103 protein-coding genes and 1 pseudogene (1 of these 104 only partly in view) are annotated in these 112122 nt (G+C 60.5%); 61 read left to right on the forward strand and 43 right to left on the reverse strand.

All coding sequences use genetic code 11. The features are described 5' to 3' along the window. Window positions 1-297: 297 nt before the first annotated feature. A complete protein-coding gene (locus RGCCGE502_RS24560; protein ID WP_016556906.1) occupies window positions 298-951 on the reverse strand; it encodes a recombinase family protein in 654 nt (217 codons plus the stop codon). 150 nt (window positions 952-1101) lie between these two features. Here RGCCGE502_RS24560 and RGCCGE502_RS24565 point away from each other — a divergent pair, with 150 nt between their 5' ends. The 3 genes from RGCCGE502_RS24565 (at window position 1102) to RGCCGE502_RS24575 (ending at window position 4125) form a co-directional block, all read left to right on the forward strand. Continuing rightward, the gene (locus RGCCGE502_RS24565) at window positions 1102-1404 is read left to right on the forward strand and encodes a hypothetical protein (protein WP_019280680.1); all 303 of its coding nucleotides are present in this window, start codon (window positions 1102-1104) and stop codon (window positions 1402-1404) included. A gap of 84 nt (window positions 1405-1488) precedes the next feature. Then, a complete protein-coding gene (locus RGCCGE502_RS24570) occupies window positions 1489-3420 on the forward strand; it encodes an adenylate/guanylate cyclase domain-containing protein (protein ID WP_016556908.1) in 1932 nt (643 codons plus the stop codon). Between the two features lie 54 nt (window positions 3421-3474). Next, on the forward strand, window positions 3475-4125 hold the full coding sequence (locus RGCCGE502_RS24575) for an MFS transporter (protein WP_016556909.1): 651 nt from the start codon (window positions 3475-3477) through the stop codon (window positions 4123-4125). Window positions 4126-4503: 378 nt separating this feature from the next. On the opposite strand, the gene RGCCGE502_RS24580 is transcribed toward RGCCGE502_RS24575, so the two are convergent. Both RGCCGE502_RS24580 and RGCCGE502_RS24585 read right to left on the reverse strand, forming a co-directional pair. Then, on the reverse strand, window positions 4504-6447 hold the full coding sequence (locus RGCCGE502_RS24580) for an adenylate/guanylate cyclase domain-containing protein (RefSeq protein ID WP_016556910.1): 1944 nt from the start codon (window positions 6445-6447) through the stop codon (window positions 4504-4506). Window positions 6448-6449: 2 nt separating this feature from the next. Then, entirely contained in the window at window positions 6450-7124 is a 675-nt protein-coding gene (locus tag RGCCGE502_RS24585) for a VIT1/CCC1 transporter family protein (RefSeq protein WP_016556911.1), read from the reverse strand. 100 nt (window positions 7125-7224) lie between these two features. Here RGCCGE502_RS24585 and RGCCGE502_RS24590 point away from each other — a divergent pair, with 100 nt between their 5' ends. Continuing rightward, window positions 7225-7482, forward strand: coding sequence for a hypothetical protein (locus RGCCGE502_RS24590; protein WP_016556912.1), 258 nt, complete (start codon window positions 7225-7227; stop codon window positions 7480-7482). Between the two features lie 141 nt (window positions 7483-7623). On the opposite strand, the gene RGCCGE502_RS24595 is transcribed toward RGCCGE502_RS24590, so the two are convergent. Next, window positions 7624-8088 (reverse strand): hypothetical protein, encoded by a 465-nt coding sequence (locus tag RGCCGE502_RS24595; RefSeq protein ID WP_028758707.1) that lies wholly within the window; start codon window positions 8086-8088, stop codon window positions 7624-7626. Between the two features lie 192 nt (window positions 8089-8280). Here RGCCGE502_RS24595 and RGCCGE502_RS24600 point away from each other — a divergent pair, with 192 nt between their 5' ends. From RGCCGE502_RS24600 to RGCCGE502_RS24650, 11 genes are all read left to right on the forward strand, one after another. Further along, window positions 8281-9291, forward strand: coding sequence for a LacI family DNA-binding transcriptional regulator (locus RGCCGE502_RS24600; RefSeq protein ID WP_016556914.1), 1011 nt, complete (start codon window positions 8281-8283; stop codon window positions 9289-9291). Window positions 9292-9328: 37 nt separating this feature from the next. Beyond that, complete coding sequence (locus RGCCGE502_RS24605) at window positions 9329-10621, forward strand: ABC transporter substrate-binding protein (RefSeq protein ID WP_016556915.1); 1293 nt, start codon at window positions 9329-9331, stop codon at window positions 10619-10621. A gap of 72 nt (window positions 10622-10693) precedes the next feature. Next, window positions 10694-11626 carry a carbohydrate ABC transporter permease gene (locus RGCCGE502_RS24610; protein WP_016556916.1) on the forward strand — a complete coding sequence of 311 codons (933 nt, stop codon included), beginning with the start codon at window positions 10694-10696 and terminating at the stop codon, window positions 11624-11626. Beyond that, on the forward strand, window positions 11619-12512 hold the full coding sequence (locus RGCCGE502_RS24615; RefSeq protein WP_016556917.1) for a carbohydrate ABC transporter permease: 894 nt from the start codon (window positions 11619-11621) through the stop codon (window positions 12510-12512). The genes RGCCGE502_RS24610 and RGCCGE502_RS24615 overlap by 8 nt, the downstream gene beginning before the upstream one ends. A gap of 3 nt (window positions 12513-12515) precedes the next feature. Then, a complete protein-coding gene (locus RGCCGE502_RS24620; protein WP_040675637.1) occupies window positions 12516-14228 on the forward strand; it encodes a GH32 C-terminal domain-containing protein in 1713 nt (570 codons plus the stop codon). A gap of 18 nt (window positions 14229-14246) precedes the next feature. Then, complete coding sequence (locus RGCCGE502_RS24625; protein WP_016556919.1) at window positions 14247-15311, forward strand: ABC transporter ATP-binding protein; 1065 nt, start codon at window positions 14247-14249, stop codon at window positions 15309-15311. A gap of 227 nt (window positions 15312-15538) precedes the next feature. Then, a complete protein-coding gene (locus RGCCGE502_RS24630) occupies window positions 15539-15736 on the forward strand; it encodes a hypothetical protein (RefSeq protein ID WP_016556920.1) in 198 nt (65 codons plus the stop codon). 59 nt (window positions 15737-15795) lie between these two features. After that, window positions 15796-16440: an alpha/beta hydrolase family protein gene (locus RGCCGE502_RS24635; RefSeq protein ID WP_016556921.1), complete on the forward strand. Its 645-nt coding sequence runs from the start codon at window positions 15796-15798 to the stop codon at window positions 16438-16440. A 109-nt stretch (window positions 16441-16549) separates the two neighbouring features. Continuing rightward, complete coding sequence (locus RGCCGE502_RS24640; protein ID WP_019280684.1) at window positions 16550-17512, forward strand: ABC transporter substrate-binding protein; 963 nt, start codon at window positions 16550-16552, stop codon at window positions 17510-17512. Further along, a complete protein-coding gene (locus tag RGCCGE502_RS24645; RefSeq protein WP_016556923.1) occupies window positions 17509-18195 on the forward strand; it encodes a L,D-transpeptidase in 687 nt (228 codons plus the stop codon). The genes RGCCGE502_RS24640 and RGCCGE502_RS24645 overlap by 4 nt, the downstream gene beginning before the upstream one ends. A gap of 53 nt (window positions 18196-18248) precedes the next feature. Next, a complete protein-coding gene (locus RGCCGE502_RS24650) occupies window positions 18249-18581 on the forward strand; it encodes a hypothetical protein (protein ID WP_019280685.1) in 333 nt (110 codons plus the stop codon). 37 nt (window positions 18582-18618) lie between these two features. Here RGCCGE502_RS24650 and RGCCGE502_RS24655 read toward each other — a convergent pair whose 3' ends face one another. From RGCCGE502_RS24655 to RGCCGE502_RS24670, 4 genes are all read right to left on the reverse strand, one after another. Beyond that, window positions 18619-20862 (reverse strand): glycoside hydrolase family 2 protein, encoded by a 2244-nt coding sequence (locus tag RGCCGE502_RS24655; protein WP_016556925.1) that lies wholly within the window; start codon window positions 20860-20862, stop codon window positions 18619-18621. A gap of 148 nt (window positions 20863-21010) precedes the next feature. Beyond that, on the reverse strand, window positions 21011-21922 hold the full coding sequence (locus RGCCGE502_RS24660) for an SMP-30/gluconolactonase/LRE family protein (protein WP_016556926.1): 912 nt from the start codon (window positions 21920-21922) through the stop codon (window positions 21011-21013). A 103-nt stretch (window positions 21923-22025) separates the two neighbouring features. After that, entirely contained in the window at window positions 22026-22847 is an 822-nt protein-coding gene (locus tag RGCCGE502_RS24665) for an SDR family oxidoreductase (RefSeq protein ID WP_016556927.1), read from the reverse strand. 85 nt (window positions 22848-22932) lie between these two features. Next, a complete protein-coding gene (locus RGCCGE502_RS24670) occupies window positions 22933-24120 on the reverse strand; it encodes a phytanoyl-CoA dioxygenase family protein (protein ID WP_016556928.1) in 1188 nt (395 codons plus the stop codon). Window positions 24121-24214: 94 nt separating this feature from the next. Between RGCCGE502_RS24670 and RGCCGE502_RS24675 the strand changes: the two genes are divergently transcribed. The 6 genes from RGCCGE502_RS24675 (at window position 24215) to RGCCGE502_RS24700 (ending at window position 32349) form a co-directional block, all read left to right on the forward strand. After that, a complete protein-coding gene (locus tag RGCCGE502_RS24675) occupies window positions 24215-25237 on the forward strand; it encodes a LacI family DNA-binding transcriptional regulator (RefSeq protein ID WP_016556929.1) in 1023 nt (340 codons plus the stop codon). A 62-nt stretch (window positions 25238-25299) separates the two neighbouring features. Beyond that, on the forward strand, window positions 25300-26517 hold the full coding sequence (locus RGCCGE502_RS24680; RefSeq protein WP_016556930.1) for an adenylate/guanylate cyclase domain-containing protein: 1218 nt from the start codon (window positions 25300-25302) through the stop codon (window positions 26515-26517). Window positions 26518-26668: 151 nt separating this feature from the next. Further along, window positions 26669-27100 carry an OsmC family protein gene (locus RGCCGE502_RS24685; protein ID WP_016556931.1) on the forward strand — a complete coding sequence of 144 codons (432 nt, stop codon included), beginning with the start codon at window positions 26669-26671 and terminating at the stop codon, window positions 27098-27100. Window positions 27101-27369: 269 nt separating this feature from the next. Further along, window positions 27370-27987, forward strand: a complete 618-nt coding sequence (locus tag RGCCGE502_RS24690) for a TetR/AcrR family transcriptional regulator (RefSeq protein ID WP_016556932.1) — start codon at window positions 27370-27372, stop codon at window positions 27985-27987. A gap of 52 nt (window positions 27988-28039) precedes the next feature. Then, complete coding sequence (locus tag RGCCGE502_RS24695; RefSeq protein ID WP_016556933.1) at window positions 28040-29176, forward strand: efflux RND transporter periplasmic adaptor subunit; 1137 nt, start codon at window positions 28040-28042, stop codon at window positions 29174-29176. 26 nt (window positions 29177-29202) lie between these two features. Continuing rightward, entirely contained in the window at window positions 29203-32349 is a 3147-nt protein-coding gene (locus RGCCGE502_RS24700; protein ID WP_016556934.1) for an efflux RND transporter permease subunit, read from the forward strand. Window positions 32350-32392: 43 nt separating this feature from the next. Here the strand turns inward: RGCCGE502_RS24700 and RGCCGE502_RS24705 are convergent, their stop codons facing one another. From RGCCGE502_RS24705 to RGCCGE502_RS24715, 3 genes are all read right to left on the reverse strand, one after another. Continuing rightward, window positions 32393-33313, reverse strand: a complete 921-nt coding sequence (locus tag RGCCGE502_RS24705) for an ROK family protein (protein ID WP_016556935.1) — start codon at window positions 33311-33313, stop codon at window positions 32393-32395. A gap of 72 nt (window positions 33314-33385) precedes the next feature. Continuing rightward, window positions 33386-34720, reverse strand: coding sequence for a sensor histidine kinase (locus RGCCGE502_RS24710; protein WP_040675588.1), 1335 nt, complete (start codon window positions 34718-34720; stop codon window positions 33386-33388). 2 nt (window positions 34721-34722) lie between these two features. Beyond that, window positions 34723-35376 (reverse strand): response regulator, encoded by a 654-nt coding sequence (locus RGCCGE502_RS24715; protein WP_016556937.1) that lies wholly within the window; start codon window positions 35374-35376, stop codon window positions 34723-34725. Between the two features lie 223 nt (window positions 35377-35599). On the opposite strand from RGCCGE502_RS24715, the gene RGCCGE502_RS24720 reads away from it, so the two are divergent. The 8 genes from RGCCGE502_RS24720 (at window position 35600) to RGCCGE502_RS24755 (ending at window position 44812) form a co-directional block, all read left to right on the forward strand. Next, window positions 35600-36553 (forward strand): sugar-binding transcriptional regulator, encoded by a 954-nt coding sequence (locus RGCCGE502_RS24720; protein ID WP_016556938.1) that lies wholly within the window; start codon window positions 35600-35602, stop codon window positions 36551-36553. Between the two features lie 145 nt (window positions 36554-36698). Next, the gene (locus RGCCGE502_RS24725; RefSeq protein WP_016556939.1) at window positions 36699-38009 is read left to right on the forward strand and encodes an ABC transporter substrate-binding protein; all 1311 of its coding nucleotides are present in this window, start codon (window positions 36699-36701) and stop codon (window positions 38007-38009) included. Window positions 38010-38146: 137 nt separating this feature from the next. Continuing rightward, window positions 38147-39019 (forward strand): carbohydrate ABC transporter permease, encoded by an 873-nt coding sequence (locus RGCCGE502_RS24730; protein WP_016556940.1) that lies wholly within the window; start codon window positions 38147-38149, stop codon window positions 39017-39019. 1 nt (window position 39020) lies between these two features. After that, entirely contained in the window at window positions 39021-39851 is an 831-nt protein-coding gene (locus RGCCGE502_RS24735) for a carbohydrate ABC transporter permease (protein WP_016556941.1), read from the forward strand. Window positions 39852-39869: 18 nt separating this feature from the next. Next, window positions 39870-40868, forward strand: a complete 999-nt coding sequence (locus RGCCGE502_RS24740) for an ABC transporter ATP-binding protein (protein ID WP_016556942.1) — start codon at window positions 39870-39872, stop codon at window positions 40866-40868. Between the two features lie 105 nt (window positions 40869-40973). Further along, the gene (locus RGCCGE502_RS24745) at window positions 40974-42455 is read left to right on the forward strand and encodes a mannitol dehydrogenase family protein (protein WP_016556943.1); all 1482 of its coding nucleotides are present in this window, start codon (window positions 40974-40976) and stop codon (window positions 42453-42455) included. 84 nt (window positions 42456-42539) lie between these two features. Next, on the forward strand, window positions 42540-43229 hold the full coding sequence (locus tag RGCCGE502_RS24750; RefSeq protein ID WP_016556944.1) for an HAD family hydrolase: 690 nt from the start codon (window positions 42540-42542) through the stop codon (window positions 43227-43229). Further along, the gene (locus RGCCGE502_RS24755; RefSeq protein ID WP_016556945.1) at window positions 43229-44812 is read left to right on the forward strand and encodes an FGGY-family carbohydrate kinase; all 1584 of its coding nucleotides are present in this window, start codon (window positions 43229-43231) and stop codon (window positions 44810-44812) included. Before RGCCGE502_RS24750 ends, RGCCGE502_RS24755 begins: the two co-directional genes overlap by 1 nt. Window positions 44813-44860: 48 nt before the next feature. Here RGCCGE502_RS24755 and RGCCGE502_RS24760 read toward each other — a convergent pair whose 3' ends face one another. Then, the gene (locus tag RGCCGE502_RS24760) at window positions 44861-45715 is read right to left on the reverse strand and encodes a MurR/RpiR family transcriptional regulator (RefSeq protein WP_016556946.1); all 855 of its coding nucleotides are present in this window, start codon (window positions 45713-45715) and stop codon (window positions 44861-44863) included. A gap of 227 nt (window positions 45716-45942) precedes the next feature. On the opposite strand from RGCCGE502_RS24760, the gene RGCCGE502_RS24765 reads away from it, so the two are divergent. Beyond that, window positions 45943-46656 (forward strand): sulfate transporter family protein, encoded by a 714-nt coding sequence (locus RGCCGE502_RS24765; protein ID WP_016556947.1) that lies wholly within the window; start codon window positions 45943-45945, stop codon window positions 46654-46656. A gap of 1 nt (window position 46657) precedes the next feature. Here RGCCGE502_RS24765 and RGCCGE502_RS24770 read toward each other — a convergent pair whose 3' ends face one another. Further along, complete coding sequence (locus RGCCGE502_RS24770; RefSeq protein WP_016556948.1) at window positions 46658-47083, reverse strand: VOC family protein; 426 nt, start codon at window positions 47081-47083, stop codon at window positions 46658-46660. An 83-nt stretch (window positions 47084-47166) separates the two neighbouring features. On the opposite strand from RGCCGE502_RS24770, the gene RGCCGE502_RS24775 reads away from it, so the two are divergent. Then, the gene (locus RGCCGE502_RS24775; RefSeq protein ID WP_016556949.1) at window positions 47167-47745 is read left to right on the forward strand and encodes a TetR/AcrR family transcriptional regulator; all 579 of its coding nucleotides are present in this window, start codon (window positions 47167-47169) and stop codon (window positions 47743-47745) included. Here the strand turns inward: RGCCGE502_RS24775 and nth are convergent. Continuing rightward, window positions 47710-48492: an endonuclease III gene (gene nth / locus RGCCGE502_RS24780; protein ID WP_019280693.1), complete on the reverse strand. Its 783-nt coding sequence runs from the start codon at window positions 48490-48492 to the stop codon at window positions 47710-47712. The two genes, RGCCGE502_RS24775 and nth, sit on opposite strands and share 36 nt — an antisense overlap. Before the next feature lie 22 nt (window positions 48493-48514). On the opposite strand from nth, the gene RGCCGE502_RS24785 reads away from it, so the two are divergent. From RGCCGE502_RS24785 to RGCCGE502_RS24795, 3 genes and pseudogenes are all read left to right on the forward strand, one after another. Next, window positions 48515-49012: a DUF2244 domain-containing protein gene (locus RGCCGE502_RS24785; RefSeq protein ID WP_016556951.1), complete on the forward strand. Its 498-nt coding sequence runs from the start codon at window positions 48515-48517 to the stop codon at window positions 49010-49012. Window positions 49013-49081: 69 nt separating this feature from the next. Then, window positions 49082-49961: pseudogene (locus RGCCGE502_RS24790) on the forward strand (methylated-DNA--[protein]-cysteine S-methyltransferase). A gap of 114 nt (window positions 49962-50075) precedes the next feature. Further along, complete coding sequence (locus tag RGCCGE502_RS24795; RefSeq protein WP_016556952.1) at window positions 50076-50555, forward strand: hypothetical protein; 480 nt, start codon at window positions 50076-50078, stop codon at window positions 50553-50555. Between the two features lie 17 nt (window positions 50556-50572). On the opposite strand, the gene RGCCGE502_RS24800 is transcribed toward RGCCGE502_RS24795, so the two are convergent. Next, window positions 50573-51556 carry a sugar-binding transcriptional regulator gene (locus RGCCGE502_RS24800; RefSeq protein WP_016556953.1) on the reverse strand — a complete coding sequence of 328 codons (984 nt, stop codon included), beginning with the start codon at window positions 51554-51556 and terminating at the stop codon, window positions 50573-50575. Window positions 51557-51881: 325 nt separating this feature from the next. On the opposite strand from RGCCGE502_RS24800, the gene tal reads away from it, so the two are divergent. Continuing rightward, window positions 51882-52847, forward strand: coding sequence for a transaldolase (tal, locus tag RGCCGE502_RS24805; protein ID WP_016556954.1), 966 nt, complete (start codon window positions 51882-51884; stop codon window positions 52845-52847). Window positions 52848-52903: 56 nt separating this feature from the next. On the opposite strand, the gene RGCCGE502_RS24810 is transcribed toward tal, so the two are convergent. Next, window positions 52904-53740: an amidohydrolase family protein gene (locus tag RGCCGE502_RS24810; protein ID WP_016556955.1), complete on the reverse strand. Its 837-nt coding sequence runs from the start codon at window positions 53738-53740 to the stop codon at window positions 52904-52906. A gap of 209 nt (window positions 53741-53949) precedes the next feature. Here RGCCGE502_RS24810 and RGCCGE502_RS24815 point away from each other — a divergent pair, with 209 nt between their 5' ends. Together RGCCGE502_RS24815 and RGCCGE502_RS24820 are read left to right on the forward strand one after the other, a co-directional pair. Next, complete coding sequence (locus tag RGCCGE502_RS24815; RefSeq protein WP_016556956.1) at window positions 53950-54681, forward strand: SDR family oxidoreductase; 732 nt, start codon at window positions 53950-53952, stop codon at window positions 54679-54681. 65 nt (window positions 54682-54746) lie between these two features. Next, on the forward strand, window positions 54747-55421 hold the full coding sequence (locus RGCCGE502_RS24820; RefSeq protein ID WP_016556957.1) for a DUF1345 domain-containing protein: 675 nt from the start codon (window positions 54747-54749) through the stop codon (window positions 55419-55421). Between the two features lie 163 nt (window positions 55422-55584). Here the strand turns inward: RGCCGE502_RS24820 and RGCCGE502_RS35015 are convergent, their stop codons facing one another. The 8 genes from RGCCGE502_RS35015 to RGCCGE502_RS24860 form a co-directional block, all read right to left on the reverse strand. Then, window positions 55585-55758 carry a DUF1328 domain-containing protein gene (locus tag RGCCGE502_RS35015; RefSeq protein ID WP_016556958.1) on the reverse strand — a complete coding sequence of 58 codons (174 nt, stop codon included), beginning with the start codon at window positions 55756-55758 and terminating at the stop codon, window positions 55585-55587. A 152-nt stretch (window positions 55759-55910) separates the two neighbouring features. Then, window positions 55911-56405, reverse strand: coding sequence for an ester cyclase (locus RGCCGE502_RS24830; RefSeq protein ID WP_016556959.1), 495 nt, complete (start codon window positions 56403-56405; stop codon window positions 55911-55913). Between the two features lie 64 nt (window positions 56406-56469). Further along, window positions 56470-57897: a gamma-aminobutyraldehyde dehydrogenase gene (locus RGCCGE502_RS24835; protein WP_016556960.1), complete on the reverse strand. Its 1428-nt coding sequence runs from the start codon at window positions 57895-57897 to the stop codon at window positions 56470-56472. Window positions 57898-57949: 52 nt separating this feature from the next. Next, the gene (locus RGCCGE502_RS24840) at window positions 57950-58765 is read right to left on the reverse strand and encodes an ABC transporter permease (protein WP_016556961.1); all 816 of its coding nucleotides are present in this window, start codon (window positions 58763-58765) and stop codon (window positions 57950-57952) included. Then, window positions 58755-59729, reverse strand: a complete 975-nt coding sequence (locus tag RGCCGE502_RS24845; protein ID WP_016556962.1) for an ABC transporter permease — start codon at window positions 59727-59729, stop codon at window positions 58755-58757. Before RGCCGE502_RS24845 ends, RGCCGE502_RS24840 begins: the two co-directional genes overlap by 11 nt. After that, the gene (locus RGCCGE502_RS24850) at window positions 59726-60712 is read right to left on the reverse strand and encodes an ABC transporter ATP-binding protein (protein WP_016556963.1); all 987 of its coding nucleotides are present in this window, start codon (window positions 60710-60712) and stop codon (window positions 59726-59728) included. Before RGCCGE502_RS24850 ends, RGCCGE502_RS24845 begins: the two co-directional genes overlap by 4 nt. 200 nt (window positions 60713-60912) lie before the next feature. Then, on the reverse strand, window positions 60913-62073 hold the full coding sequence (locus RGCCGE502_RS24855) for an ABC transporter substrate-binding protein (RefSeq protein ID WP_016556964.1): 1161 nt from the start codon (window positions 62071-62073) through the stop codon (window positions 60913-60915). 131 nt (window positions 62074-62204) lie between these two features. Beyond that, window positions 62205-63113, reverse strand: a complete 909-nt coding sequence (locus RGCCGE502_RS24860) for a LysR family transcriptional regulator (RefSeq protein ID WP_016556965.1) — start codon at window positions 63111-63113, stop codon at window positions 62205-62207. Window positions 63114-63294: 181 nt separating this feature from the next. Here RGCCGE502_RS24860 and RGCCGE502_RS24865 point away from each other — a divergent pair, with 181 nt between their 5' ends. Beyond that, the gene (locus RGCCGE502_RS24865) at window positions 63295-64020 is read left to right on the forward strand and encodes a hypothetical protein (protein WP_016556966.1); all 726 of its coding nucleotides are present in this window, start codon (window positions 63295-63297) and stop codon (window positions 64018-64020) included. A gap of 62 nt (window positions 64021-64082) precedes the next feature. Here the strand turns inward: RGCCGE502_RS24865 and lysS are convergent, their stop codons facing one another. The 4 genes from lysS to RGCCGE502_RS24885 all read right to left on the reverse strand — a co-directional run bounded on the left by lysS (window position 64083) and on the right by RGCCGE502_RS24885 (window position 69705). Further along, window positions 64083-65579, reverse strand: a complete 1497-nt coding sequence (gene lysS, locus RGCCGE502_RS24870) for a lysine--tRNA ligase (RefSeq protein WP_016556967.1) — start codon at window positions 65577-65579, stop codon at window positions 64083-64085. A 16-nt stretch (window positions 65580-65595) separates the two neighbouring features. Further along, entirely contained in the window at window positions 65596-67053 is a 1458-nt protein-coding gene (gene gltX / locus RGCCGE502_RS24875) for a glutamate--tRNA ligase (protein WP_016556968.1), read from the reverse strand. 191 nt (window positions 67054-67244) lie between these two features. Further along, window positions 67245-69014: an SLC13 family permease gene (locus RGCCGE502_RS24880; protein ID WP_016556969.1), complete on the reverse strand. Its 1770-nt coding sequence runs from the start codon at window positions 69012-69014 to the stop codon at window positions 67245-67247. Window positions 69015-69153: 139 nt separating this feature from the next. Next, the gene (locus tag RGCCGE502_RS24885; RefSeq protein ID WP_016556970.1) at window positions 69154-69705 is read right to left on the reverse strand and encodes a TetR/AcrR family transcriptional regulator; all 552 of its coding nucleotides are present in this window, start codon (window positions 69703-69705) and stop codon (window positions 69154-69156) included. A gap of 112 nt (window positions 69706-69817) precedes the next feature. On the opposite strand from RGCCGE502_RS24885, the gene RGCCGE502_RS24890 reads away from it, so the two are divergent. Next, window positions 69818-70852: an aldo/keto reductase gene (locus RGCCGE502_RS24890; protein WP_016556971.1), complete on the forward strand. Its 1035-nt coding sequence runs from the start codon at window positions 69818-69820 to the stop codon at window positions 70850-70852. Window positions 70853-70903: 51 nt separating this feature from the next. Here RGCCGE502_RS24890 and RGCCGE502_RS24895 read toward each other — a convergent pair whose 3' ends face one another. Continuing rightward, window positions 70904-71665 (reverse strand): bestrophin-like domain, encoded by a 762-nt coding sequence (locus RGCCGE502_RS24895; RefSeq protein WP_016556972.1) that lies wholly within the window; start codon window positions 71663-71665, stop codon window positions 70904-70906. A gap of 135 nt (window positions 71666-71800) precedes the next feature. Here RGCCGE502_RS24895 and RGCCGE502_RS24900 point away from each other — a divergent pair, with 135 nt between their 5' ends. Further along, on the forward strand, window positions 71801-72349 hold the full coding sequence (locus RGCCGE502_RS24900; RefSeq protein WP_016556973.1) for a glutathione peroxidase: 549 nt from the start codon (window positions 71801-71803) through the stop codon (window positions 72347-72349). Between the two features lie 23 nt (window positions 72350-72372). On the opposite strand, the gene RGCCGE502_RS24905 is transcribed toward RGCCGE502_RS24900, so the two are convergent. Continuing rightward, window positions 72373-73029 carry a TetR/AcrR family transcriptional regulator gene (locus RGCCGE502_RS24905; RefSeq protein ID WP_016556974.1) on the reverse strand — a complete coding sequence of 219 codons (657 nt, stop codon included), beginning with the start codon at window positions 73027-73029 and terminating at the stop codon, window positions 72373-72375. Window positions 73030-73151: 122 nt separating this feature from the next. On the opposite strand from RGCCGE502_RS24905, the gene RGCCGE502_RS24910 reads away from it, so the two are divergent. Next, the gene (locus RGCCGE502_RS24910; protein WP_016556975.1) at window positions 73152-74351 is read left to right on the forward strand and encodes an HlyD family secretion protein; all 1200 of its coding nucleotides are present in this window, start codon (window positions 73152-73154) and stop codon (window positions 74349-74351) included. 24 nt (window positions 74352-74375) lie between these two features. Beyond that, complete coding sequence (locus tag RGCCGE502_RS24915) at window positions 74376-75944, forward strand: DHA2 family efflux MFS transporter permease subunit (protein ID WP_016556976.1); 1569 nt, start codon at window positions 74376-74378, stop codon at window positions 75942-75944. Between the two features lie 52 nt (window positions 75945-75996). On the opposite strand, the gene RGCCGE502_RS24920 is transcribed toward RGCCGE502_RS24915, so the two are convergent. Beyond that, on the reverse strand, window positions 75997-76821 hold the full coding sequence (locus RGCCGE502_RS24920) for an AraC family transcriptional regulator (RefSeq protein ID WP_016556977.1): 825 nt from the start codon (window positions 76819-76821) through the stop codon (window positions 75997-75999). 93 nt (window positions 76822-76914) lie between these two features. Here RGCCGE502_RS24920 and RGCCGE502_RS24925 point away from each other — a divergent pair, with 93 nt between their 5' ends. After that, on the forward strand, window positions 76915-77844 hold the full coding sequence (locus RGCCGE502_RS24925) for a phytanoyl-CoA dioxygenase family protein (RefSeq protein WP_016556978.1): 930 nt from the start codon (window positions 76915-76917) through the stop codon (window positions 77842-77844). Window positions 77845-77874: 30 nt separating this feature from the next. Here RGCCGE502_RS24925 and RGCCGE502_RS24930 read toward each other — a convergent pair whose 3' ends face one another. The 3 genes from RGCCGE502_RS24930 to RGCCGE502_RS24940 form a co-directional block, all read right to left on the reverse strand. Next, window positions 77875-78624: a TerC family protein gene (locus RGCCGE502_RS24930; RefSeq protein ID WP_016556979.1), complete on the reverse strand. Its 750-nt coding sequence runs from the start codon at window positions 78622-78624 to the stop codon at window positions 77875-77877. Between the two features lie 101 nt (window positions 78625-78725). Next, complete coding sequence (locus RGCCGE502_RS24935) at window positions 78726-79565, reverse strand: AraC family transcriptional regulator (protein ID WP_016556980.1); 840 nt, start codon at window positions 79563-79565, stop codon at window positions 78726-78728. A gap of 101 nt (window positions 79566-79666) precedes the next feature. Continuing rightward, complete coding sequence (locus RGCCGE502_RS24940; protein WP_016556981.1) at window positions 79667-80344, reverse strand: TetR/AcrR family transcriptional regulator; 678 nt, start codon at window positions 80342-80344, stop codon at window positions 79667-79669. Window positions 80345-80499: 155 nt separating this feature from the next. On the opposite strand from RGCCGE502_RS24940, the gene RGCCGE502_RS24945 reads away from it, so the two are divergent. The 7 genes from RGCCGE502_RS24945 to RGCCGE502_RS24975 all read left to right on the forward strand — a co-directional run bounded on the left by RGCCGE502_RS24945 (window position 80500) and on the right by RGCCGE502_RS24975 (window position 88722). After that, entirely contained in the window at window positions 80500-81696 is a 1197-nt protein-coding gene (locus RGCCGE502_RS24945; protein WP_016556982.1) for an HlyD family secretion protein, read from the forward strand. 20 nt (window positions 81697-81716) lie between these two features. Next, window positions 81717-83309: a DHA2 family efflux MFS transporter permease subunit gene (locus tag RGCCGE502_RS24950; RefSeq protein ID WP_016556983.1), complete on the forward strand. Its 1593-nt coding sequence runs from the start codon at window positions 81717-81719 to the stop codon at window positions 83307-83309. Window positions 83310-83456: 147 nt separating this feature from the next. Beyond that, window positions 83457-84482, forward strand: coding sequence for a LacI family DNA-binding transcriptional regulator (locus RGCCGE502_RS24955; protein WP_016556984.1), 1026 nt, complete (start codon window positions 83457-83459; stop codon window positions 84480-84482). An 18-nt stretch (window positions 84483-84500) separates the two neighbouring features. Next, window positions 84501-85955, forward strand: a complete 1455-nt coding sequence (gene xylB / locus RGCCGE502_RS24960; RefSeq protein WP_016556985.1) for a xylulokinase — start codon at window positions 84501-84503, stop codon at window positions 85953-85955. A 37-nt stretch (window positions 85956-85992) separates the two neighbouring features. After that, window positions 85993-87303, forward strand: coding sequence for a xylose isomerase (gene xylA, locus RGCCGE502_RS24965; protein WP_016556986.1), 1311 nt, complete (start codon window positions 85993-85995; stop codon window positions 87301-87303). 147 nt (window positions 87304-87450) lie between these two features. Then, window positions 87451-88224: a phosphodiester glycosidase family protein gene (locus RGCCGE502_RS24970; RefSeq protein ID WP_040675640.1), complete on the forward strand. Its 774-nt coding sequence runs from the start codon at window positions 87451-87453 to the stop codon at window positions 88222-88224. A gap of 108 nt (window positions 88225-88332) precedes the next feature. Continuing rightward, window positions 88333-88722, forward strand: a complete 390-nt coding sequence (locus RGCCGE502_RS24975) for an ester cyclase (RefSeq protein WP_016556988.1) — start codon at window positions 88333-88335, stop codon at window positions 88720-88722. Window positions 88723-88728: 6 nt separating this feature from the next. Here RGCCGE502_RS24975 and RGCCGE502_RS24980 read toward each other — a convergent pair whose 3' ends face one another. Next, on the reverse strand, window positions 88729-89664 hold the full coding sequence (locus RGCCGE502_RS24980; protein WP_016556989.1) for an SDR family NAD(P)-dependent oxidoreductase: 936 nt from the start codon (window positions 89662-89664) through the stop codon (window positions 88729-88731). A gap of 41 nt (window positions 89665-89705) precedes the next feature. Then, on the reverse strand, window positions 89706-90701 hold the full coding sequence (locus RGCCGE502_RS24985) for a nitrilase-related carbon-nitrogen hydrolase (RefSeq protein WP_016556990.1): 996 nt from the start codon (window positions 90699-90701) through the stop codon (window positions 89706-89708). A 1355-nt stretch (window positions 90702-92056) separates the two neighbouring features. Between RGCCGE502_RS24985 and RGCCGE502_RS24995 the strand changes: the two genes are divergently transcribed. Beyond that, on the forward strand, window positions 92057-92275 hold the full coding sequence (locus RGCCGE502_RS24995) for a hypothetical protein (RefSeq protein ID WP_016556992.1): 219 nt from the start codon (window positions 92057-92059) through the stop codon (window positions 92273-92275). Between the two features lie 21 nt (window positions 92276-92296). On the opposite strand, the gene RGCCGE502_RS25000 is transcribed toward RGCCGE502_RS24995, so the two are convergent. Next, complete coding sequence (locus RGCCGE502_RS25000; RefSeq protein WP_016556993.1) at window positions 92297-93328, reverse strand: LacI family DNA-binding transcriptional regulator; 1032 nt, start codon at window positions 93326-93328, stop codon at window positions 92297-92299. A 169-nt stretch (window positions 93329-93497) separates the two neighbouring features. Here RGCCGE502_RS25000 and RGCCGE502_RS25005 point away from each other — a divergent pair, with 169 nt between their 5' ends. From RGCCGE502_RS25005 to RGCCGE502_RS25015, 3 genes are all read left to right on the forward strand, one after another. Next, on the forward strand, window positions 93498-95021 hold the full coding sequence (locus RGCCGE502_RS25005; RefSeq protein WP_016556994.1) for a sugar ABC transporter ATP-binding protein: 1524 nt from the start codon (window positions 93498-93500) through the stop codon (window positions 95019-95021). Between the two features lie 80 nt (window positions 95022-95101). Beyond that, window positions 95102-96106 (forward strand): ABC transporter permease, encoded by a 1005-nt coding sequence (locus tag RGCCGE502_RS25010; protein WP_016556995.1) that lies wholly within the window; start codon window positions 95102-95104, stop codon window positions 96104-96106. A gap of 88 nt (window positions 96107-96194) precedes the next feature. Beyond that, the gene (locus RGCCGE502_RS25015) at window positions 96195-97142 is read left to right on the forward strand and encodes a substrate-binding domain-containing protein (protein WP_016556996.1); all 948 of its coding nucleotides are present in this window, start codon (window positions 96195-96197) and stop codon (window positions 97140-97142) included. Between the two features lie 60 nt (window positions 97143-97202). Here the strand turns inward: RGCCGE502_RS25015 and RGCCGE502_RS25020 are convergent, their stop codons facing one another. Further along, the gene (locus tag RGCCGE502_RS25020; protein WP_016556997.1) at window positions 97203-98978 is read right to left on the reverse strand and encodes an adenylate/guanylate cyclase domain-containing protein; all 1776 of its coding nucleotides are present in this window, start codon (window positions 98976-98978) and stop codon (window positions 97203-97205) included. 280 nt (window positions 98979-99258) lie between these two features. Between RGCCGE502_RS25020 and RGCCGE502_RS25025 the strand changes: the two genes are divergently transcribed. The 3 genes from RGCCGE502_RS25025 (at window position 99259) to RGCCGE502_RS25035 (ending at window position 102134) form a co-directional block, all read left to right on the forward strand. Continuing rightward, a complete protein-coding gene (locus tag RGCCGE502_RS25025) occupies window positions 99259-100311 on the forward strand; it encodes a sugar phosphate isomerase/epimerase family protein (protein ID WP_016556998.1) in 1053 nt (350 codons plus the stop codon). Window positions 100312-100438: 127 nt separating this feature from the next. Next, window positions 100439-101626, forward strand: a complete 1188-nt coding sequence (locus tag RGCCGE502_RS25030) for a Gfo/Idh/MocA family protein (protein WP_016556999.1) — start codon at window positions 100439-100441, stop codon at window positions 101624-101626. A gap of 124 nt (window positions 101627-101750) precedes the next feature. Then, complete coding sequence (locus RGCCGE502_RS25035) at window positions 101751-102134, forward strand: hypothetical protein (RefSeq protein WP_016557000.1); 384 nt, start codon at window positions 101751-101753, stop codon at window positions 102132-102134. Between the two features lie 58 nt (window positions 102135-102192). On the opposite strand, the gene RGCCGE502_RS25040 is transcribed toward RGCCGE502_RS25035, so the two are convergent. After that, window positions 102193-102594 (reverse strand): DoxX family protein, encoded by a 402-nt coding sequence (locus RGCCGE502_RS25040; RefSeq protein ID WP_016557001.1) that lies wholly within the window; start codon window positions 102592-102594, stop codon window positions 102193-102195. Between the two features lie 344 nt (window positions 102595-102938). On the opposite strand from RGCCGE502_RS25040, the gene RGCCGE502_RS25050 reads away from it, so the two are divergent. Further along, complete coding sequence (locus RGCCGE502_RS25050; protein ID WP_016557003.1) at window positions 102939-104540, forward strand: ABC-F family ATP-binding cassette domain-containing protein; 1602 nt, start codon at window positions 102939-102941, stop codon at window positions 104538-104540. 16 nt (window positions 104541-104556) lie between these two features. On the opposite strand, the gene RGCCGE502_RS25055 is transcribed toward RGCCGE502_RS25050, so the two are convergent. Continuing rightward, on the reverse strand, window positions 104557-105285 hold the full coding sequence (locus tag RGCCGE502_RS25055; RefSeq protein WP_016557004.1) for an esterase family protein: 729 nt from the start codon (window positions 105283-105285) through the stop codon (window positions 104557-104559). Next, entirely contained in the window at window positions 105282-106247 is a 966-nt protein-coding gene (locus tag RGCCGE502_RS25060) for an acetylxylan esterase (RefSeq protein ID WP_016557005.1), read from the reverse strand. Before RGCCGE502_RS25060 ends, RGCCGE502_RS25055 begins: the two co-directional genes overlap by 4 nt. Window positions 106248-106416: 169 nt before the next feature. On the opposite strand from RGCCGE502_RS25060, the gene RGCCGE502_RS25065 reads away from it, so the two are divergent. The 3 genes from RGCCGE502_RS25065 (at window position 106417) to RGCCGE502_RS25075 (ending at window position 110740) form a co-directional block, all read left to right on the forward strand. Beyond that, the gene (locus RGCCGE502_RS25065; protein ID WP_016557006.1) at window positions 106417-107790 is read left to right on the forward strand and encodes a GH1 family beta-glucosidase; all 1374 of its coding nucleotides are present in this window, start codon (window positions 106417-106419) and stop codon (window positions 107788-107790) included. 43 nt (window positions 107791-107833) lie between these two features. Further along, window positions 107834-108382 carry an NADPH-dependent FMN reductase gene (locus tag RGCCGE502_RS25070; protein WP_016557007.1) on the forward strand — a complete coding sequence of 183 codons (549 nt, stop codon included), beginning with the start codon at window positions 107834-107836 and terminating at the stop codon, window positions 108380-108382. 147 nt (window positions 108383-108529) lie between these two features. Next, the gene (locus RGCCGE502_RS25075; protein ID WP_040675594.1) at window positions 108530-110740 is read left to right on the forward strand and encodes a bifunctional diguanylate cyclase/phosphodiesterase; all 2211 of its coding nucleotides are present in this window, start codon (window positions 108530-108532) and stop codon (window positions 110738-110740) included. A 9-nt stretch (window positions 110741-110749) separates the two neighbouring features. Here RGCCGE502_RS25075 and trhO read toward each other — a convergent pair whose 3' ends face one another. Together trhO and RGCCGE502_RS25085 are read right to left on the reverse strand one after the other, a co-directional pair. Further along, entirely contained in the window at window positions 110750-111691 is a 942-nt protein-coding gene (gene trhO / locus RGCCGE502_RS25080) for an oxygen-dependent tRNA uridine(34) hydroxylase TrhO (RefSeq protein WP_016557009.1), read from the reverse strand. Window positions 111692-111737: 46 nt separating this feature from the next. Next, window positions 111738-112122: the 3' end of a CHAD domain-containing protein gene (locus RGCCGE502_RS25085; protein WP_016557010.1), read on the reverse strand. The gene runs 524 nt beyond the window's last position; only the last 385 of its 909 coding nucleotides appear in the window; its start codon lies off the right edge, out of view — the gene reads right to left on this strand; it ends in the stop codon at window positions 111738-111740.

Raw genomic sequence — 112122 nt, forward strand, 5'->3', positions numbered from 1 at the left:
GCTTGAGTGCCTCGAACTGCTTCTCCATGATCGTCGCTGCCTCCATCGCCGCAAGTATGGAAGCGATCCGGCCGTGCACTTCGAGTGATGCTGGCTAGTGGGCCTGGGGTCTTGCCGATGACCACCTTCTGGATGAACTGGCGCACGGTGTTGATGAAGGTTGTTTCGTTTCCGTGTCGGCGTGCTCGCGCATGTAATAGAAGGTGGAGTTGATGATCAATTCGACGGCTTCTGGGCTCACCTCCGCCTTCAGCTTCTTGATCTTCTCCCCGAAATCTTCCTCCGTCGGTGCCCGCTTCAGCAGTCCCTCGAGCCCGGCACGGCGTCCCTCAAGCTTGTCGAGCAGATCGTCGAGGGCGGCGAGGCGAGGGCGGCCTTCGGAGGCGCGGTCGCTGATCTGCTGGATGATCTGGCGCTGCTCCTGTTGCGCAGGATGGTCTTCTGGTTGGAACAGCAGGCGCCACCGAGCCCGTCGATTGGCAGCTTTCTCTTGTGGTTCGAGCAGCCGTAGCGTTCCTTGGCCATGATGGCGTAGGAGCCGCCGCACTCGGCGCATTCCAGCATGCCGCTCAGCAGATAGCTTGGCCGGTGTGTCCTGTTCAGCCGGTTGGTCGTTGTCCGGGAAAAGTTCTCGAGTGTTGTCAGTTGTCGTTCCTTCACGCGCGCCCAGAGCTCGTCACTGACGATGCGCATGGACGGAACCTCCGTTACGACCCATTCGCGCTTGTCGTTGAGGTGGGCGGTGCGGCGTTCCGTCTCCGGGTTCTTACGGTAGTTCTGCTTGTTCCAGATCATCCGGCCGACATAGAGCTCGTTGTGGAGGATGCCGGCCTGCCGCTTGCCGTCGCCACGGATCGTGTCGTCGCGCCAGTACTGTTCCTGCGGCGCCGGAACGCGGCGATTAGTGAGGTTCTGAGCGATTGTCGTCCCAGGCGTCGGCAGCGTTTCCACCCGTTTCCGGGCGGCGCCAGCTATGAGTTTCCGCTGCAGATGGTCGTTCCTCTGTCGATGTGACAAATCTCACACATGATGCATCGCTCAAGGCGCATCATCCTCAGATTGCCGTGATTGATAGCATATCCATGGGGGCCGAGAGCAGTGTTGCTCGCTCCAGACGTGTTTCAAGCGAAGGTTCTCTTTGCTCGCCGTATGATGGCCATTCACCCAACCTGTCGGGGCTTGCTCGCCCCCGATGCCAATCCATCGCCAACGCTGGACGAAGACATCAAAATTGAAGAGTTGCTGATTTTCCCGATCCGCCTTCGCGGGTCCGAAGAATGTTCGCCGATGCAAGAGCGGCACAAAGTCGGGCAGAAGTATTCGGTAACAGATTTCCGATTTACCGTAACGTACTTACTCGACGGCCCCGCGACATGGTTAGATGCGCTTATTGTGGCGCGTTAACGGCCAGGCCAAATGCGATGAAAGTGAAGTCGAGCGTGACCCGTCTTTGCCGACCGACCAAAGGTCTGGCGGAAGGGGGCGCAGTTGAGTAATTGGTCCAAGCCGCTGAGAGTGCATCTCAGCGTCGTTATCGTAGGCCTGTTGATCTGTATCTCAACGCCGCTGATGTGGATGGCCTACGAGCAGGGGCGGGCGACAGCGTTGGCAGCAGGCGAAACCCAGATGCGCCAACTGGGGCTTCGCGTTGTGGAAAACTACCAGAACGTCTTTGGTGACGGCTACTCGGCGGCGGCCACGGCATCCGTCTTGCCGCAGATGCTGACGCCACCTTCTCGGGACTTCGACGCCAAGCGTGACTATCTGCTGAAAGTACTTCAGAGTGCTGACTATATCGACGGCATCTATGCGGGCTACCCGGATGGAAGTTTCATCCAGGCTGTAAATGTCGCCGCCAATCTCGCCTGGCGTGAGGTCTTGTCGGCTCCAGAAGAGACGGCCTTCGCAATCCGCGTCATCGATAAGTCACCCGCTGAACAGTCAGCCCGATGGCACTTCCTCGGAGCAAACGGCGTCCAGATCGAACAACGAAACGATCCCGGCGACCCCTACGACCCGAGAACCCGCTCATGGTATCAGACCGCTCGCGATACCCGTCAACAGGTCTCCGTCGGACCCTACGTGACGGCGACGACCAAATCCCTGAGCCTCACACTCGCCGTACCGATGACCAGGGATCACGAGACAGTCGCGGGAGTTGACGTCTTACTTCAGACGATCAGCCGCCTGCTCAACAAGGAGGCCATATCGGAGAACGCGCGCGGCTACGTATTCGACGGTCGCGGGCGACTGATCGTACACTCCGATGCCGCTGTCATGGCAAGGATACTGCAGACGTTGTCTCGAGGCGATTCCGGAGACGCCTCCGTCCCTGACGACGCCGACCCGGCGATCGTCCCGATCCGCGCACTGCTTTCGGCTCACAAGGGGACCGGTGGGGGCATCGTGCCGTTCAATGTGAACGGCATTAGCTACGTGGCACAGATTTCCCCCGTCGAATTCTCAGGTCTTCTAAAGGGAAACGCTGTCGTCATCGCGGCGCCTTTAGCTGACTTGGTAGGCCCAACAGACCGGCTCCTCTTCAAGAATCTAATGATTGCGGCTGCATTCGTGGCGGTGGGCATCGCCGCCGCAATCGTCATGGCGCGACTGATCAGCAAGTCGTTATTCGCCCTGGCGGACGAGGCACGAAGCATCGGAGACCTGAAATTCGAGGGACGCCGGCTTCCACATTCGTGGATTGCCGAAATCAACATTCTTGCGCGTACGCTTGAAGCGGCCCGGAATACCATCGCGACATTCTCCCTGTATGTGCCCCGAGAACTTGTCCGAAGGATCGTGACATCAGGGCAGGCGGCCATCGGGCTGGCCGGACGGCAGGAGATCACAGTCCTCTTCACCGACATTCAGGACTTCACCACGATCTCCGAACAGCATTCGCCGGAAGAGGTCGTTGAGTTGCTCTCGACATACTTTGAACTTCTGAACGAAACCGTCGAACAACACGACGGGACGATCGTCCAGTATCTCGGGGATTCGATCTTTGGGATGTGGAACGCCCCCACGCGTGACGAGCACCACGTAGCAAAGGCCTGTCGCTGCGCGCTGGCGATGAAGCAGGCGATCGACGGAATGAATTCCGCGAACCGCCAGGCTGGCCGTCCGCAACTCGTCACCCGGTTCGGCCTGCACACCGGTCAGGCCGTCGTCGGCAGCGTGGGCGCGAAGGCGCGGCGGCAGTATACGGCCATGGGTGACACCGTAAACGTTGGTTCGCGCCTCGAAGGAATGAACAAGGAGTTCGGCACGTCCGTCCTGGCGAGCGGCGCTGTTCGGGCCGCCGTCTCCGAACTCTTCGAGTTCCGAGCCTTGGGCACAGCTCGAGCTAAGGGCCGGATGGAAGAACTCCTGGTGTACGAGCTGGTCGGCAGTAGTCGGATGCCGTCGTCGCCCTGCTGATGGTGATTCTGACCCTTTTGGGTACGCCACGCGAAAGCATCAACCGCGCGCTTCTTGCCAAGGCCGACTGGGGCGGCATGCTGCTGTTCGGCCCGGGGCCTGGCGCTGATCTATGCCGGCCTCGACCAGGGCAAAAGACTGGACTGGTTCGGTTCCGGTACCGTTACCGCCCTGCTTGCCGGCGGCGCAGCGCTTGTCGTCTGCTTCCTTATCAACGAGGCGGTCGTCGCCGAGCCATGGGCAAGCCCGACCGTGCTGATGTCGCGCAACGTCCTCCTAGGGGTGGCGACGCTCATCACCTACATGATCACCAATCTCTCCAACACCATGCTGGTGCCGACCTTCCTGACCGCTGTCGCCGGGCTTCGGCCCGAACAGATGGGCAGCCTGCTCCTCGTGTATACGGCGTTGCCGATCTGCGTCGTCGTGCTGGTCGCGATCTATCTCCTGCGCCGGATCGACGCCCGGTTTGTCATGATCCTCGGGCTGACGAGCTTTGCTATCGCAGCCTGGATGGGAACCCGCGTCACCGGGGCGTGGTCGCTGGACGACTTCATCCCGATCGCGCTGGCGCAGGCCCTCGGCCAGCGTCTGACCTTCTGGGGCGCTATCGCCGGGCTATTGCTGGTTAGCCTCATGCGTTCTGCACCTCCGGGACCTCTGACACCAAACGGGACGCAAGCTGGGAGCAATGGAGCGCATTGATGTTTTATCATGTTGTCTCGGGCCACGGTTGCGAGACAGCAGTATGCACACGCCGACCATCGGTCATCTCTCGCGTGCAGCGGTCCGGCTGCAGACCTAAGACAACTGGAAAATGTGCCGGATTCGAGCCGCGAACGTCGTCGCTTGTTTATCGCGCGACAGAGGTTCCGTCGATTGGAGCCGCTCTGCCTGCAGGCGGCGCGACAGGATCGCCCGAGTTCGTCGGCAGGTTCCGGGCGGTCATGCATAAGAGCGGCAAGGCGTTCCTGCGTGATTTCATAGGCGACCACGAATGTGAGTGCCTTCACGCTTCCGGGCGGAGCCGCACCTCGCGATCAAGGTGCCCACGGGAAAGACGCAGGCAAAGACCGAGCTGCGTCACCCGCGAAGCTCGTAAAGCTCGGTTTGACCTCTACGGCCCCTGACGCTGACAGCGCCGATAAACGCGAAGCTGAAATTTGTTTCGACCGCGTCGCGGATCGCGCTGCTTACCAGGATCGAGGTTCCGTAGTCCCGGTTCAGGCCCTCCAGGCGCGAGGCGATGTTAACAGTATCGCCGATGGCGGTATATTGCCGGCGGCTTTCGGCTCCGACGCTACCGACGACGGCCGGGCCGGTGTGCAGGCCGAAGCGGGTGATGAGTTCGGGGCGACCGTCGGCGCGATTGGAAGCATTCATCGTGTCGATCGCCGCTTTCATCGCCAGGGCGCAACGGCAGGCGTTTTCGACGTGCCGGCCGTCGCGGATGGGCGCATTCCACATCGCGAAAATGGAGTCGCCGATATATTGCACGATCGTGCCGCCGTGGTGCTCGACGATCACATTGAGTGCTTCGAAATAGGTGGAAAGCAACGCAACGACGTCTTCAGGCGAATGTTGCTCGGAGATCGTCGTGAACTCGCGGATGTCGGTGAAGAGGACGGTGATCTCCTGCCTGGAGGCCGAGCCTACGGCTGATTGGCCGGCAATAACGATCCTGCGAACGAGTTCGCGCGGAACATAGAGCGCAAACGTCCGAATGGCATCACGGGCGGAGCCCAGCGCCGTTGCCAGGGCGTTAACCTCTGAGATCCAGGAGCGTGCGACGCGACTCTTTCTAAATTCCAGATTGCCCAATTGCCTCGCCTCGTCGGCCAATGCATAGAGTGACCGGCTGATCAATCGGGAGATGATGATCGCGGCGATCGCACCAGCCGCCAGGAAGGCCGCCGCGGCAGCAAGGTTTCGTCTCAGCGTACGCTCGACCGGCCCGACGAGATCGTCGAGTGGCGCGGCGATGATGACCGTATAGTCTTTCAGCAAGCTGGCTACTTCGGCATGGAAGCCTTGGGCGAGATATTCACGACCGTTCACTGCAAAGCGCACGACTTCGCCGTCCGCCACACCACCGCCGTGCGCCATGTTCGTGACCGCTGGGATGGCGGAATCCATCGTTGCTACGTCCGCAGCCGTCAGCGTCCGGCCGCGTCGAAGCTGATCGCGCAGCTTTGTCATGACCGCACTGTCGGAATGCACGATCAGACGGCCCGTATCATCGAATACATAGGCATGCGCATGTTCCGAGACCGTGCCGACATCGACGACTTCCCCGAGCGTCACGAGCATCACGTCGGCACCGATGACGATGCGATTCCTGCCCGCCGCAGGTTTGGCCAAGGTTAGGGTCAAATAATTGGTCGCGGCTGAAATGTAGGGACCGACCGAGGTTGTGCGCCCCTCTGAAAGCGGGACGGTGTACCAAGGCCGGAACCGTGGGTCGAAGACATCGTCACGATCGGCGCGCCGCGTGAGAAGGCGGGCGTCTTTGTCGAAGAACGTCCATGTTGTCACCGGGATGCCGAGGACCTTGGTGATGGTGCGAATGGTGAATGCGGCGCCGGCCGGCGCATTCAACGTGTCGCGCCAAGCCGGATTTGCACCAATATCGATTGCCTGTACGTAGGTCCCGTCCGGATATCCGATGTGGACCGCGTCTATCCGGAAGGACGACTTCAGCAGTTGCAGCAGGAGGTTGCGCTTCGCTGGCAGGTCCCGGGGAGGCGGCGTAAGCATTTGCGGGACTGCCGAGGCCGTCTCGATGGCGGCATATCCGCTGCTGAAAACATTGCGATAATCCTCGATGGTACGAAGGCCGAGCTGACGCATTTGCGCTTCACCCGCGGACAGGGCGGTTACCTTACCTTGCGTATAGGCCATCCAAACGAGCGGCAGTGCCGTGCAGGCCAGTAGCCCGACAATAATGACGCTGAGATGCAAGCGCAGGGGAAATGCCCAGCCCAATGGCGTCCTCGTCTCCATCTCGGGCCTGTCGCGGTGTTCCATTCCTAACCCCCAAGAGCGATCGCGATGCCGACCAGCCCGAGGCCGAGGCACGTCATCGTTATGCCTGCGTTGAGCGGTCTCGCGTCCGAAAAATGCGCCCAAGCACAGCCTGTCAGGAAGAGCAGTCCAATCAGCAGGAAATTGCTGGCTCTCAGTGCAAGGTCCGCGTTGCCGATCATGAAAAAAGGAATAACCGCTGGGAGTGAGGTCGCCGATACCAGCAGAAAGACAATGAAGGCGGCGAGAAGGTCGTCCTTGGACAGGCGAAGCTTGGCAGGGCTTCCGCGCCGTGCGAGGTCGAGCATGGCTTTGTAGAGCGCCTCTTCATCCGCAGCCACAGAGACAAGCGGTCCGTCGTCGAGCGGAAATTCCTTCCTGAGCGCGGAGATCGCATCCTGCTCGCTTCTGGCGGACCTGATCTGTCGAAGAACGCGCCCGCGCCGGCTCTTGTAGAACACCGTGCCCAAGACAAACAGCACTGCGTCGATGATGCCCCATGCCACATTGCAGCCGATCGTCCCGACAATCAGTTCCCGAACGTCAAGGCCCTCTTGGGTGAAGATGAGTCGCGAGCCGACCGTGAATGTCAGCGCCATAATCAGTCCGAAGAGGACTTCACCGAGAGCATCGCCCGGGTCAATTACCTCAGTGATGTGGGGTCTGCCGAATGCCACCACTTGCCAGATCCTCCCGGTTGCTGGTTCCAAATGGAACGATCCGACCTTTCAATGATTACGTATGCAGACTCTAGAATGCGATAAGGACCGGAGGCAATCGATGAGCCGTGAGCGCGGGCGCAAGAAACTGATGCTGAGGATCCCCGAGATCCGTCATTTTCTCGCCTCCTCAGCAAGCGAGACACTGAGTGATCTCTTCGAATCGTACGATCTTGCAGCCGATAGCCTCGAACGCTTCCGTACGGCAAGCCCGACGGATGAACGGCGGGTCCTCGAGTATGAGGGACTCTGTCGCGAGATCGAGGCGGAAGTGGTGGTGTACTGCGACGAACGATACGGGAAGCAGATGCGCTTGTGACATGCCGCGATGGCCCTCGTTGCCCGAACGGGGGCTTACAGTACAACATGTCCGACCGAAACGCCCGTCCCGAGGGCCAGGACTTTCGATAGATCTGCCGATGCGCTATCCATCCGGTATCTCAGGACCCCACCCGCCCCGTCACTCGACAGGCGGCTCCCAGGTCAGGAAGAAGCCGACGTCGCCGGGCATGCCTCCCGGGAAATTGATGATCGCAGCTTTCAGGCCGTAACCCTGTGGCTTCGCGACCTGTTCGAACAGATCGTAGAGTTCTTTGGCTTTGCCCTGCAGGGTATTCTGCCAGCCGGGAAGGTTGTTGTTGATGCCGCGACCGCTGTCCGAGCAGAGGCTGGACGGGAAGCTGTAAATCATTGCTTCGTATTTTCCGTCCGCGGCCGCCTTGGTCACCAGGCGCTTGATGATCGCACGCTCATTTTCGCCAACGTGCTTCTGGAAGAAGTCCTCGAGGAACTCTGAGTGTTTCTTCGCTTCGCGCGCCTTGATCTTTTCGTCGCGTTCCATCTCCGCGAGCTGAAGCTCAAGAGCACGCTTGCGCAGATCTTCAGCGCTGGTCATTGGTTGAGGGGTGGTCTCGCTTGCAGTCATCGCCATGTCCTCCAAGTTTTCCAAAGGATAAAATGACTATGGGCGCTTAGGCAGTAAGATACGCGTCGCGTGCGGTAGTATACGGTATATTACGCGGCGGGCCACAGGTTCGCGATCACAGCAATCGATTCCAATGCCATCTTCATGCTTGACAAAGCGGCGTGGTAATTCTATTGGGTAAACGATAACCCAATGGAGGATGGGGTGACGGTATCGCTTTCAGACATAGCGGAACGGGCGGGAGTCTCGATCAAGACTGTCTCCGGCGCCCTGCATGGCGGTTCCGCCCGCATGTCGGAAGAGACGCGCTCGAGGATCAAGCTGATCGCCGACGAACTCGGCTATGTCACCAACCTTGCTGCCAGAGGCATGCGGCAGGGGTGGCTGCCGTTGATCGGCGTCGTTGCCGATGAACTCATTACGTCACCCTTTGCCACCGAGATCATCCGCGGCCTGGATGGTGCTGCCCGGACGGCGGAAATGGCCGTCTTTGCAATGAACCTCAACGGTACCCGCGACGTTGGCTCGGTTCTGGAGGAAGTTCGTCGCTTTCGCCCCCGCGCCATCGCTTATGCGGCGATGTACCACAAGACTGTGGCGCTGCCGGAAGAACTGGTCGGAAATGTCGGCATCATGATCAACTGTAGCGAAGCCAACGGTCGAGTGACCTCGCTGGTGCCTGACGAAGAGGGGGCTGCCGTGGAGATCACGCGTCACCTCGTCGCCGCCGGGCGTCGCCGCATTGCCTTCATCAATCTTCCGGGCCTTCTCGCCGGCGAATTGCGCGAGCGAGGCTTTCGGAAGGCACTCGATGAAGCAGGCCTTGCCCCGATCGGCGTGATGCCGGCTGTTCGTCGCCCTGTTTATAGTGATCGCGCGCCCAGCCTGGTCGCAACACATGTTGCAGCACTCATGAGTGCGGGCACGCGCCCGGACGCCATTATCTGCGGTAACGATCGTGTCGCCATGGAGGTGTATTCCGCGCTGCGGCGCGCGGGTGCGCGCATTCCCGATGATGTCGCCGTGGGGAGTTTCGACAATCAGGTCGAGATCGCCACGCGGCTCGATCCGCCGCTGACGACGATGGCCCTTCCGCATCGCGCTATGGGTCGGCTCGCAGCGGAAATACTGCTCAGTGATGACGCGCCGCCGCCCGAGACGCGACGGCTGCCGTTCCAACTTATCGATCGATCTTCCATTTGAAATCAAGACAGCGTCCCACTCAAGGAGGAGAACTAAAATGGGTAAACGTTTACTTTCAGTGCTTCTGGCATCGGCTTCTCTTGCCGTCACCGCTGGTCTGGCAGAAGCCAAGACCGTCATTCACATGATGCACCAGGGCGATCCGGGCTGGGTGAAAACCTACGGTGATGTTGCGAAGCGGTTCGAGGAAGCCAATCCGGATGTCGACGTCGAGCTCATCTACGCGCCGCACGATGCCTACAATGAGAAGTTCAGCGCGGCTGTGATGGCCAAGCAATTGCCCGACATCATGGAACTCGATGCGCCGTTTCTTGCCAATTATGTTTGGTCGGGATACCTGCAACCGATCAAGCCATTGATAGAGAAAGATATTCTCGACGACATGACGCCGTCGAATGTCGCGCAGGGTACCTATCCGATCGACAAGGACCTCTATGCAGTCGGTCTGACCGACTCCTCGGTGGTGCTCTATGGCAACAAGAAGTACCTCGAGGCGATCGGCGCGCGCATTCCGAAGTCCGTCGATGATGCCTGGACGAAAGAAGAATTCGAAGGCTACCTGGAAAAGCTCTCCAAGCTCGACGGTGTCAAATGGCCGATCGACACGTTTCGTGGCTATGGCATCAAGACAGAGTGGATCACCTATGCCTATGGGCCGCTTCTCGACTCGGCAGGTTGCGACCTGATCGACCGGACATCCTGGAAGGCGACGGGTACGCTCGACAGCGAGGCCTGTGTCAATGCCATGACGATGATGCAGGCATGGGTCAAGAACGGCTGGGTCGTTCCGGGCTCTTCAGGCACAAACCAGTTCTACGCCGATGGCAAGCCGGCGGCATTGGCGCTCGGCGGTCACTGGTTCTACGCAGAGGCGGCCGCAGCGATGAAGGACGATATCGTCGTCATGCCGCTGCCGAAGCTCGGGGACAAAGGGGTCAGCCCGAACGGGACCTGGATCTGGGGTATCACGAAGTCATCAGAGCATCCCGACGTTGCCGGCAAGTTCCTGAGCTTCCTTCTGAAGGACAAAGCCTACCGTGAGTTTGCCAAGGAGAATTCCGGCTTCCCGGGGTTGAAGAGCTTTGCCGCCGACTCGCCGGTCTACGCCCCGGGTGGGCCGATGGCGGTTGCCTTCGAACAGGCGTCGAAGACGGCTGTCGCTCGTCCTCCGCATCCCGCTTATCCGACGATCACATCTGCCTTCATGCAGGCCGTCGACAAGGTCTTCAATGGCGGTGACGCCAAGGAAGCGCTGTCGGAAGCCGCGCAGAAGATCGACGAGGACATCGAAGACAACGCCGGCTACCCGCCCTTCGACGCACAGCAGTAAGCCCCTTGCCGCCGGGTGGTCCCTGTAAGGCAGCCTGGCGGCAATGCCCTTAGTTTTCAGGAGGAGGAGATCATGACTTTGCAACAATCGCCCGTCGCCGGGCGGCTCCGCCCCGGCGGGCGGCGGGATCCGCGCCGGCTGGCACAGGAAGCGCTAATGATTGCACCGGCGGTCCTGCTCCTCGCCTTCTTCTTGATCGCGCCGTTCCTGTTGTCGTTCTGGACGTCCATGACGAACCAGCCCCTGGTGCCGCGGCCGACGCCGGTTCGGTTCGTAGGATTGCTGAACTTCCAGCGTATCTTCAAAGATCCGTTGTTCTGGACCTCGTTGTGGAATGTGTCGCGCTTTACGTTCTGGGTCCTGCCGGTCCAGTGCGGCCTTGCATTCGCAACGGCGCTGCTGCTTCACCAGAAGATACCTGGGCGCAATCTCCTGCGCGGCATGTTCTTCCTGCCAGCGATCACCTCGATGGTCGTCGTCTGCGTGATCTGGGGTACGCTGTTCCAATATCCCAGTGGCCCGTTCAACCAGATCATTGGCTTTCTGTCCGGAGGTCGGATCCAGCCGATCGACTGGCTGGGGGATCCAAACTGGGCGATGTTCTCGATCGTGCTGCTTTCCGCCTGGCAGGCCTATGGCTTCCAAATGATCGTCTATCTTGCCGGACTTCAGGGCATCCCGGACGAACTCTACGATGCAGCCAAGATCGACGGCGCGAACGCGCTGGGACGCTTCTGGCATGTGACGATGCCGGGCCTGCGCCCAACCCATGTCTTCGTGCTCGTCATTACCACCATCCAGGCGTTCAAGCTCTATACCCAGGTCGCCATCCTCACCCAGGGCGGACCAAAGGGGAGCACCGAAACCGTCGTGCACTACATGGTGCGAGCCGGATTCGAGGAGCAGAAGCTCGGCTATGCTTCCGCCGTCTCCGTGATCCTGTTCGTCATCGTACTCGTAATCGCGCTCATCCAGCGCAAACTCTTGAGGCGCTTCGATGTCTGATCTCGTCATGACCCAAGCGACGCCAGTCGTGAAGCCCTGGGCTTCCGGCAAGGCCTCTCTCCACCTCGTCCAGGCCGTGTGCATCTTTATCATTGCGCTGGTGGTGATCTCACCGCTGTTCATGCTGCTGATCGCGAGCCTGAAGGACGACCGCTTCCAGATTCTGGCGGATATGGGTAGCTTCCGTGCCTTCTGGGTGTCCGATCCGACCCTCGCCAATTTCAAGGAAGTCGCGCACTTTTCCGGGGAACTCGCATTCGGCCGCTACCTCTTGAATTCGCTGCTGATCCTTGCGGTCACAGTCGGCGGCGGCCTCGTTGTCAATTCCATGGCCGGCTTCGTGCTGGCCTGGGGCTCGCTGCGCGGCAAAGCCGTGCTGCTCGCGCTGGTCGTCGCGCTCTACGTCATTCCGCAGGAGAGCATCATCATGCCGCTAGTCGTGATGGTTTCGCGGGCCGGGATGACCGACACGTTCGCGGTACAGATTCTTCCCTGGGTGGCGAGTCCTCTTTACATCTTCCTGTTCTACCAGTTCTTCGCGCAGCTCCCCAAGGAGCTCTATGAGGCGGCGGAGATCGATGGCGCTTCGGTTTTCCGTATCTATCGCTCGATCTATATGCCGCTCAGCCTGCCAGCGCTCGCCACCGTCTCGATCCTCATGGGGATCGAGAGCTGGAATCAGTATCTTTGGCCGACTCTTGTGACGCAGACCGACTATGCGCGTCCGATATCGGTGGCCATCGCCACTTTCTTTGGCCAGGACAGCATTTATTGGGACCGTGCCATGGCTGCCTCCGTTCTTATGATGATCCCGATCCTTGCTCTCTACCTCGCTTTCCAGCGCTGGTTCGTGAGTTCGTTCGTCGGCTCTGCCGTGAAAGGTTGATTGATGACAATCCAAACAGGAACTCTCTCGCTGTCTCGGGAGAATGTGAGTGCCTACCTCCACGCAGGGGACGTGATCCATATCTGGCTCAAGGCGCTCATTGCGGAGACTGAGGCTTCTGTCTCAGTCACCGTTGAAGACGTCGAGCTTGCCAGGGTGGCTTCCGCCAGGAGTGAAGAATTCGAGTTCCAGCACATCGTCGTGTCCGACGGCGGGAAGGTTGTCCTCAGCTATGAACCGTCCACCACGGCCGTTTCGGTGATCTACAGCTTCGATCCTGGGCGTGTTCTGGAAGAGGGGATTCGCGTGCTTCACTGCACGGCAGCTAATGCACCGCCTCAACTCCAATCCGGATATCATTTCCGTCCACCCTTCGGCTGGATGAACGACCCCAATGGTTTCGGCCGCTTCGGCGGAAAGGCACACCTTTTCTACCAGCATTACCCGCATCGCTCGCGGTGGAACACCATGCATTGGGGGCATGCCGTCTCGCAGGACTACCTGCACTGGACGCACCTTCCGATCTTCCTGTTTCCCGCGGCCGAACTCTCTATGCGCGATGATGGCCGCGGCGGAGCATTCTCCGGGTCGGCCATCCCGGTCGCAGCAGACGCCGGTGATGAGATCCGCGTCTTTTTCACCGAACAGGTGCGGGATCGGAAGCCAGAGGAGCAGATACAGCTTTCGGCCACCAGCGCGGACCAGATTTCTGCGGGCAATCCCTCGATTGCCCTGCCGGCGCGCCCGGAAGGACTGGGACTGACTTTGGATTTTCGCGATCCCTATGTGTTCAAGGGACCCGACGGCCTTTGGAAGATGTTGCTCGGCAGTCGTGACAGGTCCGGCGGCGTGATCCTCCTCTACGAAACATCTGATCACGATGCCGCCGGCGGATGGACCTTTGTCGGCGTCGTGCATCGTGAGGATCGCTTCGGCATGACGGCTGCAGAATGCCCATGCATACTGCCTCTCGGCGATGTCGCAAGCGATGAGACGCGTTGGGCTCTGATCTTCGGTCTGCTGACCAGCCGCGATCCGGCGACGGGGCGCCGTAACATGTCGTCCGTCACTGTCGGTCGGTTCGATGGTCGCGAATTCCAACCGGATTTTGAGCAGGAACTCGACTTCGGATCGGACGCCTACGCCTTCCAGGCCTTCATCGACCATGATGGACCTGTCGGCCTGGCCTGGCTGGCGAATTGGACGGACGTTTCTAAGAGCGTCGATTTTCCGACCGCCATGACGTTGCCGCGTCGCGTTCTCCTGGATGGAAGCGCGATCCTGACGCCGCCCCTAGAGGCTGTCGATGGCCTGCGCCACAAGCTGCTCGACGACACCAGTTTGCTGGCCGGCGAGGCCGTGGAGCTTGTGGACGGAGCTGCCGAAATTTTGCTCGATCTGACGCAAGCGGGAGCACCTTTCGAGCTCAGTCTCGACCATCCCGAAATTAGCCTCGGCGTGCGATTGGGCGAGGAAGGGTTGGAGATCCTCTTCGACGCCCGAACGGGAAAGCCGTCTCCCCGCTACCTGGCTGCCGGCGCCAAGCCGGCGCAGGTGCGGATCTTCATCGATACCGGCTCAATCGAAGTATTCGCGGATAATGGCCGATGGGTCGGGACGAAGCGTATTCCGAGCTTTGCGGCGGTACGATCGGCAACGATGAAGACCGGGACCGGCGGCGTCGCCGCCGCGCGCGTCTGGCAAATCAAGCTCTGAACGAGGGGAGGAAGAAACATGGCATCCGTCGCAATCCAACAGGTTCGCAAGCAGTATGGCGCCGTCCCCGTGATTCATGGCGTGTCCGTGGATATAGAGGATGGTGAGTTCGTCACGCTGGTCGGACCATCCGGCTGCGGCAAGTCGACCTTGCTGCGTATGCTTGCCGGACTGGAGGACATCAGCGGCGGAGAGATCCGCATCGGTGGGCGCGTCGTCAATGATGTGGCGCCGAAAGAACGCGACATCGCGATGGTTTTCCAGAGCTACGCGCTGTACCCGCACATGACGGTGGCGGAGAACATGGGGTTTGCGCTCAAGCTGCAAGGGCAGGACAAGGCGGCGATAGGTCGGAGAGTGCGGGAGGCTGCCGACATTCTGGCACTTGAGCCGCTGCTCGACCGCCTGCCGAAGCAACTTTCCGGCGGCCAGCGGCAACGCGTAGCGATGGGGCGTGCCATCGTGCGCCACCCGAAGGTCTTCCTGTTCGACGAACCTCTTTCAAACCTCGATGCCAAATTGCGAGTGACGATGCGCGCGGAGATCAAGGAACTGCATCAGCGGCTGAAAACGACAACCGTCTACGTCACCCACGATCAGATCGAGGCAATGACGATGGCTGACAAGATCGTCGTCATGCGCGCCGGGCAGATCGAGCAGGTCGGCAGACCGCTTGAACTCTACGATCGGCCAATCAACACTTTCGTTGCAACGTTCATCGGCTCGCCGGCGATGAACCTGTTTGAAGGCAGAGCCGTGAAACAGGAATTCTGTCTGGACCAGGGTGTTAAGCTTCCTATGCCGCGCTGCGAGATGCCGGCTGACGTTCACACCTACGGCATCCGACCGGAACATCTCACCATTGCCGAGCAGGGCGTCCCGGCGACGGTTGTGGTGGTGGAGCCGACGGGAGCAGAAACCCATGTAATCATTGAGATCGGGACGCAGACGGCAGCGATGGTGCTGCATGACCGGGTCGCGTTGCACCCCGGTGACCGGATACAGGTGGCGCCCAATCTGTCCAAGGCGCATCTCTTTTCGGTCGAAGGGAAAACGGCTCAACTGAGCACGATTTCGACCTAACGCATCGTGCTGCTCCGAGAGGCCGGCACGATCATGCTAGCAACAGCGATCTCATGGGAGGATTGGAGCAAGTGTGGCATAGACATTTGGCGTCCGGTGGAGGATCGGCGATGTATATATCATGTATTGATAATAAGACGAGCAGTCGCACCGCGCGGATTGTTGATACGTGGGGTTGGAACATTTAGCGCTGTCGCAGGTTGCTTCTGGAAATTAGGAGCGAAGCGATGCTGATCCTTGAAGAAATTCTCCTCGTTTCTGCCGATCGGGTGGCCTGCTGCCGTGGTCAACTAGAGTTGGATCTCGACCAGATGATCCTGCAACTCGAGCGGTCGGGATTCTCCCGCAAGGAGATTCTGGTCGCGATGAGCGAAATGATCAGCGAAGAATTTTCGGCACTTCCCGACATGCCGAAATTTCACTGACAGCGTCTGTTTCTTCCACCAAGATGGTGGTGCCTCGCTCATTGCGCTATGACATCGCAATGAGCGAAAACTTCCTGATCACTGGCCCGGACAATCCTGCAGCGACGATCCTGCTTGCACATGGCGCTGGTGCGCCTATGGACTCCAAGTCCATGACCGCCGCCGCCGAAGCTCTCGCCACGGTCGGGTTCCGGATTGCCCGCTTCGAATTCGCCTACATGGCCGCGCGCCGGACGTCCGATGCTCGAAAACCACCGCCGAAAGCGGAAACGTTGATTCCGGAATACAGGGACACGGTAAGGGCGCTTGCGAGCTCCGGACCGCTCATTATTGGCGGCAAGTCCATGGGTGGGCGAGTGGCGAGCATGGTTGCCGACGACCTGTACGCGGAAGGCGCGATCTGTGGATTGTTGTGCCTTGGCTATCCTTTTCATCCGCCCGGCAAGCCGCAGCAACTGCGCACGGCGCACCTCAAAAATCTGCGCACGCCAACGCTCATTTGCCAAGGGACGCGCGACGAATTCGGAACTCGTGAAGAGGTTTCGACCTATCCGCTTTCCCCGGCAATATCAATCCTTTGGCTTGAAGACGGCGATCACGATCTTGCGCCGAGGAAGAAAATTTCGGGCTTCTCTGTCGCCGATCATCTCGCCACCATGGCCGCCCGCACCAGCGCTTGGGCAGACGAAAACTGCCTTCGGTAGGGTCAAACGTGAACGTCAACTCGACTTGACGGATGTAAGCGCTTTATGCATGTTCGCCTGCAAGATGTGACGTGCATTTCTACCTTTCTCGCATGTTTTGGGGGCAGGCATGACGAAGTGCGTAGCATGTTCAGGGCTCTTTTCATCTGTTTTCGCCGCAGCGCTCGCAGTGAGCAGTGCAGCCTTCGGTGCCGATCTGGTGATCGCGATGCCGAACTGGCCCTCGGGGCAGGCGACGGCGAATATCCTCAAGGTCAGTATTGCGAAGGAGTTCGGGCTTAGTGCCGATGTGCAGGAGCTCGGAACGCTGCTTGCCTTCAACGGCATGGAGAAAGGCACCGTCGACATACAGCCGGAGGTCTGGCAGCCCAATCTCGAGAACGTCATCAAGACCTTCGTCACCGAGAAGGGCGCCGTGGTTCTTGCCAAGCATGGCGTGCCGGCATGGCAGGGCATCTGCGCGACGCCCGCCGCCGCCGAAAAGGGCCTGAAGTCGATCACCGACCTCAGCGATCCGGAAAAGACGAAGATTCTCGACACTGATGGTGATGGCAAGGGCGAGATGTGGCTTGGCGCACCGGCATGGGCCTCGACGGGGATCGAGCGCGTCCGAGCGAACACCTACGGCTATGCCAAGGACATGACGTTGGTCGAATCGGAAGAGGAAGTCGCGCTGGCGGGACTGGACATCGCCATCGCCACGAACCAGCCGCTGGTCTTTGCCTGCTACGCACCCCACTTCATCTTTGACCTGCACAAGATCGTGCGCCTGGCGGAGCCGCCGCACGATGCCAGCAAATGGCAGCTGGTTGGCGCCAACGATCCGCTTTGGATTACCAAGTCGACGGCATCGACAGCCTGGGACACCGCCAATTTCCGCATTGGCTACGCGGCCGCTTTCGCAAAGAAACACCCTGACATCGCGTCGTTCCTGGAAAAGGTCGACTTCACGCCAGAAGAGGCGACGGCGATGAGCTACGCACTCGAAGTCGACCGCGTGTCGCCGCACGACTACGCGACAAAGTGGGTTGCAGACAATGCAAAGCGCGTGGATGGGTGGGCAGGCAAATGAGGACGCGCAACGGACTCTCGAAAGCGAAAAAAGCTCGCAAGCTGGCGGTGGCTCTGATTGCAGCGGGCGTGTGCATTGGCCCTCTCGCCGCCTGGGCGCAGACGCAAATCTATGATTCCAAAACACACACCTGGGTGAACTACGACAAGAAGAAAGCACGCCAGTACTACGCCCGCAACAACCAGGCGCCGGAAGCATTCCGGATGCAGACAGTGACTTTCCGAACGGCAGAGCCGCCGGGGACGATCATCATCGATGGCAACCAGCATTTTCTTTACCTTGTCCAGCCGGGCGGGCAGGCAATCCGTTACGGTATCGGCGTCGGGCGCGAAGGTTTCGGGTGGGCGGGGATCGTTCGTGTCGGCCGCACCGCCGAGTGGCCGGTCTGGACACCACCCGCTGAAATGGTGGCGCGCGACCCGAATGCTGCAAAATGGGCGGCCGGCATGCCCGGTGGGCCGGAGAATCCCTTGGGCGCCAGGGCGCTCTATCTCTACGAAGGCGATCAGGACACGATCTATCGCATCCATGGAACCGCTGAGCCCTGGACGATCGGCCTTGATGTGTCTTCCGGCTGCATCCGCATGAACAATAACGACATCGTCGACCTCGCGTCGCGCATCAAGATCGGCGCCAAGGTCATCGTGCTGATGCAGGGGGCCGCGCTCTACAAGGGCGTCTGAGAATGGGGACGGCGCCGCGCCGGAAATAGACAATCTAGTCGGGGGACAGGATTTTGTTGCAGAACACCGCGAGGGGAATTTCGATCGGTCGGCTGATGGCCGCAATGACGAGTGCGGCGCTACTTGGCGCCTGCACACCGACGCCGCCGGCGCCTGAAAGCATGGCACGCACCACGCTGCAGACGGCACCGGCGGATCTGCAGCTGCTCTGCGCCAATTCCGCTGCCGGGGTTGCCGGTCCGAACGCCAAGGTACTGCCCACGGCCTCTCGGCAATTGCCTGACGGGACCTTCGGCGTCGATCTCGATGCCGGCGGCAAGAAGTTCTCGTGTGTCGTTGACAACAATGGCACCGTCCGGTCGGTGCAGCCGGCGCAGTCTGGCTGATGGCACGCCCGCGAGATCGGGCGTGCCGGCAATATCCTCAAACGGCAGTCAGTTCGATCTTGACCGCGGGGAAACGGCTGGAGTTCGCCTGTACGCCGATCGTACCTGTCAATCCGGTTGCCTCCAACCAGAAGCCGGCAGTGCCGCCCTGTAGCGGAATCGATGCCGGTCCGACGATCCTTGCCGGTCCATCGACCTGCACGGTGACATTGTCATTCATGAAGGGCAGGCGCTGTCCCATCTGATCGAGCGTGCGGATGATGACGCGAGTCGCATCGCGTTCGCGGGCCTTCAGCGTCGTGCTGTCGGCGACGACCTGCAGCGTTGTTGGCAGCGGATCGGCCGCGAGGGTCATGCTTGCGACGGGTTCGCCGGCAATGTAGCCGGTGAATTCGCCATCGATCCATTCAAGCCCCCAGGTGCCAAGCTCATCAGCCGTGAAATGACGATGATCGAGGACGATAGGCGGGTGTGGCAGATACGGGTAGTTCTCGCGGTCCGGGCCGATCCTCTTCGTCAGCGAACCGTACCGCAATTCGATCTCGTCGCAGTTGGTCAGAATGATCAACGGCAGAACGCCGCCGATATTGCGCTCACCGCGCGCCCAGAAGGTGACCGGCTTCATGACGACCTCGTCAGATGGATCGCATTGGCTGGCATAGACATAGGCAGCAAACTTCGGTTCGCGGAACATGTCCATGACGCCGTGGTAGCAGATGCGGTCGCCGGAGCCGAAGTCCTTGTGGGTGTTGTAGTCGAACATGCACCAGCCGATCGCACCCGCGATATCAGGATCACCATAGGCCGCGTTCAACACCTCGAGATGCCGGCGTACGTGCTCGGCCTGCCGTGCCTCCTGGTCGTAGATCTTGGTGGGATACATGTGGCCACCGAACTCGGTGATCATGTAAGGCACCTTATACGACAGGCCGGTGGATTCCTGCTGCGGGCGAAGCGCTGTGCGCGGGCGGTTATTGCCGGGCAGCTCCTCGTTGCCGAGGATGAAGTCGTTCATCGTATAGACGTCTTCCAGAAGTTCGCTGTCCGTTATGTAGCGGACGCCGCCGGTCTGTCGCGTATGGTCGAGCTCCCGGGCAAGTCGGTTCGTCTCGACATAGAAGTCGTGACTATCCTGTGACTCGTTGATGCGAACGCCCCAGATGATGATCGAGGGATGGTTCCAGTCGCGTTCGATCATGCGACGGACGTTGCGGATCGATTCCTGCTGCCACTCCTCGTCGCCGATATGCTGCCAGCCCGGAATTTCCTCGAAGACCAGAAGACCGATGCGATCGCACCGATCGAGGAACCACTTCGATTGCGGATAGTGCGAGGTGCGGACGATGTTGCACTTCAGCACCGATTTCATGATGTCCGCGTCGCGCTCCTGGGCGGATCTGCCCGCGGCATAGCCGACATAGGGGAAAGCCTGGTGGCGGTTGAGACCACGCAGCTTCAGCGGACGGCCGTTCAGAAGAAAACCTTCGGTCGTGAACTCGGCGGTGCGGAAGCCGAAGTTCGACGAGACCCGGTCGGACCCATGGCTTGTCTTCAATTCGACGGTGATTTCGTAGAGTGCCGGGTCGTCGATGTCCCAGAGCGATATGCCGGTCAGGCCGTCGAAAACGAGCGTAGGATTTTCGCCGGTCGTTTCTGCGGACACGGTGGCGAGCACGCGCCCATCTCCATCCTTCAGCGATGCCGATACGGAGCCCAGGAAGGTGAGCTGTTGCGGATTGGCAAGATCGATACGCACGCTTGCCGACTTTTCCTCCGCCTGCACGTTGTGGGTTTCGATCTTCAGGTTGGCAACCGAGATAGGGTCCGTGACCTTTAGCCAGACGTCCCGATAGATGCCGGCATAGGTGAGGTAGTCGATACGACCGCCGAAGGGCGGAATCGCGGGGTTTTCGCTCCCGTCGATCTTTACGGTGACCAGATTGTCGCCGATGACCAGCCTGCCGGTGAGGCGGGCCTCGAATGGCGTGTAGCCATCCTTGTGGGCGATGATTTCGTCGCCGTTGAGATAAACGACGGCATCGGCCATGGCGGCGTCGAAGACCAGCGAAACCTCGCGACCCTCGAACTCCGGCATCCAGCGCAGGATCTTTTGATAGGTGAATGCCCGCTGGTAGCTTTTCTCGTCGAAGTAGTTGAAAGGCAGCTCAACGGCCGTATGCGGCAGGCTGACGGTCGCCGCGCCGTCGAAGCCCTCGAGCAGACGCTGGCCGAAGCCCTCATGGAAACTCCAACTCTCGTTGAAAGAAACGACGGAACGCATATCAGGCTCCCATGGAAAAAGCGTTGCGAACGGATTGGCGCCGTTGAAGGGCGCAGGAAAATTCAAGCATCGGTGGGTCTTTCCGCGTGGAGATGCCTAGCTTGCTAGGCACCGCTGACGTCCTGGTTCGATGGCGCGTGGTGCTATCCTATGGATACTGGGCGCCGTTGGTGGTGGTGTAAATCGAATAGAGCGATTGGGTGGCGGTGATGAAGAGGCGGTTCTTTTTCACGCCGCCGAAGGCGATGTTTGAGACCGTCTGCGGCACCTTGATCTTGCCGAGCAGTGTACCGTCGGGCGCGAAGCAGTGAACGCCATCGGCAGCACTGGTCCAGAGGTTGCCGCTGACATCGAAACGGAAACCATCCGGCACGCCGCTGTCGATCGAGCAAAAATACCGGCTGTTCGTGAGCCTTTTGCCATCGACGATGTCGAAAACGCGAATGTGGCGGGGAACCTCGTGGTTACGGGAACCAGAATCGGCAATGTAGAGCTGCTTTTCATCAGGCGAAAAGGCGAGGCCGTTGGGTTGAATGAAATCGGTGGCGACGGCCTCGATCTCCCCCGTCGGAGCGTCGATGCGGTAGACATTGCGGGTCTCCTGTTCGGGCTCGGCCTTGTGACCTTCATAGTCGGACATGATGCCGTAGCTCGGATCGGTGAACCAGATCGAACCGTCCGACTTGACGACGACGTCGTTCGGAGAGTTCAGGCGCTTGCCGCCATAGCTGTCGGCCAGGACAGTGATGCGGCCGTCGAATTCGGTACGGGTGACGCGCCGGCCGCCATGCTCGCAGGAGATCAGCCGGCCCTGGCGGTCGCGGGTGTTGCCGTTGACGTAATTGGACGGTGAGCGGAAAACCGTGACACTGCCATCGGGCACCCAACGCATCATCCGTTCATTGGGGATGTCGCTCCAGATCAGGCAATTCAGGTCCGAGAACCAGACGGGGCCTTCTGCCCAGCGGCAACCGCTATAGAGTTCCTCCAGCCGGGCGCTGCCTGCAATCAAGCCACTGAAGCGATCGTCACGGACGTCATAGAGCGCATCTTCCGACACAGGCCAGCTCCTCCCAAAGCGATGTGATGACGCTCTTCGTAAACGTAAACGGTGATGTGTTCCAGAGCCGGGCGCCGGCAAAGGCGTCCGGCTTCGCATTTTTTCAGAGGGCTGTGTCCGGATGCGGCGAACCGTCATAGGCACCCCAGATCGATTGGTCGAAGCAGATCATCGATCCGGTCATGAGGCCGGATTCCGCCGAGGAAAGATAGGCGCAGGCGCGTGCCACTTCCTCGGGATCGACGAGGCGACCGAACGGCTGGCTGGCCGCCGCTTTTTCGAGCCAGTCCGCCGGTGCTCCGTGGAATTCCCGCTGAATGCGATCCTCACCCTCGGATGCCATCCAGCCGATGTTGAGGCCATTGACGCGGATGCGGTTGCGAAGAAGCGCGTAGGCGGTGTTCTTCGTGAGGGTTTCCAAGGCGCCCTTGGAGGCGCAATAGGCGGCGATGAAGGGCTGCCCTGCCTTGGCCGACATGGAGCCGATATTGACGATGGTGCCCTCGATCTTCTCGCGCCGCATTACCTTCACCGTTTCCTGCATCAGAAAGAACGGCGCGCGGACGTTGATGGCGAACATGGCGTCGAAGAGTTCCGGGCTGGTATCGAGGATGGTGCCGCGGTCGGTGATGGCGGCGGCGTTCACCAGCGCATCGACGCGGCCAAACGTCTGGTCGCAGACATGAACGACGTTTTTCGCATCCTCGACCTTGCCAAGATCGGCCTTCACGTAAACGACCTTGACTCCGGTGGCGGCGGCGATCTCGTCGGCTTTCGCCTTACCCTTCTGCTCGTTGCGCCCGCAAATGACGAGGCCTTTGGCCCCGCGCTCGGCAAAGAGGCGGGCGATTGTCGCGCCAAGCCCTTGCGTACCGCCTGTTACGATCGCGATTTTGCCGTCGAGGCGGCTGTGGTCTGTTGTCATGCACTCCTCCTTTGAATGATGGTCAGTATGCCGAAAGCTCCCGACACCATGGGCGCCGGGAGCTAATTGTGTTGATGTGGATGCGTCAGCTCAGTCGCCGCTCGCTCTGTTGCGCCAGTGCCGATGTGAACCTTGCGTCGTCCCAATTCTCCTGCAGCGCCTCGTGCATCAGCTGCGCTTGCGTCTTTGGCGCAAGACCTCCAAGCGGTGGGTCGCGGTCGAGGTTGGTCGGGAACGAGTAGCCCTCGGCGCAAGCAGCAACCGCGTTGCCGACCTCGGCTCCGGACAGTTTCCCCCTCAGCGACTTCAATGCCGGGAACAGTTTTGCGCTCATGCGCTCGCGGTTCACGGTTTCCATTGCGCGACCGAATGCGGAAGAGACCTGCAGCAGATTGGCGACGCGCTTGATGTCGGTCGAGTGGTTCGTGCCGGCTGCGTGGAAGAGGGCCGGATTGAAGAACACCACGTCTCCCTTTTCAAGCGGCAGCTGGACATGATGCGTCTCGAAGTAGTCTTTGAACTCCTGACGTTTCAGCGCGAGGTAGCCGGGCTCATAGGTCTGGCTGTGCGGCAGGAAGAGGGTAGGGCCGCTTTCGAGTGGCATGTCGCAATGAGCGACCGCGCCCTGCAGCGTCAACACCGGCGAGAGCCTGTGCACGTGCGCAGGGAACTGCTCGATCACCTTGGAGGACTGGAAGCCGAGATGGTAGTCGCGGTGCGCGGATTGTGCCGCGCCACCCGGATTGACCCGGTTGACCTGGGCGGTCATCTGGTAGCTCGGGCCGAGCCAGGCCTCGCTCGCGATCGCGACGATTGGATTTGCATAGTATTCTGCGAAATTCTCGGGATCGGCGAGGCAGTGCTTTTCCAGCGAGTTCCAGATGCGGTCATTGGCGCCTGGCTTGGCAAAGTGATCGCCGCCGCCGGTTGCGGTCCGATGCTGCTCCTCGATGATCTCGTCGAATATTGCGCTGGCACGGTCGATGATACCGGTATCCTTATAAGCGCGCTTGAAAACCACAACACCCGGACCTTCGCCAAAGGCTTCGCAGATCTCGGCGAGAACGGCTCTCCGGTCTTCGGGGCTGGCGATCGCGGTAATGACCTTGGCACTGTCATAGATCAGAATGTTCTTCTCGACGGCGTCAGCTGTCGGATAGTCGGCCAGAACCGTCGTCTTCTCGGCAAGCTTGCGAAAGTCGGCGAGATCGCAGGAATCCTCGGTCAGCCAGACGCGATCGGCGCGCAGTTTCTGTAGGTTGTCGGTTTTCATCAGGTGCTCCTCCCGTTCCGATGAGGGCACTATACGCCGCGGACTGGCGTGTTATAGATCAGGAACCCATCAAAAAACCATCAAGACGGTCTGCGTGGCACATCGGTTTCTCGTCAAGGATATCGCCTTCCAAGCCGGGCTGAGCACCGCGACTGTGGACCGCGTTCTCAACGGCAGGAGCGGCGTCAGGCATCAGACGACGATGCGGGTGCAGGCTGCGATCGCGGAGCTCGAAAAGCAGCAGATCGGTGGAGAGGTGAGCGGAAGGAAGCTCGCCATCGACGTCGTCATGGAAACGCCAGAACGCTTCAGCACGGCCGTTCGCGATGCTTTCGAAGCGGAGGTCGCCACGTTCCTGCCAACGGTTTTTCGGTGCCGCTTCCATTTTGCTGAGGTGATGAAGCAGGCTGAACTGGTGCAACTGCTCGACCGGATCCGGCTGCGCGGCACCAACGGCATCGTCTTGAAGGCCCCGGATGTTCCTGAGGTCGCCGCTGCCGTTTCCAGGGCAACGGATGCTGGAATTCCGGTGGTCACGCTGGTGACGGACCTGCCAAATTCGTCGCGCAGCGCTTACGCCGGGGCCGACAACCGCGCAGCCGGAGAGACGGCCGCTTATCTCATCGGCGAGCATTTTGACAAAGCGCCGGGGCGCGTCCTCGTTACGCTATCCAGCGGGCGGTTTCGCGGCGAGGAAGAGCGGGAGATCGGCTTTCGTCGTGTTCTGCGTGAACGCTATCCGCTCATCTCGGTAACCGAAATCAGCGAAGGGCATGGCACGGACGTGGCGACGGGCACGCTGGCGGCTCGAGCAATCGCGGCAGATCCGGCGATCAACGCTGTCTATTCCATCGGCGGCGGAAACAGGGCGGTGCTTGCGGCCTTCGAGGCGGCGCAACGGCCGGTCAGGATCTTCGTCGCACATGATCTCGACGCCGACAATCGCGCACTGCTCACAGCTCGCAAGATCAGCTTCGTGCTGCACCATGATCTGCGCACGGATGCCCGCTCGGCCTTTCGCGCCGTGATGAGCCGCTCGGCGAGGGGCGGAATTGCGGCTCGCGCATTGTCGTCGGTGGAAATTGTCACACCTTACAACATGCCTGCCATGGGTTGAGGTTTGCCTTTCCCTTGTCGGCGAAATCGCGATACAGCTTTCGCACGAGCGAGGGAAACAGCATGGAATACAGTGATGTAGGGACCGTTGCGGCCTGGTTGACCGAGCAGGGGCTGAAGGGTGCCTCGGAAGCCGAACTGCTGATCGGGTTTTGTGAGGCCTGCCGTGAGCGCGGCCTGCCACTTGATCGCGGCATGGCCCTGATGGACACGCTTCATCCCGTGCACGAAGGCAGGGCGTTTCGCTGGGATAGCCGCGAGGAGATCGAAGCCGAATTCGAGTATGGCCCCTCCAGCGATGGCGCGGCGCTGGAGAGTTGGCAGCGATCCGCCTTCTACTATCTTTGGGCCGGCGAAGAAAACGAGGTCAGACGGCGTATCGGCTTTGGCGATCCGACCGACTTCGTCATGCTCGAATCGATGCTCCAGCAGGGCCACACCGACTTCGTCGCGATGGTCCATCGGTTCGAGAAGGCGGGCACAATTGGCGAGATGGACTGCTTCTTCTCTCACTTCGCAACGCGCAGTCCCGAGGGGTTCTCAGACCACGACCTTATCATCCTGCGGAAGCTGGTGCCGGTCCTGGCGCTTGCGATCAAATGCATCGCGCTGGCGCGGATCGCGCGCACTATCGCCGAGGTATATCTCGGCGACGATGCTGCGCGGCAGGTGCTGGAAGGCAAGATCACGCGTGGTAAGTCGGAACGAATCTCCGCGGCCCTGTGGTTCTCGGATCTTCTGAACTACACCAAGATATCTGACAGCGCACCGCCTGAAGAGATTCTGCCGATGCTGAATGCCTACAGCGATGTGGTCATTTCCGCGATACACGAGGCAGGCGGCGATGTGTTGAAGCTGATCGGCGATGGGGTACTGGCGATCTTTAAGGCCGACCAGCCCGCCGAGGCCTGCGCCGCCTCGCTGCAAGCAGAGCGATTGCTGCGGCAGAAGCTGAAGGCGTTGAACGAGGAGCGGGCGGAGGAAGGGCGCCCGACGACGGAGGTCTATATCGGCCTGCACATCGGCGATGTCTTCTACGGCAACATCGGCAGTCGCGAGCGGCTGGACTTCACCGTCATCGGACCGGCCGTCAACGAGGTCAGCCGGATTGCCTCGATGTGCCGATCGGTCGATCTCAACGTGCTGATGTCGTCGGAGTTTGCGGCGACGATCCCGGAAGGCGATCGCGGGGCCCTGGCCTGCATCGGCCGTTACGCACTTCGTGGCGTCAAGCGCGCGCAGGAGCTCTATACGCTCGACACCGCGCGGATCGAGATCTGACAGCTTCCTGCCTGCTTCTCGCTCGAAGAAATTTCACGGCGTTGTCGCCTTCCGCCGATAGAGGATTATATCGCGTCGAAGAGGCAGGTTGCCTCTCTCGGCTGGCGAAGCGGCGATAGCCCGCTTCCTCTAATCCAAACAGGAGGACGGCATGCAGATCAATCGTACAGGTTCAGCGCAGTGGTCCGGTGGACTGAAGGACGGCAAGGGCCAGATTTCCACGCAGAGCGGCGCGCTAAAGCACTATCCTTATGGGTTCTCGAGTCGATTTGAAGGTATCCCCGGCACCAATCCGGAAGAGCTGATCGGTGCGGCGCATGCCGGGTGCTTCACGATGGCTCTCTCGCTCATCCTCGAGGAAGCCGGTCTCAAGGCGACCGACATGGAGACCACGGCGAAGGTGACGCTCGAAAGCGTCGAAGGCGGCTTCGCCATCACGGCGATCCACCTTACGCTGACGGGAACGGTTCCGAACACCGATGAGAGGACGTTCATCGAACTCGCCAACAAGGCCAAGGCCGGATGCCCCGTATCGAAGGCACTCTCGGCAGTCCCGATCTCGCTTGATGTCAAGCTCGCCTGAGCGATGACCTAAGACCGAGTGCCGGGCGTCAGCGTCGGCACTTTGTCGTCCGCCTGGCTCTTCCAGACCCATACATCTGAAGGCAATTGCGCCGTTGCTTAGCCAGCGGGCGATACCGCTTGCCTACCGCATCCTGCATACATCGCCCACGGGAACGCAGTGACTTCCCTACCTTGGACGTTGTCCCGTTCCCAAGAAAACCTTGACATATTACGACTGTTATTTTACGACTGACGAAATTCAAAAATCGTCAGTCGTAAATGAGGTGCATGAAGTTGGTTGCCGATGCAGCGGAAAACACCATCGAATTGGCTCGCCAGGAGAATGTGACGCGCATTCTTGACGCCGGCGAGCGGCTTTTCCGTCACTATGGGTACTCCAAAACCACCGTTGCCGACATTGCGCGCGATCTCGGCATGTCGCCGGCGAATGTCTACCGTTTCTTTGCCTCGAAGGTGGAAATCCATCAGGCGATCTGCGGCCGCATGCTCGCTGCCAGCTATCAGATGGCCTACGATGCCTGCCATCTGCAGATCAGCGCCTCCGACCGGCTGCGCAGGTTCGTGCAAGGCCAATACCAGATGACGGTCGACACCATGCTCGACCAGGAAAAGGTGCACGAGATGGTCGTCGTTGCCATCGAGCGCGACTGGCACGTCATCGAAAAGCATGTCGACAGTATTCATGAATTGCTCGCTGATGTGATCCGCGAAGGGATCGCTGCCGGCGAATTTGCCGAGCAGGATGCGGATGTCGCCTCACGCTGCTTCGGGGCGGCCACCGTCACCCTCTGTCATCCGCAGATGGTGGCGCAATGTCTCGCCAAGACCAACCGCGCCACTGTCGACGAACTGGTCGAGTTCTCGATTCGGGCGCTGAAAAAATAACGAGCGGTAAAAGCCGCAGATCAACAGATAAACGATTTCAGGAGTGCGAAAGATGATTTCGCTGAAGACAGTGCAGTTGCCGTCGTTTGCCAGTTTCGCGCTCCTCGGCGCCGTTGCGCTTGCCGTATCCGGCTGCAGCGAGGAGAAGAAGGCCGAAACGAAAGAGATCATCCGTCCGGTCAAGGTGGTGGAAATTGCCGAGGCTCGTGATACGCGTGCGCTTGACTATTCCGGCGCTGTGAAGGCCCGCGTCGAGATGAATCTCGGCTTCCGTGTCGCCGGCAAGATCACCGACCGTCGTGTCAACATTGGGGATCGCGTCAAGCCTGGTGATCTGCTCGCCGAAATCGATCCGACCGACTACGAGCTGGCGGTCAGGACCGCCGAAGCAAACCTTGCCGCTGCCGAAAAGGGTGTGGCGACCGCCGACCTTGCCAACAAGCGCGCCCAGCAGCTGTTCGACAAGAGCGTCACGGCGAAATCGCAGATGGAGCAGGCGGCTCTTAGCTACGATCAGGCAGTCTCCACGCGCGATGCCGCTGCTTCGTCGCTCGACCAGGCAAAGAACCAGGTTGTCTATACCGAGCTGAAGGCTGACCGGAATGGTATCGTGACGTCGATCAGCGCCGACACCGGCGCCGTTGTTGCTGCCGGGACGCCTGTCGCCACGGTCGCGCTCGACGGCGAGAAGGAAGTGCAGATCGCCGTTCCCGAAAACGACATCGCGCAGTTCAAGCCAGGCAAGACGGTGAAAGCCACCTTCTGGTCCGACAGCAAGCTGGTGCTCGACGGCAAGGTGCGCGAGGTTTCCGGCAGCGCCGATGCACAGTCGCGCACCTTTTCTGTTCGTGTCAGCCTCCCGACAGATGATCGGGTGCTGCTTGGCATGACGGCAACGATCGAAGCCGCCGTTGGTAACGCAGAGAGCGACGTTGCCATTCCGCTGAGCGCGCTCGCCGAGCGGGAAGGCAAAAAGATCGTCTGGGTCGTTGATCGCAACGCGTCGACGGTTCACGCCCGCGAAATCAAGGTGGCGGACTTCACGGGAGGCGGCGTCCATGTCGCCGACGGCCTGAAAAACGGCGATCTCGTCGTCGCGGCTGGCACGCAGTTCATGGCCGAGAACCTTAAGGTCAAGCTGCCGGAGCAGCAGTCGGCGCAAGCCGAAACCGGCGATGTCATTCGCTGAGACCTGGTCAGGAGAGGATTATGACCATGGACAACTCCAACGCCGAAAAGCGCCCCTTTAACCTGTCGCGCTGGGCAATCGGCCATCCGAGCATCGCACGCTTCCTGTTCGGTCTGATCCTGATCACCGGTGTCCTTGGTCTGATGCGCATGGGCCAGAAGGAAGATCCCGACTTTACGTTCCGCGTTATGGTCGTGCAGGCCATCTGGCCGGGTGCTTCCATCCAGGAAATGGAAGACCAGGTCGTCAACAAGATCGAGCGAAAGCTGCAGGAAACCCCGCATATCGATTGGGTCAAGTCCTATACGCGGGCCGGCAGCGCCATCATCACGTTGCAGGTCAAGGGCGACACCAATGGAGAGCAGGTGGCCGACGCCTTCTACCAGGTGCGCAAGAAGGTCGGCGATATCTCCAATGAGCTGCCGGAAGGGCTGCTCGGACCCTATTTCAACGACGAATTCGGCGATACCTACATCACGCTGCATTCGATCAGTGGCGATGGTTATAGCTATCCCGAACTGAAGAAGTTCGCGATCCAAGCGCGCGACATGCTGCTGACGACAACCGGTGTCGAGAAGGCGGTCATTATCGGCGACCAACCGGAGAAGATCTACGTCGACGTTTCCTCGAAGGCTCTGGCCGAGCGGGGGCTGACCGTGCTCGATCTGCAGAATGCGATCAAGGGGCAGAACAGCGTCGATCCGGCCGGCTCTGTCGATACCGGCACGCGTTCGGTGCGCATTTCCGTCGAAGGTGATGTCACGAAGGCGGCCGACATCCGCGAGCTGCGGCTGAAGGCCGGCAACCAGGTGACGCGCCTCGGCGATATAGCCACCGTCTATTCGGGCCTCGAAGATCCCTATCAGCGCAAGTATCGCTTCAATGGTCACGAGAGCGTCCAGGTCGGCGTCGTCATGGCAAAGGGCTTCAAGGTAACCGACGTCGGCAAAGATGTCGAAGCGACCTATGAACGCTTCGAGGGATCACTGCCGTACGGCGTTGCCGTCGACCAGATCTCCAACCAGCCCGATGTCGTCACCGACGCGATCAGCGAGTTCATGCATGCGCTTGGCGAGGCACTGATCATCGTGCTGATCGTCTCCTTCCTGTCGATTGGCTGGCGCTCGGGTCTCGTCATCGCGATCGCCATCCCGCTGGTGCTGGCTGCGACCTTCGCCATCATGTACGAGCTCGGTATCGATCTGCAGCGCATCTCGCTTGGCGCACTGATCATCGCACTCGGCCTGCTGGTGGACGACGCGATGATCGTCGTCGAGCTGATGGAACGAAAGCTTGAGGAAGGCCTCGTAAAGATCGAAGCGGCCAGCTTCGCCTATTCCTCGACTGCTTTCCCGATGCTGACCGGCACGCTGATTACCACCGCGGGCTTTATCCCCGTCGGCTTTGCGGCGTCGACAGCCGGCGAATATGTACGCACGCTGTTCTACGTCGTCGGCATCGCGCTCGTCGTCTCATGGTTCGTGGCGGTCTATTTCACGCCATGGCTCGGCTACATGATCCTGAAGCAGCGCCATCATGCCGGCGAACATCACGATGCCTTTGATACGCGCTTCTACCACCGGCTGAGAGCGACCGTCGGCTGGGCTGTGCGCCATCGCATCATCGTCATTGCCATGACGTTGGTAACCTTCGCGACCAGTCTCTGGGCGTTTCAGTTCATCCCGCAGAACTTCTTCCCGCAGTCGTCGCGCCCGGAAATCCTTGTCGACCTTTGGCTGCCCGAAGGCACGAGCATCAAGGAAGTCGAGACGCAGGCAAAGGCGCTCGAAGCCAAGATCATGGACGACAAGGACAAGAAGTTCGTTGCCACCTATATCGGTGAGGGAGCCCCGCGCTTCTTCCTGCCGCTCGACCAGCAGCTTCGCAATCCGAACTTCGCGCAGCTTCTCGTCATGGCAAACGATGAGCCGGCACGTGAGCGACTGATCGTCAAGCTGCGGACGATCCTTGCCGAAGACTTCCCCGATATCCGCGGCAAGGTGGATCGCCTGTTCCTTGGTCCGCCAACGGGCTGGCCGGTGCAGATGCGCATCATGGGCCCGGATCGCCAGGAGGTCCGCAAGATCGCCGATGAGGTGAAGGCGAAGTTCCAGGCTAATCCGCAACTCGGTGCGATCCATGACGACTGGTTGGAGCCAGTGCCGGCGATGAAGCTGGTGATCGATCAGGACCGTGCCCGTGCGCTTGGTGTCACCTCACAGCGAGTACGCCAGATGCTGCAGACAGCAGTCTCCGGTGCGCCGCTCGATGACTTCCGCGACGGCGAGGAGACGGTGTCGATCGTTGCCCGCGAACCGGAAGCTAATCGTTCGCTGCTGTCGGCCGTCAATTCGGTCTACGTGCCGACGGATTTCGGCGGCTTCGTCCCCGTCTCCCAGGTTGCCAAGGTGGTGCCTGTTCTGGAGCAGGGGATCGAATGGCGGCGCGACCGTCTGCCGACCATCACCGTCCGGGCGACATTGCCTGACGACGTTCAGTCCAACGATGTCGTCATGAAAATGTATGCCGACATGCAGCCGCTGCGCGACAGCCTGCCGGCCGGTTACAAGATCGAGATCCAGGGTGGCGCGGAAGATTCCGCCGAAAGCCAGGCTTCGATTGCCGCGAAGGCGCCGATCATGCTCGTCGTCATCGTTCTCCTGCTGATGGCGCAGCTGCAGCACTTCGGCAAGGCGATGCTCGTGCTGGCGACCGGCCCGCTCGGGATCATCGGCGCGGCTGCGGCCCTGCTGATATCGGGTGCGCCGTTCGGCTTCGTTGCCATCCTCGGCGTCATCGCACTGCTCGGGATCATCATCCGCAACTCGATCATTCTCGTCGATCAGATCGACCAGGACATCAAGGCGGGAATGCATCGACAGGAAGCGATCGTTGGTGCTGCGGTACGACGTTTCCGCCCGATCATGCTGACGGCGCTGACGGCGGTTCTGGCGCTGATCCCGATCTCGCGTGGCGTTTTCTGGGGGCCGCTGGCATACGCCATGATGGGCGGCATTCTGGTTGCCACGGTATTGACGATCCTAGTGCTGCCTGCGGCCTATGCGCTGTTCTTCGGCAAGGAGCCGAAGACGGCGGCGGCGCAGGGTGCAGCGAACGGCAATGCAGCGGAAGAGGCGGAGGCGATGCGCCCGCCGGCCCTCGCGGCGGAATGACGGGAACGATGGCGCGGTGAGAACCGCGCCATTTTCTTTTGGCTCAAGCTGCGAGGTGGGCTTCCGCCTTCAGGCCGAGCAATGCGGCGCCGATCAGGCCCGGTTCGACGCGGCATTCACTGCGGACCACGAGCGGCCGGTCGAACTTGCGCAGGATGCGCTGCCGAACAGCCTTGTCCAGCTCCGCAAGCAGCTCTTCGACATTGGAAAGCCCCCCGCCGACCGGAACGATGGTCGCGCCGGTGATGTTGATTGTTAGCGCGAGCGGCGATGCGACAAGATCGATGAAGACATCGATCGTGCGCGCCGCTTGGGACTCGCCCTTCAACCAATCATCGATGATCTCCTGACTGGAGAGATCGATGTCGTGGAGCGTCTTATGCAAGCGCTCGAGACCACGAGCGCCGCCGACGGTATCGACGCATCCCTTCTGGCCGCAGCCGCAGGGATAGGCTGGAATGGCGACGGGCGGGTTGCCGGCATGAGACGCCAGGGCCGGACCATGTCCCCATTCACCGGCAAAGCCGCCCGCGGCATTGATCAGTCGTCCATCCGCAACGACACCGCCGCCGACGCCGGTTCCGAGAATGGCGCCCAGAACGATGCGGTGGCCCCGCCCGGCGCCGAGATCGGCCTCGGCCATGGCGAAGCAGTCGGCATCATTCGCAATTACGACCGGCAGGCCGAGTTCAGCTTCAAGGTCGGCGGCGAGATCGCGGCCGTGAATACAGGGAATGTTTGCGCAGGTCAGCCTTTGCGTGTCCGGGTCGACGACGCCTGCGATGGAGAAGGCAAGGCGTGTCGGCTTCTCGCCGGTTTCGGCGATGATGGCACGCAGCGTCTCGACGAAGGCGGCAAAATCGTCCTTGGGGGTCGGGCGCCGGCCAAGTGGCGTGATGTTGGCTTCGGAGTGCGCCACTCCGCCCTTGATGGCGGAGCCGCCGATGTCAAAAGAGATGATCATTTGGGTTCTGCTGTTTGGATGGCCTCTGCGTCTGCTCGCACCCTTCGGCAGGTTTTGCAAGCCGAATCCGGGCTAGGCTGGTAGGGTCATTTTTGCTTCAAAGCCGGCTTTCGCTCCCGTCGCCGGTGACAGCAGTTCCAGTGTCCCGCCCATCTGGGAGACGATACGGTCGGCGATAGCGAGCCCGAGGCCGGAGCCGGATGCAGTCGTCTTGCCGCGGCTGAAGCGCTTTTTCAGTCCAGCCATCTCAGCCTCTCGGATCAATGGCCCGCCGTTCACAACGCGGACGATGCCGCCGCTTTCGAGACTGACGTTGACGGGGAGGTCCGGATCACCGTGGAGCAGGGCATTCTCGATCAGGTTTCGCGTGACAATGCCGAAGGCATCCATGTCGGCAGTGCGGACGAGCTTTGCGTCCGGCGCCGCGGAGTATTGAAGCCTTCCATTCGTGCGGCTGTCGCGCTGGAAATCGGTGACCACCATGTCGAGGACCGGGCGCAGGTCGACTGCACTTGCGCTTCCGCCGATGCCGGCTTCCGCGCGGGAAAGCTGCAGGAGTTTCTCTGCCAGACGGCCGAGATTGACCAGCGAAGCCTCAACCTGCCGGACGCGGTCCTGCGTTGCGCCGGACGGCAGTTCCTCGATAAGCCGCTGCGTCTGTGCAAGCGCTCCGGCGATCGGCGTTCTCAACTCGTGAGCACTGTTGGCGGTGAATTCGCGCTCTGCTTCGAGGGCGGCACGCAGGCGTCCGAGGAGAAGGTTGACCGATCTTGCGATCGGCCTCAGTTCGACCGGCAGACCCCGATCGTCGACCTCAGCCATGTTGCCACTGTCTTTCGTCCCGATATCTCGCCGAAGTTCCTCGATCGGCCGCAGCGCCCGCCCGACGATGAACCAGATCGCAAAGATGCTGGCGGGAATGAGGGCGACCAGTGGTATGAGCAAGGTGACGGAACTTTCGCGAACGGCTTCGCGGCGGTTCTTGAACCGGTCGGCCACTTGCAGAAAAAGGGAGCCGTCAGCCGTCATCTCGGTGTAGATTCGTGCTGTCGTCGTGTCATAGAAGCCCGTGCGAAGCGGTGCAGCGAAAGGCTCTGCCGGAGCATCATTCGAACGCAGTGCTACCTTACCGCTGGCGTCGCGGACCTGATAGGTCAGATATTCTCGACTGGCGGCAGTGTTGAGCATGGCGACGCTGCGCGGATCGACGTCCGCACGCTGGTTCAAATCGTCAAGGATCAAAGCCAGGAGACGCTCGGTGGTCTCCTGCTGCGCGCTATCGAAAATCTCATCAAACTCGTGCTGCATCACGCGGACGCTGAGGCCGATCGCGGCAAGCCAGAAGACGACCATGACAGTCGTCAGAGCGAGAATGAGCGGGCCAGTGATGCTGCGTTCGCGTTTCATCTTCATCCGAGTGTGTAGCCGATGCCGCGGGCAGTGCGGATCCGGTCCTTGCCGATCTTCTTTCGCAGACGGCTCACATAGACCTCGACGGTGTTGCTTTCGATTTCCGAACCGAATGCGTAGAGCGCTTCCTCGATCCGGTCTTTGGGGACGATCGCGCCTGGGCGCGCCGTCAACAGATCGAGTACCGCCCATTCACGGCTCGTCAGGATGATCGTTTCGCCGGCGACCGAGATCTGATGCAGGGGCCGGTTGATTTCAATGTCCGAGATGCGGACGACCGGATGCGGGTTGGCATCATAGCGGCGAGCAACCGCCATGATGCGCGCTTCCAACTCGTCGAGGTTGAACGGCTTCACCAGGTAGTCGTCGGCGCCCGCATTCAGTCCGTCGATGCGGTCCGAGATCTGATCTCGTGCGGTCAGGATGATGACGGGTGTCTTCAGGCCGCGTTCTCGAAGGCCGCGGAGAAACGCGACGCCGCTGCCATCCGGGAGCTGGAGATCGAGAAGTATGAGCCCGTAATCGACAGGTCCCGCTGCTGCGTCGGCGTCGCCCAGATTTTGCACCCAGTCGACGGCATGATTGGCCGCAGCGACGTGATCCCTCACCGCGCCACCAATCATTCTGTCATCTTCAACCAGCAGAATTCGCACAGCTTTTTTCCTCGGTGCCAGTTAGCTTGCAGTTCAACCGTCGGTCAAGCAAGGCTTGATCGACAAAGATGACAAGCCGATGGCATGCTGGCCCTCGCCAGCGATGTCAAAATAGGCTGTGCAATTTCTCAATGCTCTCGACATTTGCCCGAATTCTGGTTTGATCTGCCGCAATAAGCATCCGCGTCGGCCACGGCCGATCTTTTCAGCATGGTAGAGACTGATGGTAAGAAAATCCGAGACTTCGGGGCGGCTAGACGACGCGGCGCGCGCGGGATGGCTCTACTATGTGGCGGGGCGGACGCAGGATGAGATTGCTTCTTCCATGGGGATTTCACGGCAATCGGCACAGCGCCTTGTCTCGCTCGCGGTTGCCGAACGGCTGATAAAAGTGCGGCTCGACCATCCAATCGCTGCCTGTCTCGAACTCGCCAATGCCGTGCGCAAGAAGTTCAACCTGAAGCATGTCGAGGTTGTGCCAAGTGACCCGGGCTCCAGTTCGACGACGGTCGGCATCGCTGAGGCCGCCGCAGCGGAAATCGAGCGCTGGCTCAAGCGCCCTGACCCTATCGTGCTCGCGGTTGGGACAGGACGAACCTTGAAGGCGGCCGTCGACCAACTTCCCGCCATCGAATGTCCCAGTCACCGCATCGTATCGCTGACCGGCAATATTGCGCCCGATGGCTCGGCTGCTTACTACAACGTCATCTTCAGCATGGCTGACGCAGTGAAGGCTCGACACTTTCCGATGCCGCTGCCGGTTCTGGTCACCTCGGCGGATGAGAGGGAAACCCTGCACGGCCAGCAGCTCGTTCGCTCGACGCTGGAGATCAGCGCGCAGGCAGACGTGACGTTTGTCGGCATCGGTGAGCTCGGCATCGACGGACCACTTTGCATCGACGGTTTTCTCGAGAAGGACGAGATGATGGAGCTGATGCGCAACGGTGCCGTTGGCGAGATCTGCGGCTGGGTGTTTGATAGCGAGGGGAAGCTCCTCGACAATCCGATCAACGAGCGGGTGGCCTCCGCGTCGATCCCCTCACGTGAGTCGTCGACCGTTATCGGAATCGCCAAGGGCAAGCGCAAATTCAAGGCGATCAGGGCTGCCGTAACAGGCCATCAGATCAACGCGCTGATCACGGATGAGGACACGGCCGAATATTTGCTCAAGATCTGAGCAAATATTTAATTATTTAAATTCAACAAGATAACATCGTTCTTCGCTCATGCAGCAACGAATGGTGATTGACATTTTCTTCCCTTGAGCGAGTAATTGCCCATGAGCAAAGCGAATGCTCGCACTCATCTTCTGGGAGGAAGATATGACATTGAGAACTCTCCTGCTGGGCGCCTGCTCAGCACTGGCGTTTGCCGGCATGGCTTCGGCCGAGACGCTGACAATCGCGACCGTCAACAACGGCGACATGATCCGGATGCAGAAGCTGACGGACGACTTCAAGAAAAAGAACCCCGATATTGATCTCGAGTGGGTAACCCTCGAAGAGAACGTCCTGCGCCAGAAGGTTACGACCGACATCGCGACCAAGGGCGGTCAGTACGACGTTCTGACGATCGGCACCTACGAAGTTCCGATCTGGGCAAAGCAGGGCTGGCTGCTGCCGCTCGACAATCTCGGCAAGGATTACGATGCCGACGACCTGCTGCCGGCTATCCGCAGTGGTCTGACCGCCGACGGCAAGCTCTATGCCGCACCGTTCTACGGTGAAAGCTCGATGGTCATGTACCGCAAGGACCTGTTCGATGCCGCTGGCCTGAAGATGCCCGACGCGCCGACCTGGGATTTCATCGCGGATGCCGCGAAGAAGATCACCAACAAGGACAAGGAAATCTACGGCATCTGCTTGCGCGGCAAGGCGGGCTGGGGCGAAAACATGGCCTTCCTGACGGCTATGTCGAACTCCTTCGGCGCACGCTGGTTCGATGAGCAGTGGAAGCCGCAGTTCGATCAGGCCGAGTGGAAGGACACGCTGAACTTCTACGTCAACCTGATGAAGGAAGCCGGCCCTCCAGGCGCGTCCTCGAACGGCTTCAACGAGAACCTTGCGCTCTTCCAGACCGGCAAGTGCGGCATGTGGATCGACGCGACCGTTGCCGCCTCCTTCGTCAGCAACCCGAAGGAATCCACCGTCGCCGACAAGGTCGGCTTCGCACTGGCTCCGGACAAGGGCCTCGGCAAGCGCGGCAACTGGCTCTGGGCCTGGAACCTCGCCATCCCGGCAGGCTCGCAGAAGGTCGAAGCAGCTGAAAAGTTCGTCGCCTGGGCAACCAGCAAGGACTACACCAACCTCGTCGCCGAGAAGGAAGGCTGGCTGAATGCACCCCCCGGCACGCGCTCGTCGCTCTACGCGAATGCAGACTATCAGAAGGCAGCACCTTTCGCGAAGATGACGCTCGACAGCATCAATGCAGCTGACCCGACCAAGCCGACCGTCAAGCCGGTGCCGTATGTCGGTGTCCAGTTCGTCGCTATCCCTGAATTCCAGGGGATCGGCACCGCCGTCGGCCAGCAGTTCTCGGCAGCTCTTGCCGGCCAGGTCTCGGTCGATCAGGCACTGCAGAGTGCACAGCAGTTGACGACCCGCGAAATGACCAAGGCTGGTTACATCAAATAACTAACCTCCTGAGAAGGCGGGGAAGTTGACATCCCCGCCCGTCTGGGTCGCCGAATTGCCCAAACTGCGTCGGCGACCCCCTTTTTTCTCAGCTGCCCTGCAGCCGGCTACCCATTTGAACAGGATCGGTCATCGCCATGGCAACGTTACATACCCGCTCCGCAGCGCGAATGATGATCGCACCGTCTGTTGTGCTCCTCTTCCTGTGGATGATCGTCCCCCTTGTGATGACGATCTACTTCTCGACGCTGAACTACAATCTGCTCAGCCCGGGAATGGAAACCTTCGTCGGCTTCCTCAATTACAAATACTTCCTGACTGATCCGGCCTTTTTCTCCGCGCTCATCAATACGCTGCTGCTGGTGCTCGGCGTGCTCCTGATCACCGTCGTGGGCGGCATCGCGTTCGCGCTGCTTCTGAACCAGGATATCTACGGGCAGGGCATCGTTCGCATCCTGGTGATCGCTCCCTTCTTCGTCATGCCGACAGTTGCCGCGCTGGTGTGGAAGAACATGTTCATGAACCCGGTCAACGGGCTCTTCGCGCATCTCGCCAAGGCGCTTGGAATGCAGCCCTATGACTGGCTTGCCAATGCACCACTCTTTTCGATCATCCTGATCGTCGCCTGGCAATGGCTGCCGTTTGCCACGCTCATCATGCTGACCGCCCTGCAATCGCTGGACGAAGAGCAGCAGGAAGCCGCTGAGATGGATGGCGCCGGCGTCGTTTCGAAATTCATCTACATCATCCTGCCGCACATGGCCCGCGCCATCACTGTTGTGATCCTGATCCAGACGATCTTCCTTCTTTCGGTGTTCGCCGAAATCCTGGTCACCACCAACGGCGGTCCCGGCACGCAGAGCACGAACCTCACCTATCTCGTCTATGTGCAGGCGCTCCTGCAGTTCGATATCGGCGGCGCTTCTGCGGGCGGTATCGTGGCGGTCATCCTCGCCAACATTGTTGCGATCTTCCTCGTGCGCCTCGTCGGCAAGAATCTGGAGGCCTGAGATGGCTAGAAAAGTCACAACCCAGCGCAAGGTCGTCATGACCGCCATCGCCTGGACGCTCGGCATCCTGATCTTCTTCCCGATCCTCTGGACGTTTCTCACGAGCTTCAAGACGGAAGCGGACGCCATCGCCTCGCCGCCGCAGTTCCTGTTCTTCCACTGGACGACGGAGAGCTATTCGGAAGTACAGAGCCGCTCCAACTATCTCAGCCACTTCATGAATTCAGTGATCATCTCCTTTGGCTCGACGCTGATCGGCCTGATCATCGCCATTCCGGCTGCCTGGGCGATGGCGTTCTCGCCGACGAAGCGGACCAAGGACGTCCTGATGTGGATGCTGTCGACGAAGATGATGCCGCCGGTCGGCGCCCTCATCCCGATCTATCTGATGTTCCGCAATTCCGGGCTCCTCGACAGCCGCACGGGCCTTGTCATCATCCTGACACTGATCAATCTGCCGATCATCGTCTGGATGCTCTACACCTACTTCAAGGAGATTCCCGGCGAGATCCTCGAAGCTGCCCGCATGGATGGCGCCTCGCTTGCCAAGGAGATCATCTACGTGCTGACGCCGATGGCGGTGCCGGGCATTGCCTCGACGCTGCTCCTCAATATCATCCTGGCCTGGAACGAAGCCTTCTGGACGTTGAACCTCAGTGCCTCGAAAGCGGCGCCGCTGACCGCGTTCATTGCCTCCTATTCCAGCCCCGAAGGCCTGTTCTACGCCAAGCTTTCGGCTGCCTCGACCATGGCGATCGCCCCGATCCTGATCCTCGGCTGGTTCTCGCAGAAACAACTCGTCCGCGGCCTGACCTTCGGCGCGGTGAAATAAGATATCAGGGAGAGAAACATGGGCAGCATTACCCTTCAGAAAGTCTCGAAGGTCTTCGGCGAAGCCAAGGTCATCCCGTCGATCGACCTCGACATCAAGGACGGCGAGTTCGTCGTCTTCGTCGGCCCCTCGGGCTGCGGCAAGTCCACGCTTCTCAGGCTGATTGCCGGCCTCGAGGACGTATCGGCGGGCAAGATCGTCATCGATGGCAAGGACGCGACCGAGAGAGCACCATCGGAACGCGGGCTTGCGATGGTGTTCCAGTCCTACGCGCTCTATCCGCATATGAGCGTGCGCAACAACATCGCTTTTCCCCTGAAGATGGCGAACATGGACAAGGCCGAGATCGACAAGAAAGTCGCAGACGCTGCCCGGGTCCTGAACCTCACCGACTACCTCGAGCGGAAGCCGCGCCAGCTTTCGGGCGGCCAGCGCCAGCGCGTCGCAATCGGCCGAGCCATCGTTCGCCAACCGTCGGCCTTCCTTTTCGACGAGCCGCTGTCCAACCTCGATGCTGCCCTGCGCGTCAACATGCGTCTGGAGATCAGCGAGCTCCACCAGCAGCTGAAGACGACGATGATCTACGTCACCCACGACCAGGTAGAGGCCATGACCATGGCCGACAAGATCGTCGTCTTGAACCGCGGCAATATCGAGCAGGTGGGTTCTCCGCTCGAGCTCTATCACAAGCCACGCAACCTGTTCGTCGCCGGTTTCATCGGTTCGCCGAAGATGAACTTCGTTAGTGGCCAGTATGCGGCGCAATTCGGCGCGCACACGATCGGCGTCAGACCCGAGCATATGCTGCTTTCAACGGAAAGCGGTGATTGGAAGGGCAAGATTACGGTCGCCGAGCATCTCGGCGCCGACACTTTCCTCCATGTCGATGTCGAAGGTATCGGCCATGTCACTGCGCGCGGTGGGGGCGATTTTCCGGCAAAGGCCGGCGACATTGTCTACCTGACGCCCGACAAGACGCGGATCCACAAATTCAATGAGGGTGGCCTCGCCATCTGAGAGCATTCGTGCCGGGTTGGGGACGAGAGCGCGCGCCGGACAAGTGCCCGGCGTGCCGATATCGGGATCATAGCCGATCCCGAAGACCTTCAAGAGGACTGAAAGATGACGTGCAAACTATCCCTGGCAACGCTTTCCGAGGCGGCAAAGACGGCAGCCGTACCGACCTATGAGCGGGCGTCGCTGAAAGCGGGCATCGTGCACTTCGGCGTGGGCAACTTCCACCGAGCCCATCAGGCGATCTATCTCGACGACCTTTTCAATCAGGGCCAGGATCACGATTGGGCGATCATCGGCGCGGGTATTCTTCCTTCCGACGCAGCCATGCGCGAAAAGCTCGCCGCCCAGGATTTCCTGACGACCGTCGTCGAGCAGGACAATAACAAGACGGCCGCGCGCGTTACCGCTCCGATGATCGACATTCTGCCTGTTGGCGATGCCAAGACGATCATCGCTAGGCTCGCCGATCCAACGATTCGTATCGTTTCGATGACGATCACCGAAGGCGGCTATTTCATCGACGCATCCGGCAAGTTCAATCCAGGCCATCCGGCAATCGCTGCGGACGGTCAGAACCCTTCCGAGCCGAAGACCGTCTTCGGTCTTGTTGTCGCCGGCCTCAAGGCGCGCAAGGAAAAGGGCATCGTGCCTTTCACGGTCATGTCCTGCGATAACATTCCGCACAACGGCGTCGTCACGTCGAATGCTGTCGTTGGTACAGCACGCCTGTCCGATCCTGCCTTTGCGGACTGGATCAAGGCCAACGTCGCCTTCCCGAATGCCATGGTGGATCGCATCACTCCGGCGACAGGCCAGCGTGAGATCGACCTTTTGAAGGACGCCTTCGGCATCGAGGACAACTGGCCGGTCTATTGTGAAGAGTTCAAGCAGTGGGTGCTTGAGGACAAGTTCACGGCAGGGCGTCCGGCGCTTGAAAAGGTCGGTGTTACCTTCGTGCCAGACGTGACGCCCTACGAGCACATGAAGATCCGCATCCTCAACGGCGGCCACGCGGCGATCGCCTATCCGGCAGCGCTGATGGACATCCACTTCGTCCACGACTCGATGGAGGATCCGCTGATCCGGGCATTCCTGGCCAAGCTCGAGAAGGACGAGATCATCCCGATCGTTCCGCCGGTCCCGAATACCTCGCTGACCGACTATTTTGCGCTGATCGAGCATCGCCTGCTCAATCCGAAGATCGCCGACACCATCCCGCGCCTGGCGCAGGATGGATCAAACCGGCAGCCAAAGTTCATCCTGCCGTCCACACTCGACAACCTCAACCAGGGCCGGGATGTCGTCGGGCTGGCGCTCGTGTCGGCGCTGTGGTGCCGCTACTTCGCGGGCAAGACCGATAGCGGCAAGGACATCGTCTTCAACGACGCCAGCGCCGATCGCCTGCACGCGGCCGCGCTGAAAGCCAAGGACGATCCAATGGCCTTTCTCGCATTCGACGACATTTTCGGCGAAGTGTCGAAATCCGAACTGTTCCGCAAGCGCTTTGCCCACGCGCTGAAGACGCTGTGGGAAAAAGGCACGCGCGAAACCCTGCAGCTTTATCTCGACAACAAGCTTGCTGTGTAAGGTCTAGTGGCGGCATTCTTGCCGCCGCGTCCGCCAAGTCCGGCGGCTGGAACTTTCCTGCACCAAATTGCGAATGGGTCTGCCATGGCAGAGGCTGAAACACGGCTGGTCATCTTTGATTGCGACGGCGTCCTCGTCGATAGCGAACCGATATCGGTGAGCGTTCTCGTCAAGGCGATGAACGATCTCAATATCCCGATCACCGAGGAAGAGGTCTACGGCCGCTTCCTCGGACGCAGTCTGGCAACGGTGATCGAGACGATGAAGAGCGAATACAACGTCCACCCGGGCCAGGAATTCCTGGAGCAGATCCGCACCGATCTCTACGCCCGTTTTCGCAAGGAGCTGAAGCCGATGGACGGGATCGCCGAAACGATCGACACCCTCGGCATTCCGTGCTGCGTTGCCTCTTCCAGCCAGGTCGAGCGCATCCGACTGTCGTTGACGGTTACCGGTTTGATCGATCGACTGCCCAATATCTTCAGTGCGACGATGGTCAAGCATGGCAAGCCAGCCCCGGACCTGTTCCTGCATGCAGCGCGTGAAATGAACGTCGATCCGACAAGTTGTGTCGTGATTGAAGACAGCCCCGCCGGGATCGAGGCGGCAAAGGCCGCTGGCATGAGGGTGTTCGCCTTCACCGGTGGTTCACACGCCAATTTTTCCGGCTATCGCGCTGAACTGGATCGGCTTTCGCCCGAAGCCGTGTTTGACGCGATGCCGGAATTGATACACCTTGTCCGCAAAGATAAGCAGGACGGGATGCACCTTTAATGCCTCAGCATGTGGTTGCGGTCGATATCGGCACGGGCAGTGCGCGCGCCGGCGTCTTCGACGCTCGCGGCGCGCTGCTGGGCAAGGCCGAACACCCGATCATCATGAACCGACCGCGTGAAAACCACGCCGAGCACGATTCCGAAGACATCTGGTCGGCAGTCTGCATTGCTGTGCGCAAGGCAATGGAGCAATCGGGGGCTGCGCCCGCATCGGTCGGCGCTATTGGCTTCGACGCCACCTGCTCGCTCGTCGTGCGCGATGTCGAGGGCAACCAGATCAGTGTTTCGACTGGCGGCGAACGGCGTTTCGACACCATCGTCTGGCTCGACCACCGGGCGCTGAGGGAGGCCGATTTCTGCACGGCGACGCAGCATCCGGTGCTGGAGCACTCAGGCCATTTCATGTCCCCGGAAATGGAAATGCCGAAGCTGATGTGGCTGAAGAAGAAGCTGCCCGGCACTTGGATGAACACCGGCTATCTCTTCGATCTGGCGGATTTCATGACCTGGAAGGCGACAGGTGCATTGGCCCGCTCGCGTTGCACGTTGACAGCCAAATGGAACTACCTGGCGCATCTCAAAAAAGGTTGGCAGAAGGACTTTCTCGAGCAGATCGGGCTCGACGACCTGCTGGAACGCGGACGGCTGCCGGAGGAAACGGTGGCGGTTGGCAAGAGTGTCGGGACCCTGACGCAGGAGGCCGCCTCGGCGCTGGGATTGACGACGGCGTGCCACGTTTCCTCGGGCATGATCGATGCCTATGCCGGAGCACTCGGCACACTCGGCGGCGAGGCGGGCGATGCCCGCGGGCTCGAGCGCCAGCTGGCCCTGATCGCTGGCACGTCGAGTTGCATCGTCTCGTTCTCGCGCGAGCGCAAGCCGAGCCACGGCATGTGGGGACCCTACTACGAAGCCGTCTTTCCGGAGACCTGGCTGGTAGAAGCAGGGCAATCGGCGACCGGAGCCTTGCTCGACCATATCGTACGGATGCACGCGGCCGGCGGCGAGCCGAGCGCGGCATTGCACCAGAAGATCGTCCTTAGGATCGCGCAGCTCCGCGCCGACGAGGGGGACGAATTCGGTGCGCGGATCTTCGTCCTGCCGGATTTTCACGGCAACCGCTCCCCGCTCGCTGATCCGCATGCCGTCGGCACGGTAAGCGGCCTGACCTTGGACACCTCCTTCGACGGGCTCTGCGCGCTGTATTGGCGTACCGCAGTGGGGATAGCGCTCGGGATACGCCACATCCTGGAGCGGATGAAAGAGTATGGTTATGTACCGGATACCCTGCATGTCGCCGGCGGCCATGTTAAAAACCCGGTGCTGATGGAGCTCTATTCGGATGCCACCGGCTGCAAGGTGGTGGTGCCGAAGATGAATGAGGCCGTACTCCTCGGCACGGCGATGGCGGCTTCCGTGGCATGCGGTCTCTATCCTGATCTCGCACAAGCGGGAGCAGCGATGTATCCCGGAGGCGAAGAGCGGCTGCCGAATGCGACCAAGCAGGCTCTTTACGACCGCGACTATCGCAGGCTGCTTGCCATGTATCGTCACCGCGCCGAACTGGAGGCGATGGAGTAGGCGCCGGTCAATCGCCCTCGCCTGAGGACAAGCTGTCGCGGCCTTGATCTAGCGGTTTGCGCTTTCTCCAAGCATGCTGCCGAACTCGGTCATCCGGCGGGTGCGAGCACTTGCCTCGTCGCCGGCGGCGGCGATGACGGTTTCCGACAAGCAGTCGAGCAAGGCCATCAATGGCGGCAGATTGTCGGTGTCGTCGGAGCGGGCAGGCGGAAGGGTAAGCACCAGATTGGCCTGATCCGGTATCCAATTGGCGCCCTGCGCGGTAATCAGGATGACCTTGTATCCGTAGCGCCGTGCCGTGCGGGCGAGCAGGCGGGCCTTGCCGAAACGGCGGCTATCGATCACCACCAGCAGGGCATCATTGCCATCGAGCCGTGCGAAGAGCTCGGCGAAACGGCTACCCGTACCATCAAGCGCATGCACGCCATCGCGTGCATAGGTCAATCGCTGGGCGAAGTGGGATGCGAAACCGGACAGGCGCGCATGCGAAGCGATAAAGACCTCATGAGCGGCTGAGATCATCGAAACGGCTTCGGTCCACTGCTGCTGGCCGGTCAGGTGGTATATGTGGTGCAATGCCTGGATCTGTTCGGAGACGAGTACGGCGAGCGGCTTGCCGGCGGTAGCATCGGTTTGCAGCTCAGTGAGAGATGCCTGCATCTGCGTCGGCGAGATGGCCGTTGTTTCACGGATGTGGACCTTGACGCTGTCGAGTCCCTGATAGCCGAGTGCGCGTAAAAAGCGGCCCACCGTCATTGGGCTGAGATCCAGGCGATCGGCAACCGAAGCGGCTGTTTCGAACGGCAGATCGTTCAGGTGTTCGGAGAAGTACTTCGCGATTCGTCGCTCGGCCGGGGTGCCGGACTTGGCATATTGGCGGAGCTTTTGAACAAAATCTTCCACGTCAGCCGTCCAGATCTTCCCAAGCAATTCCCGGATAGGCAGGGCAACCAGTGTGGCTTGCAACTATTCCGAAAGCTGCGCCTCAGGATAAAGCAATCTTAGATGATAAATTACTATATATTAACATAGGTTTCCCGACAAGTTTTGGGGCGATCGGCCGGATTTATTTCAGCCTTGCCGTTCAAACTTCAGATTCCTACATGGTTATTGCAACCGGAGACCCCAGGATGATCTTAGAGGCCGCTCGACTATCCCTTGTCAACCTTTTTGCAGCGGAGACACGTTCAGTCTTTTGGAAGGTCCTGGGTTTGACTCTTTTGGTGCTCGTAGGGCTTTGGCTAGCATTGCGAAGTGCTTTTATGTCATTCGTTTTCCCGTGGATTGCGAGCTTCTTTCCGGCCATGCCAGATTGGGCCGGGTGGCTAGGGTTCGTGTTTGCGATCGCGGCCGGGATTGGACTGGCACTCGGGTTAGCCCTGCTGCTGTCCCCGGTAACGGCGCTGATTGCCGGCCTGTTTCTCGATGACGTGGCCCAAGTTGTTGAAAAGCGGGACTATCCTGCGGACCAAGCCGGCACCGCGATGCCGCTCGGTCCAGCGCTCGCAAGCTCCATCAAGTTTCTCGGCGTTATCGTCCTCGGCAATGTCGTCGCGCTTTTTCTGCTCTTCCTTCCCGGCGTCAACCTGATTGCCTTCTTCCTGGTCAATGGTTACCTGCTTGGCCGCGAATTCTTCGAGTTTGCAGCGATGCGGTTCCGCTCGCCGCAGGAGGCGCGGGCATTCCGCGCGAAGCATGCGGCGACGGTCTTTCTCGCAGGACTCGTCATTGCCGCGTTCCTTGCTGTCCCGGTCGTCAACCTGCTGACGCCGTTGTTTGCGGCAGGGCTAATGGTTCATCTGCACAAGCTGATCTCCCGCGAGGACGCGAGCTTTCGCTGCTGAATCAGGTTGGTAGCGCTGAGGCGTCGTACATTGCAGCGTATTCGGCGCTCGGCGGTATCGGCTTGATGATGTCGATCAGAACACCGTTCGGGTCGGCCGTGATGAAGTGTCTCTGTCCGAAATCCTCGTCGCAGATCGGCTTCAGGATCGGCAACTTCGCCTCTCCGCAGGCCGCATAGATAACGTCGACATCGTCTACTTCGAAATTGAGAAGCAGTCCGGAGACCTTGCCGCGTGCGATTTCCGGGATCGTCTCATGGCTGCCGTCGAGGATTGCGAGGGTGACGTGCTCGTCGTCCATCGACTGCAGGTGAATGTACCAATCGCTTTCGAAAAGCGCCTTGAAGCGGAAATGCCCGATGTAGAAGCGTGCTGTCTCGTGGACTCGGTCAGTCATGATTACGGGATAGTAGCTTGTCGATTTCATCTCTTTTCCCTCTGCTCGTTTTTTCATACAATCTGCATGTTTTGTAATTAACATACGTGCAGATTGTATGTAAAGAGAATCCTATGAGCAGAAGCAATCGCGAGCGCACTGAACAGACGAAACAGGCTTTGCTCGATGCCGCGCGCCGTTTGTTCGTGGAGAAAGGTTATGGCGATACGGCAACGCCAGATATCGTCGCCGCCGCGGGGGTGACGCGCGGCGCACTCTATCATCACTTCGAGGACAAGAAGGCGCTGTTTCGCGCGGTGGTCGAAAGGGAAGCCGCAGCGGTTGCTGAGGCGATCGAAGCGCGAACCTCCGGCGATCTGACCCCTCGTCAGGCATTGCTGGAGGGCGGCTCTGCATATTTCGATGCATTGGCGGAAGAGGGGCGAACGAAACTGCTCCTGCTGGAGGCACCCGCCGTCCTTGGCCTTCGCGATGCAGGCGTCATCGACGAGGAGAACGCTGAAGCCACGCTCCGACGGGGCCTCGAAGCACATCTTCCAGGCGGAGGCCCCGTGCTGCAGCCGATCGCGCGGCTTCTTTCGGCCGCCTTCGACCGTGCCGCGATCGCAATCGCAGCCGGTGAGGAACGCAGCGAGTATGAGCAGGCGATTGCCGCCTTAGTCGACGGCCTCTCCGATCACCTGGCGCGGTAACTCGACCAGCGGCGCCGGCACGTCGCAGGTCTTCTCGGGAGACTTGCAGATGTCAGCGATCACGCACCGCTCGCATTCCGGCTTGCGCGCCTTGCAGGTATAACGGCCGTGCAAAATCAGCCAGTGGTGGGCATGATAGAGGTAGTGTTTTGGCACCACCTTGATCAGGCGTTCCTCTACCTCGTCAGGCGTCTTGCCCGGTGCCAGCTTGATGCGGTTGGCGATCCGAAAGATGTGGGTGTCCACCGCCATGGTTGGCTGGCCGAAGGCCATGGAGAGCACGACATTGGCGGTCTTGCGGCCGACGCCAGGTAGCGTCACCAGTTCGTCGCGCGTTTGCGGCACGACGCCGCCGAATTTGTCGACCAGCAGTTGCGACAGAGCAATGACGTTCTTCGCCTTGTTGCGGTAAAGCCCGATCGTCTTGATGTAATCGCGTACTCTTTCCTCCCCGAGCGCCAGCATTTTTTCAGGCGTGTCAGCGATCTGGAAAAGCGCACGCGTCGCCTTGTTGACGCCCGCATCTGTCGCCTGGGCGGAGAGGGCCACGGCAACGACCAGCGTGAAGGGATTGGTGTGCTCCAGTTCGCCCTTCGGCTCCGGCCGCTGGATGGAGAAACGGCGGAAAATCTCCTCGCGTTCAGCCTCGGAATAGGCCGAACGGACGGCGGCCGCCTTCTTGCGGCGAATGATCACTTTTGAGTTCTGCGGCGATGTGGCTGATGATTTGAGTTTCGGAGTTGGCATGTAAAATCTATACTTGCCAGCCATGATGGAAAGCAACGCTGATAGGGCCAACGAACAACCTGTTTTTGCTGCCGAGCTTTTTCCGTACCGGTCGCTCGGTCGCAAAGGCTTTAAGGTGTTGCTGCTTTTGACCGGTGCAGTGTGCTTGATGTACGGCATGTTCTTCGTCGCGACTGGCGCTTGGCCGATAGGCTTCTTTTTCGGGCTGGATTTCCTGCTGCTCTACGGCGCCTTCTGGCTGAACTACCGTGCCGGTCGTGCGCGGGAGGAAGTGACCGTGTCGCGGAGCGATATCTCCGTGCGCAAGTTCGCGCCCTCCGGGCGGATGGTCGAACATCATTTCAATCCCTTCTGGACGCGCTTCTTCGTTCGCCGGCATCAGGAAATCGGCATCCTTTCCATGCATATAACAGGCGAGGGAAAGGGCACGGATATCGGTTCTTTCCTGAACCCTGACGACCGCGAGAGCTTTGCCAAGGCCTTCAAAGGCGCGCTTGCCACCGTCAAGCAACGGATTTGATCGACGCGCAAGAAACGGGTGGCTTGCGGGCGCCCACTTGACTATCTCCTTGGTGTAAGGAGAAAGATCATGAACATGGTAGCCAAGCTGAACACCGACATCACCCCTGACGGTTCCGACTACGAGACGGTACGCCGGGTGATCGAACTCATCACCGAGGACTACCGCGATCAGCCGTCTCTCGAAATGATGGCGGCGCGGCTCAACCAATCGCCGACGCAGCTGCAAAAGACGTTTACCCGCTGGGCCGGTCTGTCTCCAAAGGCTTTCCTGCAGGCAGTCACGCTCGACCATGCGAAGCGGCTGCTCCGCGAGGAAGCAATGCCTCTGTTGGAGACCTCTATCGAAGTCGGACTTTCCGGACCAAGCCGCCTGCATGATCTCTTCGTTACGCATGAGGCGATGTCGCCCGGGGAATGGAAGGCGAAAGGTGGCGGGTTGACGATCCGCTATGGCTTCCATGCTTCGCCGTTCGCCGTTCGGCGTTGCGCTGGTGATGGCAACGGACCGTGGTCTTGCGGGACTTGCCTTCAGTGATCTCGGAGACGAAGCGGCTTGCTTTGATGATATGGCGTGCCGTTGGCCGAATGCGAGTTATGTCGAGGACGCCGAAGCAACGGCGCCTTATGCAGAGCGAATATTCGAGCCGGGCCGCTGGGCCTGCGATCAGCCGTTGCGAGTCGTCCTGATCGGCACCGACTTCCAGGTGCAGGTGTGGGAAAGCTTGCTGAAGATCCCCTTCGGCAGAGCCGTGACCTACAGTGATATCGCCAATGACATCGGCCGGCCGAAGGCGATGCGCGCCGTTGGCGCGGCGGTCGGGGCCAATCCGATTTCTTTCGTGGTTCCCTGCCATCGCGCACTCGGCAAGAGCGGGGCTTTGACGGGGTATCACTGGGGCCTCACGCGCAAGCGGGCGATGCTGGGCTGGGAAGCGGCGCACGCCTGACCGCAGTCGCGCATCCATCCAAGCTGTGGATACGTTACCTCCCCTGAGAGTCCCGCCATCAAAAACTCGGGAATCACCGGCTTGATTCCTTGGCTGGGACTCGAGGAGGCGGAAATGAACTCTGGAGAAAAGCCATGCAAGATCGCGGGCATTGCCGTTGGCCTGCTCACGCTATCGCTCGTTCCAGCCTGGGCGGGCTGTAAATCGGCGACGAGCAGTCCGCTATGGCCGGAGGTCGCGCGAGCGATATCGACCGCGCAGCTATGCGAGCAACTTCCAGTGGGCCCCAATCGAACCAGCAGCTTCAAGGTCGTGTCCGCAGATGTCTGTTCGACGGGGGCCAATCTCGCATCCGTGAAGGCGACGGCGCTTTTGACCTGCGAGACCGACGACAATGCGCTCTTTCAGATGGCACCGGTGGAGGGCAAGGTCGTTGCTACGGTCTCGCTCGATGTGGGAGCGTGCAAAATCACCGACACCCACATAGAAATCGACGGCGAGATCGGAAGCCTCCTGTCGGAATTGCCGGATACCCAGGATTTCGGGCGGAATTGGGCGCAATCGCAATTGTCGCGTCTCTGCCAGTTGCGGTGAAGGCTCCTCCCGCGCCGTTAAGACGCTTCCGCCAAGTCCAGCAGCGCCTTGGCGGCGCTCTCGTCGGTGATTAGGGTGTTGCAGCCGATCCGTTTGATCGTCGCCCGGATAGCCACGGCGCGATGCGCACCGCCCGATGACAGCACGATGTGCTTGGCCTTCTTCAGGGTATCGAGGTCCACCGACATGACGCGGCTGTTGATCGAGTGATCGATCGTGTTGCCGTTCTTGTCGAGGAAATTGAACATCGTGTCGCAGACGCAGCCGGCGTCGATGAGCTGCTGCAGCTCCGCTTTCGAGATCCAGCCTTCCGATAGAGAGGTGGAATGCGGCCCGATATCGCCGCAGCTGACGATCGCGAGATCCAGCGTTTCGGCCAGACGATAGATCGTATCGAGCCCGCATTTCTCGATGAGGTTCCGCTTGGTCTCCGTCGAATCCACCAGCAGCGGGGCGAGGAACATGTAGCACTCCGCCCCGAGCTGGCTCGCCAGCCGCCAGGTGTAGTCGATCGGGTTCGTCTGGTGGACGGCGACGACGCCGCCGAGCAGCGAGACGACCTTGCAATTGTCGCGGCGGGGCGGCCGGAAGCTGGAAAGGGAAGCGGTCATGGTGCGTCCCCAGCCGACGCCGATCGTGTAATTGTCAGGAACGGCTTCGGAGAGGAACTGGCCGAGCGCTAAGCCGACGCTCTTCGCCATTGAATTGGCGTCAGGGCTTGCCGGCGCCGGCACAACAATCGCCTCATCGAGACCATAGGTGCGTTCGAGCTTGACGGACAACTCGACGCAGTCGCCGATCGAGTCGTTGATCCAGATCTGAACTTCGCTGCGCTTCATCGCCTCGTCGAGCAGTCGGATCACCGTGGTGCGGCTGATGCCGAGCTGCTCGGCGACATCCTTCTGGGTCAGGCCCTGGTTGTAATAGAGCCAGGCCGCACGCAGCCTGAGAGAGGAGGCCTCGGAATAGGCCGTGTGCGTGCCGCGTTTGAGCTTGACCACATCTCCTCCGGAGCGAAATGCGCCCTAGATCTACCATTAAGCCAGGACGGGTTCGGTGTTGCGCCTGATAATGACGGGTGTGACACTTATGTCAATTGAAATGCACAAATGTCCTTGACATATCTAGGCGGTAATAGCGATAGTCGCCGCGAAGAAGTCGCCCTTATGCGTCCGAGGAGGTAAGGTGCAACTGTCCCTCACGTTGCAGTTCGTTTGAGCAAGACGAGCGCAGCCCGATGTGCAGCATACTGACCGCTTGTTCGTAGATTATTTTGCCGGTCGAATACGCGCCGGCTCGCAGCTCAAGTCAAAAGGACCAGTAACCATGACATCCAAGCTTGACCAACTCCGCGAAATGACCACCGTCGTTGCCGATTCCGGTGACATCGAAGCTGTTGCCCGTCTGAAGCCGGTTGATTGCACGACGAACCCAAGCATCGTCCTCAAAGCACTGGGCACGCCGATGTTTGCAGACACGGTCAAGGAAGCCGTTGCCTGGGGTAAGAAGCAGGGCGGCAATCCAGAGGCCGTTTCCGCAGCCGTTGCCGATCGCCTCGCGATCTCCGTCGGTGCTGCGCTCGTCAAACTCGTTCCGGGACGCGTGTCGACCGAGGTCGATGCTGACCTTTCCTTCGATACCGAAGCATCGCTTGCCAAGGCACGTTCGATCATCGCTGCCTACAAGGAACGTGGTATCGAGCGTGACCGCATCCTCATCAAGCTGGCTTCGACCTGGGAAGGCATTCGTGCGGCCGAGATCCTGCAGAAGGAAGGCATCGACTGCAACTTGACGCTTCTCTTCTCGAAGGCCCAGGCGATCGCCTGCGCCGACGCCAAGGTGTTCCTGATCTCGCCGTTCGTCGGTCGCATTCTCGACTGGTACAAGAAGTCGACCGGCAAGGAGTTCACGCCCGAGGAAGATCCGGGCGTCATTTCCGTTCGCGACATCTACAACTACTACAAGGCCAACGACATCAAGACGATCGTCATGGGCGCGTCGTTCCGCAGCGCCGGCGAAATCGAAGCCTTGGCCGGTTGCGATCGCTTGACGATTGCGCCGAACCTCCTCGACGAACTCTCCAAGGACCAGGGTAAGCTCGAGCGCAAGCTGTCGCCTGACGTGACGAAGCCTGCTCCCAAGATCACCGTCGACGAAAAGACCTTCCGCTGGATGATGAACGAAGACGCGATGGCGACCGAAAAGCTTGCTGAAGGCATCCGTGCCTTCGCCAAGGACCTCGGCACGCTGCGTGGTAATGTTCAGAAGGAACTGCAGCTCGCAGCCGCTTAAGGTTATCGGGCGAACTAAACTGAAAGGGCGGCGCCGATGGTGCCGCCCTTTTTGTTTCATATCGACCAGATGCGCTTGGCATTGGCTTGATAGAACTTATCGCGCTCCTCCGGGCTGCAGCCTGCAGTCAGAGCATGGGTGGCCGCGACCCAGGGTGTCAGCCCGCCACCCAGCGTGCAGACCGGCCAGTCGCTTCCCCAGACGACACGATCCCAACCAAAGCTCCCGATCGTATGCTCGACATAGGGGCGCAGGCTGTCGACCGACCATTTTTTGAGATCACCATACGCGATGACGCCGGAGATCTTTGCGGTGACGTTCGGGCGCTGGGAAAAATCCGTGACACCCTTGCGCCAGACTTTGCTCATCCCTTCCTTGATCGGCGGATTGGCACAATGATCGAGAATAAAGCGAACGTCCGGGCAACAATCGACAAGTGCGAGGACGGTTTCGAATTGATGCGGGAAGACGCAGAGGTCGAACGTCATCCGGGTGCCAGAGAGACGCCGGACATTCTCGCGAAACAGCGGTCGCATGGCCGTATCGTCGGGTGCCACATGCAGGACGCGGCGGAACCCCTTGACGAAGGGATCAGAGAGCGATTGCTCGAGATATGCCGCGAACCCATCTTCCTCCGGTCGGCAGGCGGCGATGACGCCGCGTACGAGGCTATCCGGGCGACGGCTGACGTCCCTGACGTAGCTCGTCTCATCATCGATGCGCGCGGGTGCGACATCCACTTCCATGTGCAGGACGTTGGAGATTCCGCACCGCATCGCATCGCGTGCATAGTCTTCGTAGAGACTATCTCGATTGAGATCTCCGGCGCTCGAAAGCCAGGGATAGTCAAGCGCCTGCCGATCGACGATGTGCAGGTGTGTGTCGAAAAGCATGCTGTTTCTCCCAGTGCATGGTATTTGCCGTAGACATAAGCATATCGGTCGGACGGCGTTCGCGACCAGATTTGTCATGCCAGGCGACATGAGATTGATTAGGCTTCCTCCGGCGTGCAACTCTGCTCCACTCAGGTTGACGCCAATCTGAATATATTGTTTGCATATGAATGAATGCGTCGCAAGCGCTGGATTCTTTGGGAGGACGTATGAACCACGGTCTGGAAGGCAAGAAGGTCGTCATCACGGCGGCAGGGCAGGGTATTGGTCGAGCGAGCGCAGAGCGTTTCCTGTCGCTCGGCGCGCATGTCTATGCGACTGATATCAACGAGAAGACGCTTTCCACGCTTGAGGGCGCCGAGAAGCACATTCTTAACGTACTCGATGGCGACGCCGTCCGGGCTTTCGCGGCCGAGATCGGCCCTGTTGACGTTCTCTTCAATTGCGCCGGTTTCGTCCATGCCGGCACGATCCTGGAGTGCGAGGAGAAGGACTGGGATTTCTCCTTCAACCTCAATGCCAAGGCGATGTATACGACCTGCCGTACTTTTCTTCCGGGCATGCTGGAGAAAGGCAAAGGGTCGATCGTCAACATGGCTTCAGTCGCTTCCAGCGTGAAGGGTGTTCCCAATCGCTTCGCCTACAGTGCATCGAAGGCGGCCGTCATCGGGCTCACCAAGTCGATCGCTTCGGATTTTGTGGCGAAGGGCATTCGCGCCAACGCCATCTGCCCCGGCACGGTGGATAGCCCATCGCTGCACGATCGCTTGCGTGCCACTGGCGACTACGACAAGGCGCTAAAGGATTTCATCGCTCGCCAGCCGATGGGACGCATTGCGACACCAGAGGAGATCGCTGCCCTTGTGACCTATCTTTCTGGCGACGAGGCAGGCTTTACGACCGGTCAGATCCATGTCGTCGATGGGGGCTGGACTGGCTGAGGCCATATTGCTCGCGCTGCCATCAAGCTGATATCAAAGGCAATCTCGAACCGGCGGAGCAATGCATGGCTGACGAACGACAGGGCCGGACAAGCCGCGCGATGCAGTTGGCGCACAAGCATGTCGTCGTGCTGGTGTCGCTTTGCGCCGGCCTCCTCGTCTTCCTGCTGTTGACGACGCGCGAGGTCAATGCCCGCAATTTGCTCGCAGGCTGGAATGTTTCTGCTGTCGTTTTCATTGCTGCGACATGGTGGCGGATGCTGCGGGCGAGTGTGGAAACGATCCGGAAAAAGTCCGAGGATCTGGATTTTTCCGACTCGCTGCTGCTCTTCCTGTCGATCTCGGCGGCGCTTGCCAGCATTGCCGGCATCGGCCTCGAGCTGCATTCTGTGAAGGACGTAACGCCAAGCGTTGCGCTCACGAGAGCGCTCGTGGCGATCGTCACCATCCTGATTTCCTGGGTGTTCCTGCATACCCTGTTCACGGTTCACTATGCGCACCGTTTCTATGGCGGTTCCGAGAAGGGAGAGGGCCTGAAATTTCCGGAAGGCAGGCGGGAGCCGATCTACTGGGACTTCCTCTACTACTCCTTCACCATCGGCGTCGCCTCGCAGACAGCCGACGTTGCGACAACATCGGTCACGATGCGCAAGCTGACGCTGCTGCATTCCATCCTGTCATTCCTGTTCAACACCACGATCCTGGCGCTCGCGATCAATGTCGGTGCAAGCCTTCTCTAACCCGATTGGTTGCCGGGCCGTCTCAAACTCTTGTCTGCCTGAATACGCGTACTGCCGCCGAAGCGGCAGTACGCGGTCTCGCCTTCCAAGGTCTGGGAGCTGTATCCCTGAAAGGCTTCAAGGACCCTGTGCCTCTGTTTGCTGCCCAACGCAGAACGTCAGGCTAAAGCACAGCATTGCCGGCCATCAGCGCCAAAATCAGGAAGATCAGGAAGATCACCAGCGCGATGCCGAAAAGAACGCGCGCAATTGTCGCCGTCGTGGCCGATACGCCGGAGAAGCCGAAGAAACCGGCAATCAGCGAAATAACGAAGAATATAAGAGCCCATTTAAGCATGGATTTTTTCCTCTTTGTTCATCGCTTAGATGACGCAGTGCGAGGAAATTTGTTCCATACGCTCTTTTCCGCAACCCGCGGGCGCAGGTTGCGGATGCAGCGGAGGGCTCGTGGCGACGCCCTCGAGGCGCGTCGCCATTCCGTATGGGCCGTTACATCAGGCCCAATTGCTTGTAAAAACCAAGGGCATCGTAATAATCTGACTGCTGCTTGATCGCGTTGTTCTCGATGACGAAGACGGAGGCGCCGTCGAAGGAGAAGGACTTGTCGGTTGCCTTGGTCCCATCCGCCCAGGCGCCGCTGTTCTTTCCCGAAAAGGTCCACTCGAAGGAAACCTTGTTTCCGCTGACGATCGGATCGCCGCGCATCACCCATTTCAAGTCTGGTACCGCCGCCATGAAGCTGTCGATCACGGCAGCCTTGGCTTCTGCCTTGCCGACTGTCGGTTTACCGACGGATGCGTCGTAGTAGCTGACCTTCTCATCGAAGTAGGAAGCGGCCTTGGTGGCATCATGCGCGTTCCATGCGGCGAGATACTGTTGGACGACCTCAAGCGGCGTCTGCTCGGCGGCATGGACCGGTGCTCCGACAAACGTCGAGGCGAGGCAGATGCCGCCAAAGGCGGCAAGAAGGGTACGGCGTTTCATGTGGACTCCCCTTTGTATATTGTTGTTTTGAATTGCGGCCGGACTGTCTGCCCAGCCGCGCGGATCAACCGTGGTTGATCATGACGTGGCGGACGGCCGTGTAGTCTTCCAAGGCGTAGACCGACATATCCTTGCCATAGCCGGACTGCTTTAAGCCGCCATGCGGCATCTCGTTGGTGAGCATGAAGTGGGTGTTGATCCAGGTGCAGCCATATTGCAGGCGGGCCGCCATCTTCATGCCGCGGCTGATGTCCTTGGTCCAGACCGACGAAGCGAGGCCGTAGTCGCTGTCGTTAGCCCAGGTGACGGCATCCTCGACATCGGTGAAGCGGGTGACGGAGACGACGGGGCCGAAGACCTCGCGGCGCACAATTTCATCGTCCTGCGTGGCGCCGGCAATAACGGTCGGCGTGTAGAAGAAACCCTTGTCGCCGGAGGTCTTTCCGCCGGTGGTGATTTCCATGTGCTTGTGCTCGGATGCACGGGCAACGAAACTTTCGACGCGGTCACGCTGGCGTTTGGAGATCAGCGGGCCGATCTCGTTTTCAGTGTCATCGGCCTGGTTGAACTTGATCGATGAGACAGCCGAGGAGAGGTCGGCGACGAATTTGTCGTAGACCTTCGCGTCGGCATAGATGCGGCAGGCGGCGGTGCAATCCTGGCCGGCATTGTAGTAGCCGAAGGTGCGGATGCCGGCGACGACAGCATCGATATCGGCATCGTCGAATACGATGACGGGCGCCTTGCCGCCGAGTTCGAGATGTGTGCGCTTGACGGTCTTGGCGGCTGCCTGAAGCACCTTCTTGCCGGTTGCGACGTCGCCCGTGATCGAGACCATCGAGATCTTCGGGTGGTTGATCAGCGCGTTGCCGACGCTTTCGCCGCGGCCGAGGATGACGTTGACGACGCCCTCCGGCAGGATTTCGGAGAGTAGCTTCGCCATCTTCAGCGCCGTCAGCGGCGTCTGTTCGGAGGGCTTGAAGACGACCGTGTTGCCGCCCGCGATCGCTGGGGCAAGCTTCCAGGCCATCATCATCAGCGGGTAGTTCCACGGCGCGATCGAGCCCACGATGCCGACGGCGTCGCGGCGGATCATCGAGGTGTGGCCGGGCAGGTATTCGCCGGCGACCGGGCCGTGCAGGTTGCGCACCGCACCGGCGAAGAAGCGATAACAATCGACGATCGCGGGGATTTCGTCGTTGAGCACGGCATTGATCGGCTTGCCGCAGTTCAAAGCTTCGAGGGCTGCAAAGCCTGCGGCATCCTTCTCGATCGCATCGGCGATCTTCAGGAGGTAGCTGGAGCGTTCGCCCGGCGTCGTCTGCGACCAATGCTTGAACGCGCTTTCTGCTGCGTCAACGGCGGCGTCGATCTGGCCAAGCGAGGCTTCCGGCAGGTCAAGCACTGTTTCACCCGTCTTCGGGTTCAGGATGTGCTCTTCCGTTTCCGTACCCGCTTCGAAGCGGGACCCAATCAGCATCGCGGTGTCCATTCTGTTCTCCCTTGTCTTTGAGGGGCGGGATGGGGGTTATCCCGCTTCCTGTTTATTTGCCGGCTCCGGCGACCTGGTCGCCGTCGCGAGTGAGGTAGTAGGCTGCCAGGATCGGCAGGAAGGTGACGAGCACGACGACCATTGCGACCACGTTGGTAACAGGGCGCTGGCGCGGGCGGATGAGTTCTTCGAGCATCCAGATTGGCAGTGTCGATTGCTGGCCGCCTGTGAAGGTGGTGACGATGACCTCGTCGAAGGACAGCGCGAAGGCGAGCATGCCGCCGGCCAGAAGCGCCGTGCCGATGTTCGGCAGGATCACGTGCCGGAAGGTCTGGAAGCCGTCCGCGCCGAGGTCCATCGATGCCTCGATCAGGGATCCCGAGGTGCGGCGGAAGCGGGCGACGGCGTTGTTGTAGACGACGACGACGCAGAAGGTGGCGTGGCCGAGCACGATCGTCCAGACCGAGAACGGAATGTCGAACAGGCTGAAGGCGGAGCGCAGCGCAATGCCGGTGATGATGCCGGGCAGCGCAATCGGCAGGATGACCAGCAGCGAGATCGCTTCACGGCCGAAGAATTTCGTCTGGCTGACGGCGGCGGCACAAAGCGTGCCGAGCACCAGTGCGATCGATGTGGCGATAACGGCGACCTGCACTGAGAGGCCAAGTGCTGCCCAGACATCCGGCCGGTTCCATGCGATCGGGAACCACTGCAGGGTCAGGCCCGGTGGCGGCCATTGATAACTCTTCTCTTCCGTCGTGAAGGCGTAGACGAAGATCAGAAGGATCGGCAGATGCAGGAAGAGCAGGCCGCCGCCGGCGGCGATCTTCAGGAGCAGCGGCGAACGCTGTGAACGGTCAGAGCGCATCGAAGGCCCCCTGCTTCTTTGCTAGCCAGAGATAGATGGCCATGATGACGATCGGGACGACGGAGAAGGCGGCGGCGAGCGGGACGTTGCCTGCGGTACCCTGTTGCGCATAGACCGCCTGGCCGATGAAGAGGCGCGACGAGCCGATGATCTGCGGAATGATGTAGTCGCCCAATGTCAGCGAGAAGGTGAAGATCGAGCCGGCGACGATGCCGGGCAGCGCCAGCGGGAACAGAACCGTGCGGAAGGTCTGGCTCGGCGTTGCGCCGAGATCGGACGAGGCCTCGATCAGGTTGCCCTGGACACGTTCGAGAGCCGCCTGTGTCGGCAGGATCATGTAGGGCAGCCAGACATAGACGAAGACGAGGAAGGTGCCGAGATAGCTGACCGACAGCGAGTTGCCGCCGATGACGGGCAGGTTGAGGACACCGTCGAGCAGCCAGGACAGGTACAGCTTGTCGAAGATCCAGGTCAGGATGCCTTCCTTCGCAAGGATGAGTTTCCACGCGTAGATCTTCACGAGATAGCTGGACCACAGCGGCAGCATGACGCCGAGATAGAACAGCGCCTTCCATTTGCCCTGCGCATAACGCGCCGCATAGTAGGCGATCGGGAAGGCAACGACGGCTGAGGCCAGCGTCACCAGCGCCGCCATGATGATGGTGCGGATGATGATGTCGAAATTGGTCGGGCTGAGGAGCTGCGCGTAGGTCGCAAACGTGAACTCGTAATTCACCAGGCCCGAGAAATCGTCGATCGAGAAGAAGCTCTGCAGCAGCAGCGCGATCAGCGAGCCGATATAGATGATGCCGAGCCACAGCAGCGGCGGCGTCAGCATCAGGAAGAGCAGCAGCTTCGGGTGCCGCCAGAAGGCATCGGAAAGGCGTCCGAAGAAGCCACCTCGGCCAGGCAGAATCGAGGTTTCACGAAGTTCCACCGGCTTGGTCAAAGCAAGGGCGGTCATGCGGCGTCATCCATGTAATGCACGTCGACTGGCTGCCAGGCGAGCCGGACGCGCGCGCCGACGTCAGGAACGGTGGCGCCGGCCGGTAGCATGACGTGCAGGCGAGCGCCGCGAATATCGACCGAGAGCCGGGTTGCTGCGCCGAGGAAGCTTGCGTGCTCCACGCGCGCCTCGAAGCCTTCGCCAGCAAGATGGATCGCTTCCGGACGCAAGCTCGCCCAGCGCTTCTCGCCGCCGAGTGAGGTCATCAGATCAGGCGCAATAACATTCGAGGAACCGACGAAATCGGCGACGAAGCGGTTTTTCGGACGGCGGTAGATGTCGTGCGGCGTGCCTTCCTGCACGATGCCGCCATTGTTGAAGACGGCGACACGATCGGCCATCGACAGCGCCTCGCCCTGATCGTGGGTGACGAAGATGAAGGTGATACCGAGCGCACGCTGCAGGCTCTTAAGCTCCTCCTGCATCTGCTCGCGCAGCTTCAGATCAAGCGCACCGAGCGGTTCGTCAAGGAGCAGGACCTTTGGCTTGTTGACGAGGGCGCGGGCGAGCGCCACGCGTTGCCGCTGGCCGCCGGACAGTTGACCGGGCTTGCGCGCGCCATAGCCCGGAAGCTTAACCAGCTCAAGCGCCTGCTCGGCGGCTTTGGTGCGTTCAGCCTTACCGACGCCCTTGACCATCAATCCGTAAGCCACGTTGTCGAGGATGTTGAGATGCGGGAACAGCGCGTAGTCCTGGAAGACCGTATTGACGTTGCGGCGATAAGGCGGAATGCCCTCAGCCGTCTCGCCGAAGATTTCGATATGCCCGCCCGTCGGCTGCTCAAAGCCGGCGATTAGCCGCAGGCAGGTGGTCTTGCCCGAGCCGGAAGGGCCAAGCATGGCGAAGAATTCGCCCGGCGCAATTTCGAGATCGACGCCGTCGACGGCGCGGACCTGACCAAAATGGCGCGAGACCTTTTGGAAACGGACGGCGGGGGTCATGATAAGCTCCGGAATATACTGTTGTTTTGACTTCTTCGCAGTGCGAAGAAGGTGGCCCAAAAGGCTCCAACGAGGGGGCAACTCGGCGTTCCGTCATCGCGCCCCCGCGCTGACGTCCGCTCTTTTGCTCGGTTGCCCCCTCGTCTGCCCTCGCAGGGCGTCTCTCCCCGAGTGAGGAGAAGAAGAGGTTGCGGACGAAACTATCGTCCGCCGATCACGCCGATATAGTCAGATACCCAACGGTGATACGGTACGCATTCGTTCTGCGTCGTGCACTTCGCGGTCGGCGTCCTCCAGAACTTGATCTTGTCGAAGTGGTCGTAGCCGTTGGTTGCGCAACCTTCATCAGTCAGCAGTTCGTTGCCCTTGCAGGCGGCGGGAACGGATGGCACGGCGCCGAACCAGGCGGCGGCGTCACCCTGGACCTTGGCCTGCAACGAATGCTCCATCCACATGTAGGCGCAGTTCGGATGCTCGCTGTCGACGTGCAGCATGGTCGTGTCAGCCCAGCCGGTCGCCCCTTCTTCCGGGAAAGTGGAAGCGATCTTCTGCTTGTCGGCCTGCATCAGGTTGACCTGGAACGGCCAGGAACCGGAAGCAACGACGCCTTCGTTCTTGAAGTCGTCGATCTGGATCATTGCATCATGCCAGTAGCGCGAAACGAGCTTGCGCTGGCCGCGCAGCAGGTCGAGGGCGGCCTTGTACTGGTCTTCGTTCAGCTCATAGGGGTCCTTGATGCCGAGTTCCGGCTTGTGCGCCATCAGGTAAAGGGCGGCATCGGCAATATAGATCGGGCCGTCATAGGCCTGGATGCGACCCTTGTTGGATTTGCCATCCGGAAGCGTTTCTTCCTCGAAAACGACCTTCCAGCTGGTCGGCGCCTTCCCCTTGAAGGCGTCGGTGTTATACATCAGGACGTTCGGTCCCCAGAGATAGGGAACGCCGTAGTGGACGTCCTTGACCGTATACCAAGGGCCCTTCTGCAGGCGCGGGTCGACGTTCTTGAAGCTCGGGATCAGATCGGTGTTGATTGGCTGGACGCGTTTGCCGGCGATCAGGCGGAGCGACGCATCGCCGGAGGCGGTGACGAGGTCGAAGCCGCCTTCGTTCATCAGCGAGACCATTTCGTCCGAGGTCGCCGCCGTCTTGACGGAGACCTTGCAGCCGGTTTCCTTTTCGAAGCTGGTGACCCAGTCGTAGCTCTTGTCGCTTTCGCCGCGTTCGATGTAGCCCGCCCAAGCGACGATGCTGACCGCACCTTCACCCTTGCCCAGTGCTTTCAGCGGTTCGGCGGCCGCGACCTGAGTCACGAAGCTCAAACTCGCGACGGCAGCCGTGCACGATTTCAGAAGATATTTCATCTGATGTCTCCCGGTTGTGCCACTTTTCGTGGCGTTATGTTCCCGGTTGAAAAAGTGCGCCGAATTCTTCGGTTTCGCAAATTCATTTATCAGAAAGTCGATATCGGAATTTCCGATATCGCACTGAATCGTCAGCGGGGCCGACCTGATCGCAGCGCTTCGGCTATGCCGACGAAATCGCGCGCCGCTTGCGGCAGGCTCGAGCCCTTGCGCCAGACCATGCCAACCTGAACGACCGGCAGCGAACCGGACACATCGCGGCTCTCGATGCGGTCGCCTTCGAGCGACCACGGGCGGTAGACGAGATCGGGCAACAGCGCCACGCCGGCGCCGGTCGCAACCAGACTGCGCACGGCTTCCACCGAGCGCGTGCGGAACGCGACATGTGGCCGCGCGCCGAGCGCCGACAAGAGCTTGCCGGTGTTTTCCTCGATTTCGTCGACGGTCAGCATGATCAGCGGTTCGCGGGCGATGTCCGCCACGGAAATGATGTCGGCGGAGACGAGCGGATGGCCCATCGGCAGCCACAACCGATAGGGCGACGTTTCCAGGATTTCTGCCTGAAGAGCCATACGGTCTCGCAGGTTGGAGATAACCATGACAGCGACGTCGAGTTCGCCGCCGACCAGCAGGTGTTCGAGATAGCCGCCATTGTCCTCGATGGCGCTGACTTCGACGCCTGGGCAGGCGCGCCGATAGCGGGCCAGAAGGTCGGAGAGCACGTAACCGGCAACCAGCGAGGTGACGCCGATGTTGAGCTTGCCCGACAACTCGTTCTGCTTGCCGGAAAAGCTGGTGCGCGCATCCGAGACACTTGCCAGGATCTTGGTCGCATGGCGCAGGAACTGGTGGCCGTTGTGGGTGATGGTCAGGCCGCGTGGATGGCGCTCGAACAACTCGACGCCAAGGTCGGTTTCCAGTTCCTTCAGGGCCTCGGTAACCGAGGATTGCGAGATCGACAGGTTCTGCGCGGCACGCGTTACGGAGCCTTGTTCGGCGACGGCGACGAAATACTGGATTTGACGAAGCGTGAAGGCCATGCGCCGTTAGAGCATGGCCGCGAGGACGTTGGCAAGCATCGGGAAAGCTTGGACCTTTTTTGGTACTAATCCCGTAATGATGCAAACTTGGAGGCCGCGTTTAAGTATTCGGAAACGTCATTTCTCTAGCGTCGACACCATTCGTATTGCGTTGGAGTTTGTTAATGGCGGAGCAGTTGGCGTGAAGGCCTTACTGCGCATCTTCCGGCCTTCCCGGAAATTGGTGTTTATCATCGCTGGCGTCGCCCTCCTTGGGGGCGTCTCCGGCGGTGCCGCGCTTTATATCGGCAAGGACAAGATCCTCGGTCCCTCTGTCGAAGCGAGCAACGGGCTCGCCTGCACCGACGTCAACCTCGTCACCATCAAGAAACAGAGCCGCGTCTGGATCCGCAAGTACATCAAGACCGAGCCGACCGATGGCAGGACGCGGGTCAAGACAGCTCTTCGCGTGGCGAAGGCGATCTATGACGCGCAAAAGCCCGATCTCGTGCAGGTCGTGGTACTCGACACCAACGGCCCGACGCTTAGGTCCGATATTCGCGGCCGGGCGATCGGCGCCGACGTCGTCTACATTCCGCATCCCGATCCGGTCCTCGAAAGCGCGGAAGCCAAAACCTACACCGCCCGCTACTATGACGGGGAGGCCGCTGCCAACGGACTGTTCTTCGGCGAGCGCGTCGATCTGCCGGAGGACGAAATCACCGCTTTGAACGCGTCCTTCAGAGACTATTCGGACTGTATCGATCCCATCGCCGTTGCCGCCACCAAGGGTGGCGAAGGCGAGGGCAAGAAGGCCGAGAAGAAAGAAGAGGCAAAGGAAGAAAAGCCGGTGGAAGGCGGTGGGCATGATTCAGCACCCGCCACAGAACCGGCTGCGGCGGAAGCCGCACCCGCTGCCGGTCACTGATCTATCCAACAAGAAAGGCGGCTAGCCCGCTGGCTGCCGCCTTTTCATTCCGTTGAGCCGGCTCAGTCAGCCTTGCTGCGTCGAGCCGGGAAGAGGATGACGTCGCGGATCGACGGGGCGTTCGTCAGGAGCATGATCAGGCGGTCGACGCCGATACCGAGGCCACCTGCCGGCGGCATGCCCTGGTCGATTGCATCGAGGAACTCGTCGTCCAGCTGTTTTTCCTTTTCGCCGCGGGCATGTGCCTGCTCCAGCTGCTCGACCATGCGGCGGCGCTGTTCTTCCGGATCATTGAGTTCCGAAAAGGCGTTGCCGAGTTCCCAGGCGTTGCAGTAGGTCTCGAAGCGCTCGACGAGACGCGGCTCGCCCGGCACTTCCTTGGCGAAGGGCGAGATGTCCTTCGGGAAGTGGGTGACGTGGCTCGGCTGGATCAGCGTGCCCTCGACCTTCTCTTCGAAGATGAAGGCAAGGCATTCGCCCCAAGTCCAGTCCTTCTCGACCTCGAAGCCGGCGGCCTTGGCAGCGGTGCGGGCTTCCTCGTCCGTCTTCATGGCGAGGAAGTCGAGGCCGGTCACTTCCTTGACGGCGTCGGGCATCGGAACACGCTTGAACGGACCCTTGAAGGAGATCGTCTTGTCGCCGAAGGGGAAGTCCGTCGTGCCGTGGATCGACAGCGCCAGGCTTTCGAACAGCCGCTCCACGAGGTCCATGATGTCCTCGTAGTCGGCATAGGCCCAGTAGCACTCCATCATCGTGAATTCAGGATTGTGCCGGGTCGAGACGCCTTCGTTGCGGAAGTTGCGGTTGATCTCGAACACCTTGTCGGTAAGGCCGGAAACCAGCGTGCGCTTCAGGAACAGTTCCGGCGCGATGCGCAGGTACATGTCGAGTTTCAGCGTGTTGTGATGCGTCTTGAAGGGTTCGGCGGTTGCGCCGCCATAGACCGAATGCAGCATCGGTGTTTCGACTTCCATGAAGCCGTCGTTTTCCATGAAACGACGGATGCCGGAGACGATCTTCGAACGCTGCTGGAAGCGAAGCTTCGATTCCTCGTTGGTCATGATGTCGAGGTGGCGCTTGCGATAGCGGATCTCGATGTCCGAAATGCCGTGCCACTTCTCCGGCATCGGGAGCAGCGACTTGGTGAGCATGGTGATCTCGCGGGCGTTGATCGACAGCTCGCCGCGCTTCGTGCGGCGCACCGTGCCGGTGACGCCGATGATGTCGCCGATATCGATCATGCCCAGCATGTTGCGGGCCTCTTCCGGCGTCACATCCTTGTGGCTGAAGATCTGGATCTTGCCGCCGGCGTCATGGATATCCATGAACATGCCTGAATTGCGCGAGGAATAGACGCGACCGGCGACGGTCACGACATCCTGCGTCTCGACGTCGGATTCGAGATCCCTGTACTTCTCCGCCAGCTCGGCGTTCGTCATCGTCCGGTGGAAATGCGCCGGATAGACGTCGCCGATCTGTTCGCGCAGCAGCTTCAGCTTCTGGGCGCGAACTTCGGTTGCGTCGGAGGAAAGGGTCGCTGTTTCGGTCTTTTCAGTCATGATGCAAACGTCCGGTTCAGTTCTTCGGGCCGACGAGGGAGGCGACTGCCTGAGAAGCCAGTTTCAGCCGCTGGCGCACCACCGAGCGGCCGAGGATCGCCATCGAGTCGAACAGCGGCAGCGAGCGCGACGAGCCGGAGACGGCGACGAAGAGCGGCGCCACGATGACCTTCAGCTTCTTGCCCATGCGATCGGCAATGGCGCGCAGCTCGGCTTCGATCGTCTCGACGTTCCATTCGAGGATCTTTTCGAGATCCGGCTGAACGGTGTTGAGGATCTCGAGGATCTCTTCCGGCGGCGACTTGATCTTGGCGAAAGCCGAGGGGTCGACACCGAGATCGGATTTCAGCAGGAAACCAGCGAGATCGGGCAGTTCGCCGAGCTTGGAGATGCGCGACTGCGACAGGCGCAGCCCAGCCTTCAGGCGGTCGTTTTCCATCGCCCAATCGAGAACACGGGCCTGGAATTCCTGTTCTGACAGCTTCTCGCGGATCCAACGGCCGTTCAGCCAGTCGAGCTTCTGGATGTCGAAGATCGCGCCGGCCTTGGAAAGGTTCTCAGGATCGAACTTCTCGGAGAGCTCTTCCATCGTCAGCAGCTCTTCACCTTCGGCGATCTGCACGAAGAACAGGCCGAGGAAGTTCATCAGCGCTTCCGGGATGTAGCCGAGAGCGGAGTAATAGGAGATCGACGTCGGGTTCTTGCGCTTCGAGAGCTTCGACTTGTCGGCATTGCGCATCAGGGAAAGATGCATGAACACCGGCTGTTCCCAGCCGAAGTAGCGGTACAGCAGGATGTGCTTCGGCACGGATGCCAGCCACTCTTCGCCACGCGCGACGTGGGTGATCTGCATCAGATGGTCGTCGATAACGTTTGCCATGTGATAGGTCGGCATGCCGTCGCCCTTGATCAGGACCTGCATGTCGACGGAATCCCACGGAATGCTGACATCGCCATAGACGCCGTCGGTGAAGTCGCAGGAGCCCTCGGTCGGGATCTTCATGCGGATCACGGAGCCTTCGCCAGCGGCCATCTTGGAGCTGACTTCTTCGGCCGAATATTTCAGGCAAAGGCCGTCATACTTCGGCGCCTTGCCGGCGGCGCGCTGCTCTTCGCGCATCTTTTCCAGACGCTCGGGCGTGCAGAAACAGCGGAATGCATGCCCCTTGTCGAGCAGTTCCTGGCCGTACGGCGTGTAGATGTCCTTACGGTCGGACTGACGGTAGGGGCCGTAGGGGCCGCCAATATCAGGACCTTCCTTCCATTCAAGGCCGCACCATTTCAGCGCGTCCAATACCTTCTGCTCAAATTCCGGGGTCGAGCGCGTCGCATCGGTGTCTTCGATGCGCAGAATGAACTCGCCGCCGTTCTTCTTGGCGAAAAGGTAGTTGAAGAGAGCGATGTAAGCAGTGCCGACATGCGGCTCGCCGGTCGGCGAGGGAGCAATGCGGACGCGGACGCCGGAAGCTGTCATTTTATGTGCCCGTCAAATGAATGCCGGACGGCTTTTCCTGAGAAAGCGACGTTCGGCCGGAAAGAATGCAGATAACTGGATCAGGAAACCGGCCGGAAAAGGGCACTGCCCCCGTTCATCCGCCGATTGCCCATTTGGCTGGCCTTAAGGCCATATTCGACCGCGCACGTCAAGGAAAATGGGCAGTTGGGTCAACGAACCGGCCAGACGTATAGAAGAACCGGTACGCTGACGAGGACGATGATCAAGGACAGCGGCAGGCCGAGACGGGGGTAATCGCTGAAACGGTAGCCGCCCGGGCCGAAGACAAGCGTGTTGCATTGGTGGCCGATCGGCGTCAGGAAATCACAGCCTGCCCCGATGGCGACCCCCATCAGAAAGGCTTCCGGTCTATAGCCCAGGGTGTGGGCAAAGCTCGCCGCTATCGGCGCCATGACCAGAACCGTTGCGGCGTTGTTGAGGAACGGGGTCACCGCCATGGCGGTAATGACAATCAGCGCCAATGCGCCGAAGGGCGGCATCTGGGCCGCAAAATGGCCAAGCCACCCGGCAATCAGATCACTGCCGCCGGTCGTTCGCAATGTGTCGGAGACGGGGATCAGGGCGGCAAGCATGATGAGGATCGGGCCGTCCACCGCCTTGTAGACCTCGGCGAGGGGGACTGCCCGGAAAACCACCATCGCAAGCGCCGCGCAGAAGAAGGCGACCGAAACCGGAATCATTCCGGCCGCCGTCACCGCCATGGCAATCGCGAGGATCAGCAGCGGCACGTAGGCCCTGCGCGGCGTCCCAAGCATGATCTCGCGCTGCGCCAACGGAAGACAGGAGAATTCCTGGAGGAAGGTCGGCAGGTTTCGACGGCTGCCCTGCAACACAAGAACGTCGCCGGCGCGCAGCGTGACTTCGCTTAGCCGTTCCGTCAGCCGGTGGCCGTGTCGGCTGACCGCAAGCAGGTTGATGCGCCGGCGGTTCCAGAGCGAGAGCTGGCGCGCGGACCAGCCGATCAGCATGGACTCGGAGGAGACCACTGCTTCGATCGAAGTCACGTCGCCTTCCGTCTTTGCTTCGGGGATCGGCTTGCCTGAAAGCTTGAGCTTTGCGTTGGAAACGACGCGGTCCAGGGCTTCAGGACGACCCTCCAGCAGAATCGTATCGCCCGGCTTCAGGAGAATGTCGGGGAACGGCGCTAGGCGCGAATGCCCGCGAAGGATCGCGGTTGCGACCACTTCGCCATCACCGAGCTGGAGGATTTCGTTGAGCTTCTTGCCTTCGAAGCCGGAGCCTTCCACCACCGTTGCTTCGGAGAAATAGTTCTTCAAATCCAACGCTTCTTCAAGCGATGGGTTCTCGTTCTGCCGCTCGGGAACGAGCCAGTGGAAAAGGATCAAGAAGACGATGCCAACCAGAGCGAGCGTCGCTCCCACGGGTGTGAAGTCGAACATCGTGAAGGGCGCCCCGGTGATTTCACTGCGCAGGCGGGAGACCACGATGTTCGGTGAGGTGCCGATCTGCGTCATCAACCCGCCGAGAAGCGCGGCAAAGCTCATCGGCATCAGGTAAAGCGACGGTGACCTCCCGCTTTTTCGGGCAAACTGGAAGGCGACCGGGATCATGATCGCCAGCGCGCCGATATTCTTGATGAAGGCCGATAGAATCGCAACGACGATGAGCAGCAAGGCGAGCTGTGCGTGCGGCTTGGTCAGGTTGGGGAAGAAGCGCTTGATGGTACTGTCGACGATGCCCGAACGCGCCACACCGGCACTGACCACGAGCGCACTGCCGACGATGATGACAATATCGTCGCTGAAGCCGGAAAATGCCTTGTCGAAAGGCACAATGCCGACACAGATGGCCAGCACCAAAGCGCAACATGCAACCAGATCATAGCGAAACCGGTCCCAGATGAAGACCGCCATCATCAGGCCGATGACGCCGAAGGCGAGTATCTGTTGGGTCGTCATGCTCTTCCGAAAACTGAAACTCGGCAGCAGAGAACCTCCTGCCGTGAAGTCATAACTGTACCGCGCCGTCGGCTATTCAATCCCCGGCGGTGCGCAAAAGCTCGGACAGACGTCAGCGATCGGGATGGGGATAACGATCTCAGCCGTTACCGACGACGCGGATGGTTTCCGCGAGAATTTCGTCAGAGAGAGCCTCGTCATCGACCGCGCGCGCCATGACAAGGGCGCCGACTAGACTTGCAAGATCGGCAATCGCTTTGCCGCGATCGGCTTGGCCGCCGGTCTTTTCCTGCAATGTCTCCATCTGATCTATGCGCTTCCTGACATAACTAGCGATCACGCCACGCTTTCCGCTCGGCAGACGCGCAAGTTCCGGGCCGAGGGAGGCCACTGTGCAGCCGTTTTCGGCTTCGTCTCGATGCGCTTTGGAGAGGTAGGTCTCGGCCAAAGCCGCGACCGAGGGAAAATCCTGCTCCGATCTCAGGCTTTCATCCATGGCGTGGCTCAAAGCCTCGGTCGCGAGGTCGCCCTTCGATTTGAAATGACCATAAAAGCCGCCATGTGTAAGTCCGGCCGTTTTCATAACCTCATCGACGCCGACCGCATGGATTCCCTTCTCGCGAAACAGCCTTCCGGCCGCCTCGATGATCCGCCGGCGGTTTTGGTCTGCCTGTTCCTTGGTTGGGCGCATTTTGGTCTCTCCTAATTTGCTCTTGACAAATTATATGACGTCCGTCATTTAAATGCAAATGAATGACGATCGTCATTTAAAATTGATGACCAATGGAAAGAGGACGATAACAATGCGCTACAGGATCTTCGGCCGGACCGGCCTTCGCGTCTCCAGCCTGGCACTCGGCACGGGCAACTTCGGAACCGGCTGGGGCTACGGCTCGAGCCGTGAGGAGGCTAAAGTCGTGTTTGATGGCTACCGCAATGCGGGTGGCAACTTTGTCGATACGGCAGATCAGTATCAATTCGGCCAGTCTGAGACGATGCTAGGCGAATTCATCGCCAGCGACCGTGATGACATCGTCGTCGCGACGAAGTTCTCCCTCGGGGATCGTCATGGAGCCCGCCTGCAGGCTACCGGGAACAGCCGCAAGGCGATGGTGCAATCAGTCGAAGCGAGCCTGAAGCGGCTCGGCACCGATCGCATCGATCTCCTCTGGGCCCATATGCCTGATGCGGTGACGCCGATCGACGAAATCATGCGCGGCTTCGACGATCTCGTCCGCTCGGGCAAGATCCTTTACGCTGGCCTCTCCGATTTTCCGGCCTGGCGCGTCGCGACGGGTGCGACGCTTGCGGAACTGCGGGGTTGGGCGCCGCTGTCGGCCCTGCAACTGGAATACAGCCTTGTCGAGCGCACGTCCGAGCGCGAGCTTCTGCCGATGGCGGCCGCCTTTGGTCTGGGTACCGTCGGCTGGTCGCCGCTCGGCGGCGGACTACTGACTGGCAAGTACCGCAAGGGTGAAACCGGCCGCCAGCAGGGGCTTGGCGTCGTCATTCATGCCGAAAGCGATGCCCGCAAGACCGCAACGGTTGACGCCGTGCTTGCCATTGCCGAGGAAACCGGTGTCTCCGCCGGCCAGGTTGCCATCGCCTGGGTCTTGCAGAAGGGCACGCTGCCGATCATCGGACCTCGCACGGCGGCGCAGCTGTCTGATAACCTCGCAGCGCTTGAGGTGAGGCTTACCGACGAGCAGGTCCGTCGCCTCGACGAAGCGAGCGCCATACCGCTCGGCTTCCCGCATGACGTGGTCTCCCGCAGTCGCGATACGCTTGCCGGGGCCAAGGCCGATTTCATTGATTGGCCAACGGTTGCCGTTCGCTGAAGCCGAGGCGAGTCGTGCCGTCTCGTGGCGGCGGCACGGGATTCGGAGCCGCTATTGTTGCAGCTCGGCCAGCGCCCTGCGCAGAGGCGTGTCGGAGATCTGGATCCAGCCTGAGAATGGGATATCCATATCGAGCACTACGAAGATCGATAGAGATATCAGCAGCGCCGAGATGGAGAACATCAGCACCACGATGGTGTTTCGCGGCGCTCGATAGCCGAAGCTCGCAAAGATCAACGTCAGCCAGGCCGTCAACATACTGATAAGTGGCCGTGGAATGACGCCTTCCGACTGTTCGACGATGACCCATCGCTGCTCGACGATCCTCTGGTACTGCTGGCGGGCATCGTTCCACAGCGCAATATGCCCGGGGTCGGATGGCCTGATCAGTGAAAGACTGTCGCCGACGGCATTGAGCGCAAATTCGCTCGTGCGGTCACTCTTGACCAGTGGATCCGGCGCCGTGCGTGCCGGATTGGTGAGGGCTTTCTCGACGTAATTCTGCAGCCGCTTGCGAGTCTCGGTGGCTTCGAGGCCGTAGGTGCGCAAGGTCCGGTCGAGAAGAATGATCTGCGTCGCGAAGGCGTGAACGTTCTTGTCGATCTCGCCGAAGGTATTCTTTGACGAGTTGATCATCAGGCCAAAGACGAGCGACGTCATGACGACGAAGATGTTGGCGACGAGCCGAACGACCGTGTTGGTCTCGTCTTGGCGGTGATGAACCGGCAGCTTCGAGTAGGTCAGCATCGTTCCGATCGAGGCTGTCATGAGCAGAGCGAAAACAGCGGCCGCCACCAGTAATTCCAGCCCCATCTTTCGTCGCGCCCTCCCGTGCTCTCCCGGCAAACTAGCTGTTTTGTTTGATTTTGCCAGTGGACGCTATCGGACGGCTGGACAAATGCACTGGTGGGTATAGCTTCCGCCGCGGAATTCATACTGGAGATAGCGATGACGGATCTTTTGAACATACCGGTGAAGCTGGCTGACGGTCGCGAAACGACGCTGAACGATCACCGCGGCAAGGTGATCCTGGTCGTCAACGTCGCTTCAAAATGTGGTCTGACGGTCCAGTACGAAGGGCTTGAGAAGCTCTATGAGGACAAGCGCGAGCGCGGCTTCGTGATTGCCGCCTTTCCGGCGAACAATTTCAAGGGGCAGGAGCCGGGCACGGATGCCGAGATCGTCGAGTTCTGCACTCTGACATACGACGTGAAGTTCCCGATCTTTTCGAAGATCTCGGTCAAGGGCGATGACAAGCATCCGCTCTATCAATTGCTGACCAGTTCGGCGGTTACTGCGGTGGGTGATGGCCCGATGCGGGAGCGCCTGCGCAATCACGGCATCGAGACCGGCGACAAGAGCGATATCCTCTGGAATTTCGAAAAGTTTCTGATTGGCCGCGATGGCAAGATCGTGGCGCGGTTTGCGCCCGATGTCACCGCCGAAGATCAGCGACTGGTCTCTGCGGTCGACAAGGAACTGTCAGCATCGGCCTGATGCCCAATTAGCCAGCGCGGCCGTCATACCCGAACGACGGCGGCCCCGTTCAGAAACAGATCAGCGCACATCTTCGCCCGGGCGGCGATCTCCTCGATCCCAGGCGCGGGCCGCTGGCGCAGCATTGTCGCGCGCTGCGGCTCCATCGTCATCATCCCGCGCAACATGCCACATGCTGCATGCGGATCCTCAAGGGTGATCACGCCGCGCTCCATCTGCCTGCGCAGCCATCCCTCCATCAACGTATTCGTTCGGACCACTGCTCGTTCGTAGAACGAGTTAGCGATTTCCGGGAAGCGGTCCGACTCGCCAATCACAAGCCGTATCATGGTGATCGTATCTTCCGAGAGAGTCAGCATGCCGTAGGCCATCAGCATCCGCTCCAACCCTTGGCGCAGATCGGCTGCCGCAAGCGTCGTCGGGTCAAGCGCCAACAGAAAACGGCCAATTCGATCAGAAATAAGGTCCGAAAAGAGGTCGGCCTTCGTTGGAAAGAGGCGGTAGAGCGTCTTCGTCGATACGCCTGCTTCCAGCGCAATCGCCGCGATGCTGGCTGTTGCGAAGCCATTCTCATGAAACTGCCGGCTTGCAGCCTCGATGATGACGCTCCTGGTGTCCTCGTCGCAGCGCATTTGCGGTCTGCCACGTGGCTTTCTCTCGACTTCGTGATTTTGGACCATCACTATTTTCCAAATTCGTGTTGACATCGATTTTATAGAGCATATTTTGGAAAACGTCAATTTTCCTTTTATACATCACGGCCGCAGCTTCCTCTGACAGCGACCCTGATCCGGAGAAAACGATGACTGTCCAGAAGCTGCATGCTCTCAACAACAACGCCCCAACCACCGAAACAGTGGCGGAGATAGCGCCGGAAACACTCGATGCCGGCAAGCCGGTGCCTGTTGCAGCGCCGGCCGCTGCCGCGACCAGCGCGGCGGCCCGCAAGCGCCGACCGGGCCGGTCGTTGCTGCTCGGCGCGGCCGCGCTCGCAATCGTCGCCGCCGGTGCTTACTACGGACACGATTACTGGACGGTCGGCCGTTTCCACGTGTCGACCGACGACGCCTACGTGAAGGCAGATAACAGCACGATTGCCCCCAAGGTCTCTGGCTATCTCGCCGAAGTGCTTGTGCGGGACAACGAACCGGTCAGGGTTGGTCAGCCGCTTGCACGCATCGACGACCGCGATTTCCGCACAGCGCTAGATCAAGCAAAGGCGGACGTTGCCGCCGCTACGGCCACATTGAGCGCGAAGCAGGCCGCCCTCGAGATCCAGCAATCGACGATCGCGGCCGCCCGCGCCACCGTCGAGGTCGACAAGGCGAACGAGACTTTCGCCGAACAGAACAACAAGCGCTATTCGAGCCTCGCCACAAGCGGCTATGCCCCGGTCCAGACTGCCCAGCAGGCCGCGTCGCAGATCGCCGCCACTCAGGCGACCATCGTGCGCGATACCGCCGCCCTCGACGCCGCGGTCAAGCAGGTCGATCTTCTGAACGCCGAGCTTGCGCAGGCAAAGGCCACTCTGGCCCGAAGCCAGGCGATCGAGCATCAGGCCGAACTCAACCTTTCCTACGCGACGATCGTCGCGCCGGTCGATGGCACCGTTGGCAACCGCACCTTGCGCGTTGGGCAATACGTCCAGGCAGGCACACAGCTGATGTCGGTCGTTCCCGTCAGCGCGGCCTACATCATTGCGAACTATAAGGAAACACAGCTGACCGACGTGCATGCCGGCCAGCCGGTCGAAATCGAAGTCGATACGTTCCCGGGCCGAACTTATCGCGGTCATGTCGACAGTATCGCGCCGGCAAGTGGCCAGGAATTCGCTCTGCTGCCGCCTGATAACGCTACGGGCAACTTCACCAAGGTTGTGCAGCGTATCCCGGTCAAGATCGTGCTCGATGGCAAAGACACTGCCAACGGTGATCTTCGCCCCGGCATGTCGGTGCAGCCAAGCATCGACACCAAGGCCGCCGATACGGCTCATGGAGCGTAACGGGCGCGGGATGAGGATCTTGTCATGTCTACTTCAATTGCAGTCTCCCAGCCGCGAGCCAGCACGAAGGATTGGATAGCCGTTTGCGCCGGCATGATCGGCGCGTTCATGGCAATTCTCAACATCCAGATCACCAATGCTTCGCTGCTCAACATCGAGGGCGGCATCGGAACGGGCGTCGACAACGGCGCCTGGATCTCCACCTCCTATCTGATCGGCGAGATCGTCGTCATACCGCTGACGGCCTATTTCAGCAGCGTCTTCTCGTTTCGCCGCTACATCCTCGTCAATTCCATCCTCTTTCCGCTGTTTTCAATGGCATGCGCGTTCGCGCACGACCTTGGCACTATGATCCTATTTCGCGGCCTCCAGGGGTTCGCCGGCGGCGTCTTGATCCCCATGGCTTTCACCATGGTGCTGACCAAGCTGCCCAAGAGCCAGCAGCCGCTCGGCCTGGCGCTCTTTGCGCTGTCCGTGACCTTCGCGCCTGCCATCGGGCCGACGATCGGCGGATATCTGACAGAGAACTACGGCTGGCAGACGATCTTCTTTATCAATACCCTTCCCAGTGCCATCATGGCAGTGGCTCTTGCTCTGACGCTGCAGAAGCAACCGATGCAGTTGCATTTGCTGAAGGAAGGCGACTGGGCGGGCATCGCCACCATGGCAATCGGCCTGTCTGCCCTGCAGACGGTGCTCGAGGAAGGGAACAAGGATGACTGGTTCTCCTCGCCCTTCATCATCAAGCTCAGCATCGTTGCTGTTGTCTTCCTTGCAGCCTTCATCTGGATCGAGCTCAAGGTCGAAAAGCCGCTGGTGAAGCTGCGCCTGCTGAAGCAGCGCAATTTCGGCATCGGTGTTTTCGTCAACGTGCTGGTCGGCGTAGCCCTGTTCGGGTCCGTCTACATCGTTCCGCAATATCTCGGCCAGGTGCAGCGCTACAACGCTGAGCAGATCGGCAACGTTCTCGCCTGGACTGGTTTGCCGCAATTGATGCTGATCCCGCTCATCCCATGGATGATGAAGCGCGTCGATGTCCGTATGCTCGCCGTCGTCGGCGTGAGCGTCTTTGCGATCAGCTGCTTCATGAACATCTGGTTGTCGCCTGACAATGCCGGTGACCAGTTCTGGATCCCGAACATCGTGCGCGCCATGGGTCAGGCACTGGTCATCACGCCGGTCACTGCGATCACGACGGGCGGTATCGCAGCGGCTGACGCCGCGGCGGCCTCGGGCCTGACGAACATGCTGCGCAACCTCGGTGGTGCAGTCGGCACGGCCTCGCTCGGTACGATCCTGACGAAGCGCGAGCAGTTCCATTCGAACATCATCGGTCAGTCGGTGACACTTGCCCGCGATGAGGTTCGCGGCCGGCTCACCCAGACGACGAACTATTTCCTGGTGCACGGCGTTTCGGACCCGGCCGTCGCCACCCAAAAAGCCATCGTCGCCTTGGGCCAGATCGTCAAGCGACAGGCGCTGATCCTCGGCTTCAGCGATACGTTCGCCGTCATCGGCGTCGTGCTTGCGATCGCCGCGTTCGCCCTCCTCTTCACGCGGAAGACGCAGGCCGGAGGTGCCGGTGCGCACTAAGCTCAGTTCGGTCAATTGATGGGTGACTGCGGCCGGTTTCAACCTGCCGCAGTCATGTTCTACGGTGCTGGCGACGAAACTCGCTCGGCGAACAACGCTCGCGATCCTGGAACAGCCGCGAAAAATAGAATGCATCGTCGATGCCAACGGCATTCGAAATCGCCTCGATCGAGAGATCGGAGGTCGTCAGCAACTGCTTTGCCCTATCGATGCGCAGGCGCAGCTGGAAGCCCTTCGGCGATAGGCCGATGGCTGCCTGAAAACGCCGCCGCAACGTTGCCGGAGACATGCCGAGCTCGCGCGCGACGGATTGCATGTCCGTCGGCTCGAACGCACGGCGCTGCAGGGTCTCGATGGCGAACTCGATCCTCGTCTCTGCCGTGTCGCCGCTGTCCGCGTTTGCCTGCCGGGCGGACTGGATGGCGATGCGGTGAAGCGTGGCAGCGGCCGATGCGAGGCTGATCGGATCGGCCGTCGCAAAATCAGAATGAAGGGTGCCGAAAAGACGCTGCATCTCGCGAAGATTCTGCAGTCGCACCACCGGTTCTGCTGGTGAGACTAGACGCTGCCGGATCATGTCCGCCATCAGCGTGCCCTCGAAGAGCGCCCATCGCTCGTCCCAGCTCTCCCCTTCGCTCGGGCCGTAGGAATGCAGAGTCCCGGCGGGCAGCCAGAAGAGCGCCGGGCCGTTGACCTCGTGAACACCAGCCTTCGCCGTCTGCAGCGTACCGTGCCCGGCCTCCACGAGAACGACCGCGTGCATCGGCAGCCGACGGCCAACGATCCGCGTGCCGACTCGTTGCCGACCGAAGCCGATAACCGCGAGCGCAGTGGGGCCGGAGGTCGAGCGATAGAGGGCAATTGGCTCCTCAGTCATGAGCGAAAAGTCCAGGCGTTTCTTCTGTCCATGGAGTGACAATGATTTTTATAGCAGATTTGCAGTACCTATTTCGCTTTGGGAGTGATCGAAATGTCAAGTCTTGCTGTGGATCTCAGGCCAGGTCAGCCGGCGGTCGACTTGGTCGCCAACGGGAAAATCCTCTCGATGGCGGCGAACCGGTTGGGCGAACTCGTGCCGACGGACCCGTCGATAGGTGTTGCAGCGATCCGTGGGCTCTATCGCGAGAACGGCTATGTGTGGTTGAAGCGCTTTCTCGATCCTGACGTGGTCAATGGCTTTCGTGGTTGGGTTTTCTCGCATCTGGCGCGGGGCGGGTTGATCCCAGTAGGTTCCGATCCGATCCTCGGTTTGTCGGCCGGCACGGTGTTGGACAAAGGCCAGGTGGATCGCATCTTGATGTCGCTCGTCCGCTCGGTCGCCTTCGAGGGTTTTTGCGCACAGCCACGGCTTGCGCAATTCATGGACGAGTTCCTCTCCGGCATTTCCTACCTGCATAAGCGCAAGATCATGCGGTTTACCCAGCCGAACACGACGACCGCGACACCGGCGCACTACGATCTCGTCTATCTGCGCGGTGGCACCAACCGGCTGGTGACGGCGTGGATCCCGATCGGCGATACGTCGGTTGACATGGGCGGGCTCGTCTATCTCGAGGGCTCCCACGCCATCGGCGTTCGCATGGAAGAGGAGTTCTCCAGGAACAGCCTCGACCTGTCGGCAGAAGAGCGGATCAGCGCCTTCAATCGCAACATGACGGAGGGTGGCTGGGTCTCAAAGGACCTTCCCGAGATGGCGGAGCGCTTCGACACGCGGTGGCTGATCGCCGACTACGAGGCCGGCGACGTGGTGTTGCACAGCCCTTACATGATCCACGCCTCGACCACCAACCAGAGTGCTTCGAACCGGATCAGACTGTCCACCGATATCCGCTACCAGAACGTCGATGACGAGATCGACGCGCGTTGGGGCAACCACTGGAGTTTGGGAGACATGTTGTAGGGCGCGGCATAGAACCGCGCCCGCAGCACTTTAGTGACCGCCTTGCTTTTTCCGCTGGCGGGCATTGCGGGCGAACATGTTGAGCACTTCCACCAAGGCGGAGAAGGCCATCGCGGCATAGACGTAGCCCTTCGGAACGTGGAAGCCCATGCCTTCGGCGATCAGGGTCGTGCCGATCATCATCAGGAAGGCGAGGGCCAGCATGACGATGGTCGGGTTTCTCTCGATGAAGTTCGCGAGTGGCGTTGCGGCAACCAGCATGACGGTCACGGCGGCAATCACGGCGACGACCATGATCGGCAGGTGCGGTGTCATGCCGACAGCGGTGATGATGCTGTCAACCGAGAAGACGAGGTCGAGTAGCAGGATCTGGCCGATTGCGGCTGTAAAGCCGGCCGTCGCCGCCGTGCCAATGAAAGCTTCGTTGTGATCGGCCGGATCGACGTTGTGATGGATTTCCTTCGTCGCCTTCCATAGCAGGAAAAGACCGCCAGCGATGAGGATGATGTCCTTCCAGGAGAAGCCGTGGCCAAACAGTTCGAAGATCGGCGTCGTCAGCTTCACGATCCAGGCAATGGTGCCGAGGAGGGCAAGACGCATGATGAGGGCAAGACCGATGCCGACCTTGCGCGCTTTCTCGCGATGTTCGGGCGGAAGCTTGTTTGTAAGAATCGAGATGAAGATGAGGTTATCGATCCCGAGGACCACTTCCATCACCACGAGGGTGACGAGAGCCACCCATGCGGCCGGGTCCTGAACGAGCATCATGATGTCTTGCATCGGCGTTTATCCCCTTGCGCCACAGAATCTGACGCTCGCAATGTACGGACGCACCCTGCCTTGGCAAGCGCGCAAGGGGATATACGAAAGCCGGACGCCTTTTATTCCTTGATGGGGATACAGATTTCCGTCAGGCCCATGCCGGTGTAGGGATCAAAACGCTCGTCGTAGCGCTCGAACATGTCGGGCAGACTGTTGAATTCCATAGCGGAGTTCGGCACCCATTCCCCGAAGATCCGGTGCATCGTCGCGGGAATACCCGAGACATGGCCGCGATGGGCAAAGACCGCATAGCGCTGGCCGGGGATTTTCAAAGTGACAAAGCCGTCGGGCAGGTCGCTGCTGTCGTCGACTGCCACTGCTGCCATGTAGCGGAATTTTTCCGCCTCGCCTTCGATATGCGTGCAGACGCCATAGGCGACATTGCCGATCTGGCCGGGAATGCTGCCGAAATGCGTATTGAATGTCTGCCATAGCGACGGGATCGCGGCATTGCCGCCGTAGGGGTAGGTCTCCTGCAAGCCGGCAAAGAGCATCGGCGGCAAGGTTTCGAAGCGCGGCGGTTCGAGTTCGGGAAGGCGAGCGGGGTCCATGCGGATAGGCTCCAGAAGTGCGAGGTTGCGTATGTGCCCTTGCTTGCGCACGGCGTCTGGCGTGACGCCGAATTGATCGCGAAAGGCACGGGTGAACGCCTCATGCGAGCCGTAGCCCGCGTCGAGGGCAACCTCGAGAATGCTTTCCGGCCGATCGACCAGCGTCCGCGCGGCGCCGCTCAGGCGGCGGGTTCGGATATAGCTGCTGATCGAATACCCGGTGACGACGCCGAAGACACGCGAGAGATGGAAGCGTGAAAGCCCGGCGACGTCGGAAATCTCTTCCAGAGTAATGTCGTTGCCGAAATGACTTTCGATGAACCAGATCGCTCGTGCGACGGCACTCATTCTTTCTCCCTTGGCTGCATTTCCTTCATAGCGAAGGGTAGCAGACCGCGCTTGATCCCAGTTGCGGGATTCTGGCGCGGATGGAGAAAGAAATCAAAAGGTCAGGCGCGATCGCTCCGCTTGGCGCCATAGGCGGCCATGAAAACACGGATGGCGCCACAGATGACACGCTCTATCTCGGGCGCTGACGGCGGTTTTTCCATGCTGCCGAAGAGCCGAAACTTGAAGAAGCTGCCACTGGAGAGATCGAGGAACTGTCCCGCCGCCAAGTCGATGTCTTCGATCTGCAATTGCCCGGTCTGAACGTAGCGCTCGAGATAGTCGTGCAGGATAGTCCGGAGGTTCTCCGGCCCCTTGAAGAAGCGTTGACAGAGAGCCGGCATACGCTCGCGAACCCCGAGCACCGTGCGCATGGCGCTGATGACCTTTTCATCGGTCATGTGCGCGATGAAGCTTACACCGAAGTCGTGAAGGCCTTCCTCGACATCATCATGTTCTTCGAGCGTCGTGCGCATCGATGCGATGAAGGCGGCCCGTTCACTTTCGATTATCGCCGTGAACAGCTCTTCCTTGTTGGCGAAGTAGACGTAGAGCGTTCCTTTTGAAACTCCGGCTTCCCGCGTTACATCGTTCATGCTCGCGGCATCGAAGCCAAGCTTCATGAAAACGCAGCGGGCGCCGTCGAGAATCTGTTTGCGCTTGGCGGGATCCTCGCCTGCGGCCCATCGGCCGCCCGTCGAAGGGGCGTCGTCCACGCGCGTATCGGAAAGCTCTGTCATCGCTCCTTAACCATGTTCGCATCAGCGAATTTTTCGTTAATAAAACCGAACCAATCGGTTCGATATATCTTGATATGAATGGAAAAAGGTTCTATGTCAACTGAACTGAACCGTTCGGTTCGATTAAATTCACTCAATTTGCCCGGTAGCCGCCCATGTCGTCCAATTCAAAAGCCAATGTTGCCCGTATCGTCAGCGAAGCCGCTGAAACCGAAGGCAAGGCTCAGGAAGCAGCAGTTCCCGCTGCAGAAGCACCGCGCGCGCCGCAGGCTCCTGCCGACACACAGGCCGCTCCTGCCGAGAAGAAGAAAAGACGCAGTCTCGCTCTGCCGATCATCGGCCTTGCGCTACTCGCGGGGGCTGCCTGGTACGGCTATGATTGGTGGACGACGGGCCGCTTCATGGTCTCGACCGATGACGCCTATATCGAAGGCGACATCGCGACGATCTCGCCGAAGGTTACGGGCTATGTCGCCAAGGTTGACGTCGTTGCCAACCAGAAGGTCAAGGCAGGCGATGTGCTCGCGACGCTCGATGACGGCGACTACAAGCTCGCCCTCGATCAGGCCGTCGCTTCCCTCGAGACGGAAAAGCTCTCGCTGCAGCGCATCGATGCACAGATCGCTGGCGGGCAGGCAAGTCTTGATCAGGCCGAAGCGCAGAAGACGGCTCTGCAAGCCACCGTCCGCGGCGCGCAGATCACCCAGACCCGCGCTGCCGAGTTGCAATCCAAGTCCGTTGGCACGACCGCCAACCTCGATGCGGCCAACATCGCGCTTGATCAGGCCAAGGCAAACCTCGTTGGCGGCGATGCCGCGATTGCATCCGCGCACGCCAACATCACACTCCTGCAGGCGCAGCGCCGTGAAGCCGAGGGTACGATCCGCCAGCTGGAGCTTTCGCGCGATAAGGCTGCCCGTGACCTCTCCTTCACGATCCTGAAGGCGCCCTACGACGGCGTCGTTGGCAACCGGTCGGTGCAGGAAGGCGATCTGGTGTCTCCCGGTCAGCGTCTGATGGCGCTCGTTCCGGTTCGGCAGCTCTATATTGACGCGAACTTCAAGGAAACGCAGATCCAGCATCTGGTTCCAGGCTCGAAGGTCAATGTCCACGTCGATGCTTATGGCGATCATCCGATCGTTGGCACGGTCGAGTCGATCTCTCCGGCCTCCGGCTCGGTCTTCTCGCTGCTGCCGCCGGAAAACGCCACCGGTAACTTCACCAAGATCATCCAGCGCGTCCCGGTGCGTATCGCCCTGCCGCAGGATGCTCTCGACAGCGGCCGCCTGCGGGCCGGCCTTAGTGTCGTCGTCGATGTTGATACGCGCACCGCGCCGGATGCCGGCAAGTAAGATCCTGACGAGGTAGGCCCATGGCCGGCAGCGCAACAGTTGGAACCATCCCGGCCGCTCCGGCGGCCGCGGAGCACATGGACCCACGCAAACTCATCGCCTTCTTCGCGATGGTGCTTGGCATGTTCATGTCGATCCTCGACATTCAGATCGTCTCGGCATCGCTCGCCGAAATCCAGGCAGGCCTCAGCGCCGGCTCGGACGAGATCGGCTGGGTACAGACATCTTACCTGATCGCGGAAGTCATCATGATTCCGCTGTCGGGGACGCTCGCGCGCATCGTCTCGACGCGATACCTGTTCGCGGCCTCGGCTGCAGGGTTCACCATGGCGAGCGCGCTCTGCGCGACGGCGACGAACATCGACCAGATGATCGTCTACCGCGCCATCCAGGGCTTCATCGGCGGCGGCATGATCCCGTCGGTCTTCGCGGCCGCCTTCACCATCTTCCCTCCGTCCAAGCGCAGCATCGTGTCGCCTATCATCGGTCTGATCGCAACGCTTGCGCCGACGATCGGCCCGACCGTCGGCGGTTATCTCAGCCACGCCTTCTCCTGGCACTGGCTGTTCCTAGTCAACATAGTGCCGGGCATCATCGTCACGATCGTTACCTGGAATTTCATCGATTTCGACAAGCCGGAATTCGCGCTGATCAAGAAGTTTGACTGGTGGGGGCTACTGTCGATGGGTGTCTTCCTCGGTGCGCTGGAATACGTGCTCGAAGAAGGCAACTCCAACGACTGGTTCAACGACAGTTATATTTTCATGGGCGCGATCGCCTCTGCGATTGCTGCCGTTGTCTTCTTCTATCGGGCCTTCACCGTCGAATTTCCGGTGGTCGACCTGAGAGCCTTCACCAACCGGAATTTCGCTTTCGGCTCGGTGTTCTCCTTCGTCATGGGCATCGGCCTTTACGGTCTGACTTATATCTACCCGGTCTATCTCGGGCGCATTCGCGGCTACGATTCGCTGATGATCGGCGAGACCATGTTCGTGTCTGGCCTCGCGATGTTCTTTACGGCACCGATCGCCGGAAAGCTGTCGACGAAGATGGATCTCAGGCTGATGATGGTCATCGGTTTCGTCAGCTTCGCGTGCGGCACTTACATCATGACGCACCTGACGCAGGACTGGGACTTCTACGAACTCTTTATTCCGCAGATCTTCCGCGGCTTCGGGCTGATGATGTGCATGGTGCCGATCAACAACATCGCGCTCGGTACGATGCCGCCCGCCCGTATGCGCGGCGCGTCCGGCCTCTTCAATCTGACTCGCAACCTTGGCGGCGCGGTGGGTCTTGCCATCATCAACACGGTACTGACGAACCGGCAGGATGTTCATTACGAGCGACTGCGCGAAAACGTCGACTGGGGAAATCCCGCCGCGATCGACCAGATGAACAACATGACGGCGAACTTCAACACCTACGGCATGGACGGTGCGGCTGTCGCCATCAAGCAGATGGTCGGGCTTGTCACCAAGCAGGCGATCGTTCTGTCTTTCAGTGACGTCTTCCTGATGCTGACCGTGTTATTCCTTGCGATGATTTTCGGTGTCTTGATGCTGGACAAGCCTGCGCCACAAGGCGGAGGCGGTGGTGGTGGAGGTCACTAACAAGGCATATCAAACCAGCTTGCGAGGTCGGTCCGGACAACGGGCCGGCCTTTGCTTTCGCACAAAGATTTGACGTGAACGGAAACGTTTGCAGTTTTTGATTTACGTACATCAAATTTGGAGCTAAAGGTCTCGTCAGGAGGAAAGATGAGGCCAACAGTTCACGATATCGCTGCTGCGGCAGGCGTCAGCCTGGCGACGGTCGACCGGGTTTTGAACCAGCGGCCGGGCGTACGCCACGTGACCCGCGAGAAGGTCGAGAACGCCATTCGAGAGATCGGCTATGTCAGGGACGTTGCTGCCGCTAACCTTGCCAAGGGCCGGACCTACCCCCTCGTCTTCATCCTCCCGGCCAGCGACAACTCCTTCATGCACGGTCTGAACGACGAGGTACGCGCCGCCGTCGCCCGCTCGCCCGCCGAGCGGACGGATATTCGCACGATCGAGGTGCCGGCCTTCGATCCGACTGCGCTCGTCACGGTCCTGGATGAGCTTTGCGAGGAGCGGCCTGCGGGGATCGCCCTTGTCGCCACGGATGCGCCTGATGTGCGCGACGCCGTCGACCGACTGGTGAAAGACGGCATTCCCGTGGTGACCCTTGTCTCCGATCTTACCGGCTCGCAGCGCCATCACTATGCCGGTGTCGACAACATCGCTGCCGGCCGTACAGCCGCGCGGCTGCTGGGCCGTTTCCTCGGTAGCGCAAAGGGCGAGATCGCCGTGCTCGCCGGTTCGATGCTGGTGCGCGACCATCGCGAACGCCTCGAGGGCTTTGCCGCCGTTATCGCGGCGGAGTTTCCATCGCTCTCCATTCTGCCTGTCATCGAAGGCCGTGACGATCCCGAGATGGCGTATATGCTGGTAGCGGACGCGCTGTCGAAGAAAGGCGATATCATCGGGGTCTACAGCCTCGGCGCTGGTAATCGTGGCCTGATCAGGGCGCTGAAGGAAAAGGCGGTCGATCGGTCGCTGACGGTCATAGCCCATGAACTGACTGCCCATACCCGCGCTGCGCTGCTTGACGGCACCATTGACGCAATTCTCAACCAGAATGCGGGCCATGAAGTGCGCAGCGCCATCCGCGTCCTCAAGGCGAAGGCGGACGGGCTTGCCGTCATCGAGGCGCAGGAGCGCATCCGCCTCGATATTTTTCTAAAAGACAATCTGCCGTAACGGCAAAGGGAGAAGCACATGTATCTGGGTCTCGATCTCGGAACCTCCGGCGTCAAAGCCATGCTGATCGACGGCGATCAGAAGATCATCGGCTCGGCCAATGGTTCGCTCGACGTCTCGCGCCCGCATTCCGGCTGGTCGGAGCAGGAGCCTTCGCACTGGATCCGCGCGACGGAAGAAGCCGTTGCCGGGCTGAAGGCAAAGCATCCGAAGGAGCTCGCCGCCGTGACGGGCATCGGTCTCTCCGGCCAGATGCATGGCGCGACGCTGCTCGATGCCGACGACAAGGTGCTGCGCCCCTGCATTCTCTGGAACGATACGCGCTCCTACGTCGAAGCGGCGGCGCTCGATTCCGATCCGCGTTTCCGCAAGCTGACCGGCAACATCGTTTTCCCCGGCTTCACCGCGCCGAAGCTTGCCTGGGTTGCCAAGCATGAGCCTGCGATCTTTGCCAAGGTCGCTAAGGTGCTGCTGCCAAAGGATTACCTGCGCCTCTGGCTGACCGGCGAGCACATCTCCGAGATGTCGGATTCGGCCGGTACCTCCTGGCTAGATACGGGCAAGCGCGCCTGGTCCTCCGAGCTGCTTGCGGCAACCGGTCTTGATGAAAAGCAGATGCCGCATCTGATCGAAGGCACGGAGCAGGGCGGCAAGCTGCGCGGCGAACTGGCCGGCCAGTGGGGCATGTCGGGAAGTGTCGTCGTTGCCGGCGGCGCCGGCGACAACGCGGCTTCGGCTTGCGGCATGGGCACCGTCAGCGATGGCGCGGCCTTCGTGTCGCTCGGTACCTCGGGCGTTCTCTTCGCGGCCAATGCCGCCTATCTGCCAAAGCCGGAAAGCGCCGTACACGCCTTCTGCCACGCGCTGCCCAATACATGGCATCAGATGGGCGTCATCCTCTCGGCAACGGACGCGCTGAACTGGCACTCCAGCGTGACTGGAAAGTCGGCTGCGGACCTGACGACTGAACTCGGTGAGACGCTGAAAGCTCCGTCAGGCGTCACCTTCCTTCCCTATCTCTCCGGCGAGCGCACGCCGCACAACGATGCCGTCATCCGCGGTGCGTTCATCGGCCTCGAGCACGAGAGCAGCCGCGTGGTGTTGACCCAGGCGGTTCTCGAAGGCGTGTCCTTCGCCATCCGCGACAATCTCGAAGCGCTGCGCTCGGCGGGTACGGATATTTCCCGCGTCACGGCAATCGGAGGCGGCTCGCGCTCGCGCTACTGGCTGGCCTCGATCGCAACGGCGCTGGGTGTTCCCGTCGACCTGCCCGCCGACGGCGACTTCGGCGCTGCGTTCGGCGCGGCGCGTCTCGGCCTGATCGCCGCCACCGGGGCAGATCCGGTTGCCGTCTGCACACCGCCGAAGACGGCGGGCACGATCGAACCCGTCACGGCGCTCTCCGGCGCCTACGAGGATGCCTACAAGCGCTACCGCGCTCTCTACCCGGCGATCAAATCGCTGCAGCACTGAACCCAAAACGACAAACCGAAACCTGAGGAGACACGAGATGAGCACCGGATTCTTCGGCGACATCCAGAAGATCAAGTACGAGGGCCCTGAGAGCACCAATCCGCTCGCCTTCCGCCACTACAACAAGGACGAGGTCGTTCTCGGCAAGCGCCTGGAAGACCATCTGCGCTTCGCCGTCGCCTACTGGCACACGTTTGCCTGGGAGGGCGGCGACCCCTTCGGCGGACGGACCTTCCTGCGCCCCTGGTTTGAAGATACGATGAAGGCCGCCAAGTTGAAGGCTGACGTCGCATTCGAACTCTTCCAGATCCTCGACGCACCGTTCTACTGCTTCCACGACGCCGACGTGCGCCCGGAAGGCAAGAACTTTGCCGAAAACACCAAGAACCTGAACGAGATCGTCGACTACTTCGCGGAGAAGCAGGCCGCCACCGGCACCAAGCTGCTCTGGGGCACGGCGAACCTGTTCTCCAACCGCCGCTTCATGTCGGGTGCCGCCACCAACCCGGATCCGGATGTTTTCGCCTACTCCGCCGCGACGGTTAAGACCTGCATGGACGCCACGATGAAGCTCGGCGGCGCCAACTACGTTCTCTGGGGCGGCCGCGAAGGCTATGAAACCCTGCTCAACACCGACCTGAAGAAGGAGCTCGACCATCTCGGCCGTTTCCTCAACCTCGTCGTCGAGTACAAGCACAAGATCGGCTTCAAGGGCACGATCCTCATCGAGCCGAAGCCGCAAGAGCCGACCAAGCACCAGTACGATTACGACGTCGCGACGGTCTACGGCTTCCTGAAGAACCACGGCCTCGAAAACGAGGTTAAGGTCAACATCGAGCAGGGCCATGCGATTCTCGCCGGCCACTCCTTCGAGCACGAACTGGCGCTCGCCAACGCGCTCGGCATCTTCGGCTCGATCGACATGAACCGCAACGACTACCAGTCCGGCTGGGATACCGATCAGTTCCCGAACAACGTTCCTGAAATGGCGCTCGCCTACTACCAGGTTCTGCAGGGCGGCGGCTTCACGACGGGCGGCACGAACTTCGACGCCAAGCTGCGCCGCCAGTCACTCGACGCGGAAGATCTGCTGATCGGCCATATCGGCGGCATGGATGCCTGCGCCCGCGGTCTCAAGGCTGCTGCCAAGATGATCGAGGACAAGGCTTTGTCCGGTCCGCTCGATGCCCGCTATGCCGGCTGGGAATCGGCCGAAGGCCAGAAGCTCGCCCGCGGCGAATACTCGCTCGAGCAGATCGCCGAGTGGGTCGAAGCCAAGGACATCAACCCGCAGCCGAAGTCCGGCAAGCAGGAACTGCTCGAAAACATCGTCAACCGTTACGTCTAATCGGCGGTTGACTGTGGAGGAGAGGGCCGGGGAGCGAAGGTTTCCCGGCCTTTTTTATTGATTGAGGCGATGCCGTCTCCATGTTCTGAAGGAGGCGTGATCGCCGGCATCGGCAGGACGCTCAGCGATCTCACTGGAAGGGCCGCGATGAACTTCAAACAGGGTATGCTTGCGGGAGCCGCGATGCTGTGCGCTGCCGCGTTTGGGGGTGCGGCCGCTGCAGAGCCTTGTGTGCAGGATACATTCGAGGACGAGGCCTATATCGTCTGCACGGTCGAGAAAGGAAGCGACCACCTTCGCTTGTTCTGGAAGAACGAGGACGGACAACCCTATCGCGACTTCTCCGGGGTTGCCGCGGCTACCAGGAAGAGCGGGCAGAACTTGGTGTTCGCGATCAATGCCGGCATGTATCTGACCGATTTCTCACCGATCGGGCTCTATATAGAAGACGGCAAGGAATTACGGCCCGCCAGCACCGCGCGAAGCGATGGGCCGGTCGACGGTCCGGTGCCGAACTTCTACAAGCGACCGAATGGCGTATTCTTCATCAACGGGACGTCCGCGGGAATACTTCCGACCCAGGAATTCCTGAAGCGCCGCCCGGATGTGCGGATCGCCACGCAGTCCGGTCCGATGCTTGTCATCAACAACAAGCTGAACCCGATCTTTATAGTCGGCTCGACCGACAAGACCCGCCGCGGCGGCGTCGGTATCTGCGGCGATGATGTGGTGCGCTTCGCGATCAGCGAAGACAGAGTGAATTTCCACGATTTCGCGCGCCTGTTTCGCGACCATCTGGCCTGTCGGAATGCGTTGTTTCTCGATGGCGGCCGGGGTGTCGGGCTCTACAGTCCCGCCTTGGGACGTAATGACAAGTCTTGGCATGGCGGCTTCGGCCCGATGCTCGGTCTTGTCGAATAGCGCACAGGATGAGCCGCATTCAGGGCATTCGGATCGTGCCCATGTCTGGTTGCCAAATCTCCGCGTCATCCTAATTGGCCCCGGTACCATAAGAACCGGAGGAGAGTCGTGTCCAAAGCCGACCTTGCCGCCATCTATCGGGAATACATCGTCTGCCTGAACGGCCGGAATTGGTCGGCGCTCGGACAGTTCGTTCATCCGGATGTTCGCTACAACGGAGAGCCGATCGGGTTGTCTGGATATCGCCAGATGCTAGAGGGTGACTTTCAAACGATTCCGGACCTCTTCTTCGATATCGATTTCCTGGTTTCCGAGCCGCCGCGCGTCGGAAGCCGCCTCCGGTTTGACTGCACACCGATAGGGCTGCTGTTTGGGCTGCCGGTGAATGGCAAGAGAATCTCATTCACCGAGAACGTGTTTTATGAATTTCGAGATGGGCGGATCGAGGCGGTCTGGTCTGTCATCGACAAGGCCGCCATCGCATCCCAGCTTCAGTAAGTAGCGTCAGCCCGTGGCATCGCCGCGCGTGAACGCGCTGGCATGGTGTTTTACGAATTCCTGCATACTGACAGGTGCCCTGCCGATGAGTTGGAAGAGATCATCGGTCATACGATCGTAGCTGCCTTGCTTGTGCAGGTCTGCCATCACGGCAAGATGGCTGGCAAGATGCGGCGGTACGCCGGCATTCTTCAGGGCATCAATCCACGCGGGCAGCGGAATGTCACGGTAGCGGATAGGCCGGCCGAGGGCTTCGGAAAAGCTACGCGCATAGTGGTCAAGATCGGCCGACTCGTAGCCGGTCAAGTTATAGATCTTTCCGATGTGCGTTGCCGGATCGTCGAGGATCACGGCGACGGCCCTTGCAACATCCGCAGCGGCGATGGGCGACGTCTTGCTGCTGCCGAGCGGCAATGCGAGTTCGCCTCGTTCCCGGACGCTGTCGGCGGCGAGCCGCAGGAAGAAGCCCTCCAGAAAGGCCGTGGGGCGGACGGTAACCACCGGCAGACCGGACCAGGCCAGGGCTTGCTCGGCAAGCCAGTGCAGGCGGTGTTGCGGGCTGTCGGTTGTCTCGGTGATGCTCATTTGCGAAACGGTCATCTGCGACATGTTCACGAACGCCTCGACGCCGTGATGGCGCGCAACGGCCGCGGTATTGATCGTCGCTTCCAGATAGGCAGCCGAGATCGACATGCCGAAATAGATACGCTTTGTGCCTTCGATCGCCCGATGCATCGAGGCGAGGTCGGTCAGGTCACCCTGGACCACCTCGGCGCCGAGGTGCCTCAGGGCCTCGGCACGTTCATCCTCCCGGCGGACCAGGGCGCGCACCCTGTGGCCCTTCGCGAGCAGCATCTCTGTAAGGTTGCGGCCAATGGCGCCGACGTCGCCGGCCGCACCGGTTACGAGGATCGGGCTGTCCTGAGACGATTGAGTGGTCATGATACTTGCCTTCGTTCCGTTCTTTCAAATTTAGCGCGCGTTCAGAGTACCTCGACGGCCTCTTCCTCTACAGATCTTGCACTGAAGGTTTCGGCCTTCGGCTGTGCGCTCAGATCATGGACATGGAGGGCCGGCGTGCGGTCGATCCGCAGGCTGAGGAATTCCGGACGGCTGTAGTGGCCGGCGGCGTCCATGAGCCTCTTGCGTGCGTCGATCAGGGCAAAATCGAGATCGGCGATCACGTCGCCTTCGCCTGCGGTCAGCGGCTCGCCGATGATCTGCCCCTCGGGATTGACGATGGTCGTGAAGCAACCGCCGGAAATCGGTCCTCCGGCGGACCCCGTGTCCTTCAGGATCTGAGCCTGTTGATCGGCGTCGAGCCAGGCCGTGGCATTGACCACGAAACAGGCGGATTCCAACGCATGCTGGCGAATGCTGACTTCTATCTTGTCAGCAAAAGGCTGGCCGTACATCGATCCCGGATACATCGCCGAGTGGATCTGCTCGCCGTCGGCGATGAGGGCGTAGCGGGCCAGCGGCAGGAAATGCTCCCAGCAGGCAAGCTGGCCGATGCGCCCGACGGAACTGTCGACCGCCTGCAGGCCCGAGGCGTCGCCCTGGCCCCAGATCATGCGCTCGTAATAGGTTGGCGTGAGCTTGCGGCGGCGCTGGATCAGCGTACCGTCGGCATCGAAGAGGAGCTGCGTATTGTAGATCGATCCGCCGTCACGCTCGTTGACACCGATCGAGACGACCATCTTTGCCTCACGGGCCGCCTCGCCGATGGCACGCGTTTCGGCGGAAGGCACTGTCACCGACTCTTCGAGCAGGCGCTGGTGCTCCTTGCCCATGTGGAATGCGGGTTGCAGGAAGGAGAAGTAGGGGTAGTAGGGAACGAGGGTTTCCGGGAAGGTTGCGAACTGAACGCCCTGCTTGCCCAGTTCACGGATCTTCCTGACAACCTTGTCGACGGTGCCTGCCCGGCTGTAGAGCACGGGACTGATCTGCACGGCGGCGGCCTTGACGATGGTGCTCATGATAATTGTCCTTTCAGTTGAGCGTATTCGGTGATTTAATTGCATATGCAACATTGAAGATGCCTCGCAATGCCACGTGTCGTCCTCGACGCGCGAATGACGTCCAAGCGAGGTTCTTCATAGCTCACGGTTTCGGTTGCATACCCTGCAAAAAGCGAAGCGGGTGAGCGGCCTATGAGGATCAGTTCGAAGCTCATCCTATGCGCTCCACCCAAAGGGGCGAATCGCGCCGGACGCGTTTGTGGCAACGGTCTCGGCCTTGGCCGCCTCGGTGCGTATCATCAGCGCAGGCCTGCCGCAGCCGAGCTCGCAAGCAGCATGCGGTGCGCGAGCGTGGGAGAAGTGCTACTCATCTATACCTTTCCTTTTCAAGTTGATGTTGTATTGCATATGCAACATTTGTGGTTCCATTACTCGACTTCGCCGAGTGGCAGGCTGACGGCCACATCGAGCACGGCAGTAACGCCTTCCGCGCCAAGCAAGGCCTACGCCTTCGTCTGGGCTAGTCGCCACGCCGGAGCTGCCGAAGTCAGCAGGTCCTCGCCGGCTTGTGAGAGGATGATCGGACGGCTCCGGCCGCCCTTTTCGGAAACCTTCTCTTCGACCCAGCCCTCATTCAGGAGGAGGGCGAGATTGCGTGTCAGCGTTGAGCGATCTTGGTAGTTGGCGCGTGGATAAAGGTATGGTGTATATGCAACATGATGTCAACATAGAAATTTTCAGACGTTTCCAGCGTTCGCCCGCATGGCCGGAGCGGCGGCGAAAGGCGGCGCCGCCGTTTCTCCCAATTGGCCCTATTGCGCCGGCGTGAGCTTCGCCACAACGATGCCGGCTACCATCCCTACGGTTTCTTCGCGAAACTGCCTGATGGAGGGAGTTGTTCAGATGCGCCCCGAATGCGGCGGCATCAGCGTGGACTTCATAGATATGCAACTTCGTCTTGTCGTCAGTCGACACCATGACCTCGAAGGTCATGGGTACCGCTGTCGCCTGCTTGCTGTCGTTCGGCTGTGACATGTCTGTCTCCCAAGTTTGACGCTCCGAGATGCCTAATTGCGAAACGCGGCGCGCTCGATGCTCGCAGCAAAAAGGGGCGTTTCTCCCTTATTGTGCGCAATCGACATCGGCTGCCGTTGTGCGCGGAACACGTCGAAGGGGATGCCCTGCCTGTCGAGAAAGGCCTTGAAGGGGACGAGCGGTGGGAGGCGTTCAAGCGCAGTCGGTAGCGGTGGTGGCGTCGCATCGATTCCGTGCGAGCCACGGCCGTGCAGCCAAGAGCCAATTTTTTCGCTCCGCTTGCGCAGCGGACGCCGATAAGCTTAGACCGTCGTTTTCAAATCAGGAGGGCTGGGCCTATGGTCGGCAGAGAAGAAGATTTGACGGCCATCGCACAAGCGGTTGCCGACAGCCCGAAGCGCGACAACAGCGTCTATCACAAGGCAATGGCTGAAGCCCGCCAGGCCTTTGAGGCTGCCGAGGCCGTACTCGGCGGACCGGTTGAGGTCGAGACCAAGACAAAACTGAAGCGAAACGGGCAATATGTTGTGAAGTGGATTTTCCGGCCGGCGGAATAACGTCCCGCGGTCGACTCGCCTTCAACGTTTCGTCCATCGGCGCGACGGCGCGCCAACTGAATTGCGCACGACAAGATCTGGACGCAGCAGGATTTCGGTTTCAGCCGGCTGGCCGTCAGACAGGAACTCCAATAGCAGCGCCATGGCCTGCTTGCCGATCAACGTTCGCGGTTGGCGGATCGTGGTCAGCGGCGGCGACATGAAGACGGCCTGTGGCACGTCGTCGAAGCCGGTTACCGAGAAGTCGGTCGGGATGTCGTAGCCGCGGGCGCCAAGGCCGATCATCACGCCGATCGCCGTCTGGTCGTTGACGCACATGAAGGCGGTCGGCAGGGTGTCGCGCATGAACAGTTGCTCGACGGCGTGACGGCCGCTTTCCAGCGTTCCGTCGCCTTCGAGTACGATACGCACGTCCGGCGCAACCCCCGCTGCATCGAGCCCGGCGTCATAGCCTTGGCGTCGGCGGCTGTAGGCAAGACGGGTGCGTGAATCGCCGATGAAGGCGATCTTGCGGTGGCCCTCGGCCAACAGCAGGTCGACCGCCTTTCGGGCGCCCTCGACGTCGTCCACGCCGACATAAGGGATGCCGCCATTGAAAACCGGCTCGAAGACGCCGACGCTCGGCGGCAGGCGCGCGGTCATCGTCTGATGGCCGAAGGGCAAAATGCCGGTGAAGAGGATCAGCCCGGCGGCCTGGTTGGAGTTCAGGAACTTCAGATATTCGAGGCCACGCTGTGCGTCGTTCTGCGTATGGCCGATCAGGATACCGTAGCCATGGGCACGGGCTTCGTTCTCAAGCCCGACCAGAATGTTGGAGAAGTTCGGGTCGCCGATATCGGGCGCTACCACCAGAATCATGTTCGATCGGCCGAGGCGGAGGCTGCGGGCCATGGCGTTCGTCGTATAGCCGGTGATGGCGATCGCCTGATTGACCTTCAGTCGCGTCGAGTTGGCGACCTTTTCCGGCGTGTGGATCGCCCGCGATACCGTCGCGATCGAAACCTCGGCGATCCGAGCGACGTCTTCTATGGTTGCGGGCGTGGAATTCGACACTGCGTCCTGCCTTGGATGCCTTCGCCGCGACACTACACAGACTTGCCGGGAGGTCAAATGCCGGGGCCCGCAGATCTGTGTGTAACAGTGATGTAAACCTTTACATGCGTCGTGTAAAGGTTTACATATGGCTTCAAGCGGATGGGAGCCGCAGGGAGGAAGTCAGTCAATGAGTGTGGATTCTGCCGACGCTGCGCCTGTGGTGTTGTCCGCGCGGCGCATCTGCAAGTCGTTTAGCGGCGTGCAAGTCCTCTTCAGTGTCAATTTCGATCTCCGTGCCGGTGAGATCCACGCCCTCATGGGTGAAAATGGCGCGGGCAAGTCGACCTTGGTCAAGGTCATGTCCGGTTTCGAGCAACCGAGTTCGGGCGAGATCCTACTCGACGGCAAGCCGGTCGTGTTGCCTGCCAACGGCGCGGCCGAAGCGCTCGGCATCGTTCTCATCCATCAGGAGTTCAATCTCGCCGACCATCTGACGGTCACGGAGAGCCTTTTCCTCGGTCGCGAAGTCACGCGGTTCGGCGTGCTCGATCGCAGGTACATGCGCGCCGAAACCCGCAAGGCGCTTGATCTCCTCGGCTCCCACGTCGACGAGAATGCCATTATCAGCACATTGTCGATCGCCGATAAGCAGATGGTGGAAATCGCCAAGGCAATCAGCCGCGATGCCCGCGTCGTCATCATGGACGAGCCAACCGCCGTGCTGTCGCGCGAGGAGACGAACTTCCTGTTCCGGCAGGTGCGCAAGCTGCGCGACAAGGGAACAAGCTTTATCTTCGTGTCGCATAAGCTCGACGAGGTGATGGAGATCACCGACCGGGTCACCGTGCTGCGCGATGGCCAGTGGGTCAAGACGGCGCCGACGGCGATGCTCGACGGCGAATCCATTGCGCAGCTGATGGTCGGGCGCGAACTGTCGAGCCTTTATCCCACCAAGGTGGAGCCCAATGTCGACGAGGAGGTCGTCCTCCGGGTCGAAGGTGTTTCAACCGGCTATGTGCAGGATGCGAGCTTTGAGGTTCGCAAGGGCGAGATCATCGGCTTTTCCGGCATGATCGGTTCTGGTCGCACGGAGCTGATGGAAGCAATCGCCGGGTTGCGGGCGCGTGCGTCCGGCGAGGTCGTCATTCGCGGTGAAGCCGTGCTTTCGGGCGATGTCCATGCCGCCAACCGCGCCGGGCTTGCCTACATGACGAAGGATCGCAAGTCGAAGGGTTTGCTCCTGCGTTCCGGCATGATGACCAATCTGACGCTGCAGTCGCTCGGCCAGCATTCGCGGCACGGCTATCTCAGCCCGGGCAGCGAGGCGAAGGCGCTTGCCAAGGCGCGGCGGCGCTTCGATATCCGCGTTCGCGACACCAACATCGTTGCCGGCCGCATGTCGGGCGGCAACCAGCAGAAGCTGTTGCTTGCCAAGGTCATGGAGACCGAGCCGGAGATCATCATCATCGACGAGCCGACACGCGGCATCGATGTCGGCACCAAGCAGCAGATCTATCATTTTATCTCGGCGCTGGCGCGAGACGGTCGATCCATCATTGTCGTTTCCTCGGAAATGCCTGAGGTGATCGGCCTCTGCACGCGCGTCGCCGTGATGCGCGAGGGACGGATCGTCGGCGTGCTCGAGGGTGACGAGATCTCGGAGCAGGAGATCATGCGCTACGCCGCCGGATTGAAGAGAAAAGCCGCCTGAGATTGGCGGGAAGCGGCTGCGTCAAGCGCGCTGCGAGAATATGATGCCCATCGAATTTGGGGCGGGAGGTTGGTTTGGAAATGAGCGTGAACGAGGAGACCAGGGAAATCCGGCGTCGCCCCTGGCGGGATATCGATCTCAGGGCCGTTGCGCCTTTTGCAGCCCTGATATTGCTCTTGATCGTCGGGGCGCTGGTCAATCCGAACTTCATCGGCATCACCAACCTTGCCAATGTCGCGACCCGCTGCGCCTTCATCGCGATCATCGCCGTCGGCGCCACATTCGTGATCTCCGCCGGCGATCTTGACCTGTCTGTCGGTTCGATGGTGGCCTTTGTTGCCAGCCTGATGATCCTTTTGATGAATTCCGGCGTGATTGCCGATCCGACGCTGATGCTGGCGGCTGCGGTCGTGTTCACACTCGTCGCCGGTGCGCTCTGTGGACTGGCCAACGGCCTGATCACCACGGTCGGTAGGATTGAGCCGTTCATCGCCACGCTCGGCACCATGGGCATCTATCGTGGCCTAACAACATGGCTCAGCCAGGGCGGCGCGATCACGCTGCGCTCGGCCGATATCCAGACGCTTTACCGTCCGGCCTATTTCGGCAGCATTCTCGGCGTGCCGGTGCCGATCGTCGTCATCCTTGCCGTCACTGCGGTTGCAGCCTTCATTCTCTACCGCACACGCTATGGACGCCATGTCGTCGCGGTCGGTTCCAACAGTGACGTGGCGCGCTATTCCGGCATCGCCGTCAATCGCGTGCGCACGATCGCCTTCGTCATCCAGGGGCTCTGCGTCGCCATCGCCGTGCTGCTTTATGTGCCGCGCCTTGGTTCAACCTCGGCAACGACGGGCATTCTCTGGGAACTGCAGGCAATCACCGCCGTCGTCGTCGGCGGGACGGCGCTCAAGGGCGGCGCCGGTCGCGTCTGGGGCACCATCTGCGGCGCTTTCATTCTCGAGCTCGTCGGCAACATCATGCTGCTGTCGAACTTCATCAGCGAATATCTCATCGGTGCGATCCAGGGTGCGATCATCATCATCGCCATGCTGGTGCAGCGCTCGCTGGTCCGCAAATCATAAGCGGACTGGCTCCAGAAATTGGCCGGGATCACAGGGCGTCCGGTTGACGGGTAGGAAAAGTCCCTGACGTTTATTGGGAGGAAATAGAATGCGCAAACTCATGTTGGGTCTTGCGGTTGCGGCCGTCACGCTGGCGGGTACCGCATACGCACAGGACAAGAAGTTCACCATCGGCGTCTCGATTCCGGCAGCCGACCATGGTTGGACCTCGGGCGTCGTGTTCCACGCCGAACGCATCGCCAAGAAACTGATGGAACAGCATCCGGGGCTGAACGTCATCGTCAAGACTTCGCCGGATGCCGCCAGCCAGGCGAACGCTGTGCAGGACCTTGATACACAGGGCATCGACGCCCTCGTCATCCTGCCGTCGGATCCGGATCCGCTCGTCAACGCCATCAAGGAAGTCAAGGGCAAGGGCAAGTACGTTGCTCTCGTTGACCGCGCGCCGTCGACCAACGATGATACTGTCCGCGACCTTTACGTTGCCGGCAACAACCCGGCGCTCGGCGAAGTCGCCGGCAAGTACATCGCGGCTCAGACGCCGGATGCCGAAGTCGTCGTTATCCGCGGTCTGCCGATCCCGATCGATCAGCAGCGCCAGGACGGCTTCGACAAGGGCATCGCCGGCTCCAAGGTCAAGGTTCTCGACCGCCAGTACGGCAACTGGAACCGCGACGATGCCTTCAAGGTCATGCAGGACTACCTGACGAAGTACCCGAAGATCGACGTGGTCTGGTGCCAGGACGACGACATGGCTGTCGGCGTGCTGCAGGCAATCGAGCAGGCCAAGCGTACCGACATCAAGTATGTCGTCGCCGGCGCCGGCTCCAAGGACATGGTCAAGAAGGTCATGGACGGCGACAAGCTGATCCCGGTTGACGTTCTCTATCCGCCGGCAATGGTCGGCACGGCCATGGAACTGACGGCTGCTGGTCTCTACGGCCAGGTTCCTGTTCGCGGCACCTTCGTCCTCGACGCGACGCTTGTCACGAAGGACAATGCCAAGGACTTCTACTTCCCGGATTCTCCGTTCTGATCTAATCCAATGTGGCGCCCGTTCCAAAGGACGGGCGTCTTTTTTTGACAACGTCGCTTTTTAGCCCGGCAGGCCGGCCTTGGCGAGGTCCGTGATGCAGCGGTCGATGAAAGCTTCGGTCATGACTGGATTGTCGCCGAAATAGAATTCTCGGCGGGCGTCACGGCACGTCATACCCGGCCGGAAGCGATGAAGCCTGGAGATTGCCTCTCGCGCTTCGTTCATTTCGCCTTGCCTTCCAAGGGCAGCGGCCAGAAAAATCGCCGGCCAGAAGGTTGCGTTCGGGGAGCGGAGTGATGCACGCGCTGCCTTTGCCGCTTCCGCCATGTTGCCCAATTGATAGTTCGCGAGCGCGAGAACGTTATGGAAGGTCCACAGATGCGGATCGCGAGGACTGAGCCGGAACGCTTCCTTGACCTCTTCAATCCCTTCAGCGGGGCGCTCGACGTAGCAGAGGACCTGTCCAAGCGCGAAGTGCGCCTGCGCAAAACTTTGGTCGAGCTGCAAGGCGTTGCGTAGGTGCGCAAGTCCGGCCTCCGTCGCACCATCAAGCGCCAGTGCCCTGCCCAAGGCGAGGTGCGCGGCAGGCTCTCTCTGGTCCGATATGATGGCGCGTTCGGCAAGGTCGATCGCATCACAAATCCGCTCGGCGCGTTCATCAAGTGGGCCATACCAGCCGAGTTGAATGTGAACATAAGCCAGTCGCGCCTGCGCCTGCGCGAAGGTCGGGTCAATATCGATTGCCTGCTCGAACAGCGCCTTGGCCGTCTTCAATTCGTCGAGCGTGAACCGGTAGAGATGCCAGAGGCCCTTCAGGTAGATTTCCCAGGCATCCATGTCCAACACGGTGCGGCCCCGAAGGGCGGCGAATTCGATGGAACCGAGTTCCGGTTCGATCGTTCCAGTGATTTCCGAAGCAAGCTGGTCCTGAACCTCGAAGATGTCGGCCAACGTCCGGTCGTAGCGTTCCGCCCAGAGCAGACTGCCATCCGTGCCGTTCAGCAATTGCGCGGTAATGCGAACGCGATCTGCCGCGCGGCGCACGCTCCCCTCCAGCACGTACTTGACGCCAAGGTCCTCCGCCACCTGTTGCGCATTGGGCTTGCGGCCCTTGTAGCTGAACGAGGAGTTGCGGGCTGCCACCAGCAGCCAGCGACAGCGCGCCAGCGTGGCGATCAGCTCGTCGGTGAAGCCGTCAGAGAAATGTTCCTGTTCCTCGATGCTCGACATGTTGCTGAACGGCAGAACCGCAATCGAGGGCCGATTGCGCAGAGGCCTCGTTCCCTTGTGCTTCGATGCGGTAGCCGATGGAAGCTGCTCGCTGTCCGCCGTCCATCGCCAGACCCGGATTGGTCGATCGACGTTCCTAAGTTTGCGATTGCCGAAATCGATTGCCCGGAAGTCAAGCTTCGACCGGATCTGGTCGTTGACCTGCTGGGACACGCAGATACCGCCCGGCGGCGCCAGCGCCTGCAGGCTTGCGGCGACGTTCACGCCATCACCGAAGATGTCCTCTTCCTCAACCAGCACATCGTCAACGTGGATGCCGATCCGCCACAGCATGCGCCGATCTGGTTCGAGTGCCTCGTTGCGTTGAAGCAGTGCTTTCTGGATCTCCATGGCGCAGCCGACGGCATCGACCACGCTTGCGAATTCGGCGAGCGCTTCATCGCCAACAAATTTGACGACGCGTCCGTGATGCTTGCCGATGCTGGGGACGATGATTTCGCTATTGTGGGCTTTCAGCGTCGCGAACGTACCGCTTTCGTCAAGGCCCATCAGCCGGGAGAAGCCGACAACATCCGCATCCAAGATTGCTGCCAGACGCCGGGTCATGCGCCAACCTCCTGGTCTGAAGACAGTAGCACGAGACGACGCGATGTCTACCGTGGCGGTCGCGGGGGGCAGAGACGAGATGCCCAAGTCGTCACCGGCGAATGGGAAATGCGGTACGTACATCTTGCAGCCCGGAGCAGGCCGTGGTTAAGTCGGCCGCCTTCGATTTCCGCCCCGCGGGGCAAATTTGCAGTTTCGCCGAAATCGGCTTGCAGACTTCAAATCGCGTGGTAGAACTCTACCAGAAACGTTTACGGTCATCTTTTAGGGAGGAATTGACATGAAAACGATCAAGGGTCCGGGCCTGTTCCTTGGACAATTCGCGGGCGATGCCGCGCCTTTTAACTCGTGGGATTCGATTACCAAATGGGCAGCCGATATCGGCTACAAGGGCGTGCAAGTTCCGACCTGGGCGGGCCAGCTGATCGACCTCAAGAAGGCGGCTTCCTCGAAGGACTATTGCGACGAGTTCGCCGGCGTTGCCCGCCAGAACGGCGTCGAAGTGACGGAACTCTCCACCCATCTTCAGGGCCAGCTGGTTGCCGTGCATCCGGCCTATGACGAAGCTTTCGACGGTTTCGCCGCGCCTGAAGTGCGCGGCAATCCGAAGGCGCGCCAGGAATGGGCTGTCGAACAGGTGAAGATGGCGCTGACGGCGTCGAAGCACCTCGGCATCAAGGCGCATGCGACCTTCTCGGGCGCGCTCGCTTGGCCGTTCATCTATCCGTGGCCGCAGCGCCCGGCGGGCCTCGTCGAAACCGCGTTCGACGAGCTTGCAAAGCGCTGGACGCCGATCCTCAATCACGCCGACGAGAACGGCGTCGACGTCTGCTACGAAATCCATCCGGGCGAAGACCTGCATGACGGTATCACCTTCGAGATGTTCCTCGAGCGCGTGAAGAACCATCCCCGCGCCAACATGCTCTACGATCCGTCGCACTACATCCTGCAGTGCCTGGACTACCTCGACAACATCGACATCTACAAAGACCGGATCAAGATGTTCCACGTCAAGGATGCCGAGTTCAACCCGAGCGGCCGCCAGGGCGTCTACGGCGGTTACCAGGGCTGGGTCGAGCGTGCCGGCCGCTTCCGTTCGCTCGGCGACGGTCAGGTCGATTTCGGCGCTGTGTTCTCGAAGATGACGGCCAACAACTTCGACGGCTGGGCCGTGGTCGAATGGGAATGCGCGCTGAAGCATCCCGAGGATGGCGCACGCGAAGGTGCCGAGTTCGTCAAGGCGCACATCATTCGCGTCACGGAAAAGGCGTTCGACGATTTTGCAGCCGGCGGTACGGACCAGGCTGCCAACCGCCGGATGCTGGGGCTTTGATCAGCTAAAACTCCTTTCTAACCCCTCCCCACAAGGGGAGGGCTGCCGCGAGTTTTCTCCCCGCTTGTGGGGGAATGCCGGCAGGCAGAGGGGATCTTTCCCGCAGGGAACAAATTTGGAGGAACCAATGGCAATTGAAGCATCTACAGAACAGGCGCGCGAACCGCGCATCCGTCTCGGCATGGTCGGCGGTGGCGCCGGCGCGTTCATCGGCGCAGTGCACCGCATCGCTGCCCGTATCGACGACCAGTACGACCTGATCGCCGGTGCCCTGTCATCAACGCCGGAGAAGGCGATGGCTTCGGGTCTCGATCTCGGTCTCGATCCGTCGCGCACCTATTCCAGCTACCGCGAGATGGCGATCCGCGAAGCGAAGCTGAAGAATGGCATCGAAGCGGTTTCGATCGTTACGCCGAACCATGTTCACTACGACGTCGCCAAGGAATTCCTGCGTCGCGGCATCCATGTCATCTGCGACAAGCCGCTGACCTCGAACCTTGCCGACGCCAAGAAGCTGAAGAAGGTGGCCGACGAGAGCGGCGCGCTCTTCATCCTGACGCATAACTACACCGGCTATCCGATGGTTCGTCAGGCACGCGAGATGATCGCCAATGGCGAACTCGGCGATATCCGCCTGGTCCAGGCCGAATATCCGCAGGACTGGCTTACCGAGGCCGTCGAGCAGACGGGTGCCAAGCAGGCCGTTTGGCGCACCGACCCGGCGCAGTCGGGTGCAGGTGGCTCCACCGGCGATATCGGCACTCATGCCTATAACCTCGCTTCCTTCGTGTCGGGCCTCGAGCTTGATAGTCTTGCAGCCGACCTTGACAGCTTCGTCGAAGGTCGTCGCCTCGACGACAACGCCCACGTGATGCTGCGCTTCAAGGCCAAGGGCTCCGAGAAGCCGGCCAAGGGCATGCTGTGGTGCAGCCAGGTGGCGCCCGGCCACGAGAACGGCCTCAAGGTCCGCGTCTACGGCACCAAGGGTGGTCTGGAATGGGTTCAGGCCGATCCGAACTATCTCTGGTTCACACCGTTCGGCGAGCCGAAGCGCCTGATCACCCGCAACGGCGCCGGCTCCGGCCCGGCGGCGGCCCGTGTCTCGCGCATCCCGTCCGGTCACCCGGAAGGCTATCTCGAAGCCTTCGCGACGATCTATACGGAAGCCGCGCGCGCCATCAACGCCCACAAGAAGGGTAAGGCGGTCGACAAGGCCGTGGTCTACCCGACGGTTGATGACGGCGTGAAGGGCGTTGCCTTCGTTGATGCCTGCGTCGCTTCCTCGAAGAAGAATGGCGCCTGGGTCAAGGTCTGATCGTCGGTCCACTAGGCTCACGGATACAACTAATGGGCGCGCTTCCTAGAATATTAGGGAGCGCGCCCATTGTCGTTTAACAATGCCGTGGCAAAATGGGCGCAACCAGATGGAGAAACGGTCGATGAAAGCCTCTGCCCGAATTCTGACGTGCATCTCCGCGCTCGCTGCGTTTCCGGCATTGTCGCAGGAGGTCCCCAATCGCACACCGAACTTCTATGCCGGCCAGCGTGTTCCGGGCACCGTGAACGTGCAGACGACGGTATCCCTATCCGTGCCTGTCGAGGCCGGGGAGGAAGCCGGGGAACAGATCAAGGCCGCCCAGAAAGGCTTCTACATGATGGCTGGGGGGCAATGCGATCTCATCCTGCAGACGCTGGCCGAGAGCTGCCAGATCATCAACCTCACCAGCAGCGCCGATCTTAATCGCGGTTCGCGAAACGACATTATCGTGCGTGGCACGGTGACGATGGCGGTCAAGCTCAAGGACGCCAAGCCGAACCCCTAGCGTTCTCCGGCATAGTGGGCCGAAGCGGCAGAGCGCGCCGCCTCGACCCGGGTAATGATCAGGCCGCCGCCTGCTTGCGCTTGATCAGCGCATCGAAGCTGAAGGGGCCACCACCGGCAGCAACCAGATAGAGAAAGACGAAGCAGAACAGGATTGCGGCGACACCGCCGTTCTGCGCCGGATAAAAGCCCTTCGGGGCATGTCCGATGAAATAGGCAAAGGCCATCAGGCCGGAAAGAACGAAGGCGGCGGCGCGTGTCTTAAAGCCGACCAGCACGAGGAAGCCGAGCGTCAGTTCGAGCAGGCCTGCGATCCAGGACATGGAGCCCACATCGGGCACGCGTTCGGCGGCCGGAAAATGCAGGATTTTCTGCGTGCCATAGCTGAACAGCACGAGCGAGGAGACGACACGCAGCAGGCTGAGGAGATGTGGCTGCGCCAGGTGGATCGAGGAGAGCATCGGGTTCCTTTCGTGGTGATGTCGTCCCTGCTCTCTAGCGTGGCTTCCAGGGATCGCAAATTCACGACTTCTGACATCGGCGTTATCAGCGTTTTCAATATGATAGCATTCGATTGGCTTCGGATTGATGTGCCCGCCTCCCGGCACGCTGATGTGCATATGCGGACCGGTGAAAGCGTCCCCGGGGATGTCCCGAGATTCGACTTCTACCGTCCGCTGCCTTGATTTCGGCGTGGTGCCCGCCTAGATTGCGGTCATCGCCAATACCAACAGGATGTGTGCAGCAATGGATTTCACCCCAATCGCAACGCCAGTTCGCCTTGCCATTCGGGAGTCCTTTATCCATGCCTGCATCCATTACCCTGTCGAATCTTTCGTGGTCCACGCCTGACGGGCGTACCCTTCTTTCCCATCTCGATGTGAGCTTCGGCGCCGAGCGAACCGGACTTGTCGGCCGTAACGGTGTCGGCAAGACGACGCTGCTGAAGCTCGTCTCCGGCGAACTGCAGCCGCAATCCGGCAGCATTGCCTTTGGCGGACGGCTCGGCATCCTGCGTCAGTCGGTTCAGGTCGAGGAGCGGGCAACGGTCGCCGATCTCTTCGGCGCCAGCGACGCGCTGGCCATCCTTCGCCGCGCCGAAGCCGGCGATGCCACTGGCGACGAACTTGCCAATGCCGATTGGACGATCGAGGCGAGGATGGCCGCGGCGATCGAGCGCGTCGGGTTGGATGCGGAGCCGGAAACGCTACTGACCTCGCTTTCGGGTGGGCAGCGGACGCGCGTGGGTCTTGCGGCCCTTGTCTTCTCCGATCCTGATTTCCTTATCCTCGACGAGCCGACCAACAATCTCGACCGCGATGGGCGGGAGGCCGTCATCGCCTTGCTCGCCGGCTGGCGCGCCGGCGCCATCGTCGTCAGCCATGATCGCGAACTGCTCGAAACCATGGATGCGATCGTCGAGATCACCACGCTTGGCGCCCGGCGATACGGTGGAAACTGGAGCGCCTTTCAGGAACGCAAGGCGCTTGAGCTCGCCGCCGCCGAACACGATCTTGCGGATGCGGAGCGGCGCGTTGCCGATGTGGTCCGCAGCGCCCAGGTTGCGGCGGAGCGGCAGGCCCGCAGCGACCGCAACGGCCGCAAGAAGGCGGCAAGAGGCGACATGCCCCGCATCGTCGCTGGCGGTCTCAAGCGGGCGGCTGAGAACACCAGCGGCAACAAGGTTCGCCTTGGCGAAAAACGCCGCGAGGAGGCGATGGAGGAGGCATCCGCTGCCCGGAAACGGATCGAGATCCTGCAGCCCTTTTCGGCCCAACTCGCATCAACCGGGCTGCCGCCCGGCAGAGATGTCCTCCGGCTGGAGGGCGTCACCGCCGGCTATCAGCCAGAGGCTCCGATCATTCGAAACCTCTCTTTTGCGATGACCGGCCCCGATCGCATCGCGATCGCCGGGCCGAACGGCTCGGGCAAGACGACACTGCTGGCGCTGATCACGGGCGCGCTACAGCCGTCGTCCGGAACCGTCTCCCTCATGACCGGCTTTTCTCTTTTCGATCAGAGCGTCAGTCTTCTCGATCGATCGCTGTCGATCCGCGAGAACTTCCGCAATCTCAATCCCGGCGCGAATGAGAATGCCTGCCGCGCGGCGTTGGCACGGTTCATGTTCCGGGCGGATGCGGCGCTGCAGCAGGTCTCAACGCTATCAGGCGGGCAGTTGCTGCGCGCAGGGCTCGCCTGCGTGCTCGGCGGGGCGAAACCACCGCCCCTGCTGATCCTGGACGAGCCGACCAACCATCTGGATATCGATTCGATCGCTGCGGTGGAGGTGGGGCTGCAGGCTTATGACGGTGCGCTGCTGGTCGTCAGTCACGACGAGGTGTTTCTGGAGAATATCGGCATATCGCGCCGGCTTCAGCTTCCTCTTGGCGAAGAGGTTCTGCTCTAGGCGGCTGGCTGTCGGATCAGATGTAGAGGCCGGCCATCTTGCGCCAGGCGCCGGCCCGGTGAGCGCGACCGTTCCAGACATGCAGCCGGTGGCCGACCTGCTTTTCCGCCAGCAGTCGGCTGAGGTGGTAGTTGTTGTCGAGGAAGGGGTCGGCGTCACCGATGGTCAGGACGATCTCGACCTCGCGCAGCTTTTCCAGCTGCCAGCCGCCGTTCAGTCCCGGCAGGAAGTGCGTCGGCGTGTGGAAATAGACTGCGTCGTCGTAATAGCCGTCGAACAGATCGCCGAAGGATTCGACCCTGATCGTCAGGTCGTAGCGGCCGGAGAAGGCGACGAGCTTGCGAAAGAGGTGCGGATGGCGGAAGACCAGGCTCGCGGCCTGGAAGGCGCCGAGGCTGCAGCCATGCACGATCGTGCATTCATGCCCGTTCTTCGAGGCCATCAGCGGCAGGACTTCGTTCAGGATGTAATCTTCGAAGACCGTGTGGCGGCGGATGCGATCTGCCGGATGCCGGTCGAAGCCGTAGAAGGTTTCGGCGGCCAGCCCCTCGATGCAATAGAGTTGCAGCTGGCCGGCTTGCAGCTTCCCGGCAAGGCTCTCGACAACGCCGAGCCTTTCGTACTCCCAGAAGCGTCCCTCGCGGGTCGGAAACATCAGCACCTTGGCGCCGGCGTGGCCGAACACCAGCAGCTCCATCTCGCGATGCAGGCGCGGACTATGCCAGCGCAGATATTCCCGGTTCATAACACCTTGAAAAAATCTCGGACTTTCTCGCGCAGAATCGCGTTCTGCTCGGTGCTTCCGGGATAGTCGAAGTGTCCCGCATCTAATATGAAGGTTTCATTATATTTTGATGTCGGCAGGGCGTTGGCCACCGCGAACTGGCAGGGCGGTGCGACGGCGGGGTCGAAGAGGGCGACGGCCGCCAGCACCGGCACCGTGATCCGGCTTGCGGCGCTGGCCGCGTCGAACATGCGCAGGGTCTCGAGCACGCTTCCATGTGTCTTCTGGTACCTTTGCACGGAATCGGCGCTGCCGACCGTCGGCAACGTCAGCCATTGCGCTCGGTTGCCGAAGGTCGGGACGACGAGGTGGCCGCGCTCGATCCGCGGATCGAACGGGATCGCCAGCGCGCCGATGCCGCCGCCGAAGCTGACGCCGCTGTAGCCGATATGGCCCAAGAGCCAGGGGTAAAGTGCCAGAAGCGTCGAGACGGCAAGCCAGAGGTCATCGACGCAGCCGCCGATAATGTAGGTCTCAGGTTTATCGATACCCTGGAGCACGTGGCCGGACGCATCGGCCGGGATCGGCGGACAGGCGCTCCGCGACAGGCCGCGCGCGCAGGGAAAGAGAATGGCCGCATCCTCGACCGGCATATCGAAATCCGGTGCATCGCGGCCGCCATAGCCGTGGCCGACCACCAACCCGCGCCGCACCGGTCTTGCTCGTGGCAAAAGCAGCCAGCCGCCGATCTCGAAGCCGCCGGTCGAGGTGTAGGTGATGTCGAGGACCCGCCAGTCTGGATGGGCCAGCTTGCTCTTTCGAAGCACCGGCTGCGGATCGGTGGCGATCGCTCTTTCGTATCGGGCCTTCCAGAAGGCGTCGAAACCTGGCGGTGCCTCGGGAGGGACGATTGCCCGGAGGTCGGCAAGCGTCATGCCGTAGGTGGGATCGAAGGCGAAAGGATGTGTCTTGGGGATGCTCATGGGAGGGTTGTTCCGCGAAAAGGCGCGCAATGCAAGGCAGGAGCGCCCGCCGTACCTGGAGCCTTGCGAATGGCCTCACTGAAACGTTACAGCTTTGTCACTTCCACCCTGTACAACATCGGTCCGCTTGGCTAAACCGCCCCTCGAAACCATGAAGAACGGGATTTCCATGATCGATCCGAAGACCCTTGCTGCCCGCTTCCCGGGCGATTTCACCTTTGGCGTTGCGACGGCAGCGTTTCAGATTGAAGGCGCTTCCAAGGCAGACGGCCGCAAGCCCTCCATCTGGGATGCCTTCTGCAATATGCCTGGTCGCGTCTTCAATCGCGACAACGGCGATGTCGCCTGCGATCACTATAACAGGCTCGATCAGGATCTCGATCTCATCAAGTCCATGGGCGTCGAAGCCTACCGCTTCTCGATCGCCTGGCCGCGCATCATCCCTGACGGCACCGGTCCGGTGAATGAGGCAGGTCTGGATTTTTACGATCGCCTCGTTGATGGCTGCAAGGCGCGCGGCATCAAGACCTTCGCGACGCTCTACCACTGGGATCTGCCACTGCTTCTCGCCGGTGACGGTAGCTGGACGGCGCGCTCGACGGCCTATGCATTCCAGCGCTATGCCAAGACGGTCATGGCCCGGCTCGGCGACCGTCTCGACAGTGTCGCGACCTTCAACGAACCCTGGTGCATCGTCTGGCTCAGCCACCTCTACGGCATCCACGCGCCGGGCGAACGCAACATGCAGGCGGCCCTTCACGCGATGCACCACATGAACCTTGCGCACGGCCTCGGCGTTGAGGCGATCCGCTCGGAAGCGCCCAACGTGCCTGTCGGCCTCGTGCTCAACGCCATGTCCGTCATGCCGGGCTCAGACAGCGCCGCCGACCAGGCGGCTGGCGAACGCGCCCACCAGTTCCACAACGGCGCCTTCTTCGATCCGGTCTTCAAGGGCGAGTATCCGAAGGAATTCCTGGAAGCGCTCGGTGACCGCATGCCTGCTGTGGAAGAGGGCGATCTGAAGATCATCAACCAGAAGCTCGACTGGTGGGGTCTCAACTACTACACGCCGCTGCGTGTCGCCGATGATCCTGCAAAGAGCGGCGACTTCCCCTGGACGGTCGAGGCGCCGCGCGTCAGCGACGTGAAGACAGATATCGGCTGGGAAGTCTATGCGCCCGGTCTGAAGAACGTCGTCGAGGACCTCTATCGTCGCTACGAGCTGCCGGAGTGCTACATCACCGAGAACGGCGCCTGTGACAATACGGGCATCGAACAGGGCGAAGTCAACGATGCGATGCGCCTGGATTACTACGGCGAGCACCTGGATGTCGTCGCCGACCTGATCAAGGACGGCTATCCGATGCGCGGCTACTTCGCCTGGAGCCTGATGGACAATTTCGAATGGGCCGAGGGCTACCGGATGCGTTTCGGCCTCGTGCATGTCGATTACGAAACACAGGTCCGGACAGTGAAGAAGAGCGGCAAATGGTACAGCGAGCTTGCCGCGCAGTTTCCGAAGGGCAACCACAAGACCAGCTGACGGCGCATGGCGCGAATCGGCGCCGTGCCTTAAACCCAAGCGCATGGAAAAACCGCTCTTCCTCTATGCGCTCTGTGGCAGCCAGCGAAAGGCTTCGACCAATCGCCGGCTGCTCGAAGCCCTGCGGGACAATGCGCCCGCAGGCGTCACGATCGAGATCTCAGAGCTGATCGGCGAGCTGCCGATCTTCAACCCGGACCGCGAGGGCGAAAAAACGCCAGCGATCGTTAAAGCGTTCGCAGCCAAGATCGGGGCGGCCGACGGCATCATCGTCGCGTGTCCTGAGTATGCCCATGGCCTGCCGGGCGGATTGAAGAATGCGCTCGATTGGCTCGTCTCCCGCGACGAGGTGCCGTTCAAGCCTGTGATGATCGCGCATGCCTCGCATCGCGGCGATTTCGCGCTAGAGCAGTTGACCGAAGTGTTGAGGACGATGTCGTTCGCCCTCGTCGATGGCGCCTTTTTCAGGCTTCCGTTGCTCGGAAAATCAGATGACGCGCTGGCGGCGGCCTTGGCCGAAAGCACCATAAGCGGTCCTCTCGTATCAGCACTTGTAAAATTCTGTGCTGCAATCAATATCCCAAAGACCTGATCGTGTCAGACAAGTATTTGAAATATTTAAAAATATTCTGCGTTTTTGTGGCCGTCACTGTGGATGGCGGGTGATTAATCGTTACATCGGTCTTTAACCGTTTCTTGAGCCCTTGGCTGGCAGACTTCCTCAATCGGGGAGCAGTGAATGCGGGTAATTTTCGGGGGAAACAAAAGAGGTTTGAGCTTCGGTCGCCATGCGACCGTCGCCGGCGTACTCTTTTCCTTCGCCATAGTCGTCGCGATCGTCACCCTGCTCGTGCTAAGCGCGCTTCAACGCGTCGCGGACCGTTCGAATGTGCTGGACGACGAGCGCTCACGGGAAACGATGTCCGGCGCGCTGAAGACCTTCGAGATGCAGCTGGGCGCGACGCTCAACGACTACGCGGCTTGGGATGACGCTGCCGTTAACGTCTATGCCGCCGATGGCATGGCTTGGACGATCAGCAACTATGGTGAGATGTCGGTCAACAGCTCGCTGTTCGACATGGCGATCGTGATCGATGACGCGAAGAAGCCGATCATGGCCTATCAGGAAGGCAAGCCGATGGACGGCGCGCTGAATGAGTTCTTCTCCCCTTCGCTCTGGACGCTGTTCGACAAGGTGAAGGCTGCGGCCCCGCAGGACAACCCGGAGGCGACAGGCTTTGTCAGCACGAAAGCCGGGATCGCCGTCGTCGGCGTGGCGCTGGTGCGCGAGAAATCGGGTGCGCTCGATATTCCGGCAGGAAAGCATCGCTACCTCATCTTCGCCAGGCATCTCAACGCCGACAAGGTTGCGGAGCTTGGTGCGACCTACGTTATTGGCGGATTGAAGCTGGTCGCGCCGGAATTCGAAACTCCTTATTCCGTGACGATCACCGACGCGCAATCGGTCGCTCTCGGCAAGCTGGTCTGGGTGTCGCGAGTGCCCGGCGATATCGGCTACGGCGAGGTTCGTCCGATGGTCGTGAAGGCGGTCGGGCTCGTCGGCCTGTTCTTCATCGTCCTCCTCATTATCGGCTGGCTGGCGCTGCGACGCCTCAAGGCGGAAGAAATCAATGCCCGCGAGGAAGCCAATCGCGACAGGTTGAGCGGTTTGATGAACCGCGACGGGCTTGGAACGGCGATCGACGCCTTCGTTGCGGAAGCAGCTGATACCCGCCGCAATGTGCTCATCCTCTACCTCGATCTCGACGGCTTCAAGGAAGTCAACGACGCGTATGGTCATGGGACCGGCGACCAGCTGATCCGCGCGGTTGCCGCCGGTCTCAACGTGCTCATTCCAGAGGGCGCTGTTCTGGCCCGCATTGGCGGCGACGAGTTCGCCATCGCTTTTGTCTCCGAAAGTGAGCATGCGGTTGCTCTGCAGCTTTCCGAACAGATCCTGGACTTCCTGGCCGAGCCGCTGGAAATCGGCCGGCGCGTCGTTGTCATCGGCGCAAGCATCGGCATCGCCATGTCGGAAGGCGGCGCGATCGACCGCGAGGAACTGGTTCGTCGTGCCGACCTTGCCATGTACAAGGCCAAGGAAGCTGGCCGCGCGCGCATGACGCTTTACGACCCGGCAATGGATGCCGACCGCGCGGAACGCAACGCGCTGGAACTCGATTTGCGGATGGCGATCGAAGGCGGCGACCTGCAGATCGCCTATCAGCCGCTGATCGACGCCGCGACCCATGAAATGACGGGCGTTGAGGCATTGGTGCGGTGGAATCGCCCGGGCCACGGCCCCGTCTCACCCGAGGTCTTCATCCCCATCGCGGAAACCAGCGGGCTGATTGAGGCCCTGGGTCTTTTTGTTTTGCGCAAGGCCTGCGAAACCGCCAAGCAATGGCCGGAGCTGCGCATCTCGGTCAACGTCTCGCCAGGGCAATTCCGCAACCCGGCTTTCGCGGACTATGTCCGATACGTTCTGAAGCAGACCGAGATCGAGGCCAAACGCGTGACACTCGAGGTCACCGAGGGCTACATGATCCAGAACCCACAGCGCACCCGGCAGGCCATCGAGCGCCTGAAGGCGCTCGGCGTCAAGGTTGCGCTCGACGATTTCGGCTCGGGATTCTCGTCCATCGGTTATCTCAGGCAGTTTGGCTTCGATCGCATCAAGATCGATCGCTCGCTGGTCATGAACATCCTCGAAAGCGAGAGCCAGCGCGAAATGCTGCAGGCGACCGTGGCGCTTGCCCGCTCGCTCGACATTCCGGTCACGGCGGAAGGCATCGAGACCGAGGAGCAGGGCATTGCGGTGCGGCTCTTCGGCTGCGATACGCTGCAGGGCTATTTCTTCGGTCGACCGATGCCCGCCGAGCAGATCACGGAACGGCTGATGCACGTCCGCGCGGCGAAGGTCACGAGCCGCCGCACCAACGCCGCCTGAAGTAGGTTTTCAGCTTCCGATGTGCTTCTGGCCACGCTTCTTGGCAAGCGCGATCTGGTGCTGCCGCTGCCGGTAGCGCAGGCGGTCATCCTCGCTACGCGTGTGGTAGCAGTTGCTGCAGGAAACACCTTCCTCGTAGTGAGATGAGGAAATCTCCTCGGCCGTAATCGGATTGCGGCAGGCGTGGCAGAGCTTGTGCTCGCCTTCCTTGAGGCCATGCTCGACCGAGACGCGTTCGTCGAAGACGAAGCAGGCACCGTCCCAGAGGCTTTCTTCCTGCGGAATCTCCTCGAGGTATTTCAGGATGCCACCCTTGAGGTGATAGACCTCGTCGAAGCCCTGCTCCTTCATGAAGGCGGTTGCCTTCTCGCAGCGTATGCCGCCGGTGCAGTACATCGCGATCTTCGGCTTGTTGTGCAGGCCGGTGTTGTTGCGCACCCAATCCGGAAACTCGCGGAAGGTCTTGGTGTTCGGATCGACGGCGCCGCGGAAGATTCCGATGGCCGTCTCGTAGTCATTGCGCGTGTCGATGACGATCGTATCGGGATCGGAGATGAGCGCATTCCAATCCTGGGGGGCGACATAGGTGCCGACCACCTGGTTGGGGTCGATGTTCTCGACGCCCATGGTGACGATCTCTTTCTTCAGCTTCACCTTCATGCGCAGGAAAGGCATCTTCGACGCACGGCTTTCCTTGTGCTCGAGCGCGGCAAATTCCGGCTGAGCCCGCAGAAACGCGAGCACGGTCCTGATGCCGGTATCCGGGCCGCCGATCGTGCCGTTGATCCCCTCGTGAGCCAGCAGCAGCGTGCCCTTCACGCCGTTCTCTTCGCAGAGTGCCTGCAGCGGCTCGCGCAGGCTTTCGAAGCGCGGGAAAGAAACGAAATGGTAGAGAGCCGCAACGAGGAACGGGCTCGTCGCAGACGTTGGGTGTGTCAGCGTGTCTGTCATACGGCTGCAAATACAGCTTTCCGGGTTTTCGCGCAATTGGGGCGATTCAGCTCACCTGTGCGCGCCAGAGCAACTCGATCCGATCCGCTTCCTCCTGCGGATCATCGCCGAAGACGTCTTCTGCCCGCTCCAGTGCCGCACGTCGATCTTCCTGCTGGCGGAAGATGATCGCATCGAGCAGACGTGCGAGGTCGTCGGCATTCGGAAAGTGTTGTGGTTCCGCCTCCACCAGTGCGCATAGCACGTCGAGGTCATGGATATGGCCGAGCAGATCGATCAGGCTGCTCGTCACCTCGTATTTCGCCTTCATTGCAGCAGGCCAGAGTGGCCGAAGCAGCCGTTGGTAAGCCCGGTAGTCCTGCGCCCGCTTGCGCAATGTGTGAAAGGTTTCCGCCGAGGCTTCGGCCCGGCAATGCTCGATGGCCTTCCTC

Origin of the sequence: Rhizobium grahamii CCGE 502, assembly GCF_000298315.2 — a bacterium.
In the GTDB taxonomy this organism is placed as follows: Bacteria; Pseudomonadota; Alphaproteobacteria; order Rhizobiales; family Rhizobiaceae; genus Rhizobium; species Rhizobium grahamii.

Excerpts from the sequence above, each read along its gene's own strand:
- RGCCGE502_RS24860 (WP_016556965.1), bottom strand. The coding sequence starts at position 63,113 with ATGGCCTTCACGCTTCGTCAAATCCAGTATTTCGTCGCCGTCGCCGAA.
- RGCCGE502_RS24885 (WP_016556970.1), bottom strand. The coding sequence starts at position 69,705 with ATGCGCCCAACCAAGGAACAGGCAGACCAAAACCGCCGGCGGATCATC.
- xylA (WP_016556986.1), top strand. The coding sequence starts at position 85,993 with ATGAGCACCGGATTCTTCGGCGACATCCAGAAGATCAAGTACGAGGGC.
- RGCCGE502_RS24670 (WP_016556928.1), bottom strand. The coding sequence starts at position 24,120 with ATGAAAACCGACAACCTACAGAAACTGCGCGCCGATCGCGTCTGGCTG.
- RGCCGE502_RS24705 (WP_016556935.1), bottom strand. The coding sequence starts at position 33,313 with ATGATCATCTCTTTTGACATCGGCGGCTCCGCCATCAAGGGCGGAGTG.
- RGCCGE502_RS24820 (WP_016556957.1), top strand. The coding sequence starts at position 54,747 with ATGGCTGACGAACGACAGGGCCGGACAAGCCGCGCGATGCAGTTGGCG.
- RGCCGE502_RS25035 (WP_016557000.1), top strand. The coding sequence starts at position 101,751 with ATGAAAGCCTCTGCCCGAATTCTGACGTGCATCTCCGCGCTCGCTGCG.
- RGCCGE502_RS24630 (WP_016556920.1), top strand. The coding sequence starts at position 15,539 with ATGCTGATCCTTGAAGAAATTCTCCTCGTTTCTGCCGATCGGGTGGCC.
- RGCCGE502_RS24645 (WP_016556923.1), top strand. The coding sequence starts at position 17,509 with ATGAGGACGCGCAACGGACTCTCGAAAGCGAAAAAAGCTCGCAAGCTG.
- RGCCGE502_RS25015 (WP_016556996.1), top strand. The coding sequence starts at position 96,195 with ATGCGCAAACTCATGTTGGGTCTTGCGGTTGCGGCCGTCACGCTGGCG.
- RGCCGE502_RS24665 (WP_016556927.1), bottom strand. The coding sequence starts at position 22,847 with ATGACAACAGACCACAGCCGCCTCGACGGCAAAATCGCGATCGTAACA.
- RGCCGE502_RS24810 (WP_016556955.1), bottom strand. The coding sequence starts at position 53,740 with ATGCTTTTCGACACACACCTGCACATCGTCGATCGGCAGGCGCTTGAC.
- RGCCGE502_RS24595 (WP_028758707.1), bottom strand. The coding sequence starts at position 8,088 with ATGACTGCAAGCGAGACCACCCCTCAACCAATGACCAGCGCTGAAGAT.
- RGCCGE502_RS24970 (WP_040675640.1), top strand. The coding sequence starts at position 87,451 with ATGAACTTCAAACAGGGTATGCTTGCGGGAGCCGCGATGCTGTGCGCT.
- RGCCGE502_RS24835 (WP_016556960.1), bottom strand. The coding sequence starts at position 57,897 with ATGGACACCGCGATGCTGATTGGGTCCCGCTTCGAAGCGGGTACGGAA.
- RGCCGE502_RS25040 (WP_016557001.1), bottom strand. The coding sequence starts at position 102,594 with ATGCTCTCCTCGATCCACCTGGCGCAGCCACATCTCCTCAGCCTGCTG.
- RGCCGE502_RS24955 (WP_016556984.1), top strand. The coding sequence starts at position 83,457 with ATGAGGCCAACAGTTCACGATATCGCTGCTGCGGCAGGCGTCAGCCTG.
- RGCCGE502_RS24925 (WP_016556978.1), top strand. The coding sequence starts at position 76,915 with ATGTCAAGTCTTGCTGTGGATCTCAGGCCAGGTCAGCCGGCGGTCGAC.
- RGCCGE502_RS25070 (WP_016557007.1), top strand. The coding sequence starts at position 107,834 with ATGGAAAAACCGCTCTTCCTCTATGCGCTCTGTGGCAGCCAGCGAAAG.
- RGCCGE502_RS24905 (WP_016556974.1), bottom strand. The coding sequence starts at position 73,029 with ATGGTCCAAAATCACGAAGTCGAGAGAAAGCCACGTGGCAGACCGCAA.
- RGCCGE502_RS24995 (WP_016556992.1), top strand. The coding sequence starts at position 92,057 with ATGGTCGGCAGAGAAGAAGATTTGACGGCCATCGCACAAGCGGTTGCC.
- RGCCGE502_RS24620 (WP_040675637.1), top strand. The coding sequence starts at position 12,516 with ATGACAATCCAAACAGGAACTCTCTCGCTGTCTCGGGAGAATGTGAGT.
- RGCCGE502_RS25060 (WP_016557005.1), bottom strand. The coding sequence starts at position 106,247 with ATGAGCATCCCCAAGACACATCCTTTCGCCTTCGATCCCACCTACGGC.
- xylB (WP_016556985.1), top strand. The coding sequence starts at position 84,501 with ATGTATCTGGGTCTCGATCTCGGAACCTCCGGCGTCAAAGCCATGCTG.
- RGCCGE502_RS24910 (WP_016556975.1), top strand. The coding sequence starts at position 73,152 with ATGACTGTCCAGAAGCTGCATGCTCTCAACAACAACGCCCCAACCACC.
- RGCCGE502_RS24785 (WP_016556951.1), top strand. The coding sequence starts at position 48,515 with ATGATGGAAAGCAACGCTGATAGGGCCAACGAACAACCTGTTTTTGCT.
- RGCCGE502_RS25025 (WP_016556998.1), top strand. The coding sequence starts at position 99,259 with ATGAAAACGATCAAGGGTCCGGGCCTGTTCCTTGGACAATTCGCGGGC.
- RGCCGE502_RS24890 (WP_016556971.1), top strand. The coding sequence starts at position 69,818 with ATGCGCTACAGGATCTTCGGCCGGACCGGCCTTCGCGTCTCCAGCCTG.
- RGCCGE502_RS25020 (WP_016556997.1), bottom strand. The coding sequence starts at position 98,978 with ATGACCCGGCGTCTGGCAGCAATCTTGGATGCGGATGTTGTCGGCTTC.
- RGCCGE502_RS25055 (WP_016557004.1), bottom strand. The coding sequence starts at position 105,285 with ATGAACCGGGAATATCTGCGCTGGCATAGTCCGCGCCTGCATCGCGAG.
- RGCCGE502_RS24855 (WP_016556964.1), bottom strand. The coding sequence starts at position 62,073 with ATGAAATATCTTCTGAAATCGTGCACGGCTGCCGTCGCGAGTTTGAGC.
- RGCCGE502_RS24895 (WP_016556972.1), bottom strand. The coding sequence starts at position 71,665 with ATGGGGCTGGAATTACTGGTGGCGGCCGCTGTTTTCGCTCTGCTCATG.
- RGCCGE502_RS24935 (WP_016556980.1), bottom strand. The coding sequence starts at position 79,565 with ATGAGTGCCGTCGCACGAGCGATCTGGTTCATCGAAAGTCATTTCGGC.
- RGCCGE502_RS24615 (WP_016556917.1), top strand. The coding sequence starts at position 11,619 with ATGTCTGATCTCGTCATGACCCAAGCGACGCCAGTCGTGAAGCCCTGG.
- RGCCGE502_RS24950 (WP_016556983.1), top strand. The coding sequence starts at position 81,717 with ATGGCCGGCAGCGCAACAGTTGGAACCATCCCGGCCGCTCCGGCGGCC.
- RGCCGE502_RS24765 (WP_016556947.1), top strand. The coding sequence starts at position 45,943 with ATGATCTTAGAGGCCGCTCGACTATCCCTTGTCAACCTTTTTGCAGCG.
- RGCCGE502_RS24725 (WP_016556939.1), top strand. The coding sequence starts at position 36,699 with ATGACATTGAGAACTCTCCTGCTGGGCGCCTGCTCAGCACTGGCGTTT.
- RGCCGE502_RS24920 (WP_016556977.1), bottom strand. The coding sequence starts at position 76,821 with ATGACTGAGGAGCCAATTGCCCTCTATCGCTCGACCTCCGGCCCCACT.
- RGCCGE502_RS24745 (WP_016556943.1), top strand. The coding sequence starts at position 40,974 with ATGACGTGCAAACTATCCCTGGCAACGCTTTCCGAGGCGGCAAAGACG.
- RGCCGE502_RS24985 (WP_016556990.1), bottom strand. The coding sequence starts at position 90,701 with ATGAGCACCATCGTCAAGGCCGCCGCCGTGCAGATCAGTCCCGTGCTC.
- RGCCGE502_RS24695 (WP_016556933.1), top strand. The coding sequence starts at position 28,040 with ATGATTTCGCTGAAGACAGTGCAGTTGCCGTCGTTTGCCAGTTTCGCG.
- RGCCGE502_RS24755 (WP_016556945.1), top strand. The coding sequence starts at position 43,229 with ATGCCTCAGCATGTGGTTGCGGTCGATATCGGCACGGGCAGTGCGCGC.
- RGCCGE502_RS24930 (WP_016556979.1), bottom strand. The coding sequence starts at position 78,624 with ATGCAAGACATCATGATGCTCGTTCAGGACCCGGCCGCATGGGTGGCT.
- RGCCGE502_RS24915 (WP_016556976.1), top strand. The coding sequence starts at position 74,376 with ATGTCTACTTCAATTGCAGTCTCCCAGCCGCGAGCCAGCACGAAGGAT.
- RGCCGE502_RS35015 (WP_016556958.1), bottom strand. The coding sequence starts at position 55,758 with ATGCTTAAATGGGCTCTTATATTCTTCGTTATTTCGCTGATTGCCGGT.
- RGCCGE502_RS24590 (WP_016556912.1), top strand. The coding sequence starts at position 7,225 with ATGAGCCGTGAGCGCGGGCGCAAGAAACTGATGCTGAGGATCCCCGAG.
- lysS (WP_016556967.1), bottom strand. The coding sequence starts at position 65,579 with ATGACTGAAAAGACCGAAACAGCGACCCTTTCCTCCGACGCAACCGAA.
- RGCCGE502_RS24750 (WP_016556944.1), top strand. The coding sequence starts at position 42,540 with ATGGCAGAGGCTGAAACACGGCTGGTCATCTTTGATTGCGACGGCGTC.
- RGCCGE502_RS24685 (WP_016556931.1), top strand. The coding sequence starts at position 26,669 with ATGCAGATCAATCGTACAGGTTCAGCGCAGTGGTCCGGTGGACTGAAG.
- RGCCGE502_RS24680 (WP_016556930.1), top strand. The coding sequence starts at position 25,300 with ATGGAATACAGTGATGTAGGGACCGTTGCGGCCTGGTTGACCGAGCAG.
- RGCCGE502_RS24720 (WP_016556938.1), top strand. The coding sequence starts at position 35,600 with ATGGTAAGAAAATCCGAGACTTCGGGGCGGCTAGACGACGCGGCGCGC.
- RGCCGE502_RS25065 (WP_016557006.1), top strand. The coding sequence starts at position 106,417 with ATGATCGATCCGAAGACCCTTGCTGCCCGCTTCCCGGGCGATTTCACC.
- RGCCGE502_RS25010 (WP_016556995.1), top strand. The coding sequence starts at position 95,102 with ATGAGCGTGAACGAGGAGACCAGGGAAATCCGGCGTCGCCCCTGGCGG.
- RGCCGE502_RS24900 (WP_016556973.1), top strand. The coding sequence starts at position 71,801 with ATGACGGATCTTTTGAACATACCGGTGAAGCTGGCTGACGGTCGCGAA.
- RGCCGE502_RS25075 (WP_040675594.1), top strand. The coding sequence starts at position 108,530 with ATGCGGGTAATTTTCGGGGGAAACAAAAGAGGTTTGAGCTTCGGTCGC.
- RGCCGE502_RS24690 (WP_016556932.1), top strand. The coding sequence starts at position 27,370 with ATGAAGTTGGTTGCCGATGCAGCGGAAAACACCATCGAATTGGCTCGC.
- RGCCGE502_RS24850 (WP_016556963.1), bottom strand. The coding sequence starts at position 60,712 with ATGACCCCCGCCGTCCGTTTCCAAAAGGTCTCGCGCCATTTTGGTCAG.
- RGCCGE502_RS24710 (WP_040675588.1), bottom strand. The coding sequence starts at position 34,720 with ATGAAACGCGAACGCAGCATCACTGGCCCGCTCATTCTCGCTCTGACG.
- RGCCGE502_RS24700 (WP_016556934.1), top strand. The coding sequence starts at position 29,203 with ATGGACAACTCCAACGCCGAAAAGCGCCCCTTTAACCTGTCGCGCTGG.
- RGCCGE502_RS24730 (WP_016556940.1), top strand. The coding sequence starts at position 38,147 with ATGGCAACGTTACATACCCGCTCCGCAGCGCGAATGATGATCGCACCG.
- RGCCGE502_RS24600 (WP_016556914.1), top strand. The coding sequence starts at position 8,281 with ATGGAGGATGGGGTGACGGTATCGCTTTCAGACATAGCGGAACGGGCG.
- RGCCGE502_RS24940 (WP_016556981.1), bottom strand. The coding sequence starts at position 80,344 with ATGACAGAGCTTTCCGATACGCGCGTGGACGACGCCCCTTCGACGGGC.
- RGCCGE502_RS24625 (WP_016556919.1), top strand. The coding sequence starts at position 14,247 with ATGGCATCCGTCGCAATCCAACAGGTTCGCAAGCAGTATGGCGCCGTC.
- RGCCGE502_RS24740 (WP_016556942.1), top strand. The coding sequence starts at position 39,870 with ATGGGCAGCATTACCCTTCAGAAAGTCTCGAAGGTCTTCGGCGAAGCC.
- RGCCGE502_RS24980 (WP_016556989.1), bottom strand. The coding sequence starts at position 89,664 with ATGACCACTCAATCGTCTCAGGACAGCCCGATCCTCGTAACCGGTGCG.
- RGCCGE502_RS24775 (WP_016556949.1), top strand. The coding sequence starts at position 47,167 with ATGAGCAGAAGCAATCGCGAGCGCACTGAACAGACGAAACAGGCTTTG.
- RGCCGE502_RS24640 (WP_019280684.1), top strand. The coding sequence starts at position 16,550 with ATGACGAAGTGCGTAGCATGTTCAGGGCTCTTTTCATCTGTTTTCGCC.
- RGCCGE502_RS24610 (WP_016556916.1), top strand. The coding sequence starts at position 10,694 with ATGACTTTGCAACAATCGCCCGTCGCCGGGCGGCTCCGCCCCGGCGGG.
- RGCCGE502_RS25030 (WP_016556999.1), top strand. The coding sequence starts at position 100,439 with ATGGCAATTGAAGCATCTACAGAACAGGCGCGCGAACCGCGCATCCGT.
- RGCCGE502_RS24830 (WP_016556959.1), bottom strand. The coding sequence starts at position 56,405 with ATGAAACGCCGTACCCTTCTTGCCGCCTTTGGCGGCATCTGCCTCGCC.
- RGCCGE502_RS24945 (WP_016556982.1), top strand. The coding sequence starts at position 80,500 with ATGTCGTCCAATTCAAAAGCCAATGTTGCCCGTATCGTCAGCGAAGCC.
- RGCCGE502_RS24840 (WP_016556961.1), bottom strand. The coding sequence starts at position 58,765 with ATGCGCTCTGACCGTTCACAGCGTTCGCCGCTGCTCCTGAAGATCGCC.
- RGCCGE502_RS24880 (WP_016556969.1), bottom strand. The coding sequence starts at position 69,014 with ATGACGACCCAACAGATACTCGCCTTCGGCGTCATCGGCCTGATGATG.
- gltX (WP_016556968.1), bottom strand. The coding sequence starts at position 67,053 with ATGACAGCTTCCGGCGTCCGCGTCCGCATTGCTCCCTCGCCGACCGGC.
- RGCCGE502_RS25050 (WP_016557003.1), top strand. The coding sequence starts at position 102,939 with ATGCCTGCATCCATTACCCTGTCGAATCTTTCGTGGTCCACGCCTGAC.
- RGCCGE502_RS24635 (WP_016556921.1), top strand. The coding sequence starts at position 15,796 with ATGAGCGAAAACTTCCTGATCACTGGCCCGGACAATCCTGCAGCGACG.
- nth (WP_019280693.1), bottom strand. The coding sequence starts at position 48,492 with ATGCCAACTCCGAAACTCAAATCATCAGCCACATCGCCGCAGAACTCA.
- trhO (WP_016557009.1), bottom strand. The coding sequence starts at position 111,691 with ATGACAGACACGCTGACACACCCAACGTCTGCGACGAGCCCGTTCCTC.
- RGCCGE502_RS25005 (WP_016556994.1), top strand. The coding sequence starts at position 93,498 with ATGAGTGTGGATTCTGCCGACGCTGCGCCTGTGGTGTTGTCCGCGCGG.
- RGCCGE502_RS24845 (WP_016556962.1), bottom strand. The coding sequence starts at position 59,729 with ATGACCGCCCTTGCTTTGACCAAGCCGGTGGAACTTCGTGAAACCTCG.
- RGCCGE502_RS24815 (WP_016556956.1), top strand. The coding sequence starts at position 53,950 with ATGAACCACGGTCTGGAAGGCAAGAAGGTCGTCATCACGGCGGCAGGG.
- RGCCGE502_RS24770 (WP_016556948.1), bottom strand. The coding sequence starts at position 47,083 with ATGAAATCGACAAGCTACTATCCCGTAATCATGACTGACCGAGTCCAC.
- RGCCGE502_RS24655 (WP_016556925.1), bottom strand. The coding sequence starts at position 20,862 with ATGCGTTCCGTCGTTTCTTTCAACGAGAGTTGGAGTTTCCATGAGGGC.
- RGCCGE502_RS24795 (WP_016556952.1), top strand. The coding sequence starts at position 50,076 with ATGAACTCTGGAGAAAAGCCATGCAAGATCGCGGGCATTGCCGTTGGC.
- tal (WP_016556954.1), top strand. The coding sequence starts at position 51,882 with ATGACATCCAAGCTTGACCAACTCCGCGAAATGACCACCGTCGTTGCC.
- RGCCGE502_RS24735 (WP_016556941.1), top strand. The coding sequence starts at position 39,021 with ATGGCTAGAAAAGTCACAACCCAGCGCAAGGTCGTCATGACCGCCATC.
- RGCCGE502_RS24605 (WP_016556915.1), top strand. The coding sequence starts at position 9,329 with ATGGGTAAACGTTTACTTTCAGTGCTTCTGGCATCGGCTTCTCTTGCC.
- RGCCGE502_RS24580 (WP_016556910.1), bottom strand. The coding sequence starts at position 6,447 with ATGGAACACCGCGACAGGCCCGAGATGGAGACGAGGACGCCATTGGGC.